Source organism: Caulobacter segnis (assembly GCF_019931575.1).
GTDB classification, from domain to species: Bacteria; Pseudomonadota; Alphaproteobacteria; order Caulobacterales; family Caulobacteraceae; genus Caulobacter; species Caulobacter segnis_C.
On sequence record NZ_CP082923.1, the window covers coordinates 730,142 to 845,484 of the forward strand.

The window sequence follows — 115,343 nt, forward strand, 5'->3', positions numbered from 1 at the left end:
CAGAACCTGCTGGGCAAGCGCGTCGACTATTCGGGCCGTTCGGTCATCGTCGTCGGTCCCGAGCTGAAGCTGCACGAGTGCGGCCTGCCCAAGAAGATGGCGCTGGAGCTGTTCAAGCCGTTCATCTACGCGCGCCTGGACGCCAAGGGCCTGTCGGGCACCGTCAAGCAATCCAAGCGCATGGTCGAGCGCGAGCAGCCGCAGGTGTGGGACATCCTCGAAGAGGTGATCCGCGAGCACCCGGTGCTGCTGAACCGCGCCCCGACCCTGCACCGTCTGGGCATCCAGGCGTTCGAGCCGAAGCTGATCGAGGGCAAGGCCATCCAGCTGCACCCGCTGGTCTGCGCCGCGTTCAACGCCGACTTCGACGGCGATCAGATGGCCGTGCACGTCCCGCTGAGCCTGGAAGCTCAGCTGGAAGCGCGCGTCCTGATGATGTCGACCAACAACATCCTGTCGCCCGCCAACGGTCGCCCGATCATCGTGCCGTCGCAGGACATCGTCCTGGGCCTGTACTACCTGTCGGTCGCCCGCGAGGGTGAGCCGGGCGAAGGCAAGATCTTCGCCGACCTGGGTGAAATCGAAGCCGCCATGGACGCCGGCGTCGTCTCGCTGCACGCCAAGATCAAGGCGCGCCACACCGAGATGAACGCCGACGGTCAGCTGGTCCGCAAGGTGATCGACACCACGCCGGGCCGCATGAAGATCGCCGCCCTGCTGCCGCAGCACCCCCAGATCGGCCACCGCCTGATCGAAAAGGCGCTGACCAAGAAGGAAATCGGCAATCTGATCGACATCGTCTACCGCCACTGCGGTCAGAAGGCGACGGTCATCTTCGCCGACAAGGTCATGGGTCTGGGCTTCAAGGAAGCCGCCAAGGCGGGCATCTCGTTCGGCAAGGACGACATCATCATCCCGGTCCGCAAGACCGTGATCGTGGAAGAGACCCGCAAGCTGGCCGAGGAGTACGAGCAACAGTACGCCGACGGCCTGATCACCAAGGGCGAGAAGTACAACAAGGTCGTTGACGCCTGGGCCAAGGCCACCGACCGCGTCGCCGACGAGATGATGGCCGAGCTTCAGATGAAGCATAAGGACGAGAACGGTCGCGAGAAGGAAATCAACGCCATCTACATGATGGCCCACTCCGGCGCCCGTGGTTCGCAAGCCCAGATGAAGCAGCTGGGCGGCATGCGCGGCCTGATGGCCAAGCCCTCCGGCGAGATCATCGAGACCCCGATCGTCTCGAACTTCAAGGAAGGCCTGACCGTTCAGGAGTACTTCAACTCCACCCACGGCGCCCGTAAGGGTCTGGCCGACACGGCGCTGAAGACCGCCAACTCGGGTTACCTGACCCGTCGTCTGGTCGACGTCGCGCAGGACTGCATCATTGTCGAGGAAGACTGCGGCACCACGCGGGGCATCACCCTACGCGCCGTCGTCGAGGGCGGCGACGTGCTGGTCTCGCTGGGCACCCGCGTCCTGGGCCGCTTCACGGCCGAGGACGTCAAGGATCCGGGCACCGGCGAGCTGGTCGTTCCGGCCGACACCTATATCGACGAGAACATCGCCGACGCCATCGAGGCGGCCGTGGTGCAGTCGGTGAAGGTCCGCTCGGTCCTGACCTGCGAAGCCAAGGTCGGCGTCTGCGGCGCCTGCTACGGCCGCGACCTGGCCCGCGGCACCCCGGTGAACATCGGCGAAGCGGTCGGCGTCATCGCCGCCCAGTCGATCGGTGAGCCCGGCACGCAGCTGACCATGCGTACGTTCCACATCGGCGGCACCGCCCAGGTGGCCGAGCAGTCGTTCTTCGAAGCCAGCAACGAGGGTACGGTCCGCGTGATCGGCCCGACCGTTGTCGGCGCGGACGGCGCGCTGGTCATCATGAGCCGCAACACCTCGGTCAGCGTGCTGGTCGACGGCAAGGAGCGCGAAACCTACAAGCCGCCGTACGGCGCCCGCCTGCGGGTCAAGGACGGCGACACGGTCAAGCGCGGCCAGCGCCTCGGCGATTGGGACCCCTACACCACCCCGATCATCACCGAAGTGGCCGGCCGCATCCGCGCCGAAGACCTGGTGGATGGCCTGTCCATCCGCGAGGAAGTCGACGAAGCGACCGGTATCGCCCAGCGCGTGGTCGCCGACTGGCGCACCTCGGCCCGGGGTTCGGACCTGCGTCCGGGCATGGGCGTGCTGGCCGAAGACGGCTCGTACAAGCGTCTGTCGAACGGCGGCGAGGCTCGCTACCTCCTGTCGGCCGGCGCCATTCTGTCGGTCGCCGACGGCGACGAGGTGAAGCCGGGTGAGGTCATCGCCCGTATTCCGACCGAAGGCGCCAAGACGCGGGACATCACCGGTGGTCTGCCGCGCGTCGCCGAACTCTTCGAAGCCCGCCGTCCGAAGGACTGCGCGGTCATCGCGGAAATGGACGGTCGTGTCGAATTCGGCAAGGATTACAAGAACAAGCGCCGGATCAAGATCACGCCGGACGTCGACGCCGACGGCAACCAGCCCGAGGCGGTCGAGTTCCTGATCCCGAAGGGCAAGCACATCGCCGTCCACGACGGGGACTACATCACCAAGGGCGAGTACATCATCGACGGCAACCCGGATCCGCACGACATCCTGCGCATCCTGGGCGTCGAAGCCCTGGCGAACTTCCTCGTCGACGAGATCCAGGAGGTCTATCGACTGCAAGGCGTGCCGATCAACGACAAGCACATCGAGACGATCGTTCGTCAGATGCTGCAGAAGGTCGAGATCCTCGAGCCGGGCGACACGGGCCTCATCAAGGGCGACCACCTGGACAAGCCCGAGTTCGACCGCGAACAGGACAAGGCGATCGCCCGCGGCGGCCGTCCGGCTGTGACCCAGCCGGTGCTGCTCGGCATCACCAAGGCCTCGCTGCAGACCAAGAGCTTCATCTCGGCCGCCTCGTTCCAGGAAACGACGCGCGTCCTGACCGAAGCCTCGGTGCACGGCAAGACCGACACCCTGGAAGGCCTGAAGGAAAACGTCATCGTGGGTCGCCTGATCCCCGCCGGTACGGGTTCCTACCTGCGCAGCCTGCAGCGCGTCGCCGCCAAGCGCGACGAGCAGCTGGCCCAGCAGCGCGAAGAAGCGATGGAGCCGCTGCCGGCCGAGATCGCGCTTTCGGACGCCGAATAGGCGTCCGAGACAAAGGAAAAGTCGGACGCCGAATAGGCTTCGGCTTAAGAGCGAATACGGAAAGGCCCGGGAGCGATCCCGGGCCTTTTCTTGCTCATACGCGCTTGATGAGGGCTTCACGGCAGGCGTTGGCTGTCCGCCAAAGACACGGGCCGTCCAGCGGCGAGGGCCGGAGCGACGCTGAAACGCAATTGTCTGCGTCAGAATGTCGCGATCGCTGCGCCGCAGCATTTTGAAACAGCGTTATTAATCCGAGCTTTAGCTATGTGACGCAAAGGAAAGCTTGATCTAGATCAAATTTCGGACCCGCCATGCGCGCCAGCATCTCCACAAAGGTCAGCCTGACCATCGCCTTGGCCTTCCTGGTCCTGACCCTCGCGGTTCTCGGGATTGTGGCCAAGAGCTCGCTGGACTTCGCCCGCCGTCAGGCGACGCAGGCGCAGGAATCCAGCATGCGGGTGGCCTGGGACGTGATCGGCGAGCGGGGCAAGAGCTTCCGCCGCGAAGGCGACCAGTTGCTGGTCGGCGACCACGCCGTGAACGGCGACTTTGACGGCGTCGACCGAGTGAAGACCCTGGTCGGCGGGACCGCCACCGTCTTCATGGGCGACAAGCGCGTCACCACCAACGTCACCAAGCCGGACGGCTCGCGCGCCGTCGGCACCAGCCTGGCCAAGGGGCCCGTCTATGACGCCGTGCTAGGCCGGGGCGAATCCTATCGTGGCGAAGCCAAGATCCTGGGGCGACCGTTCTTCGTCGCCTATGACCCCATCAAGGACGCCGGGGGCCAAGTGATCGGCGTCATGTATGTCGGCGTGCCGCAAGCGGACTATTTCGCGCCCGTGTATCGTCAGCTGACCGTCCTGGCCCTGGCCTGCGTGCTGCTGGGCGCGGCCGGCGCGGGCGCCTCGGTGCTGATGACCCGCCGCCAGCTGTCGCCGCTGGCGACCCTGCGCGACGCCATGAGCCGCCTGATGGGCGGCGACCTGGCCGTCAGCCTGCCGTTCGCCGGCCGGGCCGACGATATCGGCCTGATGGCCGACGCCGTGCACCAGTTCCGTGACGCCGCCCTGGAAAAGAACCGCATCGCCGCCGAGGCCGCCGCCCATCGCGAGGCCTCGGAAGCCGAACGCGACGCCGCCGGCGCCGACAGCGCCCGCCGCTCGTCCGAGCAGGCCCAGGTGGTCCGCCGCCTGGCCGAGAGCCTGCACAGCCTGTCGGCCGGCGACCTGACCGTGCGCCTGACCGAACCCTTCGCCCAGGACTACGAGGGCCTGCGCGCCGACTTCAACCGCGCCGTCGAGGGCCTGGAAGGCGCCATGGCCTCCGTCGTCTCGGCCGTGTCGGGCCTGAACAGCGGGGCCAGCGGCATCGCCTCGGCCGCCGACGACCTGTCGCGCCGCAGCGAGCAGCAGGCCGCCAGCCTGGAAGAGACCGCCGCCGCCCTCGACGAGATCACCGCCACCGTCCGGAGGACGGCTGACGGCGCCAAGGAGGCCCACCGCGCCGTGGGCGACGCTCAGGCCGAAGCCGGTCGCAGCCGCGAGGTCGTCGCCTCGGCCGTCGAGGCCATCGGCGGCATCGAGGCCTCGTCCCGCCAGGTGGCCCAGATCATCGGCGTGATCGACGAGATCGCCTTCCAGACCAACCTCCTGGCCCTGAACGCCGGCGTCGAAGCGGCCCGGGCGGGTGAAGCCGGTCGCGGCTTCGCCGTCGTCGCCCAGGAAGTGCGGGCCCTGGCCCAGCGCTCGGCCGAAGCGGCCAAGGAGATCAAGATCCACATCGCCGACTCCGAACGCCAGGTGGGGGCGGGCGTGTCGCTGGTCGGCGCGGCCGGCGAGACCCTGCAGCGCATCGCCGGCCAGGTCGGCGCGATCAGCAGCGTGATCACCGAGATCGCCGCCTCGGCCCAGGAACAGGCCGCCGGTCTTTCGCAGGTCAACACCGCCGTCAACCAGATGGACCAGGGCACCCAGCACACCACGGCCATGGCCAGCCGCTCGGCGTCTTCCAGCCAGTCGCTGCTGGACGAGGTGCGGGGTCTGGCCGAGCTGGTCCAGCGCTTCCGCGTCGGCGGCGGCGCGGCTCGGGACGTCCGCCGGGCGGCCTGAGGCCTCCCCGGCCCGATCCACCTTGGGTGGGCGGGCGCAACCACGCCTTGATCCGATGAACGTCGCCATAGTAGACCCCCGGCATCGCGGGGGCGCGATCGCTTACGGAGTTCAGTAAGTGTTGAGTCCAGTCCACCGCGTCGGCGCAGGTTCGCCGGTCGCGGGACGCTGCCGGCCGCCCAGCGTGAAATCGGCCGCCATCACCGCCTTGGTCCTGATCCTGTCGACGCCCTTCGCGGCGCACGCCGAGGACGGCGCCAAGGAACCCAGCCGAACCTTCGGCGAAACCCCGCTGACCGACGCCGACGACGCCGTCACCAACGACAAGACCGTCGACCTGGTCGACAGCGTCGACTTCGGCGGCGGAACCAACACCTTGACCAACAACGGCGTCATCACGGTCGGCGCCACCGCCACGGCGCCGGTCCAGGTCTCGCTGCTGCGCCTGGAGGCCCTGAGGAACACGGGCCTGGTGGATCTGCGCAACGGCCACGGCGGCGACGTCCTGACCTTGTCGGGCGACTACAACGGCTCGGGCAAGGCCCGCCTGGGGCTGGATGTCGGGCCCACCGGCGTCGATCGCCTGGTCGTCGGCGACGTCGCCAACGGCAAGACCGCCGTCGTGCTGGGCGGCCTGTCGGCCAAGACCGCCGTGCTGACCGGCGACAAGGGCCCGGTGCTGATCCAGGCCGGCGCCGGTTCGACCAAGGACGCCTTCCATGTCGAGAACGCCGAGATCGGCTTCATCCGCTACAGCCTGGTCCAGGATGCGGGAACGACGGTCAGCTATCGCCTGAAGGGCGTGGCCGGCCAGCGGGCCTACGAGATGCTGAAGGTCTCCGAAGGCGCCAGGGACGTCTGGCGCCAGTCGGCGGACGCCTGGAGCGCTCATGTGGCCAGCCTGCGCGACGCCGACAGCGACGCGGACGGCGCGGGCGTGTGGGGCCAAGCCTTCGGCGGCCGCCTGGATCGCGACGACAAGATCGCCGCGCCCGACCGGCCGGTGTTCATCGACTACCGCCAAACCACCTATGGCGGGCAGATGGGGGCGGACCTGATCAACGCCGGCTTGGATGGCGGCCGGGTCCTGCTGGGCGTGACCGGCGGTTACGCCGATGCGCGCCTGCGCTTCAGCGGCGTCGGCGGACAGGAGGCCAAGCTGCGGGTCGCCAATCTGGGCGGCTATCTGGCCCTGACGAGGGGCGGCTACTTCCTGAACGCCCTGGCCAAGGTCGACCGCCAGTCGATCAAGGTCAGCAATGGCCCGGACGCCATCGACCTCGACTTCGACGGGACCGCCTACGGCGCCCAGGTCGAGGCTGGCAGCCGGTCCGAGGGCGACGGCCTGGTCTACGAGAAGCTGCTGAGCATCAACTATGTCAGCGCGCGGCTCGACGACGTGGACGTCTTCGCGCAACGGCTGGATTTCGACAGCGCGACTGGCTTCGTGGCCAAGGCCGGCGTGCGGGGCGCGCTGCGAAGCGACGCCCTGGGCGGGGTGTTCACTTCGTACGGCGCGGCCTTCGTCGTCCACGACTTCACGGTCAAGAACGGCCTGGATCTGGTCAGCGCCGACCAGGTCGAGCATCTGTCCCGCGACGGCGGCCGCACCTTCGGCCAACTGACCGTGGGGCTGAGCTATAGCGCCGGCGGGGCGATGCTCACCTTCCTGGAAGCCTCCGGCGAGAAGGGCGGCAGCCGTTCGGGCGGGACCCTGCGTTTCGGGACGCGGATCGGCTTCTAGCCATGGCGGCCGCCGGGTCTTCCACGGCCCGGCGGCCGTCTACGGCTGCTTCTTCCGCAGCTCCAGGAACTTGCGGGCCCGGTCCTCGCTGTCCTTCTCCCTGCGGATCTGGTCGACGACGGACTGGCGTGGATTGCCCAAGCCGTCCTGCTCGGCGCCCAGGACGAAGGGGATCTCCTTCATCGTGCCGGGGTGGGTCCTGCTGCGATGGTCGACGCCGGGCGCCATCGGGGCGTCGAGATAGTCCTTGTAGGCCCGCAGAGCCGCACCCTGGGCCTCCAGCGCGCGGCGCTTGTCGGCGTCCATGCCGCCCAACGGATCGCCCTTGGGCTTGGCGGCGCCGAAGCGCTCGTCGCACTTCTCGCGTTCGCGGCGGTTGAGGCCTACGGCGTCGGCGCTGATGCAGCCGGTGCTGGTCCGCAGGGCTGTGCGCAGATCGCCCGCACCCTCGCCGGGCAGCGGGGCGGGGCGCATGGCCGTTCCCGGCCTCGCGATCCCTGCGGCGGGGACGCTCAATATCGGAACACCAGGCGGCGCGGGCCGAGCCGGCGCGCGGATCTGGAACGGCAGGACAGGGGAGGGCGCGCTGGCCGCCGAGGCCGGCGCCGGGCGCGGCTGGGGCTGTTCGTCCTGGCGCGGCCGGACTAGCTCCACCGTCACAGTCGGCAGGTCGTCGGCGGTCAGGGCCTCCAGAAGCGGCGGAACGGGCAGGGCCAGCCAGGCCAGCAGAACCACGTGCAGCAGCAGCGAGCCGGCGAGAATCGTCACCCTCCGGCGGTCGCGTCCGCTGATCCTCACGCTGACGCTCACCCGTCCTCCAGCCCGCCCTTGGCCCTTGCTCGCCTCATCCCCACATGGCGAGGCGAGGGGCGCAAACAAGATGCTCCATCCCAGCGTGAGCCTGTACAGCTTGCGGTGGCGAAAACGGGGCCGGAATTTGGGCCTTAAGGCGGCGTTAACCGACGCGGGAACAGGCGGTTGACGTTCGGCCCCTTCGCGAGTAAATACCGCGCTCTTTTTCGAGGCGTGCGTTCGCGTGCGTCCTGATGAGCTTCCGTTCTTTTGGCGGAGAACCCGTCGGTGTGCTTCCCGCGCCCCGGCGAGTTTCGTGTTTATCGGGTCTCCAAGCGGAGCCTTGAACCAAGAACAACAAAGACAAGGACCTGAAGCGCTTCGGCCGAAAGGCACACGCTTCCATCAGAGCAGAGACTTAATGCCTACCATTAACCAGCTCATCCGTAAGCCGCGCTCCCCGAAGCCGGTCCGGAACAAGGTGCCGGCCCTGAAGGGCTGCCCCCAACGTCGCGGCGTTTGCACGCGCGTCTACACCACGACCCCGAAGAAGCCGAACTCGGCTCTGCGTAAGGTCGCCAAGGTCCGTCTGACCACCGGCATCGAAGCCGTGTGCTACATCCCGGGCGAAGGCCACAACCTGCAGGAGCACTCGGTGGTGCTCATCCGCGGCGGCCGCGTCAAGGACTTGCCCGGCGTCCGTTATCACATCCTGCGCGGCGTCCTCGACACCCAAGGTGTCAAGGATCGTAAGCAGCGTCGTTCGCTCTACGGCGCCAAGCGTCCGAAGTAAGGAATAGAAGAAGATGTCCCGCCGCCGTCGCGCCGAGAAACGCCAAGTCCTGCCGGATCCCAAGTTTGGGGATCTGATCGTCACGAAGTTCATGAACTATGTGATGTACGAGGGCAAAAAAGCTGTCGCCGAAAACATCATCTATGGTGCTTTCGACATCCTGGAAGCCAAGCGCAAGGACCAAGGTCCGCTTGAAACCTTCCACTCCGCTCTGGACAACGTCGCCCCGGCGATCGAAGTCCGGTCGCGTCGCGTTGGCGGCGCCACCTACCAAGTGCCGGTTGAAGTCCGTCCGGACCGTCGCCGCGCCCTGGCCATCCGTTGGCTGGTGACCGCCGCTCGCAAGCGTGGCGAAAACACCATGACCGAAAAGCTGGCCGGTGAGCTGCTCGACGCCTCGAACAACCGCGGCACCGCCGTGAAGAAGCGCGAAGACACCCACAAGATGGCTGAAGCCAACCGGGCGTTCTCGCACTATCGCTGGTAAGCTTTTCGCGACCAGCACTCTTTCAGGCGCGGGCGGTTTGCGATAAACCGCCCGCGCCGCACGTTTAATCCCGGTCGTGTCCGTTCTGGGCCGCCCCGTTTCGCAGAGCGATCGCTATGCCCCGCACGCATAAAATCGAAGACTACCGCAACTTCGGCATCATGGCCCACATCGACGCGGGCAAGACGACGACGACCGAGCGGATCCTGTATTACACCGGTAAGTCCCACAAGATCGGCGAAGTCCACGACGGCGCCGCGACCATGGACTGGATGGAGCAGGAACAAGAGCGCGGCATCACGATCACCTCGGCCGCGACGACCGCGTTCTGGCAAGAAAAGCGCCTGAACATCATCGACACCCCCGGGCACGTCGACTTCACCATCGAAGTCGAGCGCAGCCTGCGCGTCCTCGACGGCGCCGTGACGGTGCTGGACGGCAACGCCGGCGTCGAGCCGCAGACCGAAACCGTCTGGCGCCAGGCCGACAAGTACAAGGTTCCGCGGATCGTGTTCGTCAACAAGATGGACAAGATCGGCGCTGACTTCGACAAGTCGGTCGAGTCGATCCGCGACCGTCTGGGCGCCAAGGCCGTGCCGATCCAGTTCCCCATCGGTTCGGAATCGAACCTGAAGGGTCTCGTCGACCTGGTCCGCATGAAGGCCGTGGTCTGGGACAATGACGGCCTGGGCGCGACCTATCGCGACGAAGAAATCCCCGCCGACCTGCTGGACAAGGCCGTCGAGGCCCGCGCCTACCTGGTCGAGAACGCCGTCGAACTCGACGACGAAGCCATGGAAGCTTACCTGGGCGGTGAAGAGCCGTCGGAAGCCACCATCAAGAAGTGCATCCGCAAGGCCGTGCTGACCGGCGCCTTCTATCCGATCCTCTGCGGCTCGGCCTTCAAGAACAAGGGCGTGCAGCCCCTGCTCGACGCCGTCGTCGACTACCTGCCCTCGCCGGTGGACATCCCGCCGACCAAGGGCATCGACTTCAAGACCGAAGAAGAAGTCACCCGCAAGGCCTCGGACGAAGAGCCGCTGTCGGTTCTGGCGTTCAAGATCATGGACGACCCCTTCGTCGGTTCGCTGACCTTCTGCCGCATCTACTCGGGCAAGCTGGAAACCGGCATGTCGCTGCTGAACTCGACGCGCGACAAGCGCGAGCGCGTCGGCCGCATGCTGCTGATGCACAGCAACAACCGCGAAGACATCAAGGAAGCCTATGCCGGCGACATCGTCGCCCTGGCCGGCCTGAAGGAAACCCGCACGGGCGACACCCTGTGCGATCCCCTGAAGGCCCCGGTCATTCTGGAGCGCATGGAATTCCCGGCCCCGGTCATCGAGATCGCCGTCGAGCCCAAGTCGAAGGCCGACCAGGAAAAGCTGGGCGTCGCCCTGCAGAAGCTGGCCGCCGAGGATCCGTCCTTCACCGTCTCGACCGACTTCGAAAGCGGCCAGACGATCCTGAAGGGCATGGGCGAACTGCACCTGGACATCAAGATCGACATCCTGAAGCGCACCTACAAGGTCGAGGCCAACATCGGCGCGCCGCAGGTGGCCTATCGCGAAAGCCTGGGTAAGAAGGTCGACATCGACTACACCCACAAGAAGCAAACCGGCGGTACGGGCCAGTTCGCTCGCGTCATGATCACGTTCGAGCCGGGCGAGCCGGGTTCGGGCTTCGTGTTCGAAAGCGCGATCGTCGGCGGCGCGGTGCCGAAGGAATACATCCCCGGCGTCCAGAAGGGCCTGGAATCGGTCAAGGACAGCGGCCTGCTGGCCGGCTTCCCGCTGATCGACTTCAAGGCGACCCTGACGGACGGCAAGTACCACGACGTCGACTCGTCGGTCCTGGCCTTCGAAATCGCCTCGCGCGCCGCCTTCAAGGAGCTGCGCGAAAAGGGCGCTCCGAAGCTGCTCGAGCCGATCATGAAGGTCGAGGTCGTGACGCCGGAAGAATACCTGGGCTCGGTCATCGGCGATCTGAACAGCCGCCGTGGCATGATCCAGGGGCAGGACATGCGCGGCAACGCCACGGTGGTGAACGCCTTCGTGCCGCTGGCCAACATGTTCGGCTATGTGAACACGCTGCGGGGCATGTCCCAGGGCCGCGCCCAGTTCAGCATGGTCTACGATCACTACGAGCCGGTGCCGCAACACGTCGCCGACGAAGTGATCAAGAAGTACGCCTAACTAAGAACCCCAGAAGTCCAACCATTGAAGGCCCCGCTGGGGTCCTGGAGCTAAGAAGATGGCCAAGGAAAAGTTCGAACGTAACAAGCCGCACTGCAACATCGGCACCATCGGTCACGTTGACCATGGCAAGACGACGCTGACGGCCGCGATCACGATCGTGCTGGCGAAGACCGGCGGCGCGACCGCCAAGAACTACGCCGACATCGACGCCGCGCCGGAAGAAAAGGCCCGCGGCATCACGATCAACACCGCGCACGTCGAGTACGAGACGCAGAACCGTCACTACGCGCACGTCGACTGCCCCGGCCACGCCGACTACGTGAAGAACATGATCACGGGCGCCGCCCAGATGGACGGCGCGATCCTGGTCGTGTCGGCCGCCGACGGCCCGATGCCGCAGACCCGCGAGCACATCCTGCTGGCCCGTCAGGTCGGCGTGCCGGCCCTGGTCGTGTTCATGAACAAGGTCGACATGGTCGACGACGAAGAGCTGCTGGAGCTCGTCGAAATGGAAGTGCGCGAGCTGCTCAGCTCGTACCAGTTCCCGGGCGACGATATCCCGATCACCAAGGGTTCGGCCCTGGCCGCCGTCGAAGGCCGTGATCCGGCCATCGGCGAAGACCGCATCCTCGAGCTGATGACCTCGGTCGACACCTACATCCCGCAGCCGGAACGTCCGGTCGACCTGCCGTTCCTGATGCCGGTCGAAGACGTGTTCTCGATCTCGGGCCGCGGCACCGTGGTCACCGGTCGCGTCGAGCGCGGCATCGTGAAGGTCGGCGAAGAAGTCGAAATCGTCGGCATCCGTCCGGTCCAGAAGACGACCTGCACGGGCGTCGAAATGTTCCGCAAGCTGCTGGACCAAGGTCAAGCCGGCGACAACGTGGGCGTGCTGCTGCGCGGCACCAAGCGTGAAGACGTCGAGCGCGGCCAAGTGCTGTGCAAGCCGGGTTCGATCACGCCGCACACCAAGTTCGTGGCCGAAGCCTACATCCTGACCAAGGAAGAAGGCGGCCGTCACACCCCGTTCTTCACCAACTACCGTCCGCAGTTCTACTTCCGCACCACGGACGTCACCGGCATCATCAAGCTGCGCGAAGGCGTGGAAATGATCATGCCGGGCGACAACGCCGAGCTGGACGTCGAGCTGATCACCCCGATCGCCATGGAAGAGAAGCTGCGCTTCGCCATCCGTGAAGGCGGCCGCACCGTCGGCGCCGGCGTCGTCGCGAAAATCGTTGAATAACGATTTTCACGACCATGCTTGATGGCCAGAAGCGCATGCGCTTCTGGCGCGCCAAGATCGTCGAGTAATCCTCGAACGCTCTTAGCTTCGGCTAGATAATGCGAAGGCCCCGGAGGAAACTCCGGGGCCTTTTGCTTTGGGCGGCGTCTCCTCTATGTCGGCTGCCGGCTTGACGGCGCCGCTCGAAAGCGCGAGCACCGACGAAGGGACGGGGAGAGCGGCTTGAATCTGCGCCGGAGGATCAGGGACAGTCTCGTCGCCCGCTACGGTCTGGCCGTCGGCCTGACGGTGCTGGCGGTCCTGCTGCGCTTTGGCCTCAATGCGGTGTTTCCGCCGGGCTTTCCTTATGTGACCTTCTTCCCGGCCATCGTGGTGGCCGTCTATCTGGGCGGCCTGGGGCCCGGCGTCCTGTGCGCGACCCTCAGCGGCGTCTGCGCCTGGTACTTCTTCATCCCGCCGGCCTTCGGCTTCAGCTTCGATCTTTCGGTGCTGGTGGCCCTGGCCTTCTACGCCTTCGTGGTGGCGGTCGACATCTTCTTCATCGACGGCATGCGCAAGGCGCTGGACCAGTTGGAGGGGGAGCGGGAACGCTATCGCGAACTGGCCGACAGCCGCGATCTGCTGTACCGCGAACTGCATCACCGGGTGAGCAACAACCTGCAGGTCGCCGGAGCCCTGCTGCGGCTGCAGGGCCAGGGCGTCACCGACGCCGACGCCCGCCACGCCCTGGAGCAGGCCGGCGAGCGGATCGAGATCATCGCCCGCATCCAGCGCGAACTGCACAACCGCATGGGCGAGCCCGTGCCGTTCCGCGACTTCGCCGAGGCCCTGCTGGCCAGCGCCGCCGCGGCGGCCGGCGCGCGGGTGCGCCTGACCCTGGAAGGCGGCGAGCAGCCCCTGCATCCGGACCAGGCCACGCCCGTGACCCTGGTGATGCTGGAGAGCTTCAACAACGCGCTCGAGCACGGCTTCGGGGAGGCCGGGACGGATGGGGAAGGGGGCGGCGAGGTGCGGGTGGTGCTGGACCAGACCGGCCTGACCCACCTGCTGACGGTCAGCAACGACGGCGCCGGCCCGCCCCCAGGGTTCGATCCGGCGCGGTCGAAGAGCCTGGGCCTGCGGATCGTCCGGGCCATGGCCCAGCAACTGGGCGGCAAGTTCGAGATGGCCCGCGAGGACGGCTGGACCGTGTGCCGGCTCAGCTACGCGCCGAAGCGCGACTAGAGCGCCAGCCGGTAGAACCGGGTATCGACCGCCATGCGCGGAAAGCTCTCCGGCAAGTCGGCGACCTCGACCAAGTCGAAGCCGTTCTTTTCGTAGAACCGGTGGGCGGCCTTGAACTTGTCGGTGGTGCCCAGCCATACGGTCGCGACACCGTTCGTCCGGGCGTGGGCGAGGGCGGCGTCGAGCAGCGCCTGGGCCGCCCCCACCGCGCCGCGCGCCACGGGCTTCACGAACATCTTGCGCAGGGCCACGGCCGCGCCGCCGATGTCCTTCAGGGCCACGGTGCCGACCGCCCGGCCATCCAGCTCGGCCAGCCAGAACTGGCCTCTCCCGGTCTGGTACCAGTCGGGAATGGCCGCCAGGTCGGGCTGGTCGGCGGCGGTGATGGCGATCCCGAACTCCTCCCGCTGGATGGGCAGGATCACGTCGACGACGGCGTCCTCGTCGCCGGGGCGGAAGGGGCGGACGATCACAGGCGGTCGACGGTCCCTGAGCTTGGGGCGGGGTGGCCGTTGGTCGCCTCGCGCGGGGTGGTCATGCGGGCCAGCTTGGGTTTCAGCCACATCTCGATGTCGTCGACGATCTCGTAGACCACCGGCACCAGCACCAGCGACAGCACGGTCGAGGTGATCAGGCCGCCGATCACGGCCACGGCCATGGGCTGGCGGAACTCCGAGCCGGTGCCGATGCCCAGAGCGGTCGGCAGCATGCCGGCCATCATCGCCAGGGTGGTCATGACGATCGGGCGGGCCCGCTCGTGACAGGCGTCGAGAATGGCCTCGCGCTGGCTCATGCCGTCGCGCTCCTGCTCGATGGCGTACTCGACCAGCAGGATCGAGTTCTTGGCCGCCAGGCCCATCAGCATCAGGAAGCCGATCAGCGACGGCATCGACAGCGACTGGCCGGTGACCAGCAGGGCGAAGAACGCCCCGCCGATCGCCAGGGGCAGGGCCGACAGGATGGTGATCGGCTTGAAGAAGCTGCGGAACAGCAGGACGAGCACGCCGAACACCAGGCCGACGGCCGACAGCAGCGCCACGGCGAAGCCGGTGAACAGCTCGACGAACGCCTCCTGGTCGCCGGCCGAGGCCGGGCCGACGCCGGCGGGCAGCTTCTTCATGGTCGGCAAGTTGCCGACGTCCGTCATGGCCTGGCCCAGCTGGGCGCCATTGTTGAGGTCGGCCTCGATGGTCACCTGCCGCTTGCGGGCGAAGCGGTCGATCTTGGCCGGGCCCGCCTGGAACGACAGGTCGGCGACGGTGTCGAGCCGGGTCGTGCCGCCGCTGGACGTGGGCACGCGCAGGGCGCCCAGGGCGTCCAGGTCGCGGCGGCTCTCGGCCGGCAGGCGCACGCGGATCGGGATCCGCCGCTCGCCCTGGGTCATCTTGGCGACGTTGGCGTCGATGTCGCCGACCGTGGCCACGCGGGCGATGGCGGCGATGTCGGCCGAGCTGACGCCCAGGCGCGCGGCCTCGTCGGCCTTGGGCCGGATCAGGATCTCGGGACCGCTGGGCGGCGACGAGGGGCGCGGATCGGCGACGGTCGAGAGCTTCTGCATCTCGCGCTCGATCTGGGCGGCGGTGCGCTCCAGCAATGGGCCGTCCTCGGAGATCAGGATGGTCTGGACCTCGGACGTGCCCCAGTCGCCCAACAGGTTGACGCGGGCGTCGGGGATGTCGGGCAGGCCGTCGCGGACCTCCTGCTTGATCTCGGTCACCGTCAGGTCGCGCTTGCCATTCAGCACGATGGTGATGGTGGCGTCGCGGATGTCCGTGCCGCTCTGGCCGCCCCAGCCGCTGCCGATGTTCGAACCGACCTGGGCGAAGACGTGGGCCACTTCCGGGCGCTTGCGGAACATGGTCGTCACCGACTGCACGGTGCGATCCATGTCGGCCACGGTCGCCCCGGGCGGTCCCTGGACCTTCAGGTAGTAGTAGTTGTTGTTGGCGGCGGGCTGGAACGCGGTGGGCAGAAGGCCCGCCAGCATGATCGAGCCGATGAAGATCGCGCCGCCGATGATGCAGGCCAGGATCCGGTGGTCCAGCGACCAGTCCAGCACATCGCGGTAGAAGCCCTTGAAGTCCCTGCGCGGGTGCGGGTCCTTGGCCGGCTTGAGGAAATAGGCGGCCAGTAGCGGGGTCAGCAGGCGGGCCACGACCAGCGAGAACAGCACGGCCACGGCGACGGTCAGGCCGAATTCCTTGAAGAACTGGCCGGGCGTGCCAGGCATGTAGGACACCGGCACGAACACCGCGACGATGGTGAAGGTGGTGGCCACGACCGCCAGGCCGATGGCGTCGGCCCCCTCGATCGCCGCCTGGAAGGGCCTCTGGCCCCGGGCGACGCGCTTTTCGATGTTCTCGATCTCGACCACGGCGTCGTCGACCAGGATGCCGATGACCAGGGTCAGGGCCAGCAGGGTCACGACGTTCAGCGAGAAGCCCATGAACGCCATGAAGGCGAAGGTGGGCACCAGCGACACCGGCATGGCGATGGCGGTGATCAGGGTGGCGCGCCATTCGCGCAGGAACAGGAACACCACCAGCGAGGCCAGCAGCATGCCTTCCAGCAGGGTGTGCTCGGTGGCCGCGAAGCTGGCGCGGGTCTCGTCGACGGTCGAGAAGATCTTCACGAACGAGACGCCGGCCTGCTTCTGGGCGAGGGCGTCGATGGCCTTCTTGACGTTGTCCTCGACGGCGACGTCGCTGGAGTCGCGGGTCTTCATCACCTGGAAGGCGACGACGGGACGGCCGTCCAGGCGGGCGAAGCCGCGCTGTTCCTCGGCCCCTTGGCCGACCTGGGCCACGTCGGTCAGCTTCACATAGCGGCCGCCGGCCACCGGGATGGTGATCTGGCGCAGCTGCTCGACCGTGGTGGCCGCACCCAGCACGCGCAGGGTCTGCTCGCGGCCGCCGACATTGGCCCGGCCGCCGGGGGCGTCGACGCTGAAGCTGGCCAGGGCCGAGTTCAGCTGCGGGGCCGTCACGCCGAACGAGGCCATGCGGTCGGGGTCGATGATGACATTGATCTCGCGATCGACGCCGCCGACGCGGGCCACCTGGGCCACGCCCTTCTCGCCCTGCAGGGCGCGGGTGACGGTGTCGTCGATAAACCACGACAGCTCGGTGGAACTCATGCCCGGGGCCGAGACGGCGTAGGTGATGATCGGGGCGCTGGTGATCTCCAGGCGCTGGACGATCGGCTCGTCGACCTCCTTGGGCAGGACGGCGCGGGTCTGGTCGACCTTGGAGCGCACCTCGTCGGTGACCTTCTGCAGGTCCTCGCCGAGATTGAACTCGATCGTCGTGGTCGAGGCCCCCTGGACCACCGAGGAGCGGATGGTCTTGACGTTGGAGATGCTGGCCACCGCGTCCTCGATGGGGCGGGTGACCTGGGTCTCCATCTCGCCGGGCGCGGCCCCGCTCTGGGTGACCGTCACGGTCACGGCGGGGAACTCGACATTGGGGAACTGCTTGATCGGCAGGGTCAGGTAGCAGCCGATCCCGGCGATCATCAGGGCGATGAACATCACCGCCACCGGTATCGGATTGCGGATCGCCCAGGCGGAGACCTTCAGCTCGCCAGTCTTGCGGTCGCTGGTCTGGTGTTCCGCGGCCATCAGCGAGCCGCCTGTTGAGCCGGGCGCACGACGTCGCCGTCGGTGACGAAGGCCGCGCCGCCCAGGACGATGCGGGTTCCGGCGGGAGGGCCCTGGACCAGCTGGGCCCAGCCGCCGCCCTTCTGGCCGATCTTCACGGCGACCTGGTGGGCGCGGTTGTTGGCGTCGAGCGTCATCACCGACAGGCCGTCGGCCTCGTAGCGAATGGCCGATTCCGGAATGGCGGTGACCGGCGCCCCCGAGGCGCCGAAATTGGCGCGGCCGAAGCCGCCGGGGCGCAGGTCGTCGCGCACGGGCAGGCGCACGCGCACCTTGCCCAGGCGGTTGCTGCTGTCGACGCGTGGGCTAACCAGGCGTACGACGCCGGCGATCGACTGACCGCCGGGCAGGGACACCTGGGCAGATTGGCCGACGCGGATACCGGGCAGGTCCGCTTCGTTGACCTCGGCGTCCAGCTCCACGAGGCCGTCGCGGGCGATGGTGAACCACGGCGTCGTGCCGCCGCCGGCGATCTGGCCCGGCTGCACGCCGCGCGACAGCACCCGGCCGCTGACCGGCGAGGTGATGGTCATGCGCGAGACGCGGGTGCGCAGTTCCTTCAGCGCCGCCGCCTGGGCCTTGGCCTGGTAGCGGCGGGTCTCGATCTGCTCCTGGCTGAGCACGCCCTGGCCGTCGAGGCCGGAGACGCGCGCGGCCTCGGCCTGGGACTGGGCGGTGACGGCCGCCTGCTGGTCGACCTGGGCGCGCAGCAGGGTGTCGTCCAGCTGGGCCAGGGGCTGGCCGGCGCGGACCCAGTCGCCTTCGTCGGCGTAGAGGCGGGCCACGCGATAGCCGGTCAGCTCCGAGCCGACGGCGGCCTCTTCGCGCGAGACCAGCAGGCCGGAGGCCTCGACCCCGCCGCCCAGCGGCCGGGTCTCGACGCTGCCGACGCTGACCGTGCGCGCCTGGCTGGCGGCGGTCTTGGCGGGGGCTTCCTTGTCCTTCTTCCCGCCACAGGCGGTCAAACCCACGGCGGAGCAGACCAGGGCGGTGGCGATCAGATAGCGGGTCGTCATCGGAGCGGGTCTCATTGCGCGGAGGGCTTGCTGGGAACGGCCTCGGGCGACCAGCCGCCGCCGAGCGCCTTGTAGGTCTGGACGGCGCGTTGCAGCGCCTGGGTCTGGGCTCCGGTCAAGGCGGTCCGGGATGACCGCCAGGACTGCTCGGCCTGCAGGGCCGTGGTCAGGTCGGTCAGGCCCGCGGCGTAGCCCTTGCGGCTGGCCTCGTAGGCGACGGCGGCGCGCCGCTCGCCGGCGGCCAGCAGCGTCACGCGGCGTTCGTCGGCGGCCTGCTGGACCAGGGCGTTCTCGGTCTCGCCGAACGCCTTCTGCACCGTCTGCTCGTAGGTCACGGCGGCCTGCTCGACCCGGGCGCCCTGCGCCTTGATGTCGGACATCAGCTTGGGAATGTTCAGCACCGGGATCGACAGGCCCGCGCCCAGGGTCCAGGCCGAGCTGGTGGTCGACTGGGTCGTGCCCGGCGTCAGGAAGCTGGGGCTGATCTGCTTGGTGATCCCGACGCCCGGCTCCAGGGTCAGGGTCGGGAACAGGGCCAGTTCGTTGATGTTCAGGTTGCCCGAGGCCGAGGCGAGGCGCGCGGCGGCTTCGCGGATGTCGGGGCGGCGGGCCAGCAGCTCGGCCGGGGCGGCGGCGGGGACCGGCGGGGTCTTGGCCAGCACGGGCTCGACCGGCAGGCTGGCCAGCGGATCGACGCCCTTGCCGACCAGGATCAGCAGGCTGCGACGGGCGGCCTGCAACTGGGCCTCTAGCTGGGCGACCTGGGCCTGGGCCTGGGCCAGGTCGGCGGCGGTGCGGTCGCCCTCGGTGGTCGCCGACAGGCCCCGGCGGCCCTTCTCGGCGGAGACGTCGTACAGGGCCTGGCTGATGCGGGCGTTCTGGCGGGCGTCCTCCAGCTGCACGGCGTAGCCGCGCGCCTCGAAGTAGGACTGGGCGACATTGGCCGCCAGCGCCGCGCGGGCGCCCTCGTACGAGAAGCGGGCGGCGGCCAGGTCGTTGTCGACCACGCGGCGGGCGGCGGCGCGGCGGCCGATCAGATCCAGCTCCCACGAGACGTCGAAATTGGCCGAATAGGTCTTGGTCACCCCGCCCAGGGTGAAGCCGCCCGATCCGCTTTGGTCGATGATGTCGGTGTCGGTCCGCTTGGCCGAGCCGGTCAGCGGCGTCTGCGGAATGTAGAGCTCGCGGATCTGGCCCTGGCGCGTGGCGCGAGCCTCTTCGAGCTTCGCGGCGGCCATGCGCGCGTCGGGGGCGTGGGCCAGGGCGGTCGTAATCAGGTCGTTCAGGACCGGATCGTTGAAGGCGGTCCACCACTGGTCCAGCGTCTGGGCGCCCAGCGGTGCGCCTGTCGGAGCCTCGTAGGCGGACGGCAGCTTGGCGTCCACTTGGCGCGCGGGCGTGGTGCAGGCCGAGAGGCCGCCGCCCAGGACGAGCGCCACTCCAACGAGAAGGACTGGAGACGAGCCAGAAGGCCGGCCTGGACGCCACTGGGCGCCGGTCTTGGCGAGACGCATGAAGTTTCGAACCCGGTAATTCCGCCCTGAGGCCGATTGGCGACCAATGGTTTCCCACTTAGGCGCCCCCACGCCGATGGAAAACCCCCCAAGCAACGCTTTAGCGAAGCTTATGTTGCGACGCACCCATTCTCAGAGGGGCTCGATCCCATACCTGTCAGCAGTGCGGCGCGATGACGCGCCCGTATTGCCATGTCCTTACGGCTGTTGACGGCGCTGTAAAACATACCACATCATCGAAACAGATGTTCGACCTTTGTGATCGGCATCCGCCTCGGTTGCGAAATCGGGGGAGTATGCGTGGCTTTTCAAGCGTCCGGCTCCAAGGGAACCAAGGCTTGTCGGCTCTAGAAGGCGCATCACCAAGTTTCGAAAATGAACGCTCTCACCGGCGCGCCTATCCGGCCGCTCGTGGGCGTGCGCGCGTCCATCTCGGGAGACCGCCACCCAGCTGAACACACCCTGGCCCCGCGAAGACGAACGGCCAGTCAAAAAACAATCGAGGGAGGGAAAACCAATGACACGAACCAGCTTCCTGCGCGGAGGCTCCCGCCTCGCGCTAGGCGTCGCCCTGATGGGCGGCCTGACAAGCGTGGCCCACGCCCAGGCGCAGCGCCCCAACGATGTTCCGGTCGAGGTCGAGGAGGTCGTCGTCACCGGCTCGTTCATCCGGGGCACGCCCGAGGACGCGGCCCTGCCGGTAGACGTGATCGGCGCCGAGGAACTGCAGAAGCGCGGTTCGCCATCCACCGTCGAACTCCTCAAGGCGCTGTCGGTGTCCAGCGGGGTGCTGGGCGACACCAACCAGTTCGACAGCCGCGCCCAGGGCTCGGAAGGCTCGGGCTCGGTCAACCTGCGCGGCCTGGGCTCGCAGCGCACCCTGGTGCTGCTGAACGGCCGCCGCATGGCGATCAACCCCTTCGGCCAGGCCGGGGCGGGCATCGTCGACACCAACATCATTCCCGCCGCCGCCATCGGCCGCCTGGAAGTGCTGAAGGACGGCGCGGCGGCGACCTATGGCTCGGACGCCATCGCTGGCGTCGTCAACTTCATCACCAAGAAGAGCTTCGAAGGGCTGGAGGCGGCCGCCGACTACCGCCACATCGACGGCTCCAAGGGCGACTACGGGGCCAGCGTCACCTGGGGCAAGGTCTGGGACAACGGCAACGTCCTGGCCAGCGTCGGCTGGCAGCACCGCTCCAAGCTGTCGGTCGCCGACCGTGACTGGGCCAACCGGCCCTACCTGTCCAATCCCGAGGCCGGCTGGTCCGCCGCCGGCAATCCGTCGACTTTCATCCCGCTGGCCAGCACGACCAGCGGCATGCGCGACCCGGCCTGCTCCGGACTGGGCGGCTTCCCGGGTTTCAGCGGCCTGACGCCGGTCTGCTACTGGCACTACACGCCGTTCGACAACCTCGTTGAAAAGTCCAACGCGGTGCAGGCCTACGCGGAGGCCAACGCCGACCTTTCGCCCAAGACCAAGTTCCACGCCGAGCTGCTGTACGCCCACACCGACGTGCCCGACTGGAACACCTCGCCCTCGTACGCCGCCCTGGCGGTGCCGACAGCCGAGGTGGCGCCCAGCGCAGCCCTGGCCGGCCGCTACTACGTGCCGGCGACCAATCCCGGCCTGATCGCCTTCATGGCGACCAACCCGACCGTCAACCTGACCAACCTGGCCACCGGCGCCAGTTCGACGGTTCCCAGCTCGATCTTCGCCTTCGGAGCGCTGAACGTCGCAAACCGGCCGTTCGCCATCGGCGGCAATCCCAAGTTCGGCTACGGCCCCTCGATCGGCTCGCGGTCGTTCGACGCCTTCCGCGTCTCGGCCGACCTGACCGGCGAGTTCGACAACGGCATCGGCTGGAACGTCGCCCTGACCTATTCGCAGGAAGTGGGCATCCGCACCGGCTACGACACCCTGGTCAACCGCTTCGCCCTGGCGCTGCAGGGCCTGGGCGGGCCGCTCTGCGACAGCAACCCGTCGCTGCCGGGCGTGCAAGGAACGCCGGGCGTCGGCCAGTGCATGTATTACAACCCCTTCGCCAGCGCGATCCCCAGCAACGTCATCACCGGGACCGCCAATTCGGCCTACAACTCGGCCCTGGCCAACAACAAGGACCTGGTCGACTGGTTCTTCAAGAAGCTGTCGACCAAGCAGTCCTCGCGACTGTTCGTCGGCGAGGCGGTGCTGAATGGCAAGACGGCCATCACCCTGCCGGGCGGCGACGTCGCCTGGGCGGCCGGCGTCCAGTATCGCCGCACCTATTTCAAGGCCGACTACAACGACATCAGCAACGCGGCGATCAATCCGTGCGTCAACACGCCGGACTTCGGGGTGACCACCTGCACCGGCTCGGCCCGCAACGGCCCCTTCATGTTCTTGGGGGTAGGCAACGAAGCCGATAACCAGAGCGACGTGATGGCCGGGTTCGGCGAGCTTTCCGTCCCGATCACCGAGACCTTCCAGGCCCAGTTCGCCGCCCGCTACGAGGACTATGGCGGCGCGATCGGCTCGACCTTCAATCCCAAGGCCTCGCTGCGCTGGCAGGCCATGCCGTGGGTGGCGATCCGCGCCTCGGCGGGCTCGACCTTCCGCGGCCCGCCGGACCCGCTGACCACCACGACGTCGGTCACCTCGCTGCAGGGGATCCTGGGCGTGTTCCGCGCCGTCGACATCTTCGGCAATCCGAACCTCGCGCCCGAAAAGGCCAAGACCTACAATTTCGGCCTGCTGTTCAACGCCGGCGAGTTCAAGGCCAGCATCGACTACTTCCTGTTCGACTTCAAAAACCCGATCGTCGCCGAGCCGGTGGCCGGGATCGTCGCGGCGCTCTATCCGAACGGCGCGGCGGGCGCGAACAACTGCGCCAATGCGGCCTATGCCGCCCTGGTGGCGCGCTTCACGTTCAACGGCTCGTGCTCGACGCCGACGACCAGCATCGCCCGCCTGCGGACCAACTACATCAACGGCGCGCCGGTGAAGAACGCCGGCTTCGACTTTTCCGCCGACTACCGCTTCAAGAACGTGGCGGGCGGCGACGTCCAGATCGGCGGCAACGCCACCTACATCCAGAAGTACGAGGTCGGCTCCACCGTCGTGGAGGGCATCACGGTCGAGAAGGCCTTCGACGCCGTGGGCCTGCTGAACTACCAGACCACCGTCGTGCCGATCCCGAAGTGGAAGGGCGACGTCTTCGCCGAGTACAACATGGGCCCGCATAACCTGCGCCTGTCGGTCCACTACATCGGCGGCTACACCGACCAGCGCACCGCGCCTTTCGCGGCCAACGCCTACAAGGACACCACGGGCGCGGGCGTGACGGTCAGCGCCGGCAAGAAGATCAAGAAGCAGGTCCTGACGAACCTGGCCTATCGCGTCTTCCTGCCCTGGGACACCACGGCGACCCTGGCGATCACCAACATCTTCGACAAGAACCCGTCCTATGCCCGCCTCGACCTGGGCTACGACCCGTTCACCGGCGATCCGCTGGGTCGCACCTACAAGGTGGGCCTGCGCAAGAAGTTCTAATTCCTCGGAGCGTTGAACCTGGAGGCGCGCCTCCCCCCAAAAAAGAGGGGGCGCGCCGTCTTCTTCTCAATGACCGGGCCTGCGCTCGTAGACAATGGTCTTGGTGCGTCGCAGCGGGATGACCGCCACCGGCCGGTAGTTCCGGCGCAGCTCGGCCTCGACGATGGCCACGACCGCGAAGTTGAAGTCCCGGGCGGTCGGCTGGCGGTCGACGATCACGTTGGGCTTGGCCGCCAGGATGCGGCGGACCTCCGTGGCCTGGTCGACGCCGATCGCGCCGTTCTCGCGCAGCAGGTTCAGGTGGCCGGCGAACGGATAGCGCGTGGGCAGGCACGAGCCGGTCAGGTGGTACAGCATCGGGTCGCCGTTCCACACATAGAGGCAATTGGAGAGGCGCGGCCGGATGGCCTCGACCATGGCCGTCATCTCGGCCTGGCCGCCGCGCTTCAGCTTCATCTTGCGCACCACGACGCCGTAGGCGCTGGCCCCCGCCATCAGCATCACCCCGGCCGCGATCAGGCCCAGATGGCGGCGGCGATAGGCGAACAGCGGCGCGGTCGCCGCGGCCAGCGGGACAAACAGCGGCAGGGCGTAGTGGTCGAAATAGGTGCCGAAGATCAGGTAGCCGGTCACGGCCGCGCCCAGCCAGGCCAGGGCGAAGCGGAAGGTCGCCTCGCCGCGCGGGAACCGGCGCCAGGGCGCCAGGGCCGCGGCGAGCAGGACCGCCAGCAGCGGCAGCTGCAGCACCTTCCAGGTCTTGCCCAGGCGGTGCAGCAGTTCCCAGCCGTCGGCGGTCGATCGCGCGCCGATCGACAGGAAGTTGGCGTAGACGAAGGCCTCCTCGTGACCCAGGACGAGATACCAGGCCAGGGCCAGGGCGGTCGGCGCCAGGGCCAGGACCACCCACAGCGTGACGTCGATCGCGAGGCGGGCATAGGCGCGCGAGACCCGCCATGAGGCCCACATCAGCGCCAGGCCGAAGAACACGCCCTCGAAGACGACGGTGTACTTGATCTGCATCCCCAGGCCGATCAGGCCCATGGCCAGGGCGCCGCGCCGGCGGATCAGCTCGGGGGACGCGGGCTCGCCGGTCAGGGCGCTGGCCACGGCCCAGGCCGCGCCGGCCACGAACAGGTTGTAGAACGCCGGCGCCTGTCCGCCCGCGCCGCCGACCAGGCCCAGCAGCAGCAGGTAGAGGATCGCCGCCACCGTGGCGGGCCCGCGCCCGGCCATCGGCGCGGCGATGCGGGCGATGATCAGGCCTGTCCCGGCCGCGAACAAGGTGGCGACGACCTGGTACTGCACGATCCCGTCCCCGCCCAGCAGGCGGATGGCCGCGTACAGCAGGAACAGGCCGACTGGCTTGCGGTCCCAGATGTCCACATAGGGCAGGGCGCCGCCATGCAGCATCCGGTCGCCGACCAGCAGGTAGAAGTTTTCGTCGACATGGATCAGCGGGTCGCCGAACAGGCAGGCGCGAATGGCGAAGGCCGCCAGCACGATGATCGCGGCGCTGATCAGGTCCAGCCGCCGGGCCTCGGACATGGTCGAAGGCGTCGAGATCAAGGGCGGGCTCCCTCGGCGATCGGCGCGGCCTGCGCCGGGGCGGCGACGGCGTCCGGCGCGGGCCCGTGGGCGGCGCGCCAGGTCAGGCGGCGGGCGGCGTGATAGTTCCAGGCCGCGCCCAGCACCGCGCCGACCGCGCCGGCCAGCGCCCAGGGCGCGCCCACGGCGTTGAGGCCCGCGCCAGCGGCCTCGCTGACCAGGGCTCCGGCCAGGCAGCCGACATAGAACTTCAGCAGGCCCGGCAGGACGGCCCGGCCGCGCAGGCGGTGGTCGCGGAAGGTCAGGCTGTTGTTGAGCGCGAAGTTGGTGGTCATCGCCGCCAGGATCGCCGCGCCCTGGCCCAGCCAGAACGGCGCGTCGATCAGGCGCGACAACGCCAGGGTCGTCAGGTGCGTCGCCAGGCCGGTGGTCCCGACCAGCATGAACAGGCTCATCCGCGCGGGCACCGCCCCACCGGTGCGCTTCTCGACCAGCAGGGCGGCCAGGTCCAGCATCACTCGCAGGTCCAGCTTGGACTCGCCGCCGGCCCGGGCCAGCAGCACGGTCGGCGTCTGCGCGGTCCGGGGCCGGCGATGATGCGAGGCGGCGACGTCGACCAGGATCTTGAAGCCCACGCCCGACAGGCGCGGTCGCACGTCCTCGTACCAGTCGCGGCGCATCAGGAAGCAGCCGCTCATCGGGTCGGCCAGGCGCAGGCCTAGCAGTCGCCCGGTCAGGCCGACGCCGGCCCGGCTGAGCAGGTGGCGATAGCCGCGCAGGCCGCTCTCGGCGCTGGCCAGGTAGCGGCTGGCCACGACCAGTTCGAGGTCGGTGTTCTCCATGCGCCGCAGCATCTGGCCAATCAGGCGCGGGTCGTGCTGGCCGTCGCCGTCCATGATCGCCAGGGTCTGGCCGCGCGCGGCGTCCCAGCCGGCGATGGCGGCCGAGGCCAGGCCCCCGGCGCCCTGGCGGCGGATCAGCCGAATGGCGCGGTTGCGCCGCGCCCGCCCGGCGACCACGTCGGCGGTGCGGTCGTCGGCGGAGTCGTCGACGACGATGATCTCGTGGGCGACGCCCGCCAGGTTGGCGCCAACATCGTCCAGCACGCCGCCGATCGCCTCGTGTTCGTCCAGGGTGCAGATGACCACCGAGACGCGGGGACGAGCGCTGGCCCCGCCCCAGGCGACATCCCTGACGATCGACGCAGACCCCCGCGCCAAGCCGGGGTCATGGCTGTCGATTCCGTCCGTGATCATGGGTCGAAGCTCCGCTCAAGGTCCGTCTTCGGCACCTTCGGAGCAAATGGAGGCAATAGTATCGCTAGATTGAAGCCTACTGTATCTGAAACAAGTCAAGCTGATACATTGCTGATACAATCAGCGAGGCGATCTATTCAGTAGATACCTGTCTAGCGCGGTCCAAGTGCTAGAGGTAGTCCAGCAGGCTGGGCGGGCTGGCCACGGCGCCATCGGCGTTGAACATCTGGGCCAGCTTGTCGCGCGAGGCCTGCAGTTCGACCATCTTGTCGTAGACCGCCGGGGTCCAGCCGGACGCCTCGCGCTCCTCGGTGGTCATGCCGGCGTAGCGGGTGATCATCGCCTTGCCGAAGTCACCCTCGTCCTCCGAGGTCGACTGGTAGCCGGCCTTGATCGCGGTGCTGTCGCGGCTGCGGATCTCGGCCTTGGCCTGGGCCATCTCGTGGGTCGAGAACTGCTCGTCCTTGTTCAGGGCGATGGCCGACAGCGAGCGGTCGTCGAAGCGGCGGAAGTCGATCTCGCCGCTGCTGGAATCCTTGGCCGCCTCGGGGGCGAAGGCGATCGAATACTGCTTGTCGAGCGCCGCGCGGACGTCGTTGGCCACCTTGCCGAAGTCGCGGGTCTTGGCCCCGGCCACGGCGCTGCCCATCTCGGCCATGTAGGCGGCGACGCTGTCATGGGCGATGCCGGCGGGAGCCAGGCCCGGACGGGCCGTGGCCTGCTTGCGGCCTTCGACCAGGGCGTCGCGCTCCTGGCTCCAGGCGGCCGAGGCCTTCTCCTCGGGGCCGGCGGCGTCCAGCTGGTCGAGAGCGGCCTGGTAGAGGCCGGCATAGTCGCCGGTCAGCCGCGCCTGGGCGGCGGGCGTGGCCAGGGCGGTGTCGTGCTGGCTCTTCAGGCCCAGGGCCGCGACCACCTGCTGGTCCAGCGGAAACTGGCCGCCCTTGTTGCTGGCCACGGCGTACAGCGTCCGGCGGTCCAGGCCGGACAGGTCGATGGCGGCGTTCCCGTCCTTCAGCGCGCTGGACGTCTTGGCCGCCTTCAGCTGGGCGCTGATCTGGGCGCGGGCCTCGGCCACGACGGCGTCGATCGTGCGGGAGTCGGTCTGGGCCTTCAGCGCGGCCTGGGCCGCGGCCGAGAGCGTGACGTTCACCGCCGGGGTGTTGATCGTCGGGCTCTGGTCGCGCGTCTGGCCATAGCCGGTCGCCTGGTTGGCGCGCTGCGTGGCCGTCTGCCCGGCGGTGAGGCCGGGGGCGTAGGTCGACGAATACGGGTTGATCGTCGTCATGACCGGGCGGAACTCGAAGCGAATCAGACGCTTGAGAATACCAGCCGTCCCTAGGGCAGGACCACCCTATGGTTAATCGGTCGCAACCTTTGGCTTTGTCGCGCTAGTTCAGCACGCCGGTGAGCAGCGGCTTGGCGAAGAGATCGGCGGCTTCCTCGCGTTCCAGACCGGGCGCCCACGCGCCCAGCGAGGCGGCGGCGTTCAGCATCGAGTTGATCATGTGGGCGGCGATGCTGGGGTCGACCGGACGGATCGAGCCGTCGGCGATCCCGTCCGAGACGATCGAGGCGAAGCGCTGCCAGCCGCGCATGTAGCCGTCGGCCATGTCGCTGCGCAGGGGCTCGGGCAGGGCGCCCAGCGACGAGGCGCGCAGCAGCGGCCCGTGCTCGGACAGCTGGTAGGAGGTGAGGCCGGCGGCGGTCGAGACCAGCTGTGTCCAGCTGTCGGTGTCCAGGGCGCGGGCGTCCAACTGCGAGCGGCGGGTGACGGTGAAGGTGCGCTCGAAGCATTCGGCGACCAGGGCGTCCTTGTCCTCGTGGTGGTGGTAGAACGAGCCCTTGGTGACGTTCAGCGCCGCCGAGATGTCCTCGACCGAGGCGCCGCGGTAGCCGCGCTGGTTGATCAGGCGCGTGGCGGCGACCAGGAAAGTCTCGCGCCATTCCAGGTCCTCGAGCGACAGCGGGGTCGGGTCGGGCAGGGACAGCGGAGCCCAGGCGCGGCCGCCGGCGGGCAGGCCGTTCAGCAGGATGTCGCCCATCCGGTCGCGCACCCGGCCGTAGTCCTCGATGTCGTAGCGGCGCAGCCACCGGCCCGACCAGAACACCTGCTCCATCAGCAGGTGGGTGCGGGCGTTGCGCTGGCGCTTGTCCAGGTGGGCCAGGGACGGGTCGTCGAAGAAGCCGCGCACCCGGCGGAAGAGATCGTTGAAGGCGCCGATGACCGAGCCGCGCAGCGGCTCCTTCAGGGCCTTGATCTCGGTGAAGCTGGTCAGGGGCGTCGCCTCGCCCAGCCGGACCTGGCGGTTCAGGTCGAGATACAGGTCCAGGAACCTCAGGATGCGCGCGGCGGGCGTGGCCTCGGCGGCGGCCTCCTCGACCATGGCCTCGAAGCGCTCCAGGCCGCGCATGAAGCAGGCGGCGGCCAGGTCATCCTTCTTGCGATAGTAGTAGGTGACGCTGGTGGTGTTCAGGCCGACCTTGGCGGCGACGTCGGCCAGGGTCATGCCGCGCACGCCCTGGCGATTCAGGATCGTCGTGGCCGCGGCCAGGATCGTCTCCTTCTTGCGGGCGTAGCGCGCCGTCGCGACCCCCGCGATCCGACCGTCATCCATCGAACCAAACCCCTAATACGCCGTCGCGCGCCGGTTGCGCCGGTCACTGGACGATCGGGTCCAATTTAGGCGCCTGAAGGGCCGTCTTAAAGGGCCGCTCCCTCCGTCACGAGACAATATCCGCCCCGTAGCGCCAGGGTTTGTCAGGATTGTTTCAAGTCGGCCCGTTTCGGGGCGCCGCACGTGTTTCACGCTCTGTCGGAAAACCGTCTTTCGACCTAGGCGCGAACCGTGCCTATAAAAGGGTTCGGGGCGGGCGCGCGAACTTTGGAAAAAGGAGCGTTCGCAGGATGTCTGTTGTTGAAGGTGGCGGATCGGCGGGGACCGGTCTGGTGGCGAGGGTCAAGGGCATACTGCTCACGCCCTCGACGGAATGGGATCGGATCGAGCGGGAGCCCGCCACGGTCGGCGGTCTGTTCGCCGGCTATGTCTGCATCCTGGCCGCGATCCCGGCGGCAGCCGGCCTGATCGGCGGGCAGGTTTTCGGCCACGGCATCCCCGGCTTCTCGTTCAAGCCGAGTATCGGAGCGGCGATCACCCTGGCCGTGGTCGGCTATGTGGGCTCGCTGGTCATGACCTTCGTCCTGGGCGTGGTGATCGACGCCCTGGCCCCTAGCTTCGGGGCCGAGAAGAACCGTGTGCAGGCCTTCAAGGTCGCCGCCTATTCAGGCACCGCCGGCTGGGTCGCGGGGGTGTTCCAGCTGATCCCGATACTGGGGGTCCTGGCGATCCTGGGCAGCCTCTATGGCTGCTTCCTGCTGTATCTGGGCCTGCCGCGGGTGATGAAGGCCCCGGCCGACAAGGCGCCAGGCTACGCCATCGTCACGATCGTCGTGGCCATCGTGATCGCCATCGTCATCGGTGTGGTCACCACCGCGATCGGCGGCGTGGCGGGCCTTTCAAGTCTCAACGCCATGACCCACGCCGACAAGGCGTCGGGCACGGTCGAGATCAACGGCAGCAAGGTCGACCTGGGCCGGATGCAGGCGGCGGCCGAGCGAGCCGAGCAACTGTCGAAGAACCCCGGCAAGGCGGCCTCGCCCGAGGCGCTGAAGGCCCTGCTGCCCGCCAGTGCGGCCGGCTATTCGCGCGCCAGCGTCGAGACCAGCTCCAGCGGGACCGACCAGGCCTCGATCGTGGTGGCGACCGGCCAGTATGAGAAGCCGGACGGGACCGCCTTTCGCCTGGAGATCACCGACCTTGGACCCATGGCCGGGCTGACGGCCCTGGCCGCAGGCATGAACGGCCAGGCGACCAAGGAGACCGCCAGCGGCTACGAGAAGACCCAGACCATCGACGGCCGTCTGACCACCGAGGAATGGGACCGCGACAGCAAGTCCGGCAAGTACTCGGTCGTGTTCGGCGACCGGTTCTCGGTCCAGGCGGACGGCTCGGCCGCCAGCATCGACGACCTGAAGCAGGCGGTTCGGGCGGTCGACGGCGGCCGGCTGGAGGCGATGGCGAAGTAGGTCTAGAGCGTGGCAGCCGAACGTGTGAGCGGTTTCGGCGCCTGCCACGCTCTAAATATTTGAATTAGAACCTGTTTATCCGTTTCTGATGTTTCCATCAGAAACGGACAGGCTCTACGAAGCCTTCCGCGTCCCCGTTCGCTCGATCGTCAGCGCCGTGGCGATGGCCTGGGTCAGGGCGGTCGGGGACAGCGGCTTGGCGATCGCCCCGTCCATGCCGGCCGCCAGGTAGGCCGCCTGCTGGTGGGCCATGGCGTTGGCGGTCATGGCCAGGATCGGCGCGGCGCCGGCCGGACCCTTGAGGGCGCGGATGCGGTGGGTGGCCTCGACGCCGTCCATGCCGGGCATCTGGATGTCCATCAGGATCAGGTCGAAGCCCTGGCGGGCGGCGGCCACGCCCTGGACGCCGTCCTCGGCGGTGGTCACCCGCGCGCCCAGGGCTTCCAGCATGCGGCCGGCGATCAGGCGGTTGGTGGCGTTGTCCTCGACCAGCAGCACGCGCAGGCCGGCGAACAGCGGAGCGTCGGTCTCGTCGTCGTGCGCGGCCCCTTGTCCGAGATGAGGGGCGGCGCAGGCGTCGGCCTCGACCTCCAGCCAGAACGTCGAGCCCTGGCCCAGGACGCTCTCGAACCCGACCTCGCCGCCCATCATCTCGGCCAGCCGCCGGCAGATGGCCAGGCCCAGGCCCGAACCGCCAAAGCGCCGGGTCGTCGAGCCGTCGCCCTGGTGGAAACGCTCGAACAGCGTCCTGGCGGCGTCCTCGCCGATCCCGACGCCGGTGTCCTGGATCTCGAAGCGCAGCCTCAGGCGATCGCCGGTCCGCGTCCCGGACAGGCGGGCCACGACGCCGCCCTCCAGGGTGAACTTCACCGCGTTGCCCAGCAGGTTGAACAGGGCCTGGCGCAGGCGCAGCGGATCGGTGGCGACCCAGCCCAGGTCGCCGCCCTGGCCTTTTGGAGGAGCCTCGACGCGCAGGTGCAGGCCCTTGGCCTCGGCCTGGGGACGCAGCATGTCGGCGACGCCCGTCAGCAGGTCGGCCGGCTCCACCGGCTCGGTCGCCAGCTCCAGTTTTCCGGCCTCGATCTTCGAGAAGTCGATGATGTCGTTCAACAGCTCCGACAGCATCGCGCCGCAGCCCAGGGCCTCGTGCAGCAGCCGGCGGGCGTCGTCGGTCAGCTTCTCGGTCTTCAAGAGGTGCAGCACGCCCAGCACGCCGTTCATCGGGGTGCGGATTTCGTGGCTCATATTGGCCAGGAACTGGCTCTTGGCCTCGCCGGCCGCCAGGGCCGCGTCGCGGGCCGCGACCAGCTCGGTGACGTTCTGGCTGATGCCGATCACGTCCCAGGCGTCGGGGCTGGAGCCGCGCACGCCGCGCCAGGCCGCATGCATGTTCGCCCAGCTGTCCGTCGCGGGATCCAGGTAGCGGTAGTCGATCTCGACGTGCTCGCCGGTGCGCAGGGTCTTGGAGAAGGCCTCCCAGACCCGCTCGCGATCCTCCCCGTGGATCGACGTCGTCATCTCCGACGCGGTCATGATCCGCACCCCGCCCTGCGGCGAGCTGGGCGTCGGGATATCCTGGTCGAAGACGTAGACGCCCTTGCGCGGGTTGAAGCGCCAGACATAGACGCCGGCGGCGGTGCGCAGCAGCTCGTTCGAGCGCTCGGCCTGCTGGCGACCGATCTCGCGGGCGCGGTCCTCGCTGAAGTCCTGGAACACGATCAGCAGGCCGCCGTCGGCCCCGGTTCCTGGCAGCACCTTGGACTGCGAGCGCACCCACAGCCAGCCGCCGCCCTTGCGGGCCAGGCGGTGCTGCGAGCGGGCGTGGCCGACGACGCGCAGGGCGTCGGCGATCGCGTGGATCACGTCGGCGTCGTGCAGGTGGAAGAAGTCGCGGATCGGCCGGCCCAGGGTGTCCTCGGCCGTCCAGCCAGTCAGGTTGGTCCAGGCGGGATTGACGCGGATGATGGCGTCGTCCTGCAGGATGACGAACATGTCGAGGCTGCTCTGGAAGAACCAGTCGGCCGCCGCCGCTTCGATTCTGGAGGCAGCCTCGGCGTCCAAGCGCTTGCCCATCCCGTTTCCCTCGTTTTCAATCGATATGCGCAGGATCGGGTAAAGTTTACGTTGCGGCGAAAGGCCGCGATGACGATTTCGATCTCTCGGTACGCAAGCATGACCGGAAAAGGTCGCAAGGGGAGGCCAGGACTTTGAGCACGCCAGAAGCCGTGGGGCTGTCGACTGATCGACTGAAGCGCATCGATAGCTTCATCAAGGCCAAGTATATCGACACCGGAAAACTGCCCTGCGCGCTCACCCAAGTCTGGCGGCGCGGGCAGCTGGCCTACGCCTCGGTGCTGGGCAGCGCCGATATCGAGCGGGGAAAGCCGCTGAAGGCCGACAGCCTGTTTCGCATCTATTCGATGACCAAGCCGGTCACCAGCGTGGCGTTCATGATGCTGGTCGAGGATGGGCTGGTCGCCCTGGACGATCCGGTGCACCGCTTCATCCCCGCCTGGCGCGACCAGGGCGTGTTCGTGGCCGGGACGCCGGGCGCGTTCCAGACGAAGCGCGCGGCCGAACCGATGCGGATGATCGACCTGCTGCGCCACACATCGGGCCTGACCTACGGCTTCCAACAGCGGACCAATGTCGATGCGGCCTACCGCAAGCTGAAGTTGGACGGCGTCGACAGCGAGGGCGGGCTGCAGGGCTATGTCGACGCCCTGGCGACCGTGCCGCTGGAGTTCTCGCCGGGCGAATCCTGGAACTATTCGGTCTCGACCGACGTGTTGGGCTATCTGGTCGAAAAGATCTCCGGCCTGCCGTTCGACGTCTTCCTGAAGACCCGGATCTTCGACCCGCTGAAGATGGTCGACACCGGCTTCTTCGTCCCCGAGGGCCAGCGCGACCGCTTCACCGCCTGTTACGCCCTGACGCCGTCGGGCAAGGTGGTGCTGCAGGACGACCCGGAGAAGAGCCGCTTCCTGACCGATCCGTCGGTGAAGTCCGGCGGCGGCGGCCTCGTCTCGACCGCCGACGACTACATGCGCTTCTGCCGGATGCTGCTGAACGGCGGCGAGCTGGACGGCGCGCGGCTACTCAGCCCCAAGACGATCCGGCTGATGACCATGAATCACCTGCCGGGCGGCCAGGAGCTGGTTCACCTGTCCAAGTCGCTGTTCAGCGAGGCGGTGTTCGAGGGGCTGGGCTTCGGCCTCGGCTTCGCCATGACCATCGACCAGGCCCGCACCAAGAATCTGGGTTCGCTGGGCGAGTACTTCTGGGGCGGCATGGCCTCGACGGCGTTCTGGATCGACCCGGTCGAGGACCTGGCGGTGGTGTTCATGACCCAGCTGATGCCCTCGACGTCGTACCCGATCCGCCGCGAACTGCGGACGCTGGTCTATTCCAGCTTCACGGAGGCGGCGGGGTAGGCGGCCGACCCATCTCTCCTCCCCCTAATGGGGAGGAGGGCCACTCGCCACGCAAAGAAAACGGCGCGGGATGCCCTCCCGCGCCGAGTTGCGCTTTACCAAAGTCCGACGCATTGCGAGCAATACGCCACGCTCGCGGATCCACCGACTTCGAAACGTCAGGACGCGTGCAAGTCGCGCCCAAAGTCCATGACTTTCCGCGAACGCCCTCCCCAGCGCGGATCATTCTCTCTGGATTTCAGGTAAATGCGGTGACGGCGCTCGTCCGACCCCGCACTCGCCTCCACGGATGACCTCGGCTGAAACTGTTATTTCGAATTTGTAGTATGCCGTTGGAGCCGTCAACGGCCGGCGCCGCGAAAACAGGCGCCCGCACGGGGGTCTGGACATCTTCGCCGGAGCGTGCAGGCTTCGCTTCAAACAATCGTTCAATGAACAAAACAGGGGTGGAAGCCGTCATGGCCGCGATCAACGCCGTCACCGATCTTTCCGTCGAAGGCGACATTGGCGTCGTCACGCTGAACTCGCCGCCGGTCAACGCGCTGTCGGCCCAGGTCCGCGAAGGGCTGAAGGGCGCGTTCGAGGGCGCGATCGCCGATCCGGCCGTGAAGGCCATCGTGCTGATCTGCGATGGCCGGACCTTCATCGCCGGCGCCGACATCACCGAGTTCGGCAAGGCCATGACTGGCCCGAACCTGCAGGACGTGCAGGCCATCATCGAGAATTCGCCCAAGCCCGTCGTGGCGGCGATCCACGGCACCGCCCTGGGCGGCGGGCTGGAGGTGGCGCTGGTCGCCAACTATCGCGTGGCCGTTCCCTCGGCCAAGGCCGGCCTGCCCGAGGTGAACATCGGCCTGCTGCCCGGCGCCGGCGGCACCCAGCGCCTGCCGCGCATCGTCGGCGTCGAGAAGGCGCTGGAGATGGTGACCAGCGGCCAGCACGTCCCGGCCAAGGCGGCCCTGGCCATGGGCCTGTTCGACGAACTGGTCGAGGAGGGGGATCTGCGCGCCGGCGCGATCGCCTTCGCCCGGAAGGTGGTGGCCGAGGGCCGTCCGCTGAACAAGGTCCGCGACCTGAACGCCAAGGTCGAGGCCGCGCGCGGCAAGCCCGAGATCTTCGCCGACTTCCGAGCGGCCAACGCCAAGAAGTTCCGCGGCTTCATGGCCCCCGAGAGCAACATCAAGTGTATCGAGGCGGCGGTGAACCTGCCCTTCGACGAGGGGCTGAAGGAAGAGCGAAAGCTGTTCATGGAGCTGATGACCGGCAGCCAGTCGGCCGCTCAGCGCTATGTATTCTTCGCCGAGCGCCAGGCCGCCAAGATCCCCGACGTGCCGGACGACACCCCGACCATCCCCGTCAAGAAGGTCGGCGTCATCGGGGCCGGCACCATGGGCGGCGGCATCTCGATGAACTTCCTCAACGCGGGCATTCCCGTGACGATCATCGAGGCCAAGTCGGAGAACCTGGAGCGCGGCGTCGGCGTCATCCGCAAGAACTACGAGAACACCGCCAAGAAGGGCCGCCTGACCCAGGACGACGTCGAAAAGCGGATGGGCCTGCTGACGCCCTCGATGAACCTCGAGGACCTGGCCGACTGCGACCTGATCATCGAGGCCGTGTTCGAGCTGATGGAGATCAAGAAGGAGGTCTTCGGCAAGCTGGACAAGATCGCCAAGCCCGGCGCGATCCTGGCTTCAAACACCTCGTATCTCGACATCGACGTGATCGCCGCCAGCACCAGCCGGCCCGAGAGCGTGATCGGCCTGCACTTCTTCTCGCCGGCCAACGTCATGCGCCTGCTGGAGATCGTGCGCGGGGCCAAGACCGACAAGTCGGTGATCGCCACGTCCATGCAGATCGGCAAGAAGATCGGCAAGGTCGCGGTGCTGGTCGGCAACTGCCATGGCTTCGTCGGCAACCGCATGCTGGCCCAGCGCCAGCGCGAGGCCCAAAAGCTGATCCTGGAAGGCGCCATGCCCTGGGACGTCGACCGCGTGCTGTTTGACTTCGGTCTGCCGATGGGACCGTTCGCCATGAGCGACCTGGCCGGCCTCGACATCGGCTGGGACCCGGCCAAGACCTCGTCTTCCACCGTGCGCGAGGTGCTGTGCGAGATGGACCGTCGCGGCCAGAAGAACGGCAAGGGCTTCTACGACTACGACGAGAACCGCAACGCCAAGCCTTCGCCGATCGTGGAAGAGGTGATCCGCGACTTCGCCGAGAAGCGCCAGATCCAGCGCCGCGAGATCAGCGACCAGGAGATCCTGGAGCGCTGCCTCTATCCGATGGTCAATGAGGGCGCGAAGATCCTCGAGGAGGGCAAGGCCATCCGCGCCTCGGACATCGATATCGTCTGGATCAACGGCTACGGCTGGCCGGTCTATCGCGGCGGCCCGATGTTCTGGGGCGAGCTGGTCGGCCTCGACAAGATCCTGGCCAAGATGAAGGAGTTCCAGGCGGCCCATGGCGACGACTTCAAGCCGTCGGCCCTGCTGGAGCGGCTCGTGGCCGAGGGCAAGGGGTTCAAGGACGTTTAGAACTCTTCCCTTCCCCCTCATGGGGGAGGGGAACCCCCACTCCCGCTCATCCCCGCGAAAGCGGGGACCCAAGCGGGCTTTCGGTTTGTTGCACCGTTCAGGATTGATCGCCGAACTCGGCTTGGGTCCCCGCTTTCGCGGGGATGAGCGGAGGTTGGGTGATCGGTTTACGTAGGGAAAAGCCATGCCAACCATCGCCGCCATGATGTCCGCCGACTACGGCGTGATGGGCGACATCCTTCGCGCACGCGCTGTGGAAGGCCCCAACCATCCGGCCGTGATCATGGAGACCGGCGAGAGCGTCAGCTACGCCCAGTTCGACGCCCTGGCCGACCGGGTCGCCGCCGCCCTGCAGCGCGATGGGGTCAAGGCCGGCGAGGCGGTCGCCGTTTGCGCCCTGTCGTCGATCCCCTATGCGGCGCTGTTCCTGGGCGCGTTGCGGGCTGGCGTCGCGGTGGCCCCGATCGCCCCGTCCTCGACGCCAGAGGCCATCGCCGGCATGGTCGCCGACTGCGGGGCCAGATTGTTCTTCCTCGACGCCGGCGTGGCCGAGGCCCAGAAGCCCGCCCCGATCGCGGTCCGCCAGATCGCTCTGGACGATTCCGCCGCCGGTGAACCCTTCGACGCCTGGCTGGCCCCGTTGGACGCCCGCCCGACGCCGGTCGAGATCGGTCCGGAGCATCCGTTCAACATCATCTATTCCAGCGGCACGACCGGTACGCCCAAGGGCATCGTCCAGTCGCACGGCATGCGCTGGCGGCACGTGTTCCGGGGCGACGCGGTCGGCTATGGGCCGGATGCGGTCACCGTGCTGTCGACCCCGCTGTATTCGAACACCACCCTGGTCTGCTTCTTCCCCACCCTGGCGGGCGGCGGGACCGTGGTGCTGATGCGGAAGTTCGACGCCGGCAAGTACCTTGAGCTGGCCCAGAAGCATCGCATGACCCACACCATGCTGGTGCCCGTGCAGTATCGCCGCCTGATGGAGCGGCCGGACTTCGACGCTTTCGACCTGTCGTCCACGCATCTGAAGTTCTGCACCAGCGCCCCGTTCGCGGCCGAGCTGAAGGCCGACGTGCTGCGCCGCTGGCCTGGCGGCCTCGTGGAATATTTCGGCATGACCGAGGGCGGCGGCACCTGCATCCTCATCGCCCACGAGCATCCGGACAAGCTGCACACGGTCGGCCAGCCCGCGCCGGGCCACGACATCCGCCTGATCGACGAGGACGGCGTCCAGGTCGGCCCGGGCGTGGTCGGCGAGATTGTCGGCCGCTCGGCCGGGATGATGAACGGCTATCACGGCCGCCCGGACAAGACCGCCGAGGCCACCTGGACCTCGCCCGAGGGCTGGCGCTTCATCCGCACCGGGGACGTCGGCCGCTTCGACGAGGACGGCTTCCTGACGCTGATGGATCGCAAGAAGGACATGATCATCAGCGGCGGCTTCAACATCTATCCGTCCGACCTGGAGGCGGTGCTGCTTCAGCATCCGGCCGTGGTCGAGGCGGCGGTGGTGGGCGTGCCCTCGGACGCCTGGGGCGAGACGCCCGTGGCCTTCGTGGCGCTGAGGGCCGGCCAAGCTGCTGATCCGGGCGAGGTCAAGGCCTTCGTCAACGGACAGGTCGGCAAGACCCAGCGGCTGGCGGACGTTCGTGTCGTCGACAGCCTGCCGCGCAGCCATATCGGCAAGGTCCTGAAGCGAGAACTTCGGGACTCATGGCAAATTCAGCCTAGCGAATAGACTTTTTTGCCGCGACGGCGCGCCACATTAGGCCAGGTGGAATCGACGAATACGGTTGCTTAACCATTCGGTGCGGCCATCGGGTCGCCCGGTTCGTCGTGGATTGCGCCCGTAATGCTCCCGAAGCCCGTCGCCACTCCGATCAACACCCTTCAGGGAGGCGCCTTCGTTCGCGCAGCCCAGGACGTCGCGCCGATCGATTTCCAGGCCGTCGCCCGGGCCTTGGGCGCGGCCGGCCACGCCTCCGACCTGGACCAGCGCCTGGCCGCCCGCTTCGCCCGTCCCGTCGCCATCCGCGCCTTCGCCGACCGCATCGAGGCCACCGCCGCCGCGCTCCGGGCCCTGGGCGCGCGCGCGGGCGGGGTCTGCGTCGTCTCGGCCCTGGCTGATCCCGAGACCCTGGCCGGCGTCGCCGCCGCGGGCCTGAAGGCCTGGCTCGTGGACGTCGACCCGTTCAGCGCCATGTTCGACACCGCCCACCTGCGCGAGCGCCTGCCCGAGGCGCCCGGACCGCTGGAGGCCATCGTTCCCGCCGCCGCCCACGGCCGCGCCCCCGACATGCGCGCCTGGGCCGCTTTCCGCGCCGAGACCGGCCTGCCGATCCTGGTCGACGCCGCCGGCGCCTTCGACGTGGTGATCGAGGCGCCGGTTCCTGTTCTGGTTAGCCTCCCCGCTGGGGCGGGCGTGTTCGTGGCCTGCGAGGACGCCACGCCGGTCAACGCCATCGACGCCCGGCCCTTCGCCGGCGACGACGGCCTCGCCGCCTGGCCGGGCCTGCGCCAGCGCCTATGCGGCATGGCTCAGCAACTGCGCGTCCTGCTGCTGGACAGCGGGGTCGGCTTCCAGCCGGGCTGGGGCATGAGCTGGATCTCGCCGACCTGCGCCCTCAGCCTGCCCACCGACGACGCCGGGGCCGTGGCCTGGAAGCTCCAGGCGGCGGGTGTCCCGGCCAGTTGCGCCGTCCGCGACCGCGCCCTGAGCGCCGACAACACCCCGGTCGCCGATCGCCTGGCCGCCTCGACCGTGGTGCTGACCCTGGATCCGAACCTGGATATCCTGGCCCTCGACCACCTGTGCGACGCGCTGCGGGACGCGGTGGCCTAGCCGAGCGGCCGCCAATTGGCCTAATCCTTCGGGCGTGAGCCCATGCCGAAGGTGAGTGATGGCCGAAGAGTTCTCCTGCGCGATCTGCGGCGGCCGTCACGCGGGCCTGTCCAAGGACTGGGGCTATGGCCTGCCCGACGAGGTCTGGGCGCTGCCCGAGGAAGAACGCGACAGCCAGGCCCGCTTCAACGATGACCTGTGCCAGTGGGGCGACCGCTTCTTCATCCGCTGCATCCTGCCCGTGCCGTTGAAGGGGACGGACGACTATTTCGGCTGGGGCGCCTGGGCCGAGGTCGATGCGGAGGTGTTCGAGCGCTATCTCGAACTCTATGACGAGGACGGGCGCGAGGAGCCGCCGGCTCCGGGCAAGCTGGCCAACAAGCTCGAGGCCTATACCAACACCTCACTGGGCACGCGGGTGCTGATCCAGTTCCAGGACCCTGGCGAGCGACCGACCCTGACCCTGCCCGAGGGCGACAAGAGCCGCCTGGCGCAGGAGCAGCGCGAGGGCGTCGACGCCGCGCGGCACCACGAGATTCTCGAGATCTGCGGCGCGTAGAACGGCTTTTTACGCCGGGTCGATCATCCGCTTGGCGGCGCGCGCCAGTAGGCCAGAGCGCGTGAAGCCGTGGGACTCGGCATAGGCGTCGATATCGGGCAGCGTGGTCTCGGGCAGGGTGATGTTGACCCGCACTGTCCGAGGCGGGGCGATCTTCAGCGGCACGATGATCACCGCGCCGTCGCGGTTCGCGGGGTTGGCCATGACCTCGTCCGGGGCCGAAGGCGCGGGAATGGGCTCGCCGTCCTCGATCATGCCGTCGACGTGAAGGCGTAGAGCCTCCTCGGCGTTGATCCGGGCCTCCTCCAGCGTCGCGCCGACGCTGACGCAGCCGGGCAGGTCGGGAAAGGAAACCCCGAACTCGCTGTCCGTGTCCTTGTGGATCAGGGCGATATAGTTGGTCATTGGGTTACCTCAGCATCAGGCCCGATTGCCGTTCGATCGACCTCAGCGTCCCGACCGGCAGGTCACGCTTGGGATGCGGAACGGTCACGCGACCGGGCTTCGCGACGATTTTCGGGTCGTCAAGTTGATCACAGCCAGCCCGTCTTCTTGAACCGCCGGTACAGCAGGCCGCAGATCACCGCGATCCCGGCCAGCACGCCGTAGTAGCCGTATTCCCACTTCAGCTCGGGCATGTGCTCGAAGTTCATGCCGTAGACGCCCGCCACCGCCGTCGGCACCGCCAGGATCGCGGCCCAGGCGGCCAGCTGGCGGGTGATCACCCCTTGCCGCTGCTGTTCCAGCAGGCTGCTGATCTCGAACACCGAGGTCAGCACCTCGCGCAGACCATCGACCAGGATCTCGGTGCGCTGGATGTGGTCGCGCACGTCGCGGAAATAGGCCCGGACCTCGGTGTCGATGCAGGGCAGGTCGTGGTGCTCCAGCGCGCTGACGACCTGGGTCATCGGCCCCAGCAGCTTCTTGAACTTCATCAGCGCCCGGCGAAGATTGAAGATGCGGGCGATCTCGGCGCGGCTGAGGAAGGCGTCCAGCGCCCGCCGCTCGAAGGCGTGCAGGTCTTCCTCGATGCTGTCGACGATCGGCATGTAGCCGTCGACGATGAAGTCCAGCACCGCGTGCAGCACATAGTCGACACCGTGCGCCAGCAGGGCCGGGGCCGCCTCCAGCTGGGCGCGCAGCTCGGTATGAGCCCTGGCCGAGCCGTGGCGCACCGTGATCAGGTGCCGCCGGCCGACGAAGAAGTCGGTCTCGCCGTAGATGATATTGTCGTTGTCGAGGTGCGCGGTCTTGGCCACTACGAACAGCTGGTCGCCATAGATGTCGACCTTGGGCGTCTGGCGAGCGTTCAACGCGTCCTCGACCGCCAGCGGATGCAGCTTGAAAGCCTGCTGCAGCGCGCGCAGTTCGATCTCGTCGGGCTCGACCAGGCCGATCCACACGAACTCTTCCCCACGCGGCGTCAGGCTGGCGGGATCATCCAGACTGATCGCGCGGACGGGCTTGCCGTCGACATAGGCGCTGGCGGCGACGACGGTCATGACGGGGCGATCAGTGCGCGGCCGCGTAGGCCTCGACCTGGGCCACCCGCTGGGCCTTTTCGGCCTCGCTGAGGAACGAGCCCGTGAAGCTGTTCTTGGCCAGGGTGACGACATCCTCGCGGGTCAGGCCCACGGCGTTCGCCGTCGCCAGGTAGTTCTCCAGCAGGTAGCCGCCGAAATAGGCCGGGTCGTCGGAATTGACCGTCGCCTTCAGGCCCAGGTTCAGCATGGTCTTCAGCGGGTGGACGTCCAGGCTGGGCACGCCGCACAGCTTCAGGTTCGACAGCGGGCAGACCGTCAGGGTCGTGCCGTCCTTCACCAGACGCGCGGTCAGGGCGTCGTCTTCCAGCGCGCGATTGCCGTGGTCGATGCGGTCGACCTTCACCAGGTCGATGGCTTCCCAGACATAGGCCGGCGGGCCTTCCTCGCCGGCGTGGGCGACGATCTTGAGGCCCAGGTCCCGGGCCGCCTGCATGACGCGGGCGAACTTGGCCGGCGGGTGGCCGACCTCGGAGCTGTCCAGGCCGACGCCGGCCAGGTGCGAGAGCCAGGGCTTGGCCTGTTCCAGCGTCTCGAAGGCGCTTTCTTCCGACAGGTGGCGCAGGAAGCAGAGGATCAGCTTGCTGGTCACGCCCAGGGTCTTCTCGGCTTCGTCCATGCCGGCCAGCAGGCCCTTCATCACGGTGTCGAAGGCGATCCCGCGATCGGTGTGGGTCTGGGGGTCGAAGAAGATCTCGGCGTGGGCGCCGCCGTCGGCCGCCAGGCGCTTGAAATAGGCCAGGGCCAGGTCCTTGAAGTCCGCCTCGGTGATCAGCACGCCCGCGCCCTGGTAATAGATGTCCAGGAAGTCCTGCAGGTTCGAGAAGGCGTAGGCCGCGCGGATCTCGTCGACCGAGCCGTAGGGCAGGGTGATCCCGTTGCGCTGGGCCAGCTCGAACATCAGTTCCGGCTCGAGGCTGCCCTCGATGTGCATGTGCAACTCGGCCTTGGGCAGGCCGCGGACGAATTGGGCGAAGGCGATGTCGGTCATGCGGTTTTATGCGCGCGGGCGCGGGCGGGGATCAACCGTCATCACCGAAATCCGCTGGAAATGCCGGGTGGCGCCGGCTAAGCCCGCAGTCGTCTTGTGAAGCTTGGGGCCCTTCGATGACCGTTTCCCAGAAGCTCCTGCCCGGCGTGCCGCTGGTGGAGTCGATGCTGCTTTCGGCCTCGCTGGACCAGATGGGCCTGACCAACAGCGAGCGCGACATCGCCGTGCAGCTGCACGAGAAGGGCTTCGCGGTCTTCGACTTTCCGGACGAGGATCTCTCGGCGCGCATCGATCGCATCAAGGCCGACCTGACGCCGCGCTACGACTTCGACGCCTGGCGCTCGGCGGGCTGGGCGGCCAATGACGGCCTGCGGGTGCAGGACGCCTGGCGCACCAATGCGGACGTCCGCGCCATCGCCGCCAACCAGGCGGTGCTGGATCTGCTGTCCAAGCTGTATGGCCGCCGGGCCTTCCCGTTCCAGACCCTGAACTTCCCGGTCGGCACCCAGCAGCACGTCCACTCGGACTCGATCCACTTCTCCAGCGTGCCCGAGCGCTTCATGTGCGGGGTCTGGCTGGCCCTGGAGGACATCCACGAGGACGCCGGCCCGCTGGTCTATTATCCGGGCTCGCACAGGTGGCCGATCCTCTACAACGACGCGATCGGCAAGGTTGTGGGGACAGACACCAGCGAGTTCGCCCAGCCCCCGTATGAAGCCGCCTGGCGGGCGCTGATCGACGCCACCGGAACCCAGCCGGAATACTTTCGCCCGAAGAAGGGCCAGGCCCTGATTTGGGCGGCCAACCTGCTGCACGGCGGCAGCCGCCAGAACGACCCGGCGCGGACGCGCTGGTCGCAGGTCACGCACTACTATTTCGACGACTGCGCCTACTACACCCCGGCGTTCTCGGACCCGCTGGTCGGTAACCTGGATCTGCGCGACATCGTCGACGTCTCGACCGGCGAGTTCGCGCCGAACATCTATGTCGATCGCCCGGTCGGGGAGGTGCCCCGCCGCGGCGCGGCCGCTCCGCCGCCAGCCTCGGCGTCGCCGGCGGCGGTGATTCCGAAAAGGTGGGAAGCCTTGTTTTCAGCCAAGACGCCGAAGGACTTCGATCCTCGGCGTTATCTGGAGCTGAATCCCGACGTGGCGGCCGCGGGCATGGATCCGCGCAAGCACTATGCCCGCCACGGGGCGCGCGAGCATCGGCGCTACAAGTAGGCGCGCCGCTTCAGGCGCTCACCATGCTGGCCGTCTTGGCGAAGGGGCTGAGACCCAGCCAGGCCTGCATATCCGAGGCCAGCACCCGGTCGCCGGTCAGCAACATGCGTTCCTCGCCCAGAGCCTGGCGGACGGTGTCATGGCCCATCCAGATGGCGGTCATGGTCCTAAGGTCGGTCGATACATAGAGGTCGACGTCGAAGCCCGGATCGACCGAGCACAGGTCAACCTGGGTCTCGGGTTCGACCAGCAGCCACCACGAACGGTCGGCCGGCGCCTGCTCGGGATAGCGGAAATGGATCACGCTCTTGGGCCGCGACATCGGGCGGGGGTCCAGGTTGCGGCGCATGTCCCACATCAGCAGGGAGGCGTCCAACTGCTGCAGCGACAGCTCGGTGTGGACCCAGCGCTGGCCCCAGCGGCCGAAGGCGTCGATCAGGCTTTCCAGGTCCTGTCCGGCCTGGGTCAGGCGGTATTCGAACACCCCGGGCTCACCGGGCAGGGCGTCGCGGCGTATGATGCCGGACGCCTCCAGGTCCTTGAGGCGTTGCGACAGCAGGGCGGGTGACATGCGCGGCACGCCGCGTCGCAGGTCGTTGAACCGGGTCGAGCCGGCGACCATCTCGCGCAGCAGGACCACGGTCCAGCGCGTGCAGAGAATCTCGGCCGCCATCGCGACGGGACAGAATTGCCTGTAGCTGCCTTGCGCCATGCGCTCTCCCCGTCAAACTTGGCCTCGCCAAACATCGGCGGCATGTAGACTGCTGTTCGACTGTCTCGCTAGTTCAGTTCCTGTACCGGGGGTGGTTCAGTTGCTGAACTAGGCAGGTAGAGCGTGTTCGCGACAAAAGGTTTCGCATCACGCGGACCTGTTGAACGTCCGCTCCAGAGGGAGATTACGACATGTTGCTGGCGCCGGAAAACACCACCGTCGCTCAGGGCGTCGACTGGCTGGCGCGCGCCGATCGGATCGGCGCCGAGATCGCCAGGCATGCGGCCGAACACGACGCCGAGGACAGTTTCGTCGTCGAGGCCTACGGGCTGCTGAAGGCCGAGGGGCTGTTCAAGGCCCTGGTTCCGGTCGAGTTCGGCGGCGGCGGGGCCACGGTCACGCAGATTGGCCAGGTCATTCGCCGGCTGGGCGCCTCGTGCGGCGCCACGGCGCTGGCCTTCGCCATGCACAGCCACCTCGTGGCCGTGGCCGCCTGGCGCTGGCGTCATCAGGGCGCGCCGACGGAAGGGCTGCTCAAGCGCCTCGCGACCGAGGATCTGGTGCTGGTGTCCAGCGGCGGCTCAGATTGGCTGGCCAGCGGCGGAACGGCGGTAAAGGTGGAGGGCGGCTTCAGGATCACGGCGCGCAAGGCCTTCTCCAGCGGCTGCCCGGCCGGTGACCTCTTGATGACCAGCGCCGTCCATGACGATCCCGAGGCGGGGCCGACCGTCCTGCACTTCGGCGTGTCGCTGAAGGCGCCGGGCGTGGCCATCCGCGACACCTGGCGCGTGCTGGGCATGCGCGGCACGGGCTCGAACGACGTGGAGTTGACCGAGGTCTTCGTGCCCGACGCGGCGATCTCGGGCCGGCGGCCGGCCGGGCCGTGGCACATGCTGTTCCACATCATCAGCATGATCGCCTTCCCGCTGATCTACGCGGCCTATGCCGGCGTGGCCGACGGCGCGCGGGCGCGGACCCTGGCCATGGTCCGGCGCAAGGCGCCCGACGTCCTGACCGCCAGCCTGGTCGGCGAGATGGAGAACGCCTTCGCCGCGCTCGACATCGCCCTGGCGCGGATGATCGACCTGGCCGAGACCGGAACGCCCGGTCCCGAAACCACCAGCCTGGCCATGACCTACCGCACCCTGGTCGGCCGCTCGGCCATCGAGACGGTCGAGCGGGCCATGGAGGCGGCGGGCGGGCAGGCCTTCTATCGTGAGGCGGGCCTTGAACGGGCCTTCCGCGACGTCCAAGGGGCTCGCTACCACCCGCTGCAGGAAAAGCCGCAGACGGTGCTGACCGGCCGCGTGGCGCTGGGCTGGGACATCGACGGATAGTCGAACGAAAACGCCGGCCGCATCGGGACGGCCGGCGTTCTTCTCTGTATGCGCGCCCTAGCCTAGTGCGCGGCGTCCTTGGCCTTGTCGCCGGCCTTCTGGGCGGCGTCACCGGCCTTTTCGGCGGCGTCGCCGGCGGCGGCGGCCGCGTCGCCCGCCGCTTCCTTGGTCGCCTCGGTGGTGGCGGTGGTCGCGGCGTCGGCGCTGGCGTTGGCCGCGTCCGCCGCGGCGTTGGCGGCCTTCTGGGCGTCAGCGGCGGCGGCGTTGCTTTCGGTCGCCGCCTCCTGGGCCTTCTGGGCCTTGTTCTCGCAGGCCATCACCGTCAGGCCCAGGGCGGCCACGGCCGCGATCGTCACGATACGCATGAGCGTCTTCTCCCAAGTCCGGCCTTGGCGCCGGGTAGGGGAGATAATCCTGAGGCGAAGGTTCGGTTGCCTACATCGGCTGGGGCGGCGGGGGTGGGCCTTCGGGCAGGGGAATGAACTCGTCGTGGTCCAGATCGGGCAGCTTCATGCGGCCGGCCTTCCAGTCGGCCTTGGCCTGCTCGATGCGGTCCTTGGACGAGGAGACGAAGTTCCACTCGATGAAGCGCGGGCCGATCGGCTCGCCGCCCAGCAGCATGACGGTCGAGCGCTCGATGGCCTTGAAGACCACCGTATCGCCCGGCGCGAAGACGGCCATCTGAGTCTCGACCAGCTCGCGATCGCCCACCTCGACCCGGCCGGCGGCGATATAGGCGGCGCGCTCGGAATATTCGGCCGGCAGGGCCGCGACGGCGCCCGGCTCAAGCTCCCAGTGGACGTAGAACAGCGGCGAAAACACCGGCACGTTCGACTTGGCCCCGAAGGCCTCGCCGGCGATCAGCCGCGCCTTCAGCCCGCCGTTCTCATAATAGGGCAGGTCCTGCGGGCCTTCGTGGTGGGTGAAGCGCGGGGCGGTCTCCTCGTGCTCGTTGGGCAGGGCCACCCAGGCCTGCATGCCGTCCATGCGGCCGCCGTGCTCGCGCAGCCCCTCGAAGCGTTCGGAGTGGGTGATGCCCGAGCCGGCGGTCATCCAGTTGACCTCATTCGGCTTGATCACCGCCAGCGAGCCGACGCTGTCGCGGTGGGTGATCTCGCCCTCGAACAGATAGGTAAGGGTCGACAGGCCGATGTGCGGGTGCGGGCGCACGTCGGCGCTCTTGGCGAAGCCGGGCTGGAAGGCCGCCGGGCCCATGTGATCCAGGAAGATGAACGGCCCGACCATGCGGTGGGCGTGGAACGGCAGGACGCGGCCGACCTCGAAATTGCCGAGGTCGCGGCGACGGGCTTCGAAGACGAGGTCGATCATGGGGCGCTCCGGCGAACTGTCGGCGGAACTTAGCCGGGAGTTGATATCCCAGTCTTGTGCAATTCACCCCCTATCCGCTCATCCCCGCGAAAGCGGGGACCCAAGCTGACTTTCAGGGCTTGGTGAGGCAGCGCGTCACTTTCTGACCCTGCTTGGATCCCCGCTTTCGCGGGGATGAGCGGTGATTGGGATCTACAGCGTGTCCGGCGTTCTCTTAAGAGGCAGAAGGGCGATCAGGCTGATCGCGCCGGCGCCCGCCAGATAGAGGCCGACCAGCTTGAGGCCGCCATGGGTGGCCAGGGCCTGGGCGATGGCCGGGGTCATGCCGCCGCCGATGACGCCGCCGACATTGAAGGCGATCGACGAGCCGGTGTAGCGCACCCGGGCCGGGAACAGGCTGGGCAGCCAGGCGCCCAACGGGCCGTAGACCAGGCCCATGACCACCAGGGCCAGGGACAGGAACACGCCGATCAGCCACAGCGAGCCCGAGCCCATCATCGGCGCCAGGGCCGCGCCGGCGACGACGGTCAGCATGGAGCCCGCCATGAGCACCCTTCGGGGGCTGGACTTGTCCGACCAGTAGCCGGCCCAGACGATGCCGGCGGCCATGAACAGGATGGCGATCAGCAGGACGCCGAGGAACAGTTGGCGGCCATAGCCCAGGGCAGTGACGCCGTAGCCCAGCGAGAAGGCGGTGGTCAGGTAGAAGAGGGCGAAGCAGGCGACGACCGCGAAGGTGCCGCCGATCACCTCGCGCGCATGGGTGCGGAAGAGCTCGGCGACCGGCACGTGGGCCGGCGGGGCCTCGTGGGCGGCGGCCTCGAACGCGGCGGTCTCGGTCAGCTTCAGGCGGATCCACAGCCCGACCCCGACCAGCAGGATGCTGCCCAGGAACGGCAGGCGCCAGCCCCAGGCCTGGAACTGCTCCGGCGTCAGGATCGCGCCCAGGATCAGGAACAGGCCGTTGGCGGCGATGAAGCCTACCGGGGCGCCCAGCTGCGGGAACATGCCGAAGCGCGCGCGCCAGCCGGGCGGGGCGTTCTCGACTGCCAGCAGAGCCGCGCCGCCCCACTCGCCGCCCAGGCCGAAGCCTTGGCCGAAGCGCAGCAGGCACAGCATGAACGGCGCGATCCAGCCGGCCTGGTGATAGGTCGGCAGGAAGGCGACCAGCAGGGTCGAGCCGCCCATGATCAAGAGCGAGGCCACCAGGGTCGACTTGCGGCCGATGCGGTCGCCGAAGTGTCCGAACACGATCGAGCCCAGCGGCCGGGCGATGAAGGCCACGCTCAGGCTGGCGTACGAGGCCAGCAGTTGCACGGCGGGCGAGGAGGCCGGGAAGAACAGCGGCCCGAACACCAGCGAGGCGGCGGTGGCGTAGATATAGAAGTCGTAGAACTCGACCGCCGTGCCGATCAGGCTGGCGGCCAGCACGCGTCGCGTCGACGCGCCGCCAGCGCTCGATTGGGCCATCGTGGCCTCTCCTTGCTATCGGGTGGTTGGAGCGCGGCCCCCCGACCGCGCCCCGGAAGTCCTTAGCCCAGCGGGCTGACGTAGGGGCTGATCAGGCCCAGCGGCACGGCCGTTGAGTTCTTGACGCCGCGGATCACGATGCGGCTCTCGATGTTGGAGACCAGGCCCAGCGACAGCAGCTTGTCGCGCAGGAACTCGTCGAAGGCGCGCATGTCGCGAGTGACGATCCGCATCTCGTAGTCGGCCGCGCCGGTGACGGTGGCGCACTGGACGACCTCGGCCCACTTGGCGACCGCCTGTTCGAACGTGTCCAGATTTTCCTTGGTCGGAAGGGACAGCTTCACGGTGCAGTAGACTTCGAAGCCCAGACCAAGCTTTTCCCGGTCCAGGATCGTCACGCGGCGCTGGATGACGCCAGCGTCTTCCAGCCTCTTGATGCGCCGCCAGCACGGGCTGGATGACAGACCAACACGTTCGGCGATCTCCGCGACGGACAGTCCGGCGTCGTGTTGGATGAGATCCAGGATCTTGGCATCCACGGCGTCGAGTTGTTCGGACAAGAAATTCCTCCCCCCAGCGGGCGTTGACGCTCACTTCTTGCGCAAAACGACCACGAGTCGGGCACGCCTTGGGCAAACAATTTCCGCGCTTCTATAAGATATTGCGTAGCGGGCGGGAAGACCCGGGAGGAAAATTTTTGCCATGCGGCACTCGGAAGTCACGCTCGACGACAAATATGTGCTCGAAGATGGTCGCGCATTCATCACCGGCGTGCAGGCGCTGCTCCGGGTCCTGCTCGACCGTAAGCGTCTGGATCGCCAGGCGGGATTGAACACCGGCGGCTATCTGTCGGGCTATCGCGGCTCGCCGCTGGGCGGCCTCGACCAGCAGGCCGCGCGCATCAAGAAACTTCTCACCGCCCACGACGTGGTCTTCCAGGAAGGCCTGAACGAGGATCTCGCGGCGACCGCCGTGTGGGGCAGCCAGCAAGCCAACCTGTTCCCCGGCGCCCTCTACGACGGCGTGTTCGGCATGTGGTACGGCAAGGCGCCCGGCGTCGACCGCACCGGCGACGTCTTCAAGCATGCCAATTTCGCGGGCACGTTCCCGACCGGCGGCGTACTGGCGGTGGCCGGCGACGACCACGGCTGCAAGAGCTCGACCCTGCCGTCGCAGTCCGAATTCGCCTTCCAGGACTTCGAGATGCCGGTGCTCTCGCCGGCCGACGTGCAAGAGGTGCTGGACTACGGGATCCTGGGCATTTCCCTGTCGCGCTTCTCGGGGCTGTGGACGGGCATGATCGCCCTGGCCGACACCATGGACAGCGGCGTGACCATCGACGTCTCGCTGGACCGCCACCGGATCGTGGTTCCCGACTTCGCCTTCCCGCCCGGCGGTCTCGGCATCCGGCTGAAGGACCAGCCGATGGAGAAGGAACGGCGGATGCGGCTGCACAAGCTGCCCGCCGCCCTGGCCTTCGCCCGCGCCAACAACATCGACCGCGTGGTGCTGGGCGCCTCGCACGTGCGGGTGGGCAAGGCGCGCCTGGGCATCGTCTGCCAGGGCCAGGCCTACAAGGACGTGCTGGAGGCCTTCACGGCCATGGGCATGACCCTGCAGGAAGCCGCCGACCTGGGCGTCTCCATCTATAAGGTCGGCATGCCCTGGCCGCTGGAGCCGCTGGGCCTGCGCGCCTTCGCCGCCGGCCTCGAGACCCTGATGGTCATCGAGCACAAGCGCGCCCTGATCGAGCCCCAGGCCAGGGCCGCTCTCTATGATCTGCCCGCCCAGGCGCGTCCGCGCGTGATCGGCAAGACCGACGAGAAGGGCGGGCCGCTGCTCTCGGAGCTGGGTTCGCTGTCGGTGGCCGAAATCGCCCTGGCCATCTACGACCGCCTGCCGGACGGCCCGCACATGGAGCGGGCCCGCGCCTATCTGAACCGCGTCTCGGCCGCCGGCGTCGCCGCCGTCAGCCTGGCCGCCGACCAGGCTCGCAAGCCGTTCTTCTGCTCGGGCTGCCCGCACAACACCTCGACCAAGTTGCCGGAGGGCTCGCGCGCCCTGGCGGGCATCGGCTGCCACTACATGGCCGGGTTCAACGACCCGATGACCGACCTCAACACCCACATGGGCGGCGAGGGCCTGACCTGGGTGGGCGCGGCGCCGTTCACAGCCGAGAAGCACGTCTTCCAGAACCTGGGCGACGGCACCTACAACCACTCCGGCTCGCTGGCGATCCGGGGCGCGATCGCGGCCAAGGCCAACATCACCTACAAGCTGCTCTATAATGACGCCGTCGCCATGACCGGCGGCCAGCGCGCCGAGAGCGGCTTCACCCCCGCCCAGATCACCCGTCAGCTGGCGGCCGAGGGCGTGACCAGGACCGTCATCGTCGTCGACGAGCTGGAGCGCTACCAGGGCGTCACCGACCTGGCCCCGGGCGTCGAGATCTTCCCGCGTTCGGACCTGATGCGCGTGCAGGAGATGCTGCGCGACACAGCGGGCGTCACGGTGCTGCTGTACGACCAGACCTGCGCCACCGAGAAGCGCCGCCGCCGCAAGCGGGGCGCGATGCCCAAGGCCACCCAGCGGGTCTTCATCAACCCGCTGGTCTGTGAGGGCTGCGGCGACTGTTCGGTGAAGTCCAACTGCGTCTCGGTCGAGCCCCTGGCCACCGAGTTCGGCCGCAAGCGCAAGATCAACCAGTCCAGCTGCAATCAGGACTACAGCTGCGTCGAGGGCTTCTGTCCCTCGTTCATCACCCTGGAAGGCGCCGAGAACGCCCAGTCCAAGAAGGTCCCGGCGGCCCTGACCGCCGAGTCGACCCCGCTGCCCGAGTTCGAGCCGCTGCACGGCGTGCGCAAGATCCTGTTCACGGGCGTCGGCGGCACCGGCGTGACCACCGTGGCCTCGATCCTGGCCATGGCCGCCCACATCGACGGCCGCGCGGGCAGCGTGGTCGACATGACGGGCCTCGCCCAAAAGGGCGGCTCGGTGTTCAGCCACGTCAAGATCGGCGAGACGGAAGAGACGATCGTCGGCGGCCGCGTGCCGGCCGCGAGCGCCGACGTGCTGATCGCCTGCGACCTGCTGGTCGCGGCTTCGCCCGAGGGCCTGTCGCTCTACGCCAAGGACCGCACCCGCGCCTTCGGCAACAGCGACTTCGCCCCGACCGCCGACTTCGTCACCAGCCGCGACATCCGCTTCGACAGCGGGGCCATGGCCCGGCGGGTGAAGGGCGCGACCAGCACCTTCGACGCCTGCCCGGCCCAGCACCTGGCCGAGAGCCAGTTCGGCGACGCGATCTACGCCAACATGATCATGGTCGGCTTCGCCTGGCAGCGCGGGGTGATCCCGGTCTCCAGCCGCGCCCTCTATCGCGCCATCAAGCTGAACGGCGTCGACGCCGAGGCCAACCTGCAGGCCTTCGAGCTGGGCCGCCGCGTGGCGCATGACCCGGCTTCGGTCGAGGTCAAGGAAGACAAGACCCCGATCCCCGAGACCATGCCGCTGGACGACCTGATCGCCCATCGGATCCGGGAGCTGACCGCCTACCAGAACGCCGCCTACGCCCAGCGATACGCCGATAAGGTGGCCAAGGTGCGGAAAACCGAGGTCGCCGTCAGTGGTCCGGACGGCGCTCTGCCGCTGACCCGCGCGGCGGCGGTGAACCTCTACAAGCTGATGGCCTACAAGGACGAGTACGAGGTCGCGCGGCTCTATACCGACGGCCGGTTCGCGGCCGAGCTGGCCGGAACCTTCAAGGGCGGCAAGGCCAAGGTCTGGCTGTCGCCGCCGCTGCTGGCCCCCAAGGGGCCGGACGGCAAGCCGAAGAAGATCGCCTTCGGCGGCTGGATGCTGGACTTGGCCTTCCCGTTGATGGCCCGGATGAAGGGCCTGCGCGGCGGCGCGCTGGACATCTTCGGCCGCACCGAGGAGCGCCGGATGGAGCGCGGCCTGATCGCGTCCTACGAGGTCGCCCTCGACCACCTGGCCGCCGGCCTCTCGACCGAGCGCCTGCCCTTGGCCGTCAGGATCGCCGAGATCCCGCAACAGATCCGCGGCTACGGCCATGTGAAGGACGCCTCGGTGGTCACCGCCAAGGCGGCGGAGGAGAAGCTGTGGGCGCAGTGGGGCGGGAACTGACCACCCTGGCGTGGCGGGAGGTTCGTGCTAGGCTTCCCGCCATGAACAAGCCCCTGAATCCGGTGACCGTGACGCTCAGCGCCGAGGACGCCGCCGACCTGCAGGCGCGGGTCGAGCGCGGCGAGTTCGCGTCGCTGGACGAGGGCGTGGCGGCGGAACTGGCCGAGCTGAACTATCGGCGGGCGGCCGAGATCGTCGGCGGTTCGGAGAAGCTCGAGGCGCTGCTGGACCGGCTGGAGGCCGATGACGATCCATCCGCCGATGTCGACGCCGAGGACTTCTTCAAAGAGCTCCGGGCGGGCCTGAAAGAGCGCCTGACGTCGTCTCGCGAGTGAAGCGGCAACTCGTCATTTCCGCGGAGGCTCGGCGCGATCTGCTGCGCATCCGCGACTACATCGCCGACGACAATCCGGACCGGGCCGAAACCTATGTCGAAGAGCTGTTGGCGCGTTGCATCGCCATCGCCGACTTTCCGCTGGCGGCGCCGGAGACATTGCGCCGTAAGGGCTGGCGCGTTGTTCCATACGGCTTCTACATGATCTTCTACACGGTGACGGAGCGGCGGGTCCGTATCCGCGCCGTCAAGCATTCGGCGACCCTGCAATGACCCAAGACTTTGATTTCGACGCCGTGGTCGTCGGCGCTGGCGCTGTCGGCCTCGCCTGCGGATACGCCCTCGCCAAGCGCGGCCTGGTCGTCGCGGTGCTGGAGGAGCAGGCCCACATCGGTCAGGGCGTGTCGTCGCGCAATTCCGAGGTTATCCACGGCGGGCTCTACTATCCGACCGGGTCGCTGAAGGCCAAGCTGTGCGTCCAGGGGCGGCGGCAGCTCTATGCCTTCCTCGACCTGCACGGCGTCGCCTACAAGCGCTGCGGCAAGCTGGTGGTGGCGACCTCGGAGGACGAGATTCCGCGTCTCGACGCCATCTGGGACCAGGCCCTGGCCAATGACGTCGAGGGGATGGAGCGGCTGACCGGCGAGCAGGCGCGGGCGCTGGAGCCCGGCCTCAACGCCCACGCGGCGCTGCTGTCGCCGCAGAGCGGGGTCTTCGCCAGCCACGACTACATGCTGGCCTTGCAGGGCGAGATCGAGGCGGCTGGCGGGGCGGTGGTGTTGAACACGCCGTTCGAGCGCGCCGAACCGTTCCAGGCCGGCGGCTTCAAGGTGCGGGCGGGCGGGGCGGATCCGACCAGCCTGACCTGCCGCCTTCTGGTCGCCGCGCCCGGCCTGTCGTCGCAGGACGTCGCCGGCCGCATCGACGGCTTTCCCGCCGACGCCATTCCCAAGGCCCACTACGGCAAGGGCGTCTATTTCCGCCTTACCGGCAAGGCCCCGTTCCAGCGCCTGATCTATCCGCCGCCGATCCACGGGGCGCTGGGCACCCACTACCGCAACGACCTGGGCGGCCAGGCGGTGTTCGGTCCGGACCTGGAATATGTGCCCGCGCCCGACTATTCGGTCGATCCCGGCCGGGCCGAGGCCTTCGCGGCCTATATCCGCAAGTTCTGGCCGGGCCTGCCCGACGGCGCCCTGCAGCCCGACTACGCCGGCGTGCGGCCCAAGCTGCACGGTCCGGACGAGCCCCAGCCCGACTTCCAGCTGCGCGGCGCCGAGGACCATGGCCTGACCGGCCTGATGGCCCTGTTCGGCATCGAGAGCCCCGGCCTGACCAGCTCGCTGGCGATCGGCGAAGAGGTCGCGGGCCGCCTGCTGGGCGCATGACAAATCGTTCATGCGGCTAAGCTCTTGGCCGCGCCGCCGCGCGTGCTAGCAATTCCGTCTTCGGAATTTAGGGCGAGGGGCGTCCCATGGGTCTCGGGTTCAAGGCGCTGCTAGGCGCGGTGTCGGCGGTCGCGCTGGGCGTGGCCACATCGTCCTCGGCCCTGGCCGCCCAGGCCCTACCGTCGTTCGCCGAGCCGGCCCTGTCGCCGGATGGCGGCGAGATCGCCTTCGCCTCGGGCGGCGACCTCTGGACCGTTCCAGCCGCCGGCGGTCAGGCTCGCCTGCTGGTCACCGACGAGGCCACCGAGTCCCGGCCGCTGTACGCGCCCGACGGCAAGTCGCTGGCCTTCGTTTCCACGCGTTCGGGCGTGGCCAATCTCTACGTGCTCACCCTGGCCACTGGCGAGGTGCGCCGCCTGACCTTCGGCGACAGTCCCGAGACGCTGGACGGCTGGTCGCGCGATGGGAAGTGGATCTACTTCACCTCGGGCGTGAATGATGTCGCGCGCCAGGGCGACATCTTCCGCGTGGCCGCTTTGGGGGGCACCCCTCTTGAAGTAAGCCGCGAGCGCTATCTGAACGAATACGAGAGCGCGCCGTCGCCGGACGGGCGCTCGGTCGCCCTGGTCGCGCGGGGCCTATCGAACCAGCAGTGGTGGCGCAACGGCCATTCGCACATCGACGAGAGCGAGGTGTGGCTGAAGCCGATAGATGGGTCCGGCTACCAGAAGCTGCTGCCATCAAGTGACAAGGGGGGCGGCGCCAAGCGCGCCTGGCCGATGTGGAGCCCCGACGGCAAGGCGCTCTGGTACATGAGCGACGAGGGCGGGACCGAGAACCTGTGGCGCCTGCCGCTCGGCGGTCAGCCTCAGCAGGTCACCCGCTTCACCGACGGCCGCGTGCTGTGGCCGACCATCGGCTATGATGGCCGGACCATCGTCTTCGAGCGCGACTTCGCCGTCTGGCGCCTGGACACCGCCTCCGGCCAGGCGACCAAGGTCGCGATCGCCCTGCACGGCGCGCCCGCGGCGGCCGGCGAGAGCCACAAGAACGAGACCAGCTTCGATGCCCTGGCCCTGTCGCCAGACGGCAAGAAGGCCGCGATCGTCGCGCATGGCGAGCTCTTCGCGGTGTCGACCAAGGACGGCGGCGCGGCCCAGCGCGTCACCCGCACCCCGATCCTGGAGCGCGACCCGGTGTGGTCGCCCGACAGCAAGCGGCTGATCTATGTCTCCGAACGCGACCGATCGGCCAACATCTACGCCTACGACTTCGCGACGGGTCAGGAGACGGCCCTGACCACCGGCGGCGCGCGCAACACGGTCCCGACTTGGTCGCCGGACGGCAAGGTCCTGGCCTATGTCCGCGACGGCAAGGAGGTCCGAGCTCTGACCTTCGACCCGACGGGCAAGGTCGCCAGCGACCGGGTGCTGTTCTCCGGTGCGCTGGGCGGGTTCGACGACACGCCGCTGACCTGGTCGCCCGACAGCCGCTGGGTCGCCTTCACCGTCACCGACCGCAAGGCGTTCGACAACGTCAACGTCGTGTCGCTGGATGGCGGGGCGGCGCGGCCGGTGACCTTCCTGGCCAACGGCCAGGTCGGCAAGGTCGCCTGGTCGCCGGACGGCAAGTACCTGCTGGTCGACATGGGCCAGCGCAGCGAGGACGCCAAGATCCTGCGCGTCGACCTGCTGCCCAACGTGCCCAAGTACCGCGAGGACGCCTTCCGCGATCTCTTCAAGCCGGCCGATGCGCCCGACAAGCCGGCCCCAGGCCCGGACTCCAAGGCCGAGCCCGCCAAGGCCGAGACGCCGCCGAAACCTGTCGCGGACGCCAAGCCGGCCGCGCCGAAGAAGAAGGTCGAGCCGGTCCGCATCGTCTTCGATGGCCTCCGCGAGCGGGCGACCTACCTGCCGCTGGGCATGGATGTCGGCGACCCGCTGATCAGCCCCGACGGCAAGACCCTGGTGTTCCGCGCCCGCCAGGCCGGCCAGACCAACTTCTACACCTGGAACCTGGACGAACTGGCCAAGGAGCCGCCGGTCCCGGTGCAGCTGACCTCGACCCGCAAGCCCAAGGGCGACATCGCCTTCACGCCCGACAGCAAGGAGGTCTGGTTCCTGGAGGGCGGGACGATCGTCTCCTCGCCGATCGACCAGCCCAAGCCCAAGCCGCTGGCGGCCAACGCCGAGCTGGACGTCGACTTCGACGTCGAGAAGACCGTGGTCTTCGAGCAGGCCTGGGGGATCCTGAACCGGGGCTTCTACGACCCGAAGTTCCACGGCGCGAACTGGGAGCAGCTGCGCCAGCGCTGGGAGCCTTACATCGCCGGCACGCGCACGGGCGACGAATTGCGCCGCAACATCAACCTGATGATCGGCGAGCTGAACGCCTCGCACTCGGGGATCAACAAGCCGGCCGATCCGGCGGCGCCGATGGTGCGGGCGGCCAATCTGGGCCTGCGCTTCGATCGCGGGGCGGCCGAGGCCGGCAAGGGCCTGTTGATCCGCGAGGTGATCGCCCTGGGCCCGGCGGCGCTGGAAGGCTCGATCAAGCCGGGCGAGACCCTGGTCGCGGTCAATGGCGAGACGCTGTCGCCCGGCGTCAATCTGGACAAGCTGCTGCGCGGCGCGGCGGGCAAGCGCACGGTGCTGACCGTAGCCGACCCGGCCGGCAAGTCGCGCGAGGCTATCGTGCGGCCGGTTTCGACCGCCACGGCCACGGGGCTGCTGTATCGCCAGTGGGTCAACGACCGCCGGGCCTATGTCGACAAGGTCAGCGGCGGCCAGCTGGGCTATGTCCACATCGCCGACATGTCCGACGCCGCGCTGGCCCAGCTCTATATCGACCTGGACGCCCAGAACCAGGGCAAGCAGGGCGTGGTCATCGACGTGCGCAACAACAACGGCGGCTACGTCAACGGCCACGTGCTCGACGTCTTCGCGCGCCGCAACTACCTGATGATGACCCCGCGCGACCGCTTCCCCGTGCCGTCGCGCCAGAACCTGGGCCAGCGGGCCCTGGGCCTGCCGACCGTGCTGGTCACCAACGAGTCGTCGCTGTCCGACGCCGAGGACTTCACCGAAGGTTACCGGTCGCTGGGCCTGGGCAAGGTGGTCGGCAAGCCGACCGCCGGCTGGATCATCTTCACCGGCGGTCGCCAGCTGATCGACGGCTCGGTGGTGCGCCTGCCGTTCATCCGCATCGACGACCTGCGCGGCCAGAACATGGAGCTCAATCCCCGGCCGGTGGACCTGGACGTCGACCGCCCGCTGGGCGAGGCCGGCGACGCGCAGCTGGACGCGGCGGTGAAGGTGCTGCTGGGGCGGTAGATCAGAATCCTCCCCCAGCGGGGGAGGATCAGAAGTCTCGGCTCCCGCGTTGACATCACGGTCGCCCCCCATGATGGTCCCGGCCCGCAACGCCGCCTCGGAGCCCGCCTTGACCAACATCCTGCACGCCATGCTGGGCAAGGGCCTGGGCGGTCTTGAGCAGGTGTTCCTAGACTACCAGCCGATCCTCGAAGCCTGGGCGGCCAGGCGCGGCGGCAAGTGCGTGGGCGTGGTGCGCAAGGGCGGCAAGGTCGCCGCGCGCGAGGCCGGGCGGACGCCGCCGCTGGTCGTCATGCCGGCCTTCACCGACTGGGACCCGCTGACCCTGGGCGCGGCCAAGGGCGTTGTGCGCGCGGCCGCGCCGGACCTGATCCTCAGCCACGGCCAGCGGCCGGCGCGGGTGTTCGGCAAGGCGGCCCCCGCCGGCGCGATCCAGGCCGTCTGCCTGCACAAGCCCGTGTTCGACGTCGCGCCCGGCGTCCACTACCTGGCCGTCGGCCGGCACCTGGCGCGATTGGCGATCGAGCGCGGCGCGCCCGAGGACCACGTCTGGTTCATCCCCAATTCGGTCAAGGCCCCGACCGCCCGCGCCACGCCGTTCGCGCGCGCCGAGGGCCAGCCGGTGAAGATCGTCGCCGCCGGCCGCCTGCATTCCAAGAAGGGCTTCGACGTCCTGATCCAGGCGGTGGGCAAGCTGCGCGCCTGGGACTTCGACGTCACCTGCGAGATCGCCGGCGAGGGCGAGGAGCGCGACGACCTGGAGGGCCTGATCCGCGAGCTGGACCTGGATCCTTGCGTCAAGCTGACCGGCTGGACCGACGATGTCGCCGGCTTCCTGGCGACCGGCGACCTCTTCGCCTTCCCCTCGCACCAGGAAGGGTTCCCGCTGACCCTGCTGGAGGCCATGTCCGTCGGTCTGCCGGTGGTGGCGACCGAGATCGATGGGCCGGACGAGATCCTCGAGGAAGGCGTCAACGGCCGTCTGGTGCCCGACGACGATCCCGACCGCCTGGCCGAGGCCCTGGGCGAACTGATCAGCGACCGCGAGACCGCCAGGCGTCTGGGCGCGGCCGCGCGGGAGCTAGTGCTGAGCGACTATGGGCCGGGCGAGCTGGCGCGACGCTTGGAAGCGGCGCTCGACGGAATGCTTTCCCGGGGTTGATGCGAAGCGCGCTCGGGAGTATGACCCCCGTCCGTCCTGGCGATGGCTGGGTAGCTCAGATGGTTAGAGCGGTGGATTCATAACCCACAGGTCGGCGGTTCGATCCCGCCCCCCGCCACCACCAGGACGGTAAATCTCCTTGAAATTCGAGAGCTTGGAACGTCGCTTCGGCGTCGCTCGTTGTCGCGTCATGGCTCGCGCGCCCAGGGTCTTCACGTGGTCGGATGGCTTTCACCGCTACACCGTGGCGGCGACGTCGCGCGCCAAGGCGCTAGCGGCCTGGGAGACCGATCGCGATCTCTTCAAGGAAGGCGTGGCCGAGGAGGCGCCGGACGCTCCCGACGCCAAGGCCGCCCTAGCCGCGCCCGGCGTGGTGATCCGACGGGCCGAGGGCGGGCTGAAGTCGGCCGTCGACAAGCTGCCTAAGCCCAAGACCAGGAAGGTCGACGGCGCCGCCGAGGCCAGGCGGAAGAAGGCGCTGGCCGAAGCGCTGGCGGCGCTGGAAGCGGCGGAAGCCGAGCATCGCGACGCCGAGGCCAACCTTGAGCATCGCCGCCGTGACCTCGACGCGGAGGCCGCCGCGCTCAGCGACTCCTGGACGACGCGCCGAGCGTCGCTGGAGCGGGCGATCCGACGTCAGCGACCGCGATAGAGGTCGGCACGTGGCCGCGCAGGCCGCGATGGTCCAGATAGTCGAGCAGGGCGGCGGGATAGTCGGTCTGGACGATGCTGACCCCCTGGTCGATCAGCCGGCCCCAGGCCCTGTCCGGATCGCGCAGCGCCTTGCGGTCGCCGGACTGGTCCAGCACGCCGCGCCAGCCCTTGGTGGCCAGGGTGTTGGTCCAGACGCGGATGCGGGCGGCGCGGGCCGCGTCGCGGACGGCGACGAAGCCCTGGCGCTTCAGGGCGACCATCTCTACCGCCGGGATCTGGCGGTCGCCGGACGCCTGGCGGGCGGTGATCTGGGCCAGGCCGAAGGCGCGCTTGGCCGCCTTGCTCGCCACCATCGGCATGAAGGCCAGGTCCCGGTACAGCGGCAGGTCGGCGATCGGCGGCGCGCCCAGCCGGGCCTTGGCCTTGAACAGCACCCAGTCGGCGGCGTCGGTCCGCCGCACGATCTCGGCGGCCTCGCCGGCCACCGGACCCTTGAGGTCGACATTGACCAGGATGCGGCCGCGCGCGGCGCGCAGGAACGCCTCCAGGGTCGGCGGCGCCTCGGTTCCGCCGTGGGCGTCCTTCAGGCGCAGGGCCTGGACCTCAGCCAGGGTGAGGTTGGAGACGCGGCCCTTGCCCTCGGTGGTCCGGTCGACCTTGGCGTCGTGCATCACGACGAGGACACCGTCGCGGGTGCGGCGCACGTCGATCTCGACCAGATCCACGCCCAGGGCGATGCAGCGCTCGAGGGCGGCCAGCGAATTCTCGGGGACGGACTGTTCGAAGCCGTGGCTGGGCGCGGGCTGGTGGCAGGCGCGGTGGGCGACCACCAGGACGCCGTCGCCGGCGTCGTAGAGCCGGTCGCGCAGGACGCCTGCGCCGGCCGGGGCGGCCGAAAGGGCCAGGACGCTGGCCAGGGCGGGCAGAAGAGCGGGCGCGCGACGTCGCATGAGGGCCTCCGGCCTCCACATGACCGATTCACGCGACGAGCATACGGCAGTTCGGGCTTACTAAGGTGACGTCGTCGCTCGAGCTTGACCGCAATCGTCGGATGTTCGCCGCCCCAAGTTCGGGTTTGACGGTCGGTATGACGAAGGCGGAAGGAAAGTGACCGGCCGGGATTCACGACATCCCGGCCGGCAAAGGCCGCCCGGCGGGTGGGATGCGCCAGCGGATCTGCAATTTAAGGACGACACAGTTGGACCGAACCCGCCATATGATGGTCGACTAAGTTTCCTATTAGGCGGGCGGAAGGCCCGGACGGTCCTCCGGCGCCTCGGGTAGACGCGCGCTCAGGACGCAACGCAGGCCGTCGGGGCGATAGTCCATGGCCGCCGAACCCTTCAGTTCGCCGCGCAGACTGCGCTCGATCAGGCGCGAGCCGAATCCCTTGCGAGTCGGTTCGGACACCGGCGGGCCGCCGGTTTCCAGCCAGACGCCTTGCAGCTGGCGCGTCGCCGGATCATAGGTCCAGGAGAGGTCCACGCGCCCTTCCGGCAGCGACAGGGCCCCGTACTTCAGGGCGTTGGTGGCCAGTTCGTGCAGGATCAGCGCCATGGTCAGGGCGCCGCCGGGCTGCAGCCGCACCGAGGGGCCCTGGATGCTGAACCGCGTCCCGGCCTCGTCGAACGGCCGCAGGGCCCGCTCGACCACCTCGTGCAGTTCGGCCCCGTGCCAGCTTTCGCGCGTCAGGATGTCGTGCACCCGCGACAGGCCCATCAGCCGCGCCTCGAACTTCTCGAAGGCCACGGTCGGGTCGGGCTCGTTGCGCAGGGTTTGGGCGGCCATCGACTGGACGGTGGCCAGGGTGTTCTTCACCCGGTGGTTCAACTCGTTGATCAGCAGGCGCAGCTGGCTCTGGTGGTCGGCCTGGGCGGTCTCGGCCTGCTTGCGGGCGCTGATGTCGGAGATGATCGCCAGGATGTAGGTCGGCTCGTCCTCGACGCGGACCATCGAGGCGGTCAGGTGGATCCAGATGTCGCCGCCCGGAACCAGGAAGCGCCGCTCGGCCGAGCAGGTCTCCTGCTCCCCGGCCAGCAGGGCCGCGCTCGAGATCAGCATCGGTTCGAGGAAGTCGGGATGGGCCAAGCTCTGCAGCGGCGAGCCCAGAAGCATGTCGCGTGGGCGCTGCAGCAGGGCGCAGAAGCTGTCGTTGACCTCGAGGATCTCGCCGGTCGGCGTCAGCCGGGCCACGCCCATGGCGGCCTGGTCGAAGACCGCGCGATAGCGGGCCTCGGCGGCCTCCAGCTTCAGGCGGGCCTCGATATTGGCGGTGACCACCTCGGTATAGAGCACCAGGCCCCCGACCTCGCCGCCATCGGTGCGCCAGGGCGCCATCGACCAACGGATCCACTCGGTGCGCCCGTCGCGATCGACATAGGGATCGCCCTCGTGGCGCAGCTCGACGCCCTCGGCGATGACCCGGGCGTGCAGGTCGCGCCATTTCTGGGGGATCTCGGGGAACACCTCGTAGTGCTTGCGCCCGATCAGCGGCAGATCGGCGGGCAGGTGCTGGTCGGTCAGATACTGCCGCGAGGCGGCCAGGTAGCGCATCTGGTTGTCGAAGATGGCGATGCCCAGCGGCGCGTGCTTCAGAGCCGTGGTGACGCTCGGCGAAGCGGCCATCGGAGAGCTGGACTGGAGCGGCGCTTCGTCGATCATCGCTCCCCCATGGTAGCGCTCCGGCCTTCGGCTTCGAAGGGTGATTTGTCTGACTTTCGCGTGAGACGCGATCAACTAGAAACCGGAAACACCCGCGTCTGTTTCACGACGCCGTACGCAAAACTGGTATCGATCGAGGCGATGCCAGGGATAGCGTGCAGTTTTCGCCGCATGAAGTCCTCATAGGCCTCCAGACTGTCGACGATCACCCGCAGCAGGTAGTCGTCGCCGCCAGCCAGCAGGAAACAGTCCAGGATCTGGTCGATGCGCGCGACCTGCTCCTCGAAGCCCTTGATCAGGTCCTGGCCGTGGCGGTCCAGCCGTACACGGACGAAGACCGTGATCGGCAGGCCGTAGGCCTTCTGGTCGACCAGCGCCGTGTAACCGGTGATCACCCCCTCCGCCTCCAGGTTGCGCACGCGGCGCAGGCAGGGGGAAGGCGACAGATTGACCCGCTCGGCCAGCTCCTGGTTGGTCAGGCGGCCGTCCTTCTGCAGCTCACGGATGATCTGGCGGTCCTTGGCGTCCATAGGCATGTGCTGGGGTCGGCCTCTTGAGCAGAATCTGCCAAAATAGAAGCGCATCGTGGCAGACTTCGCAATCTACCGCGCCCGACTCCACGCCAGTGTCACTTCGATAGAGGATTGACACATGCGCAGCGACCAGGCCGGATTTTCGACGCGGGCGATTCATGCGGGCTATGACCCGGCCGACGAGCACGGGGCGCTGACGCCGCCGGTGCACCTGACCTCGACCTTCGCCTTCGAGAGCGCCGAGGCCGGCGGCGAGATGTTCGCCGGGACGCGGGAAGGCCACTTCTATTCGCGCATCTCCAACCCGACGACCGACCTGCTGGAGCGTCGCCTGGCCAGCCTGGAGGGCGCGGAGGCCGCCGTGGCCACGGCCTCGGGCATGGGCGCGATCACCGCCACCCTGTGGAGCTTCCTGCGGGCCGGCGACGAGGTGATCACCGACCAGACCCTCTACGGCTGCACCTTCGCCTTTCTGCGCGACGGCCTGACCCGGTTCGGGGTGACCGTGCGCCAGGTCGACATGACCAGGCCCGACGATTTGGCGGCGGCGATCTCGGACAGGACCCGGATCGTCTATTTCGAGACCCCGGCCAATCCGAACATGCGCCTGGTGGACATCGCCGCGATCAGCCGGATCGCTCATGGGACGGGCGCCAAGGTGGTGGTCGACAACACCTACGCCACCCCGGTCCTGACCCGGCCGCTGGTCCTGGGCGCGGACGTCGTCGTCCACTCGGCGACCAAGTACCTGGGCGGCCACGGCGACCTGATCGGCGGGATCGCCGCCGGCGGTCTCGAGGACATGACCCGCGTGCGCCTGGTCGGGGTCAAGGACATGACCGGGGCGGTGATGTCGCCGTTCACGGCCTTCCTGGTGCTGCGGGGCCTGAAGACCCTGTCGCTGCGCATGGCCCGCCACGGCCAGAGCGCCCAGGACGTCGCCCGCTGGCTGGAGGCGCATCCGGCCGTCGCGCGGGTGTTCTATCCGGGCCTGCGGAGCTTCCCGCAAGCCGCCCTGGCCGCGCGCCAGATGGCCGGAGGCGGCGGCATGATGGCCTTCGAGCTGAAAGGCGGCCACGGGGCGGGGGTCTCGATGATGAACCGCCTGACCCTGATCCGGCGGGCCGTGTCGCTGGGCGACGCCGAGACCCTTGTCCAGCACCCGGCCAGCATGACCCATTCCACCTACGCTCCCGAGGAGCGCGCGGCCGCGGGCATCGGCGAGGGCCTGGTGCGGCTGTCCGTGGGGCTGGAGGACGTCGGCGACATCCTGGCCGACCTGGAGATGGCGCTGGAGCCGGAAAGGATCGTGGCGCTGGCCTAGGCGCCGCGCCCATCCGCGAGCGCGGCGCGGTTAACCTTCACCGCAAAAATCCTGAATCTGCACGGGCGATTAACCGCATCATGCGTTTATCCCCCGATGGCGAAATTCCCGTCAGACGTTGACCAGGACCGGCGATCGGCCGTCCGGATCCCGACCTCGCGGTCGGGAAAGCTGCTGTGCGGCGCCTTCGCCTGGGACTGCGTGATCCGTGATCTCTCCAGCAGCGGGGCGAAGGTCCAGATGCTGTCGAACGCCGCCCCGCCGGGGCAGGCCCAGCTGGTCGATCTGGCCGCAGGCCTGGCCTACGACGTGACCATCGCCTGGCGGCGTGACCGCGAGGCGGGCCTGCGCATCGTGCGCACCTACGATCTCCGAGGTCTGGCCCCGGCCGCCGCCGGCATGGCCAAGCGCATCTGGCTGGCCTCGCAGTCGGACGTCTCGACCGGCTGAAGCCCACGAGGATCCGGAAACGAAAAGGACCCCGGCCCGCCGACCGAGGTCCTTTCCATACGCTTGTCCGCGTCGCCTCGAAACGTCGAGGGCGCGGGACGCCCTGGCTAGGCGGCGCCTTCGCGAGCGGCTTCGTCGGCCATCGCGCGCACCAGGTCCAGGACCTGACGGCGAACGCGGCCGCGACCGATCTTCGGGAACACCTCGGCCAGCTCCAGGCCTTCCGGCGTGGTCAGGAATTCCTGCACCACCTTCTCGGCGTGCTGGGCGGCGTCGTCGACTTCGGCGCCGTTCATCGGATCGGCCAGGCCGTCGAAGAAGAACGACACCGGGACCTGCAGGGTCTTGGCGATCTCGTACAGCTTGCTGGCGCTGACGCGGTTGGCGCCGCGCTCGTACTTCTGCACCTGCTGGAAGGTCAGCCCCAGGCTGTCGGCCAGCTGCTCCTGGCTCACGCCCAGCAGCTTGCGACGCATCCGGACCCGGCCGCCAACGTGCAGGTCGACGGGGTTGGGGCGTCGGCCTTCGGTTTCTTCGCTCATGTGTTTTCCGCCTCCAACGGTTGTTCGGGGAAAATGACACGACCGTGACGTCGGTGGAAGCGATGGACCATCAAGCGCGGCGTCATGTCGCGATGGTTCAGCTTCCTTCCCCAAAACGAGGAGGCTAGCGGTCCGGACGGCGATTCGGCGCCAACCGAAAGCGCGACCCGCTCTCGTCAGGAGAGTGTCGCGAAACGGTCGGCGCCGAGGTGTGTCCGGACGGTCGCGGCCGGGGCGAGTCGGCGACCGCGAGGCGTTGTCCCGTCAGGCGTTGAGGACGCGGGCGCGGGTGTCCCAGATCCGCCGGGCCTGGCCGCTGCTGTCATGCAGGCGGAACAGGGTCTCGGCCGCCAGGGTCTCGTCGCGCTCGGCGCCGGCGGTCAGCTGCGGCGTCATGGCGCGGGTCACCTGGCGCTGCACGGCGGCCAGGTCGCCGAACGCCATCATGTCCAGGGCGTCGATCTCGTAGCCGATCGGCGACTCGCGGCCGATAGCCTCCAGTACCCGGTCCAGCAGCGCCTGCGAGATGGCGATCTCCGAGCCGGCCACCACGCCGTACTCGTAGGGACGCGGAATCCCGACCAGGCGGGTGTCGATCGGCGAGTTGAGGATGCCGGGATACAGCTGCATGTCGATCATGCCGACGAAGCGGTTCACGCCTCGACGCAGGGCCAGCTCGAACGCCGCCGCCCAGCACTCGAACACCCGCTCGCCGCGGCCCGAGCCCTTGCGCTGGCGATAGGCCTCGGTGGTGAACAGGCGCGTGGCCTCCCAGACGTCGGCGCCCTTCTTGGGTGTCTCGCCCGGGGCGATCAGGTGGGCGAACTTGTCGGCCAGCATGCAGCGATCGTCGGTGGGACGCAGCCGCAGTCCGACCTCCAGCTCCATCGCGTCGTTGAAGCCCAGCAGGTAGATGGCGCGGTGGTCGTCGTAGTCGTCGACCTCGCCGCCGTCGAGCACGACCAGGTCGACCCAGCCGTTCTTCTCGACGCACTGGCGGCGGCGCTCCTCGTGCATGGCCCACAGCTGCGGGCCGTAGAGATGGCGGTTCTCGGAAGTGATGATGTGGATCATAGCCGCCCCCAGCGGTGGTTGGACGGTCTGGATTAAGAGGCATGATCCGCGGAAACGACGATAGGCCAAACGGCCTACTCCTATTCCCCCGCGAGAGGCTTGCCAGGGCGGCGCGGGGGGATCAGCATCCCTCCATGACGACGGCGACCTCCCGAGAACGCCAGGAGCGCTACCGCAGCTTCGCGGCCTTCTATCCGTTCTACCTGACTGAACACGTCAATCCGGTCAGCCGACGGCTGCATGTCGTGGGCACGACCCTGGTGGTCGTCTGCCTGGCCATGGGCGCGTTGCGCGACTGGCGGTTCTTCCTGGCCGCGCCCCTGGTCGGCTACGGCTTCGCGTGGGTGGGCCACTTCGTGTTCGAGAAGAACCGGCCGGCGACGTTCAAGCACCCGCTCTACAGCCTGATGGGCGATTTCCGGCTGTGGTTCGAGACGCTGACGGGGCGGCGGAAGTTCTGAGGTTTTGATCGGCGCGTGACGAGTCGAAACCGGGCCCCACTTTCGGCTGTCGCGCCTAGAGCTTCGAAAGCAGTCCCAGCTCGCCGGCCTTCAGCACCGCTTCCTGGCGCTTGACCACGCCCAGGCGCTTCTTGGCGGCCTCGATGTGGTGGTGGACGGTGCGCGGCGACAGCTCGAGGATCGCGCCGATCTCCCAGTCGGTCTTGCCCCGGCTGGCCCAGTACAGGCACTGGGCCTGGCGCTCGGAGATGACCCCGTAGTCGGGATTGTCGTCCTGCAGCTCCCAGTGCTTGAGCATGATGGTGCCGAACACCGTGGCCAGACTCTCGATCACCGCCCGCTGGGTGGGATCGGTGTCGGGCGCCTCGGTGGACATGCGGATCAGCACCTCCTGGCCGGCGGGGCCGAACACGCGCACGACATAGCCGTCGTTCATGCCCAGCTCCGAGGCCTCGCCCCACATGGCGTGGGCCCGGCTGTCGCCCAGCGGCTTGGCGTCGGTCCAGGCGAACGAGCGGGGGGACTTCAGCAGCAGTTTGACGCACGGATCGTGGACCACGTAGCGCTCGCTCCAGTAGCGCTGGTCCCACTGGTCGAAGTCCTGGCGGCTGAGCGTGGGCGGTTCCTTGCCGTAGTGCTCGGCGTTGACCAGGGTGGCGCAGAACTTGTCGTAGCCGAAGGCGGCGATCGCCAGCGCGAAATGCGCCTCCACCTCCTGGGCCGACGCCAGGTGCGGGGCTTGGCTGAGGAACGCCCAAGCCTGTTGTTCCGCCGTGTTCAGCACGCGTCCTCGCTACTCCGCACTCACGCCGAGGTTAGGCTAGGCGGTGATACAGCCCGGCGCCAAGCGCGTACTACTCCAGGTAGCGCGGATCCTTGGCGGCGAAAGGTCGCGGCCGGGATCGCGAGGCGGTCGGCTCAGGCCGCCGCTTCCTCGCCTTCGTCCTCGCCGCCCAGCAGGGCGTTCAGCACGACGGCCAGGCGTTCGGGCTTGATCGGCTTTTCGACGACGTCCTGCATGCCGGCGGCGACATAGGTCTGGACGTCGGCGGGATCGGCGTTGGCGGTCAGGGCCACGATCGGCACGGCGCTGGCGCGGCCGCTCATCTCGCGGATGGCGCGGGTGGCGGCGATGCCGTCCATGCGCGGCATCTTGATGTCCATCAGGATCAGGTCGTAGCGGCCGCTCTTGGCCATCTCGAGCGCCTCGAGACCGTCGACGGCCTGTTCCGAGGTGCACTCGAACATGTCGCACAGGGCTTCGGCGACCATGCGGTTGGTGGCGTTGTCGTCGACGATCAGGATGTGGGCCGCGCGACCGGTTACGGCCGGCTCGGCCTCGGCGCGGGCCACCACGACGGAGGCGGGGGCCAGCGACAGGGTGAAGCCTACGGTCAGGCCGGCGCCGCGATTGGCCTCGGCGCGCAGCGGTCCGCCCATGGCTCGCAGCAGGCGGCGGGCCAGGGCCATCGCCACGCCCAGGGCCATCTCGCTCCGGTCCTGCTGGCTGGCGCCGCCCAGCGGGTCGCGGACGCGGGCCAGGCGCTCGTCGGCATGGCCTTCGGTATTGTCGCGGACCTGGCCTTCCAGGCGGATCTGGTCGCCGTCGGCGCGGGCCGTCAGGCGGGCCTCGATCATGCCGCGGCCCGAGGCCAGGGCGTTCTCGATCAGGATGTCGAACACCTGCAGCAGGCGCTCGCCGTCGACATCGACGCCGCATTCCGGGTCGCCATCGTAGGAGACGAGCAGCGTGGAGCCGCCCTCCTGGGCGCGGGCGGCCCAGCGGGCCTCGACCGCGTCGGCGAAGTCGCGCAGGCGGATGGGGGTCGGCGAGAAGGTCAGCTGGCCGCGGGCCGAGCGGTGCAGGTCGATGGCGCGGCCGACCGTCTCGCCCATGTCGCGGCTGGTGTCGCCGATGGCGCGGACGAAGGCGGCGGCGTCGGGCGTCAGGCGCTGCTGCTCGAGGCGCTCGGTGATGGCCAGCACGCCGTCCAGGTGCGCGCCGATGTCGACGGCCATGCGCTCGACCATGGCCATGGCGTCGCGCGCCTCGCCCTGGCGACGGCGGTGCGAGGCCAGCAGCGAGGCCAGGCCGCCCACGCCGGCGTAGCGGCCGGCGGCGTCGACGGCGACATAGGCGGTGCGGAACACCGGGGTCGGGCTGTCGGCCAGGGTGTTGACGAAGCTGTTGGCGTCGGTCTGGGCCATGACCGTCCGCGGGGTGGTGTCCATGACCTCGGCGATCGGCGTGTCGGCCAGCTGCTCGCCGGCCACGCGCATCATGCCTTGCAGGACGTCGCGATAGACCAGGCCCACGGGCGCGCGGCCGTCGTCGACGACCGCCAGGGCGGCCAGGGCCGCGTCGGCGTCGAACATCGCCGCGACAGCGCCGCAAGGCGTGCCGGGCGCGATCGGTGCGCGGGGGTCGATCAGACGGGTCAGCGTATCCATACGGCGCTTCGCTGGGACTAGGAGGCGCACCTTGCCCCGGCCGGCCTTGCGGAGTCGTTAAGTCGGCGGCCCGACCGGCGGGGTACCGTCGGAAAGTGCTGGGTTTTTCGTTTTCGAGGCGGCCGGAACGCAAAAGGGGGCGGCGGAAGACCGCCGCCCCCCTGGGCGTCCTCATGGCGTCCGCTCGGTGCGGGAGCCCTACCAGGACTTGGTGATCGCCACGCCGTACAGGCGCGGTTCGGCGGTGATCACGTTGGTGAACAGGCCCGAGCTGTCGTCGGTGGTGTAGGCGTCGACGATCGGGGTCTTGTTGCCGATGTTCTTGACGTAGGCGTCGATCGACAGGCCCCACTCCGGCTTTTCCACCTTCAGGGTGATGTTGCCGTTGTCCCACGCCTTCAGGCGATCGTAGTCGGTGTTGTAGACGCGGGCGAACTGCTTGGTCTGGCGGTAGTAGTCGCCGCGCAGGGTGGCCGACCAGCCGCCCGACAGTTCGAAGGTGTATTGGGCGCCGAACGAGGTGGTCCAGTGCGGCGAGTTGGGCAGCTCGTTGCCCGACAGGTCCGCCGCCACGCCTTCGATCGAATAGCCGGCGCCGTAGGTGTAGAGGCCCGTGGCGTTGGCCAGGAAGGCGGCCGTGGGCGCAGGCAGGCCCGCGCCGCCCAGGGCGGCCGGGGTCGACAGGAACGCCTGGTAAGCCGCCGCGCCCGAGCAGGCCCACGGCAGGGTGGCTCCCGCGCCGGCGCCCAGGATGGTGGCGACGCCTTGCGTGGCCAGCACGCAGTTGGCGCCGACGGCCGACGAGTTCGGTCCCACCTTCACGACCGTGTAGGCCGCGTTGGACTGGGTCCGGTTCATCGTGTCGATCGAGGTGACGCCGGCGCCGATCTTGGTGTGCAGATAGCCGATCGTGGCGTTGAGCCGCAGGTTGCGGACCGGCGACCAGATCGATTCCAGCTCGAAACCGTAGACCTTGGCGTCGACGTTCTCGTTGACCGAGGTGCGGTTGACGATCTTGGAGATCTGGTAGCCCTGGTAGTCGTAGGCGAAGCCGGTGGCGTTCAGCAGGACGCTGCCGCCGGCCAGGGTGTTCTTGGTGCCGATCTCGATCGCGTTGACGAATTCCGGCGCGAAGGTCTGCTTGATGCCGACCGAGTCCGCCGGGACGCCCGGATTGATGCCGCCGCCCTTGTAGCCCTTGGAATAGAAGGCATAGAGCAGGGTGTCGTCCGTGAAGCCCAGGTGAGCCTTGTAGTCGAAGCCGAAGCGGCCGGTGAGCTCGCTGAAGCGGGCGCGCTGGTCGGGGTTGGTCGGGTTCAGGGTCAGGCCGTAGCCGGGGGCCAGCAGCACGGTCGAGAAGTTCTTGACCGCCTTCTTGTCGCGGGTCTGGCGCAGGCCCAGGGTGAACTTCAGATCCTCGTTGGCCTGCCAGTACAGTTCGCCGAACAGGGCGTCCGAGGTCAGGTTATAGGGCGTGCGGTTGTCATAGTAGTTGTGGCCCTCGCCGGTCGGCGTGGCCGCCGTGTCGATGCCGATGCAGCGGGCGGTGGTCGCCGGGTTGCAGTTCGGATTGCCGGTGTTGGAGAAGTTCAGCGCCAGCGACGACAGGGTCAGCGAGTTGCCGATCACGTAGTAGTCGGTGGTGGTGCGGTAGGTGAAGTGGATGCCGCCGATGTTGAAGTTCAGCGGGCCGTCATAGGCGGACTGCAGGCGCAGCTCCTGGCTGAACTGCTCGGACCGGCCCGACGAGATGTCGATCGTCGTGAACTTGTTGGTGTTGCCGACCTGCGGGTCGTTGAAGAAGCCGCCGGGCGTGAACGGCGTGCTGTTGAAGGCGATCGGCGAGACGTTCCGGTTGTAGTCCTGCTTCGTATAGACGCTGCCCTTGCTGTAGGCCGTCATCGACGTCAGCGTCAGCTGGTCGTTCAGATCGTAGTTCAGGGTGAACTGGTAGACGTTCGAGGACGACTGGTAGAGCGGATCCAGCGCCGTCTCGATCTCGCGCAGGTCCCTCGAGGTGGTGTCGCCGGCGTTGGCGTCGCCCGAGGTGAAGCCGAAGATGTTGCCCAAGAGGCCCGTCAGGGTGCCCGAGGTGTTGACCGTGCCGTAGGCGGCCGCGTTGTACAGCGAGGCCGACAGACAGCCTTGCGTCAGGTAGCGGCGGGCCGTGCCGGTGGGCACGCCGCCGACCGTGGCGGGACCATCGTCCTTGGTGCAGAGCTGCTTGCCGGTGCGGGCGCGGCTGTCGTCCTCGTGGAAGCGTTCCCACAGGAAGTTGGTGCGCAGCTTCTCGGTCGGATTGAACATCACCTGGACACGGGTCGAATACAGGTCCCGGTCGTCGACGACGTGGTTGTTGAAGGTGTTGGTGACGAAGCCGTCGCGCTTCAGCGTCGTGCCCGACAGGCGCACGGCCAGCTTGTCGCCGAAGATCGGCACGTTGACCATGCCGCGCAGCTTCACCGAATTGTAGTTGCCGTACTCGGCCTTCACGTTCGCTTCGAACTGGTCGGTCGGCTTGGCGGTGATCACGTTGACCACGCCGCCGGTGGCGTTGCGGCCGTACAGCGTGCCCTGCGGGCCGCGCAGCACTTCCACGCGCTCGACGTCGTAGAACTCGGCCTCGAACAGGTTGCCCGCCTGCATGGGGGCGTTGTTCATGTGGACGCCGACGCCCTGGTCGGCCGAGGCCCCGACGGCCTTGGCCCCGATGCCGCGGATCTGGAAGTTGAAGCTGTTGGTGAAGTTGCTCTTGGCGAAGGTGACGTTGGGGATCGCCAGCTGCAGGTTCGGGCCGCCGTCGATCTTCTGCGCTTCCAGCGAATCCTGGCTGAAGGCCGACACCGCGATCGGCACGTCCTGAAGCGCCTCTTCCTTCTTCTGAGCCGTGACCACCAGCTCTTCGATGACCGTGGTGTTCTGCTGGGCGGGCGGTTTGGCCTGCTGAGCGAAAGCGGGGGCGGCGAGAGCCGAGATCGCGACCGCCGAAGCGCCCATGATCAGCAGGCTCCGCATACGCAGAGTTTGCGACATTGAATTCCCTCCCTGGACCCGGCGGCGCCTTATGGATGGAGCCTGCGAGGGTCGGTGTTTCCTCGGCGCCGTACTGTTTTCACCACGCGGGCGTACGGCGAGCCCCTCGCAGCATTGGGAGATTGCATACTTGCGTTTGAAAGCTGTCAACTGGCCTGATCGTAAGTGAACAGCGATAGGTTACGCCTTTTCACTTTCCGGGAGGTGGTGTTATCCTGGGTGTGGCAAGTTCACGACGCATTAGAAGGTCGGGTTTGTCGTTTCCGTAACGGAAGCACGACGCAACCTCAGCGCCTATGTCCAGCAATAGCGGAGCTATGGCTTAATTCGCAGGTGAAAGACTTCGCCATCGTTCGTCGGCGGAGTATCGCGTGAGTCGCGGCCTCGGCGCCCCCGCTGTTCCGGGGCGGCCTTGCCTCGTGTAGAGGAGGGCCCATGTTCCCCGTCTTTCACGTCGAGAGCCTCGCATGAGCCCCCGCGAGACCAATGCCGCGCTTGTTCTGTTTTCCGGCGGCCAGGACAGCAGCGTCTGCCTGGCCTGGGCCCTCGAGCGGTACGACCGCGTCGAGACGGTCGGCTTCGACTATGGCCAGCGCCACGCGATCGAGATGGAGGCCCGCCAGGCCGTGCGCCGTGAGGTCGCCGCTCGCTTCCCGCAGTGGGCCGACCGCCTGGGCGAGGACCACGTGCTGGATATCAGGAGCTTCGGCCAGGTGGCCCAGTCGGCCCTGACCGCCGACCGCGCCATCGAGATGACCGAGCGCGGCCTGCCCTCGACCTTCGTGCCCGGCCGCAACCTGGTGTTCCTGATCTACGCCGCGGCCCTGGCCGACCGGCGCGGGATCGACGCCCTGGTCGGCGGCATGTGCGAGACCGACTTCTCGGGCTATCCCGACTGTCGCCGCGACACGCTGGACGCCATGCAGAACGCCCTGAACCTGGGCATGGACCGGAACTTCCGCGTCGAGACCCCGCTGATGTGGCTGACCAAGGCGCAGACCTGGGCCCTGGCCAAGACGCTGGGCGGCGAGGAGCTGGTCCGGCTGATCGTCGAGGAAAGCCACACCTGCTACCAGGGCGGACGCGGCCAGCTGCACCCCTGGGGTCACGGCTGCGGGGCCTGCCCGGCGTGCGAACTGCGCGAGAAGGGCTATGTCGAGTGGGACGCGGCCGGGCGCGAGGCGCTGCCGCAAGGCCCGGCAAGCGCATGACCTACTCGGTCAAGGAGATCTTCCTCACCCTGCAGGGCGAGGGCGGCCAGGCCGGCAAGGCGGCGGTGTTCTGCCGGTTCGCCGGCTGCAACCTGTGGACCGGCCGCGAGCAGGACCGCGCCAAGGCCGTCTGCACCTTCTGCGACACCGACTTCGTCGGGACCGACGGCGAGAACGGCGGCAAGTTCGCCACGGCCGAGGCCCTGGCGGCGGCCGTCGAGGCCCAGTGGCCCGGCGGGCCCGACGACCGCCTGGTGGTCTGCACCGGCGGCGAGCCCTTCCTGCAACTGGACGACGCCGCGATCGAGGCCCTGCACGCGCGCGGCTTCCAGATCGCCGTCGAGAGCAACGGCACGCTCGAGGCCCCGGCGGGGATCGACTGGATCTGCATCAGTCCCAAGGCCGACGCGCCCGTGGTCCAGACCTCGGGCCAGGAGCTGAAGCTGGTCTTCCCGCAGGACAAGGCCATGCCCGAGCGCTTCGCAAACCTGGATTTCGAGCGCTTCTACCTCCAGCCGATGGACGGTCCGGACCGCGACAGGAACACGCAATTGGCGGTCGCCTATTGCCTTTCGCACCCACAATGGCGTTTAAGCGTCCAAACGCACAAATATCTCGGCCTGCCCTGACGGATAAGGCGCGCGACTTGGTGACAGGGTCGTTGCGCTAGAGCCTCCCAGGCCTAGTCAAAAGAAGTCACATGTCTGGATACGTCTTCGAGATCACGAAGGCCGCGTTCTTCGACGCGGCCCATTTCATCGAGCAGGGGCCGGCGGACCATCGCTATCGCAAGCTGCACGGCCACTCGTTCAAGGTCGAGGCCAGCGTGCGCGGCGAGATGGGGGGCGAGGGCTGGGTCGCCGACCTCGAGACCCTGGACGTAGCGCTCAAAGCCGTGGCGGCCGAGCTGGACCACGGCCTGCTGAACGACAAGCCGGGCCTGGAAGTCCCGACCCTGGAACGCCTGTGCCTGTATTTCGCGGAGCGCCTGAAGGTCCAGTTCCCGGGCCTGTCGCGCGTGGAGCTGTCGCGCCCGACGATCGGCGAGCGCTGCGCGCTGAGTCTCTGAGACCTTACTCTCCTCCCTCTTTGGGGAGGGGGACCGCCGAACGGCGGTGGAGGGGGCTTTGGGGAGGGGCGCTGAACGTCAGAACCGCTTGCGCGGACCCCCTCCGTCTCGGCGCGTAGTCGCGCCGATCCACCTCCCCCTAATGGGGAGGAGGGTCCGAACTACTCTTCCCGCTCGTCGCGATCCTTCTTGCCGTCGCCGGGGATCACGGCCTTGCCGGTGGCGACCACGGCCTTGCCCGCGCCGCCGACGACCGCGCCGGTGACGCCGATGGCCGTGCCGGCCACCGCGCCGACGGCGGCGGCGACGCAGGCCGTCTGCGAGAGGGCGACCGTCGCGAGGAGCGCGGCCAGAGGCGCCAGGCGGGAAAGAGTCATGGTGAAGCTCACAAAACGCTGTTCACCGGGTTCTACCGGGCGAAGGGTTTAAAATCTCCGCGTCGGATGGCCGCGCCGTGGCGTTTCTATGCCCGAGGTGTGTGCTTCGGTCCCTGGAGGGCGTCCACATAGGTCACGCCCCGGTCCTCGTCGCGCCGCCGGTCGCCCTGGTAGCGGGCGCCGTCGCGGCGGCGGCGGTCAGGGCCGACATAGGCCTGGCTGCGCACGAACGGGCGCGGGTTCTCGATCAGCAGACTTAGGCGATGAATGACGCCGCGCGCGGTCACTGGCTTGGCCAGGAATTCGTTGACCCCGGCGTCGCGCGCCTCGTGCACCCGGCGCTCGGTCGAGTGGCCGGTGATCATCACGATCGGGCAGAACGGGTTGGGGCTGTCGGGCGAGCGGCGGACCAGGTTGACGAACTCGATGCCGTCCAGGCCCTTCATCGACAGGTCGGTGAACACCACGTCGATCGCGACCTTGCGCAGGATCGTCAGGGCTTCGGCCCCGTCCAGCGCCTCATAGACCTGGCGCACGCCGATGGCGCGCAGGATCTCGATCAACAGCAGCCGCATGTGCGGATTGTCGTCGACCAGCAGAATCTTCAGGAGATCGAACCGCACGCGCCGAGCCCCCTCCGCCATCGCGCCCTGATTTGGCAATCTATGCGGGTGTTGCTCCCGTCTCAAGCTTGCTCCGGCGAGCCTTTACGCTTGCAAACGTATGCGCGTCAATCGAAAAGCCGAGGTAAATCAGAGGTAAGGCCAATGTGACCGAGGTTCTCTGACCTATGTTCTCCGGTCAGCGGTGCTCGCCTGGCGCGAACACGTGGCCGCCGGTCTGGCCGCGATGGCGCAGGAAGGCGTCGGCTAGCACGCAGGCGGTCATGGCTTCCACCACCGGCACGCCGCGGATGCCCACGCAGGGATCGTGGCGGCCCTTGGTGCGCAGGTCGATCTCCTCGCCGGCCTCGTTGAGGGTCTGACGCGGGATCAGGATCGACGAGGTCGGCTTGAAGGCCACGCGGGCCACCACCGGCTGGCCGGTGGAGATGCCGCCCAGCACGCCGCCGGCGTGGTTGGACAGGAACAGCGGCTGGCCGTCGTCGCCCATGCGCATGGCGTCGGCATTGTCCTCGCCGGTCAGGGCGGCGCTGGCGAAGCCCTCGCCGATCTCGACGCCCTTGGCGGCGTTGATCGACATCAGGGCGGCGGCCAGTTCGGCGTCCAGCTTGCCGTAGAGCGGCGCGCCCCAGCCGGCCGGGACGCCCGTGGCCTCGACCTCGACGACGGCCCCGGTCGAGGAGCCGGCCTTGCGGATCGTCTCCAGGTGCTCTTCCCAGATCGGGATGGCGGCTGCGTCCGGCGACCAGTAGGGGTTCTGCTCGGTTTGCGCCCAGTCCCAGTTGTCGCGGTTGATCTTGTGCGGGCCGATCTGCACCAGGGCGGCTCGGATCGTCACGCCGGGGATCACCAGCCGCGCCACGGCGCCGGCCGCTACCCGCGCGGCCGTCTCGCGCGCCGAGCTGCGGCCGCCGCCGCGATAGTCGCGGACGCCATACTTGGCGAAATAGGGATAGTCGGCGTGGCCGGGGCGGAAGGCCTGGGCGATCTCGCCGTAGTCCTTGGACCGCTGGTCAGTGTTCTCGATCATCAGGCTGATCGGCGTGCCGGTCGTGCGCTGGCCATTCGAGCGCTCGTCCTCGAACACGCCCGACAGGATCTTCACCGCGTCCGGCTCCTGGCGCTGGGTGACGAACTTGCCCTGGCCGGGGCGGCGCTTGTCGAGGAAGCCCTGGATCATCTCGGCCGTCAGGGCGATGCCCGGCGGCACGCCGTCGACGACGCAGCCGAGCGCCGGGCCGTGGCTTTCGCCCCAGGTGGTGACGCGGAACAGGTGACCGAAGGTGTTGTGCGACATGGGCCGGCTTCTAGCGGAAACGGGGCCGGGTCGCAAAAGGGGAACGGTTATTGCGCCAGGGCGGCGGCAGGATGAAGAACCTCCCCCGAAGGGGAGGTTCCCGGAAGCGTACGCCCAACGGCCCCTATTCGCAGGGGAAGGTCTCGGTCACGTAGTAGGGCGTCTTCACGCCCCAATAGAGGTTCGTGTAGCCGTTGCAGTACCGGGTCTCGGCCCCCACCTCGGTGGTGTACGAGGCGTCATCGTAATAGGTGCGGTCCCACCCGAACGGCGGGGCCGACAGGGCCGCGGCCGGAAGGAAGCTCAGGGCGACGGAGCCGACCAGAGCGATCGTCGTGGCAAGTTTGCGGATCATCACAGTCTCCACGTGGACGAGGCTGCGGGAGGTCATCTCCCACACAACTTGAGACTGTATTAAACTGCGTCGGGCGTCACGCCCTAAGATTGAAAATGACGATTACTCGCGTGTAGTCGCTCAGCTTGCCCGCACCTTCGCCGCATCAGCCAGATAGAGCTCCAGGTTCGTCCACCCGTCCTTGCCCACGACCGCCCCGTCAGGCTTTCTCGGATCCAGCCCGTGAGCCTTCTCCCAGGCGTCGGGCATGCCGTCGCCGTCAGAGTCCCTGGCCGCCTTGCCCTCCGGCAGGACCGGCCAGCCGCCGACGTCGGCCTGGGTGTCGATCACCTTGCCCTGTCGCGTCTTCACGCCGTCCAGGATCCGCCGGTCCACGGGATCGCGCCACACCGAGGCGCCGGCGTCGGCCAGGACGCGCTCATAGGTCTTGTCGGCTGGTTCGGGCGTCACCGCGCCCACGTCCAGCGGCGCGGACAGGCGATAGCCGGCCGGCTCGGGAATGGTGAAGGTCACCAGGCTCCAGGGATCGGCCGGAACCGCGCCGGCCATGCTGTTGCCGGCGAACCAGGCCTTGGCCAGGCTGTTGCTCTCCTGGAAAGCGACGTTCTTTCCCGAGTTCGGGCCCGGGACATAGGCGTTGTCGACGAAGTTGTACGCCGCCAGGGCCGCCTTGTCGGCGTCGTAGCCGGCATGGCCCTTGCCCCAGTTGTAGAAGACGTTCGAGCGGAAATCGAAGAACGCCCCGACCGGGTCCTTGTCCGGGCCCTCGTAGTTGCCCGGGCGCGGCATGCGGGCCATATGGTTGGCCCACAGATTGTGGTGGAAGCTGATCTTGCTGCCGTCGCCGCCGCGCACCAGGCTGCCGTAGCCGTGGTCGCCCTTGACGTGGATCGAGTGGGCCAGGCTCTCGGCGATGATCGACCACTGGACGGTCAGATCATAGAAGCCCTGACCAGGCCGGTCGTAGCGGGCCGAGGCCGACAGGGTCTCGTCAACCGACCAGCTGGCCGAGACGTGGTCCAGGATGATCCGCCGGCCGCCCGAGATCCAGATCGCGTCGCCCTCGACCTTGCTCTCCGCGCCCAGGCGCGAGCGGATGAAGCGGATGATCACGTCGTCGGCGCTGATGACGAAGGTCTGGTCGCGCAGGGTGATCCCGCCGCCCGGCGCGGTCTGGCCGGCGATGGTGATCTGGCCGTTGCTGATCTTCAACTCGCGCTTCAGCTGGATGGTGCCGGCGACGTCGAAGACGACCGTGCGCGGGCCCTTGGCCTCGATCGCGGCGCGCAAGCTGCCGGGGCCGTCGTCGTCCAGGTTGGTGACCCGCAACACCGCGCCGCCTCGGCCGCCCGCGCTGAACCGGCCCGCGCCCTCGGCGCCGGGGAAGGCCAGGACGTCGCCCGCCAGGGCCGAGCCGGCCGCGAGCGTCAGGGCGAGCGCGCCGACGGCGGCGCTGAGGTGGCGAGCAAGCATGGTCCGTCCCCGAAAGCGACGATGGGATGCTTGGTCCCGCCGTCTGGTCAGGGGCGAAAATGCAGAGGTGAACCGGCTTTGTCCACCGGTGTCATAGGCTACATGACGACGTTCAGCGTCACGCGGGATCGGTCGCCCACCATCGTGTTGACCACTTCCAGCTGCTTGATCGCCCCGTCCGGCAGGGCTGTGGCGTCGAAGCCCGCCGGCGGGGCCTCGCCGTTGACCAGCACGGTGGTCTCGGGCGGACGCAGGCGGCCGCGGATCTTGACGTGGCCGTGATAGGTCGAGACCTGGCCGTCGGGGATCTTCAGGCGGCCCTTGACGATCTCGGCGTTGGTGACCCGGACGTAGTCCGAGCGGATGTCGATGTATTGGCCATTCTGGTCGGAGGTGATCACCGTCCGGCTGCGGCTTTGGGTCTCGCCCTGCTGGGCCAGGGCGATCGAGCCGACGGTGGCGGCGGCCACGGCCAGCATGCCGGCCAGGGTCAGGGTGGCGCGGCGCGCGAAGCTGGCCGGGGCGCGGGGATCGGTGATGGCTTGCAGGCGCATGAGGGTCGGTCTCCTTCCCTTGCCGGTGAAGGCCGGGTGCAGGGCGGGCGCGGCGCGGGTGCGCAGCACGTCGATCAGGGTCTCGGCGTAGTGGCGGCGCACCGCCGGCCCGGCGTTCTCCAGGGCCAGGGCGTCGGCCAGCTCTTCCCGAGCGGCGGCCGCGCGAGCCCGAAGCGCGGCGTAGGGCGGGACCATCCAGAACAGGCCGCCCAGCAGGTGCTCGGCCAGCAATCGCCAGTTGTCGCCGCGCTTCAGGTGGGCCAGTTCGTGGGCGCAGATCGGAACCAGGCGCGGGACGTCCAGACGCGCGACCAGGTCGGCGGGCAGCAGGATGACCGGCGTGGCCAGGCCCGCCAGCAGCGGCTGGTCGATGGCGTCGCTGACCTTCACCTCGGGCCGGCCGGTGTCCATGCGGCGGGCGGCGGCGCGGACGGCCAGGGCCAGCTCCTGCGAGACCGGACGGGCCTCGCGGACGATGCGCTTCAGCTTGGCGCGGCCCAGGATCTGGCGCGTCGCCGCGACCGCCAGGCCGCCCAGCGCGCCCAGGATCAGCACGCCGCCCAGGGTCTCGACGCCGTTGAAGCCCGACAGCGCCCGCACCGAGGCTTCGTTCATCGCCGCGCCGGCCGAGGCGACGGCCTTGGAGGTCAGCGCCGCCTGATAGACAGGGGCGGTGGTCTCCTCGGGCAGGGCCGAGGCGCCGACCATCAGGGCCAGGACCGCGGGCGGCAGGGCGATGGCCCGGCTCCAGGCGCGCGCCCGGGGTTCGGGATCGCCGGTCAGCCGATCGGCCGTCTTGCCCAGCGCCCAGCCCAGGCCGCTGGCGGGCCAGGCGGCGACGAGGGCGAGGGCGGCGGACGCGAACAGAGGGTGCATGGTCTCCTCCTGCTCTAGCGGGACCAGGGATCGTTGCGTTCGTTGGTGATCGTGACGCCGACGCTGGTCCTGGACGTGGATGTCGCGCGACTCCTCGCCGACGGATCGAGGACCTTGATCCGTCGGGACAGATCCTCGCCGGCGTTGGCGGGTACGGTGATCCGGACAGTGTTCTGGACGTCGGTGCGGACCACGATCGACGGCTCGGCCGCGGCCCGCGCGTCGAAACGGGGCTGCGGGTTCGGGGTAGGCTGCGGGTTGGGCCGTGGATCAGGCTGCGGGCGCGGATCGGGTCGCGGCGACAGCGAGCCCATGGCCGCCATTGGGGCCGCCATCGGGGCCGGCGCGGGCGGCGAGACGGGGGCGGGGCCGGCCATCGGCGCGGGCGGCGCCGGCGGGGCGGGTGACGTGACGCTGGCGACGGCGTCGACCGGTTCGGCGGCGGGAGCGGCCTGGGCCTGCATCGGCGCGGCCTCGGCGGCCGGGGTCGCGTCCTCCGCCATTGCGCGAACGGTCGTGGCGTCGGCGGCGTCCTGGGCGGCGACGGCGCGGGTCGCCTCGGACGCCTGGCGGACCTGCTCGACCTCGGCCGAGGCGGCTTCGGGCGGCGCCAGGCGGCGGGCCTGGTCGGCCAGGGCCAGCGAGCCGGCGCCGGTGGCCGCCGTCAGCACGCCGCCCAGGGCGACGGCCAGTCCGACGCGGACCGCCGAGACGCCGCCGCCCGGCCGCAGGATGGCCGACAGGCGCATGCCGACCAGGCCGCGATCGCGACCGGTGAAGGCCGACTCGAAGGTGGGCGAGGGCGCGGCGCTCATCCGCAGGGCCTCGACCAGCACGCGGGCGTAGTCGCGGCGGACCTCGGGCGCGGCGCCGTCCAGGGCGGTCAGGTCGCAGACCGCCTCGCGGGCGGCCAGCATGCGGCCGCGCAGGGCGCCGACCGGCGGGGTCAGCCAGAACAGGCCGGCCAGGGCCTCCTCGGCCGGGATCCGCCAGTTGTCGCCCCGGCGCAGGTGGGCCAGCTCGTGGCCGCAGATCAGCGCCAGGCGCTGGGTGTCGGTCGTCTCGACCAGGGCCTTGGGCAGCAGGATCGTCGGTCGACGCGCGCCGGCCAGCAGCGGCGCGGCGATCTCGGCGCTGATCCGCACGCCGGGGACCTTCACGCCCAGGCGCGCGGCGCGCTGGCGGACGGCCTCGACCAGGCTGGCGTCCTGGCAGGGTTCGGCCTGGGCGCGGATGGCCGCCAGGCGACGGCGGCCCCGCTCCAGGCGCCAGCCGCGCGCCAGCAGGCCAGCGCTCGACAGGACGACGAGGCTCCAGGCCAGCCGGTCGGCCAGCTCGGCTTCGGGCGTCCAGGCCGGGGCGGCGGCCGTGACGCGCGTCGCCGCGACGACGGGCGGCGCCACGGCGGCGGGCGCCGCCGGCCTCGGCGCGAAGGTCAGGGCCACGGTCGCGGCCAGGGCGCCGGCGGGCAGGGCGTAGGCCAGGCTCCAGGCGGCGGCGCGCGGGCGCGGATCGTCGGTCAGGCGTTCGACCAGGCGGCCCAGGCCCAGGCCCAGGACGCCGACGGGCCAGGCGGCGACCAGGCCCATGGCGGTGGAAGCGAGCAGAGGATGCATCACTCGGCGTCCTTCTTGCTGGTGTTGAGCAGGGTCTCCAGTTCCTGGATCTCGGTCTCCGACAGGATCTGGCTGCCGGCGAAGGCCGAGGCCGGCAGGCGGCCGTCGATCTCCAGGAGGCCGCGCAGGCGGTTCAGCACCCCGCCGATCACGTCGACCTTGCCCTTGTGCGCCTCGTAGACCGCCAGGCCGTGCACCGAGCGGCGCACCAGCAGGCCCTTGGCCACCATCCGCTCCAGCACGGTGCGGGTGGTCGAGGCGCTCCAGCCCAGTTCGGGCTCGATCAGACCCTGCGCCTCCCGGGCGCTCATCGCGCCGCCGCGCCAGAAGGCCTTCAGCACTTCCAGTTCCAGGTCGGAGGGTTCGGTCATGAGGTGAAGCCTTCGTGATGTCGTGAGTACGCTACAAATGTAACGAGGTGGCGTCAAGTGTGATGAACGACGTTCGTCGGTGACAGGCGCGGCATCTTGATTTACAAGCGTACGTCAAGATTACAAATGTGAGTTTACTCATGGCCACCGATCAGGTCCGTATCGGCAAGCTGCCCCTCGAAGGTCGCGCGCCAAGTCGTTGGCGCTGGGCGCCGATCGTCCTCGGCTTTGCGGCGCTGATCGGCGTCGGCGCCGAGGTCACGGCGCGCCATGATCGCGCCGAACGGGCGCGCCGGGATGCGTACTGGCGCGTCGATGGCCCGCCCTGCGCGCCGCTCGACCCTACGATCTTCCGAAGCCTTCGCCGCTATCCGCAGGCCACGCCCTACGACGAGATCCTGTATCGGCGGGCCGGCGGGACGATGACCTGCACGCATCTGGTCGACCGGATCGGGGGCGAGAAGGTCCGCTACCCGATCTGCAAGTTCAACGCGCCGGACTATCTCGCCGTGTCGCTTGGCGGGCGCGACAGGTTCTACGACCTCACGGCCGCGCGCTCGGCCGCCGTCACCGTCATCGGAAACGAAATTCGCTGCGTCGTCATCCCGCCCTTCAGAATGTGATCGGCCTTGCCTTCGCGCCATTTTCATAGCTAGCTATATAGCGCGCTATGAAAATGGAGGTTCGATCATGGAAGTCGATCTGCTGGCGGGGTTCGGCGTGGGGTTCCTGGGCAGCCGGCTCAAGCGGCTGGCCGAGCGGATGCAGGCCGACGCGGCCGAGGTGGCGCGGTTCCTGGACCTGCCGGTGCAGCCGGCCCAGATGTCGATGCTGATGACCATCCGCCTGCACGGCCCGATCACCGTGGGCGAGCTGGCCGAGCGCCTGCAACTGGCCCAGCCCACCATCACCCGGGCCCTGGGCGCGCTGGGCGCGTTCGTCGAGGCGCGACGGGCGCCGGGCGACGCGCGCTCCAAGTCCCTGGCCCTCACCCCGGCCGGCGAGGCCCTGCTGGTCCGGGTCCAGACAGAGCTGCTGCCTCGCATCGAACCGGCCGCCGCCGAGCTGGTTCAGGGCCTGTCCGGCGACTTCATGCAGGGCCTGGCCAAGGTCGAGGCCCGGCTTGCCGAAAGATCGCTGCTGGAGCGCATCCAGGCCGCCGGCCGCCCGGCTATGTGGGCCCGCGACTTCTCCGACGACCTGGCCGAGACCTTCCACCAGATCAACGCCGAATGGATCGGCGAGATGTTCGCCCTGGAGCAGAACGACATCGACCTGCTGTCACGGCCGCGCGAGCTGATCCTGGACAAGGGCGGGGTGGTGCTGTTCGCCGAGACCCCGGAGCTGGGCGTGGTCGGCACTTGCGCCCTGATGGTCTCCAAGGACGGCTGGGTCGAGCTGACCAAGATGGGGGTGCTGAAGAGCGCGCGCGGCCTCAAGGTCGGCGAGTTCCTGCTGGCCAAGACCCTGGAGCGCGCCGCCAGCCTGGGCATGGACAAGGTCTATCTGCTGACCAACAAGAAATGCGGCCCGGCCATCCACCTCTACGAGAAGCTGGGCTTCGTCCACGACGCCGAGATCATGCAAAAGTTCGGCGCGCGCTACGAGCGCTGCGACGTGGCGATGTCGTATCGGCCGACGCCGCAGGCCCCCACCTGACCGCTTCGCGGTCGTCCGCCCCCAGAGGGGGGCGGAAGTTGATCCGCGCCCCTTCTTCCCCCTCCGGGGGAGGAGCGCCGCAGGCGCGGAGGGGGCAAGCGTGGGTCGAAAGCCGCCCTAGTCCACCCTCCCCAGCACCTTTCGGATCGTCTCCACCATCCGGTCGATGTGCGCCTTCTCCAGGATCAGCGGCGGCGACAGGGCGATGATGTCGCCGGTGACGCGGATCAAGAGGCCTTCGTCGAAACAGGTCTCGAAGACCTCCATGGCCCGGGCGGTGGGCGCGCCGGGGCGGGATTCCAGCTCGACGCCGGCGACCAGGCCGAGGTCGCGGATGTCGATGACGTGCTGGGCGTCGGCCAGCCCGTGGACGGCTTCGCGCCAGTAGCCCTCGATCGCGGCGGCGCGGGCGAAGAGGTCGTCCTCCTGGTAGGTCTCCAGGGTGGCGATGCCGGCCGCGCAGGCCAGCGGGTGGGCCGAATAGGTGTAGCCGTGGAAGAGCTCGATCGGCGCGTCGGCGCCCTCCAGCATGGCGTCGTAGATCGCCGTGGAGGCCGCGACCGCGCCGGCCGGGACGGCGGCGTTGGTCAGGCCCTTGGCCAGGCACATCAGGTCGGGCGTGACGCCGAAGCGGTCGGCGGCGAACGGGGCGGCCAGGCGTCCGAAACCGGTGATCACCTCGTCGAAGATCAGCAGGATGTCGTGCTTGTCGCAGATGGCCCGCAGGCGCTCCAGATAGCCCTGGGGCGGGACCAGCACGCCGGTCGAGCCGGCCACCGGCTCGACGATCACGGCGGCGATGTTGGAGGCGTCGTGCAGGGCGACGATCCGCTCCAGGTCGTCGGCCAGGTGAGCGCCGTGCTCGGGCTGGCCCTTGGCGAACCGGTTGCCGGCCACGCCGTGGGTGTGGGGCAGGTGGTCGACGCCGGTGAGCAGGGACCCGAAGTACTTGCGGTTGGTCGGGATGCCGCCTACCGAGATGCCGCCGAAGCCGACGCCGTGATAGCCGCGCTCGCGACCGATCAGGCGGGTCTTGGTCCCCTTGCCCCGGGCGCGGTGATAGGCCAGCGCGATCTTCAGGGCGGTGTCGACCGACTCCGAGCCGCTGTTGGTGAAGAAGATCCGGTCCAGCCCCTTCGGTGTGATCTGGGCCAGGCGCGAGGCGAACTGGAAGGCCAGCGGATGGCCCATGTTGAAGCAGGGGGCGTAGTCCATCTCGGCCGCCTGCTTCTGGATGGCCTCGCGGATCCTGGGCCGGTCGTGGCCGGCGTTGACGCACCATAGGCCCGAGGTGGCGTCCAGGACCTCGCGGCCGTCGGGCGTGCGGTAGAACATGCCGCTGGCGCTGGCCAGCATCCGCGGATGGCTCTTGAACCGCCGGTTCGGCGTGAACGGCATCCAGAAAGCGTCGAGATCGTTGGCGCCGAAGTCGGGCATGGCGGGAGAACTCCATCCGGGTATTGCATTGTGATCGCAATTGCGACCCAACTTGCAAGCCCTTCACGGAACGCGCCGGATGAAGACCCGCAAGCCGCTCGCAGATTCGACAGCCGTCCACGACCAGATCTACGAGGCGATCCGCCAGGCGTTGATCACGGGGCGGATCGCGCCGGGCAAGGGTGTGTCCTTGCGCAGCCTGGCCGCCGAACTGGGGGTCAGCCCCATGCCGGTGCGCGACGCGGTCCGCCGACTGGTGGCGGAACGCGCCCTGGCGATCAATCCGGCCAACAAGCGCCTCAGCGTGCCGTCCCTGACCGCCGACCGGCTGGAGCAGCTGTCCATGGCCCGCCTGTGGGTCGAGCCAGAGCTGGCCGCCAGAGCCGTCGCCAACGCCGACGCCAGCCTGGTCCGCCAGCTGCAGGCCATCGACGCCGATGTCGACGAGGCCCTGAGATTGGGCGACGTCGATCGCTACATGACCGCCAACCACGCCTTCCACTTCGCCCTCTACGAGCGAGCGGGGGCCGAGGTGCTGCTGGCCATGGCCGGCGGTCTGTGGCTGCAGGTCGGGCCGTTCATGCGGGTGGTGTTCGGCCGCGTCGGCGCCGACGGCCTGGTCGCCGATCGCCATGCTGAAGCGATAGAGGCCTTGCGCGCCCGCGACCCCGAGGGCGCCCGCCGCGCCATCGCCGCTGACCTTTCCGAAGGCATGGACAAGATGCGGGTCGCCGTCGAAGCCGGCAACGGGGCGACCATCGGAGCGGCGCCATGAGTCGGGCGCTTGACACTTCCGGTTCGCCGGAAAACTGTGATCACAATAGTCCGGATTTTCCCGCGTGACCTTGCCCGCCGACATTTCCGAGCGTCTCTCGCGCCTGGCCCTGCCTGGGCAGGCGATCATCGACGGCGCGCGGGTCGAGGCGGCTTCGGGCGCGACCTTCCACAACGTCTCGCCGCGTGACGGCCTGGTGCTGAACCAGGTGGCCGCCTGCCAGGCCGAGGACGTCGCCCGCGCCGTGGCCAGCGCCCGCGCCGCCTTCGAGGACGGCCGCTGGCGCGACCAGGGGCCACGCGCCAAGAAGAAGGTGCTGTTCCGCCTGGCCGAGCTGATGGAGCGCGACGCCGAGGAGCTGGCCCTGCTGGAGAGCCTGGACGTCGGCAAGCCGATCCGCGACGCCCGCAATGTCGACGTGCCGCTGGCGATCGGCACCTGCCGCTGGTACGCCGAGGCGTTGGACAAGGTCTATGGCGAGGTCGGCGCGTCGCCGGTCGATCGCCTGAGCTATGCGGTGCACGAGCCGCTGGGCGTGATCGGCGCGATCGTGCCGTGGAACTTCCCGCTGCACATGGCGATGTGGAAGGTCGCCCCGGCCCTGGCCATGGGCAATTCCGTGGTCCTGAAGCCCGCCGAGCAGTCGCCGCTGACGGCCTTGAAACTGGGCGAGCTGGCCCTTGAGGCTGGGCTCCCGGCCGGGGTGCTCAACGTCGTCCCCGGTCTGGGCGGCGTGGCGGGCGAGGCCCTGGCCCTGTCGATGGACGTCGACATGATCGCCTTCACCGGCTCGGGTCCGGTGGGCCGCAAGCTGATGGAATATTCGGCCCGCTCGAACCTGAAGCGGGTCAGCCTGGAGCTGGGCGGCAAGTCGCCCCAGATCGTCTTCGCCGATTGTCCCGACCTGGACGCCGCCGCCGAGGCCGCCGCCTGGGGCGTGTTCTATAACCAGGGCGAGGTCTGCACCGCCGCCTCGCGCCTGCTGGTCGAGGCGTCGATCAAGGACCGGTTCCTGGAGAAGGTGGTCGCGGTCGCCAAGGGCATGGCCGTCGGCGATCCCCTGGATCCGGCCACCCAGTTCGGCGCCATGGTCAGCGAGCGGCAGATGAACACCGCGCTGGACTACATCGCCACCGCCGACAGCCAGGGCGCGCGCCGCGTGCTGGGCGGTTCGCGCATTCGCCAGGACAGCGGCGGCTTCTATGTCGAGCCGACCATCTTCGACCGGGTCGAGGCCGACCACACCCTGGCCCGCGAGGAAGTGTTCGGGCCGGTCCTGAGCGTGCTGACGTTCAAGGACGAGGATCAGGCCGTGCGCCTGGCCAACGACACCGTCTACGGCCTGGCCGCCGGCCTGTGGACCTCGGACATCAACCGCGCCCTGCGCGGGGCGCGGCGGCTGAAGGCCGGGCTGGTGTGGGTCAACGGCTGGGACGCCTGCGACATCACCATGCCGTTCGGGGGCTTCAAGCAGTCCGGTTTCGGCCGTGACCGCAGCCTTCATGCGTTGCACAAGTACGCCGACCTGAAGTCGGTGTCCGTGACGCTGAGGTGAGTATCCCATGACCCTGAATCTCGTTGAAACCGAAGCCTTCATCGACGGCCTCTGGATCGAGGGCGACGAGACCTTCGAGGTGCTCAATCCCGCCGACGGGACGGTGATCGCCAAGGTCGCCGACCTGGGAGCCGGCGAGACCCGCGTGGCCATCGAGGCCGCGCATCGGGCCTTTCCAACCTGGGCGGCGAAGACGGCGAAAGAGCGCGGCGCGATCCTGAGGAAGTGGAGCGACCTGATGCTCGCCCACACCGAGGACCTGGCCCGGTTGATGACCGCCGAGCAGGGCAAGCCGCTGGCGGAGTCGCGGGGCGAGGTGGCCTATGGCGCGGCGTTCATCGACTGGTTCGCCGACGAGGCCAAACGCGCCTACGGCCACACCATTCCCTCACCGATGCCGGGCAAGCGCCTGGCCTCGATCAAGCAGCCGATCGGTGTCTGCGCGGCCATCGCGCCGTGGAACTTCCCGATCGCCATGATCACCCGCAAGGTCGGGCCGGCCCTGGCCGCCGGCTGCACGGTGGTGGTCAAGCCGGCCGCCGAGACGCCGCTGTGCGCCTTGGCCATCGCCCGGCTGGCGACCGAGGCCGGCGTGCCGCCCGGCGTGCTGAACGTCGTCACCGGCAAGGACTCCAGCGCCATCGGCAAGGCGCTGTGCGAGGACGGCCGGGTGCGCAAGCTGTCGTTCACCGGCTCGACCCCCGTGGGCAAGGTGCTCTATGGCCAGTGCGCCGGCACGATGAAGAAGCTCAGCCTGGAGCTGGGCGGCAACGCGCCCTTCATCGTCTTCGACGACGCCGACCTCGAGGCCGCCGTCGACGGCGCCATCGCCTCCAAGTACCGCAACACCGGCCAGACCTGCGTCTGCGCCAACCGCCTGATCATCCAGGCGGGTATCCACGACGCCTTCGTCCATCGTCTGGCCGAAAAGGTCGCGGCGATGAAGGTGGGACCCGGAACGGGCGAAGGCGTCACCATCGGTCCGCTGATCAACGACAAGGCCATCATCAAGGTCGAGGCCCTGGTGCGCGAGGCCGTCGCGGGCGGGGCCAAGGTGGTGACCGGCGGCGACCGCCACGACCTGGGCGGGCTGTTCTACCAGCCCACGGTGCTCTCCGACGCGACGCCGGACATGCGCCTGTTCCAGGAGGAGATCTTCGGTCCCGTCGCCCCGGTCGTGAAGTTCCACACCGAGGAGCAGGCGATCGAGCTGGCCAACGCCACGCCCTTTGGTCTCGCCGCCTATTTCTACAGCCGCGACGTCGGCCGCTGCTGGCGCGTAGCCGAGGCGATCGAGGCCGGCATGGTCGGCATCAACGAGGGCCTGATCTCCACGGAGGTGGCGCCGTTCGGCGGCGTGAAGGAATCCGGCCTGGGCCGCGAGGGCGCGTCCGAGGGTTTGGATGAGTACTTCGAGACGAAGTACCTCTGTTTCGGCGGGGTGGGATGATCGCTGAGCTCACCCGCACCGCCACGGACCTCCTCGCCGACGAGCGCGCGCGGTTCGTCGCCGACCATCCGCGCTCGATCGCCATGGCCAAGGCCGCGGCCGGCGTCTGGCGCGGCGGCGCGCCAATGCACTGGATGAACGACTGGGCCAGCCCCAGCCCGATCTTCGCCGCCCAGGGCGTCGGGGCCCAGGTCACCGACGTGGATGGGAAGCTCTATGACGACTTCTGCCTGGGCGACACGCCGTCGATGTTCGGGCATGGCGACGCCTCGGTGGCCGCCGCCGTCGCCGACCAGATCAAGCGCGGGGCGGGGTTCATGCTGCCGACCGCCTCGGCGGTGATCGTCGGCAAGCTGCTGGCCGAGCGCTTCGGCCTGCCGCTGTGGCAGACGACGACCACGGCCAGCGACGCCAACCGCGCGGCGATCCGCTGGGCGCGGGCGGTGACCCAGCGCCCGAAGGTGCTGGTGTTCGACGGCTGCTACCATGGCATGGTCGACGACGCCTTCGTGGTCTTGAAGGACGGCGCCCGGGTGATGAAGCCCGGCCTGCTGGGCCAGGTCCACGACCTGACCGCCACCACCTGGGTCGTGCCGTTCAACGACCTCGCGGCCCTGGAGAATGCCCTGGCCTCGGACCAGGTGGCCGCCGTCCTGGCCGAGCCGGTGATGACCAACTGCGGGATGATCCTGCCCGAGCCCGGCTTCCATGACGCCCTGCGCAAGCTGACCCGCGACGCCGGGACCCTGCTGATCATCGACGAGACCCACACCATTTCGACCGGGCCCGGCGGCTACACCCGCGCCCATGGCCTGGAGCCCGACATCTTCGTCCTGGGCAAGGCCGTCGCCGGCGGCGTGCCGGCCGCCGTCTGGGGCGTCACCGCCGAGCTCTCGGCGCGGATGGATGAAGCCCAGGCGCGGATTGGTCCGGGCCAGTCCGGCATCGGCACCACGCTGTCGGGCAACGCCCTCGCCATGGCCGCCATGCGGGCGATGCTGTCCGAGGTGATGACCGACGCGGCCTACGCCCGGATGCTGGCCGGCGCCGACCGTCTGGTTGCGGGGCTGAGGGGCGTGATCGCTTCGCGGAAGCTTCCGTGGTCCGTCGTCCATGTCGGCGCCCGCGTCGAACTGGTCTTCGCAGATCCGCCGCCGAAGAACGCCGCCCAGATGCGGAAACTGCTGGACCACGACGCCGTGGAAGCGCTGCATCTGTGGCTGATCAACCGAGGGGTGCTGATCGCGCCCTTCCACAACATGATGCTGGTCTCGCCCGTCACCGAGGACGCGGCGATCGACCGGCTGGTCGCGGCCGTGGACGGCTTCGCGACCGCGATGGGGGACGCATGACAGAATTTCCGCTCATCCCCGCGAAAGCGGGGACCCAAGCCGAGGCTCGGATTTCACTCAGCGCTCAAATTGGCAAGGCCGCTTGGGTCCCCGCTTTCGCGGGGATGAGCGGTATTGAGGAGGGCGGCGCATGAGCATGGTGGCTGACCTGAAAGAATGCCGGGACTTCCTGGCCGCCCATCCGCAGGTGAAGTTCGTCGACGTGTTCTTCACCAGCATGACCGGCGTGCCGCGCGGCAAGCGGCTGCGGATCCACGAGCTGGAGGCGATCTACGAGTACGGCCGCTTCCTGCCGGGCTCGATCCTGGTGGTCGACACCCTGGGCGCCGACTGCGAGGACACCGGCCTGGTCTGGGAGGACGGCGACGCCGACCGCCGCGCGCGGCCCGTGCCGGGGACCCTGACCCTGGCGCCATGGCTGGGTCCCGACGTCGCCCAGGTGATGCTGTCGCTGTACGAACTGGACGGGACGCCCAACGACCTCGATCCGCGCCACGTGCTGCAACGGGTGCTGGACCGCTACGCCGCCGACGGCCTGACCCCCGTCGCGGCCTGCGAGCTGGAATACTACCTGGTCGACCTGGAGCGCGGCCCGAACGGCGAGCTGCAGCCGGCCAAGTCGATGCAGACGGGCCTGCGCCCCAGCGGCATCCAGGTCTATGGCCTGCCCGAGCTGGAGGCCCACGCCCCGTTCCTGCGCGAGCTGTGGGACACGGCCGACACGATCGGCGTGCCGCTGGAAGGGGCGATCTCGGAGTTCGCCCCGGGCCAGGTCGAGCTTACCTTGAAGCACAAGCCCGACGCCCTGCGCGCCGCCGACGACGCGGTGCTGTACAAGCGCGCCGCCAAGGGCGTGGCCTTGCGACATGGCTGCGAGGCGACCTTCATGGCCAAGCCGTGGAGCGACCGCGCTGGCAACGGCTTCCACGTCCATCTCAGCGTCAACGACGCGGACGGAAACAACCTGTGCGCCGCCGAGGACCTGGAAGGTTCGCCGCTGCTGAAACAGGCCATCGCCGGCATGAAGGTTCTGCTGGGCGAGGGCATGGCGATCCTGGCGCCGAACGCCAACAGCTATCGCCGCTTCAAGGCCAACTCTTACGCGCCCGTCGCCCCGACCTGGGGCGTCAACAACCGCACCGTCTCGCTGCGCGTGCCGGCCGGCCCGCCCAAGACCCGCCACGTCGAGCATCGCGTGGCCGGCGCCGACGCCAATCCGTACCTGGTGCTGGCGGTGCTGCTGGCCAGCGCCCACCACGGGATCAAGAACAAGCTGGATCCCGGCCCGGCGGTGGTTGGCGACGGCTACGCGGCGGCGGCCAAGGAGAACATCCGGCTGCCCAGCAACTGGTTCGCGGCGGTCGACCTGTTCGAGCAGTCGGCCGTGCTGCGCGACTATCTCGGCGACCGCTTCGTGGACATGTTCGTCTCGGTCAAGCGCACGGAACAGGCGCGCTTCTTCGAGGTCGTCACCGAACTGGATTTCGACTGGTACCTCCGCAACGCCTAGAGCGTGATAGCCGACAGGCGGCCATCACGCTCTAGAATGTAAGTAAACGAGCCTGTTCATCCGTTTTCGGATGAGTATCCGAAGACGGACAGGCTCTCGGGCTGAGTAGCGCCCAAGGCAGAGCCATCACACGGAACATGAGGGAGTTTCGAATGAGCGGATACAGGAACGGCGGGGCCTCGCGGCGCTCGCTTCTGACGGCCTTCGGGGCGGCGGCCATCGGCTTCAGCTTCACGGCCTGCGGCGAGAAGCCCAAGGCCACGGGCGCCGGCGGCGAAGAGCCCAAGCTGAACTTCTACAACTGGGACACCTATATCGGCGAAACCACGCTGGGCGACTTCAAGAAGGCGTCCGGGATCGACGTGAACATGAGCCTGTTCGCGACCAACGACGAGCTGTTCGCCAAGCTCAAGGCGGGCAATCCGGGCTTCGACGTCATCGTGCCGTCGAACGAGTTCGTGACCCGCATGGGCCAGGCCGGCATGCTGGAGCCGCTGGATCACGCCAAGATCCCGAACATCAAGAACATCGACCCGTCGTTCCTCAATCCGGACTTCGACCCGGGCCGGAAGTACTCGATGCCCTACACCTGGCTGCTGCTGGGCATCGGCTATCGCAAGAGCAAGGTCGACGGCGTGCCCGACAGCTGGAAGTGGCTGTTCGACAGCGACAAATACAAGGGCCGCATCGCCCTGCTGTCGGAGAGCGCCGACCTGGTCCGCCTGGCGGCCAAGTACCTGGGTCACTCGGTCAACAACATCCCCGAGGACATGCTGCCGAAGATCGAGCAGATGCTGATCAAGCAGAAGCCGTTCGTGAAGGCCTTCCACGACGACAACGGTCAGGACCTGCTGGTCTCGGGCGAGGTCGATCTGGTGCTGGAGTACAACGGCGACATCGCCCAGGTGATGAAGGACGATCCGGACCTCGACTTCGTGGTGCCCAAGGAAGGCTCGCTGATCAACAGCGACACCCTCTGCATCCCGAAGGGCGCGCCGCGGCCGAACAACGCCCACGCCTTCATCAACTACCTGCTGGACGCCCAGGCCGGCGCCGAGATCAGCAAGACGATCCTCTACCCGACGCCCAACGCGGCGGCCAAGGCGCTGATGCCGGACGACTACAAGAACAACAAGGTCATCTTTCCGCCCGCCGACATCATGGCCAAGTGCGAGTACGGCGCCTTCGAGGGGGCCGAGAAGGCCAGCCAATACGAGGAACTGATCACCCGGGTGCGGGCGGCCTAGGCGCGGTGAAGTCAAATCCTCCCCCTAGCGGGGGAGGTGTCGCCGCGGGCGACGGAGGGGAAAGTTCTGCTGGCCCCGCGACTTCCCCCTCCGGCCTTCGGCCGCCTCCCCCGCTGGGGGGAGGATTGGAGAACGTGATGGAACAATCCTGGAAACAGGCAAAGGCCGTCTTCGCCGCGGCGCTGGGACCGCCGCTGGTGTGGCTGGTGCTGTTCTTCCTGGCGCCCATGGCGATCGTCTGGGCCTACAGCTTCGGCCACAACGAAGGCCTGACGCAGATCGCCATCACCGGCACCTTCGGCAACTACGCCCGGGCGATCGAGCCGCTGTACCTGAAGATCTTCCTGAAGTCGGCCTGGGTGGCGGGGCTTACCACGGGCCTGTGCCTGGTGCTGGGCTTCCCGGTGGCCCTCGCCATCACCTTCGCCTCCGACAAGGCCAAGACCTGGCTGCTCTTGCTGATCATGCTGCCGTTCTGGACGAACCTCCTGATCCGCACCTACGCCCTGATCGCGGTGCTGCGCACCGAGGGCTACGTCAACCAGAGCCTGGAATGGCTGTGGAAGGGCGGCGGCGGTCTCGCCGCGCTGGTGGGCCTGCAGCCGCTGGGCGACTTCCAGCCGCTGGAGCTGCTGCACAACAATTTCGCGGTGATCCTGGGCCTCGTTTACGTGCACCTGCCCTTCATGGTGCTGCCGCTCTATTCGGCCCTTGATCGCCTGGACAAGTCGCTGCTGGAGGCCAGCCTCGATCTCGGCGCCGGGCACATGCGGACCCTGTTCAAGGTGGTCGTGCCCCTGGCCCTGCCGGGCATCGCCTCGGGGATCCTGATCACCTTCATCCCGGCCCTGGGCGCCTATCTGACGCCGGATCTGCTGGGCGGGCCCGACAGCCAGATGATCGCCAATATCATCGAGCGTCAGTTCAAGCGCGCCAACGACTGGCCCTTCGGCGCGGCCATGTCGTTCGTGCTGATGTACCTGACCTTCATCGCCATCGCGATCCAGGCGGTCCTGGCCAAGCGCACCCCGGAGGCCAAGGGATGAGCAAGAAATCTCCCCCCGGTCCGCTCGAATATCTCCGCCGCTGGCCGATGCAGGCCTGGCTGGCGATGGTGGGGATCTTCCTCTACGCGCCCCTGATCGCCCTGATGGCGTTCAGCTTCAACGACAGCCGGCGCAACATCGTCTGGAAGGGCTTCACGCTCAAATACTACGACAAGCTTTTCAACGACTCCGCCCTGCTGGAGGCGTTCGGCAACAGCCTGACGATCGCGGCGGTCTCGACAGTGATCAGCCTGTTCCTCGGCGCGGCCGCCGCCCTGGTGCTGTGGCGCTTCCGCTTCCCCGGCAAGACCGCCCTGGACGGCGCTTTGGCTCTGCCCATCGTGGTGCCCGAGATCTGCATGGGCGTGGCCATGCTGGTGTTCTTCGCCAAGGTCATGCCCTGGCCCCAGGGGCTGGCGTGGCCGCTGAACCTGGGGGCGATCATCATCGCCCACGTGTCGTTCTCGTTCCCGTTCGTGGCGGTGGTGGTGCGCGCGCGCATGGCCAGCTTCAACCGCGAGATGGAGGAGGCCGCCCGCGACCTGGGAGCCGGCGAGTTCCGCACCATCAAGGACGTGATCCTGCCGCACATGGCCCCGTCGCTGGTGGCCGGAGCCTTGCTGGCCTTCACGCTGAGCCTGGACGACTTCGTCATCACCTTCTTCACCGCCGGTCCGGACACCGTGACCTTCCCGGTGAAGGTCTATTCGATGGTCCGCTTCTCGGTGACGCCCGAGGTCAACGCGGCCTCGACGGTGCTGATCGTGCTGACCGTGCTGCTGACCGCGGCGGCGCTGAAACTGCAGGGGGATCCGGCCGCGACGGCGGGTCATGGGCCTAAGGACTTGGGGGGCGAGAAGCCGTGAGCGAACCGAAATCGATCATCACCTTCGAGAACGTCACCAAGCGCTTCGGCAAGATGGTGGCCGTCGACAATGTCTCGCTGACCATCAACGAGGGCGAGTTCTTCTCGCTGCTGGGCCCGTCGGGCTGCGGCAAGACCACGCTGCTGCGGATGCTGGCCGGCTTCGAGACCCCGACCGAGGGCCGGATCCTGATCGATGGCCAGGACATCTCGACCGTGCCGCCGAACAAGCGGCCGGTGAACATGGTGTTCCAGTCCTACGCCGTGTTCCCGCACATGACCGTGGCCGACAACGTCGCCTACGGCCTGGTGGTCGACAAGGTCGCCAAGGCCGAGCGCGACCGCCGCGTCGACGAGGCGCTGGAGCTGGTGCAACTGGGCGGCCTGGGCCATCGCAAGCCCGACCAGCTGTCGGGCGGGCAAAGGCAACGCGTCGCCCTGGCCCGGGCCCTGGTCAAGCGTCCACGCGTCTTGCTTTTGGACGAGCCGCTGTCGGCCCTGGACGCCAAGCTGCGCGAGCAGATGCGCACCGAGCTGTGCACCCTGCAGGAGAAGGTCGGGATCACCTTCATCATGGTCACCCACGACCAGGACGAGGCCCTGGCGCTGGCGTCGCGCTGCGCGGTGATGAGCCGGGGCGTGCTGCAGCAGGTGGCCACGCCCAGCGACCTCTACGAATTCCCCAACAGCCGGTTCGTGGCCGACTTCATCGGCAGCGTGAACCTGTTCGAGGGCGTGCTGGCCGTCGACGAGCCCAGCCACGCGGTGATCAAGTCGCCGGACCTGCCGGTCGACATCTTCCTGGACCACGGCGTCACCGGCCCGCGCGGCGGCGCCGTCTGGGCGGCGATCCGGCCCGAGAAGATCGAGCTGCACAAGAAGGAGGGTGATACGCCGCCGAACCTCGGCGACTGCCCTCACGGCACCAATGCGGTGGCCGGCGTCATCAAGCACGAGGCCTATCTGGGCGGCCAGTCGACCTACGAGGTCGAGATTTCAGGCGGCCGGCGCGTGAAGGTGCACCGCTCGAACCTGACCCGCTGGGACCAGGAGGACTTCAAGCTGGGCGAGACCGTCTGGCTGTGCTGGCACGCCTGCTCGCCGGCGGTGCTGCTGAGCTGATCCACAAGTCTTTCAAATAAAAAGAAAATTCGTCAGGAAGCCACCAATGACCGTCCCGATCCGCAACCACGACATCGCCGAACTCCGGCGCCTGGACCTGGCCCACCACCTGCCGGCCCAGGCCGACCACAAGGTCATCGCCGAGCTGGGCGGCAGCCGCATCGTCACGCGCGCCGACGGGGTCTACATCCACGACGGCGAGGGTCACCAGATCCTGGACGGCATGGCCGGCCTGTGGTGCGTCAATGTCGGCTACGGCCGCACCGAGCTGGCCGAGGCCGCCTACGAGCAGATGCTGGAGCTGCCGTACTACAACACCTTCTTCAAGACCGCGACGCCGCCGACCGTGACCCTGGCGGCCAAGATCGCGCAGAAGATGGGCGGCCATCTGACCCACGTGTTCTTCAACTCGTCGGGCTCGGAAGCCAACGACACGGTCTTCCGCCTGGTCCGCCATTACTGGAAGCTCAAGGAGCAGCCCCAGCGGACGGTCTTCATCAGCCGCTGGAACGCCTATCACGGCTCGACCGTGGCCGGCGTCTCGCTGGGCGGCATGAAGCACATGCACAAGCAGGGCGACCTGCCGATCCCGGGCGTCGAGCACGTCATGCAGCCCTACCAGTTCGGCGACGGCTTCGGGGAGGATCCGGCCGTCTTCCGCGACCGCTGCGTGAAAGCCATCGAGGACAAGATCCTCGAGGTCGGCCCCGAGAACGTCGCGGCCTTCATCGGCGAGCCGGTGCAGGGGGCGGGCGGGGTGATCATCCCGCCGGACGGCTACTGGCCGGCGGTCGAGGCGGTGTGCCGCAAGTACGGGATCCTGCTGGTCTGCGACGAGGTGATCTGCGGCTTCGGGCGGCTGGGCCAGTGGTTCGGCCACCAGCACTACGGGATCAAGCCGGACCTGATCGCCATGGCCAAGGGCCTGTCGTCCGGCTACCTGCCGATCTCGGCCGTCGGCGTGGCCGACCACATCGTCGCCGAGCTGCGCGAGAAGGGCGGCGACTTCATCCACGGCTTCACCTATTCGGGCCACCCGACGGCGGCGGCCGTGGCGCTGAAGAACATCGAGATCCTGGAGCGCGAGAAGCTGGTCGAGCGCACCCGCGACGACACCGGCCCCTATCTGGCCAAGGCGCTGGCCAGCCTGAACGATCACCCGCTGGTCGGCGAGACCCGGTCCCTGGGCCTGATCGGCGCCGTCGAGATCGTCCGCGAGAAGGGCACGAACCACCGCTTCCTCGACAAGGAGGGCGAGGCCGGGCCGATCGTGCGGGATCTCTGCATTAAGAACGGCCTGATGGTCCGCGCCATCCGCGACAGCATCGTCTGCTGCCCGCCGCTGATCATCACCCACGCCGAGATCGACAAGCTGGTCGCGATCATCCGCCAGTCCCTGGACGAGGCCGAGCCCACGCTGCGGGCGCTCAAACCGGAGGCGGTGTCATGAAGCCCAAGCACAGCAAGGCCAAGCGCGACAGCATCCTCAATCGCGGGGTCTCGACCCTGGAGGAGGCGCAGAGCTGGTTCGCCCGCCAGGCCATCGAGGAGATCGAGTGCGTGGTGCCGGATCTGGCCGGCGTGGCGCGCGGCAAGATCATGCCGGTGCGCAAGTTCCTGGGCACGCCGTCCATGAACCTGCCGCTGGCGGTGTTCTACCAGACCATCACCGGCGACTTCCCCGAGTTCGAGGGGGCGGTGAACGCGGTGCAGTCGGACACCGACATCTTCCTGACTCCGGACTTCGCCACCCTGGCCGCCGTGCCGTGGGCCCAGGACCCGACCGCCCAGGTGATCCACGACGCCTTCCACCCCGACGGCCGCCCGGTCGAGGAGGCCCCGCGCCAGGTGCTGCGGCGGGTGCTGGCGCTGTACGCCGAGAAGGGCTGGGTCCCGATCGTGGCCCCGGAGATCGAGTTCTACCTCGTCGACAAGAACACCGACCCCGACTACCCGCTGAAGCCCCCGATCGGCCGCTCGGGCCGGCCCGAGACCGGGCGGCAGGGCTATTCGATCAGCGCGGTCAACGAGTTCGATGCGCTGTTCGAGGACATGTACGAGTACTCCGAGCGCCAGGGCCTGGAGATCGACACCCTGATCCACGAGAGCGGCGTGGCCCAGATGGAGATCAACCTGCGGCACGGCAATCCGCTGGAACTGGCCGACCAGGTGTTCATGTTCAAGCGCACCATCCGCGAGGTGGCGCTGGAACACGAGATCTACGCCACCTTCATGGCCAAGCCGATGGCGACCGAGCCGGGCAGCGCCATGCACATCCACCAGTCGATCGTCGACAAGGATGGCGACAACCTGTTCTCGCACCGCAAGTCGGGCGAGGAGACGGCCCTGTTCCACGGCTTCATCGCCGGGCAGCAGACCTACCTGCCGGCGATCATGGCCATCCTGGCGCCGTACGTGAACTCCTACCGCCGGATCGCCCGCGACAGCGGCGCGCCGGTCAACACCCAGTGGGGCTACGACAACCGCACCTGCGGCCTGCGCGTGCCGCCGTCGGATCCGTCGAACCGCCGGCTGGAGAACCGCATCCCCTCGTCGGACGCCAATCCGTACCTGGCCATCGCGGCCTCGCTGGCGGCGGGCTATCTGGGCATGGTCCAGGGGCTGAAGCCCACCGCGCCGGTCGACACCGACGCCAGCGTGCTGGGCGTGCAGCTGCCGCGCAGCCTGTCGGAATCACTTAAACTGTTCGAACAGTGCGAGCCCCTGGTCGAGATCCTGGGCCCGATCTTCTGCCAGGCCTATGACCGCGTGAAACAGGCCGAGTACGAGACCTTCATGCGCACGATCAGCCCGTGGGAGCGGGAGTTCCTGCTGCTGAATGTCTGACGCCTCCGGACTGTCGGCCTGGGGCGCGGGGAACTGGTACGCGGCCACCGCGACCGGCGTCCTCGATTTGCCGCCGCTGGCGGGCGACCTTTCGGTCGATGTCTGCATCGTCGGCGCCGGCTTCACCGGTCTCGGCGCCGCGCTGGCCTTGGCCCCCCGCGCCAAGGTCGTGGTGCTGGAGGCCGGCCGCGTCGGCTGCGCCGCCACCGGTCGCAACGGCGGGCAGGTCCATACTGGCCAGCGGCGCGACCAGGCCTGGCTGGAAAAGGCCGTCGGCCGTGACGACGCCCTGGCCCTGTGGCGTCTCGCCGAAGACGCCCGCGCCCACTTCAGGACCCTGACCGACGCCATCCACTGCGACTGGCGGCCGGGCATGATCCACGCCCGCCACAAGCCGAACGGCGAGGCAGAGGACGCGGCCTATATCGACCTGATGGCGGGCCGCTACGCCTACGACCAACTGGACCTGATCGGCGAGGCCGACCTCGCCGACGAACTGGGGACCGACGTCTATCACGGCGGCCTGATCGATCGCGGCGGCGGGCACGTGCATCCGCTGAACCTGGCCCTGGGCATGGCGCGCGCGGCGATGGCGGCGGGCGCGGCGATCCACGAGCACAGCCGCGCCAAGGCGTGGCGGCGCGAAGGCGGCCGGATCGTCGTCGAGACCGCGACCGGCCGGGTGACCTGCGACCAGCTGATCCTCTCCGGCGACGGCTTGCTTGACGGCATGGCGGGCGGGGCCCGATCGCGGGTCATGCCGATCAACAACTTCATCGCCGTCACCGCGCCGCTCGGCGACCTGGCCGATGCGATCATCCGCTCGAACGCGGCGGTGTCGGACAGTCGCTTCGTCGTGAACTACTTCCGCAAGACCCCCGACGGTCGGCTGCTGTTCGGCGGCGGCGAAAACTATCGCCACGACTTCCCGCGCGACATCGCCGGCATGGTCCGCACGAACCTCGCCAAGGTCTATCCGCGGCTGGCGAACGTTGCGATCGCCCACGCCTGGGGCGGGACCCTGGGCATCACCATGAGCCGCATGCCGTTCGTCGGCGAGCTCGCGCCGGGCGTGCGCGTCGCCTCGGGCTATTCAGGCCAGGGGGTGATGCTGGCGCCGTATGTCGGCAAGCTGCTGGGCCAGGCGGCGCTGGGCCAGACCGCCGGCGTCGACCTGCTCTCCCGCCTGCCGACCCCGCCGTTCCCAGGCGGCCGCCTGCTGCGCTGGCCGCTGACGGTTGCGGGCTTGACCTGGTACGCGTTGAGGGATCGTCTGTAGCGAGGGGCGTCTTCTCCTCCCCTCTTGGGGGAGGGGGGCCGGCGAACGCGGGCGGAGGGGGCTTTGGGGCGAGGCCTGCTCGGCACGCTGCGCGACCCCCTCCGTCTCGGCGCGTATTCGCACCGATCCACCTCCCCCTGATGGGGAGGAGGGGAGAGCGAATTGACACGCTCGTGCGACCCCGCTCTCCTCACGCCATGACCTCCACGACCGCCCAGCCCGCCGTCAGTCTCGCCGCGGCGCTCGAGCATGCCGAGCGGTTGCTGGAGACGGCGCCGGACCTGGCCGCCGAGCAGGCGCGGGCGATTCTGGAGGTCGTGCCGCGCCACGCCGACACCACCCGGGTGCTGGCCGCCGCACTGCGACTTTCCGGCCAGCCGCAGGCCGCGCTCGAGACGGTCGCCCCGCTGGCCCAGGCCCTGCCGAACCTGCCGCTCGCGCAACTGGAGCTGGGGCTGGCGCTGGAGCAGCTGGGCCGCACCGCCGAGGCCGTCCGCGCCTTCGATCGGGCCAGCGCCCTGGAGCCGCGGCTGTCGGAAGCCTGGCGAGGCCTTTCGGAAAACCTCGACCTGCTGGGCGACACGGCCGGCGCCGAGCGCGCCCTGGCCCGGCAGCTGCGCGCCTCCACCCGCGACCCGGCCCTGATCGAGGCCGCCACCGCCCTGGCCGACAACCGGCTGGGCGAGGCCGAGCGGATCCTGCGCGAGCGGCTGAAGGCCGACAGCGCCGACGTCGCCGCCATCCGCATGCTGGCCGAGACCGGCGCGCGCCTGGGCCGCTACGCCGACGCCGAGAACCTGCTGACCCGCTGCCTGGAGCTGGCGCCCAACTTCGCCGCCGCCCGCCACAACCTGGCGACCATGCTCTATCGCCAGAACAAGAACGCCGAGGCGCTGGGCCAGATCGAGGCCCTGACGGCCAAGGACGCGCGCCATCCCGGCTACGCCAATCTGCACGCGGCGATCCTGGCGCGGCTGGGCGAATACGACCGCGCCATCGCGGTCTGCGAGCGGATGCTGGCCGACTATCCGAACCAGCCCAAGGGCTGGATGAGCTATGGCCACGCCCTGAAGACCGTGGGCCGACAGGCCGACGCCATCGCCGCCTATCGCAAGGCCCTGGATCAGGCCCCGACCCTGGGCGAGGCCTGGTGGAGCCTGGCCAATCTCAAGACGGTGAAGTTCGACGCGGCGGACGTCGCGGCCATGATCGCCGCCCTCGACGCGCCCGGCCTCTCGGAAGACGACCACCTGCATTTGCAGTACGCGCTCGGCAAGGCGCATGAGGACGCCGGCCTGTGGGACGCCGCGTTCGAGCGCTACGCCGCCGGCGCGGCTATCCGTCGACGGCAGCTTGACTATGACCCGGAGGAGAACGCCGCCGAGACCGCTCGGACCACGGCGCTGTTCACGCCGGCGTTCCTGACGGCGCGGGCGGGATGGGGTTCGAAAGTCCCCGATCCGATCTTCATCGTTGGTCTGCCGCGCGCCGGCTCGACCCTGATCGAGCAGATCCTGGCCAGCCATTCGATGGTCGAGGGCACGATGGAGCTGCCCGACCTGATCGTCATGGCCCGGCGGCTGGGCGGCAAGACCGCGACCCGCGCCGAGTCGTCCTACCCGGAAAGCCTGGCCGACCTCTCACCCGAGGACCTGAAGGCCCTGGGCGAGGAGTTCATCGAGCGCACCCGCATCCAGCGCAAGACGGACAAGCCGTTCTTCATCGACAAGATGCCCAACAACTTCGCGCACGCGGGCTTCATCCACCTGATCCTGCCCAACGCCAAGATCATCGACGCGCGTCGCCATCCGCTGGGCTGCTGCTTCTCGGGCTTCAAGCAGCACTTCGCCCGGGGGCAGGCGTTCAGCTACGACCTCACGGACATCGGTCGCTACTACGCCGACTACGTGGCGCTGATGGCCCATTTCGACGCCGTGCTGCCGGGCCGCGTTCACCGGGTGATCTACGAGCGGATGATCGCCGATCCGGAAGCCGAGATCCGCGCGCTGCTGGACCACTGCGGCCTGCCGTTCGAGGAAGCGTGCCTGTCGCCGCACGAGAACGACCGCGCTGTACGCACCGCCAGTTCCGAACAGGTGCGTCGTCCGATCTTCAAGGACGCGGTCGAGCACTGGCAAAAATTCGAATCGCACCTGGTCCCGCTCAAGCAGGCATTGGGACCCGTCCTCGACGCGTATCCAAACGCGCCCGTTATTTGACCATCTGCTTCGGGACCTGCCATTTCTGCAACACTCCCGAGAATTGACGACAGGCCGAAATTTCCAATCTTGCCGGACGCTTAAGGCAGGTCGAACGTCGTTCGATCAGAACCGCCAAGGGGAGCGACTGTATGTCGTCGGGATCGGTTAAATTGAAGAAGGTCGGCGTCTGCTCCGCCGCCCTGTTCGCCTCCACCATGCTCACGAGCGTCGCCTACGCTCAGTCCAACCCAGGCAATACGGCGCTCGAGGAAGTCGTCGTCACCGCCCAGAAGCGCAGCGAAAATCTGCAGGACGTCCCGGTCAGCATCCAGGCTCTCGGCGGGGAGAAACTGGAACAGCTGCAGGTCAGCGCGTTCGTCGATTATGTGAAGTACCTGCCCAGCGTCTCGTTCACGACCAGCGGCCCCGGCTTTGGCCAGGTCTACATGCGCGGCGTGGCCAGCGGCGGCGACGGCAACCACTCCGGCTCGCTGCCCAGCGTCGGCGTCTATCTGGACGAACAGCCGGTCACCACCATCCAGGGCGCGCTGGACATTCACGTCTATGACGTCGCCCGGGTCGAGGCCCTGGCCGGGCCGCAGGGCACGCTGTACGGCGCCAGCTCCCAGGCCGGCACGCTGCGGATCATCACCAACAAGCCCTCGACGGTCGGCTTCGCGGCCGGGGTCGACGCCGAGGTGAACCAGGTCGACCACGGCGGCATGGGCCACACCCTGGAAGGCTTCGTGAACATCCCGCTGTCGGACAAGATCGCCGTGCGGGCGGTCGGTTGGGACGTGCGTGACGCTGGCTATATCGACAATGTGGCGGGCACGCGCACCTATACGCGCGGCGACGACGATCCCACCAATGACGTGACCATCAACAACAAGTCTCGGGTGTGGAAAGACTATAACCGCGTCTACACCCAGGGCGGGCGGGCGGCCCTGCGGGTCGAGCTGAACGACAACTGGGTCATCACGCCCACGGTCATGGGCCAGGTCCAGAAGGTCGGCGGCTTGTTCGCCTACGATCCTCAGGTCGGCGACCTTAAGGTCACCCACTTCTATCCGGAAAGCTCGAAGGACAAGTGGGTCCAGGCGGCCCTGACCATCGAGGGCCAGGTGGCCAATCTCGACGTCACCTACGCCGGCTCGTACCTGAAGCGGAACGACGTCACGAACTCGGACTACACCGACTACTCGTACTTCTACGATCAGATGGGGTCGGGCTTCTACTGGACCGACAACGCCGGCAACCTGGTCAATCCCTCGCAATACATCCAGGGCAAGGACCGCTACCGCAAGGAAAGCCACGAAATCCGGATCGCCTCGCCTCAGGACCAGAAATTCCGGTTCGTGGTCGGCGGCTTCTACCAGAAGCAGACCCACGGCATCTTCCAGAACTACAAGATCGACGGCCTGGGCAGCGACTATTCGGTGCCGGGTTATGTCGGCACGATCTGGCTGACCAAGCAGAACCGCGTCGACCGCGACAAGGCCGTGTTCGGCCAGGTCGAATACGACATCACCGACCAGTTGATGATCACGGGCGGGATCCGCTTCTTCAAGGCGCACAACACGCTGGTCGGCTTCTACGGCTACGGCGCGGGCTATGGCTCGACCGGTGAGCGGGCCTGCTTCAAGCCCGCGGTGGTGCCGGGTTCGCCCTGTACGAACCTGGACAAGGGCGTGAAGGAAAGCGGCAACTCGCCGAAGGTGACGCTGACCTACAAGATCGATGGCGACAAGCTGGTCTACGCCACCTACTCGAAGGGCTTCCGGCCCGGCGGCATCAACCGGCGCAGCACGCTGCCGCCGTACCACGCCGACTACCTGAAGAACTACGAGGCGGGCTGGAAGACGTCTTGGGGCGGAGCGTTCCGCTGGAACGGCGCGGTGTTCATGGAGGACTGGACCGGCTTCCAGTTCTCGATCCTGGGGGCCAACGGCCTGACCGAGATCAAGAACGCCAACCAGGCCCGCATCAAGGGGATCGAGAGCGACATCACCTGGGCCCCGGTCCACGGCTTCACCCTCAACGCCTCGGCCGCCTATACCGACGCCAAGCTGTCGGCCAACTACTGCGGCTTCACCGACGACGACGGCAATCCGATCACGGTCTGCCCCGTCGGCTCGGCGGAGGCTCCGGACGGACCGCAGGCGCCGGATGGCACGCGCCTGCCGATCACGCCGAAGTTCAAGGCCAACGTCACCGCTCGCTACGAGTACCAACTGGGCGAGTATGACGGCTTCTGGCAGGTTGCGGTCATGGGCCAGACCTCGAACTGGACCGACCTGCGGCTCAAGGAGCGCGAGATCATCGGCAAGCAGGGCCGCTATTCGGTGGTCGATTTCTCGACCGGCGTGTCGAAGGAGGGCTGGTCGGTGCAGGCCTATCTGAAGAACGTCTTCGACAAGCGGGCCAGCCTGAACCGCTACGCCGAATGCGCCGAGTCGGTCTGCGGAACCCAGGCCTATATCGTCCCGAACCAGCCCCGCACCGTCGGGATCAAGGTGGGCAAGGAATTCTAGAGCTTGGTGGGGTGAGTGCGGGGCGGTCCGGAAAAGGGCCGCCCCTTTTGCTTTGTTCTTAGGGGGAAACATGGCGTCGCCAAACGCCCGTCCTCTGGGTCTCTGGATGTGCACGGCCCTGGTCGTGGGCAACATGATCGGCTCGGGCGTCTTCATGCTGCCGGCCTCGCTGGCGCCGTACGGCTGGAACGCGGTCATCGCCTGGCTGCTGACGATCGGCGGGGCGCTGTGCCTGGCCTTCGTCTATGCCCGCCTGGCCCAGGCTCTGCCGCGCGCCGGCGGACCGCTGGCCTATACCCAGGAGGCGTTCGGCCCGACCGCCGGTTTCATGGTCGCCTGGGCCTACTGGATCTCGATGTGGGTCGGCAACGCGGCGATCGCGACCGGCTGCGTCAGCTATCTGTCGGTGTTCGTCCCGGCCATCGCTCAGGTCCCGGGACTGCACGCCATCGTCACCGTCGCCCTGGTCTGGGGGCTGACGGCGGTGAACTGCTGGGGCTCCGGCTCGGCCGGGCGGTTGCAGATCGTCGCCACGGTCCTGAAGCTCTTGCCGCTGGTGGCCGTGGCCGGCTTGGCCGTGGTGGTGCTGGCGAGGAAGGGCGCGGCGGCGGTGACGCCGTTCGAGCCCGCGCAGCTGTCGGCCGGGGCGATCACCGCCGCGGCGACCCTGACCCTGTGGGCCCTGCTGGGCCTGGAATCGGCCACCGTGCCGGCCGACAAGGTGCATGACCCGACCCGGACCATCCCGCGCGCCACGCTCTACGGCACCGCGTTCACCGGGCTGATCTATCTGGTCGTCTGCTCGGCGGTGGTGCTGCTGTCGCCGGTCGGCCTGCTGAAGGGCTCGAACGCGCCGTTCGCGGATTTCGTCGGCTATCACGGCGGCGGCGACCTGCGGCTCGTTCTGGCCGCCTTCGCCGCGATCAGCGCCTTCGGGGCCCTGAACGGCTGGGTGCTGCTGCAGGGCGAAATGCCCTACGCCATGGCCCGCGATGGCGTGTTCCCGGCCTGGCTGGGCAAGGTCGGCAAGCGCGGGACGCCGGTGAGGGCCCACGTGCTGTCCAGCGCCCTGCTGACCGGCCTGGTGCTGATGAACTACGCCAAGTCGATGGCCGACCTTTTCACCTTCATCGCCCTGCTAGCCACCTCGGCCAACCTGTTCGCCTATCTGTTCAGCGCCCTGGCCGCCCTGCGCCTGCAGCAGAAGGGGCGGATGGCGGCCACCGCGCCGCTGACGGTGCTGGCGATCCTGGCGGCGCTCTATTCGATCTGGACGCTCTACGGCGCCGGCGCCCAGGCCAGCCTGTGGGGCGTGGTCCTGCTGCTGGCCGGCCTGCCCGTCCGCGTCCTGACCGCCCGCGCGGCGCGTCCCGTTCCCGAGGCTCTCACATGATCGTCGCCCTGCTGCTCGCGGCTCAGGTCTCCTACGTCCACGCCGGCAAGCTGGTCGATCCCCAGGCTGGTCAGATGCTGACCGATCAGATGATCCGTATCGAGGGCGAGAAGATCACCTCGGTCACGTCCTGGAAGGCCGCTCCCAAGGACGGCCCCGTCGTCGACTGGAGCAAGCTCACGGTCCTGCCCGGCCTGATCGACATGCACACTCACCTGGTCGACGAGGAGCAGAGCGAGAACATCGCCCAGCCCCTGCTGCGCAGCGCCGCCGAGCAGGCCTATATCGGCGCGGCCCATGCCCGGACGACCCTGATGGCCGGCTTCACCAGCGTCCGCGACGTCGGCGCCTGGCGGGCGTTCAGCGACGTGGCCCTGCGCGACGCGATTGACCAGGGCTTCGTGCCCGGACCGCGGATGTCGGTGGCCGGCGCCTATGTCACCGCGCCCGGCGGGGGCGGCGAGATCACCGGCCTCGCGCCCGACGTCGTGATCCCCGCCGAGATGCGGCGCGGCGTCGTCGAGGACGCCGCCGACGTGCATCGCAAGGTCCGCGACCTGCTGGTCCACGGCGCCGACTTCATCAAGCTGATCGCCACCGGCGCGGTGCTGACCGAGGGCACCGAGCCGGGCCAGCTGGAGCTGTCGGAAGACGAGATCCGGGCCGCCGTCGAGGAGGCCGCCAAACGCGGGACCTACGCCACCGCCCACGCCCACGGGGCCGAGGGGATCAAGACCGCCGTCCGCGCCGGGGTGCGCTCGATCGAGCACGGCTCGCTGATCGACGACGAGGGGATCGCCTTGATGAAGGCCAAGGGCGCGTTCCTGGTGGCCGACATCTACAACGGCGACTTCATCGACACCTACGGCCGCGAGCATCACTGGCCCGACGGCATGATCCGCAAGAACCGCGAGACCACCGACGCCCAGCGCGAGGGCTTCCGCAAGGCGGTGAAGGCGGGGGTGAAGATCGCCTACGGCACCGACGCGGGCGTCTATCCGCACGGCTGGAACGCGCGCCAGATGCCCTACATGGTCAGGTACGGCATGACGCCGATGCAGGCGATCCAGTCGGCGACCACCGTGGCGGCCGAGCTGATGGGCAAGACCGGCCAGGTCGGCTGCGACGCCGGCGGCTGCTTCGCCGACCTGATCGCGGTGGCGGGCGATCCGCTGGCGGACGTCTCGACGCTGACCCGCGTCTCGAAGGTGATGAAGGGCGGGGTCGTGGTTAAGAACGAACCGTGACGGACGGTGAAGAACTGCACAGTCGCGCTTGGCCCGGATCATGCATTGTGCATCGCAGCGCAATTTTGTTGTGCGATAGCGAAACAACTGTCATGTCTACGTGGTTAGCACCACGTTGAGTACGTCCAAGGAGGTCTTGATGGCCGAGAATCACTACTACGTCCGCCCGGTCGCCGGCGTGTGGCATGTGACCTGGAACGACTCGGCCGAGCTGATCGGTTCGTACTCGTCGCAACACGAGGCCGAGGCCCTGGGCCAGTTGCTGGCGCGCCACATGCGCGCGCAAGGTCGCAAGGCCGACGTGCATGTTGACGCGCCCGAGGTTCGGACGCCTTCTTGGGGCCGTAATCGCGCCGCACATCAGTCCGTAGCGGCCTAGTTTTGAGTTTCGAGCGCGGCGGCCCCGCCGCGTTCGCGAGTTAGGGGGCATCCGGTCTTCCCGGCGACAGCCGGCCGCCGAGACGCTCGGGGTGGTGGGAATGGCGCTGCAACGACAGCGCGCCCCGGCGCTTCCTTGAGCTGGCATTGTCGGGAAGACCGGAGTTCCCTCTCAGTCCCCAAGTTCCTTCTCAGTCCCCAGAAGATCTCGAGGGCAGCCATCCCTCCAGCGCGCGGGCGATGATCCGCGCCGCCTCGTCCGGGCCGAAGGTCGTCGGATCCAGGCACAGCTCCAGCCACAGTCCATCCACCGTCGCCGTCAGGGCGATGGCCGCCAGGCGCGTCTCGCGCGCGCCGGCCGCCTTCAGCAACCCTTCCAGCCGCGCCCGGAAGTCTGCGTACGACGCCGCGTGGATCGCGGCCATGCGCGGCTTGGTCTTGACCAGGCTCCAGAAGCCGATCCAGGCGGCCAGCAGGCGCGGATCCAGCACCGGCGGGGCGAAGCTGGCGGTGAGGTAGGCCAGCAGCCGCGCGCGGGGCGCCGGGCCGGCGGCGTCCAGGGCCGCGTCCAGGGCCGCGTCGATCCGCTGGCCGACGGCCTCGTAGGCCGAGGCGATCAGCTCGTCGACGCCCTCGAAATAGTGCCGCAGCAGGCCGGGCGAGACGCCGGCCTCGGCGCAGATGGTCCGCACGCTAGTTCCGCCGACGCCTTCGCGGGCCAGCACGGTCTCGGCGGCGGCCACCAGCGCCTGGCGGCGGACGTCGGGGGCTTCGCGGGTGAAGGCGGCGCGCGGCGGGCTCACCAGCCCTCCGGCGGCCGCTCCAGCCGGCTCTCGGGGATCAGGGCCCGCATCTTGCGGCCGAAGCTCCGGAGCGACACTTCGCTGGTCGCCAGCGGCCCGGCCGTGAAGGTGCGCGAGGCCATGCCCTGCTGCACCCGCGCCACCAGCTCGGTGTCCTCGGCGTTGACCTGGCGGTTGATGCGCCAGTTCAGATACCGCGCCGCCTTCATCTCGCGGCGGTCGTCGGGCAGGGCGTAGGCGATCTCGCGGATCATCGTCTTGCCGGCCGAGATCGGGATGAACTGCATGAAGTCCACCTGGTCGGGATAGATGTCGAAGGCGAAGTTCGGCCACAGCTTGAAATAGGTCCACAGCCGCTTGCGGTCGGCCGGCAGGTGTTCGACGTCGGGCAGCAGGTCCTGATACAGGCGCTCGGACGGGCTGTCGGAGGGCTCGTCGATCAGCTGGCCCCACATCTTGTCGACGAAGGTCTTGGCCTCGACGCCGTAGCCCTTGCCGAACAGCCGCGTCAGGCCGGGGTGGGCCACCGGGATGTGCAGGCCGTCCGAATAGTTGTCGCTGATGTTCTTCCAGTTCACCTCGCGCGGCCGCAGGGTGACGCGGCCGAACGGTTGAAGGTCCTCGAAGCGGTAGGGAGCGACCTCGTCCTCGTAGGGGGCCATCATGGTGGCGACCGAGGGGCCTTCGCCCTCGATCCGAACGAAGACGAAGCCGCGCCAGATCTCGGTCTCGATCCGGGACAGTCCCTGCTTGGCCATGTCCAGCGCCGGATAGTCGTCCCGCATCGGCACGCCGATCAGCCGGCCGTCCAGGTCGTAGGTCCAGGCGTGGTAGGGACAGACGATCCGGCCGCAGCGGCCGACGGGGCCGTCCAGCAGCCGCGCGCCCCGGTGGCGGCAGACATTGGCGAAGGCGCGGACGCCGCCGTCCTTGCCGCGCACGACGACCAGGCTCTCGCCCACGAAGTCGAAGGTGTGGAAGTCGCCGGCCGCGGGGATGTCGTTCAGGTGGCAGACGATCTGCCACGACGGGCGGAAGATCCTGTCCTGCTCCTCGCGGAAGAAGCGCTCGCTGCCATAGATCCAGCCCGGCAGGCCCCAGTCGGATTGGGGGTCGTCGTTGGGGATCTGGGTCATCGCCCCACCACCGACAGCTTGACCGCCGTGGCGAAGTCCTTGTCGCGCAGGATCTCGCGGGCGGCGTTGCGGCCTGGATTGCCCGAGACGCCGCCGCCGGGGTGCGTACCGGCGCCGCACATGTAGAGGCCGTGGATCGGGGCGCGGTGGCTGGCGTGGCCCAGGAACGGGCGCGTGGCCCACAGCTGATCCAGCGACATGTGGCCGTGCATGATGTCGCCGCCGACCAGGCCGAACTTGCGCTCCAGGTCCAGCGGCGAGAGCAGGGTGCGGCCCAGCACCGAGGCCTTGAAGCCGGGGGCCCAGCGCTCGACCGTGTCGATGATCAGGTCGGCGGCGGCCTCCCGCTCGTCATCCCAGCCGCGGCCGTTCGGCAGGGTGGGGGCGAACTGCTGGCAGAACAGGCTGGCCACGTGCTGGCCAGGCGGGGCCAGCGAGGTGTCGATGGTCGAGGGGATCAGCATCTCGACGATCGGGGCCTTGCTGATCCCGTCGGCCTTCGCATCGCGGTAAGCGGCGTCCATGTAGTCCAGGCTGGGCGCGATCACGACGCCCGACTGGTGATGCTCGGCGGTCTCGCGGCCGGGCAGGCAGGTGAAGCTGGGCAGCTCCGACAGGGCCACGTTCATGCGGAAGGTGCCCGAGCCGTTCTTGTAGCCGTCGACGGTCTTGCGGAAGTCGGCGGTCAGGGCCGAGGGTGGGACCAGTTTCTTGTAGAGCAGGGCGGGATTGACGTTGGCGCTGATGATCGGGGCCATCACCTGGCGACCGTCGATCAGCTGCACGCCCACGGCCTTGTCGCCGTCCACGTGGACAGCCTCGACCGGCGCGTCGAGCAGGATCTCGACCCCGGCGGCCTCGCAGGCCTTGGCCATGGCCTGGGTGATCGCGCCCATGCCGCCGACCGCGTGGCCCCAGGCGCCCTTCTTGCCGTTCACCTCGCCGAAGGTGTGGTGCAGCAGCACATAGGCCGAGCCGGGGGTGTCGGGGCTGGCGAAGTTGCCGACCACGGCGTCGAAGCCGAAGGCGGCCTTGACGGCGTCGCTCTCGAACCAGCCGTCCAGCACGTCGCGGGCGCTCTTGGTGAACAGGTCCAGCAGGTCGCGCTTTCTCTCCCGGGAAAGCATGGCCAGCCGCCCGCCCTGGCGCAGGGCCCGCAGCAGGCCCGGCAGGCCGTCGCCCAGGTTCGGCGGCGTCTCCTGGGCGAAGTCGCGCAGCACGTCGCCGATCTCGTCCAGCATGGCGTAGTAGGCCGGCAGCACCTCGGCGTCGCGGCGGCTGTACTTGCGGAATTCCTCCTGGGTGCGCTCCAGCCCCCCGCCCAGCTTCAGATATTTGTCGTCGCTGAGCGGCAGGAAGTTCGAGATCGGCCGTTCCAGGAAGGTCAGGCCATAGCCGCGCAGACCCATGTCGGCGATGACGCGTGGGTTCAGCAGGCTGACCGTGTAGCTGGCCACGGAGTTGCGGAAGCCGGGGTGGAACTCCTCGGTCACGGCCGCCCCGCCGACCACGCCCCGCGCCTCGCAGACTGTCACCTTCAGCCCGGCCTTGGCCAGGTAGAAGGCGCAGACGAGGCCGTTGTGGCCCCCGCCGATGATCACGGCGTCGCGGGTGGTGGTCGTGGCCATCGTCTCTCTCCCCAGACAGAGGGGAGAGTGTTGCTATACGATCGTACAATAGGCAAGGGGCGGGTGATTCAATCCTCCCCCTCGCGGGGGAGGATTTGCGAACCGCTAAGCCGGGTTCTGGACGCTCGGCCGCTGCTCCACCCGCGCCCGCCAGGCGGTCAGGGCGGTGCATTCCGCCGGGACGGGGATCTGGGCGAAGCCGGCGAAGACCAGACCTTCCAGCACGGTGATGTCGGCCATCGAGAACTGGTCGCCGGCCACATAGGGCTGGTCGCGCAGCACGCCGTCGAAATAGCGCATGCCTGCCTCGGCCTTCACGCGGCGACGGCGGCCGAAGTCCTCGCGGCCGGCCCAGTCGGGCGACTTGTGGGCCTGGAGCGCGGGGCTCAGGCCCGGGGTGGCGTGGTGGAAATAGTCGCCGATCGGGTCGATCAGCTCCGACTCCGCGCGGCTCTGCATCATGTGGATCACCGCCTTCTCGCGCGCCGTACGGCCCGTCAGGGTCGGCTGGCCGTCGAGATTGTCGATGTACTCGGTGATGGCCGTGCACTCGCCGATGAACAGGCCGTCGTCCAGCTCGAGGACCGGCACCGTCCCGGTCGGATTCTTGGCCAGAAAGGCGGCCTCGCGGTTCTCGGCGGCGGGCAGATCGACCTTCACGAACTGGACCTGGTCGCTCAGGCCCTTCTCGGCCAGGGCGATGCGGACGCGCAGCGGGTTCGGGAAACCGGGGATGTCGTGGATTTTCATGATGTCCTCCATGAATCTACCTATCGATAGGTAGATATCAATCGCGGCATAGAGGCTTTCCTCGACCGGAGTCAACGCCTATCTACTGGTAGATAGGAGTGCCAATGACCACCACCGACACCCGCGAGAAGATCCTGAAGGCCGCCCAGGCGACCGTGCAGGCCAAGGGCTACAACGCCCTGAGCTTCCGCGAGCTGGCCAAGGAGGTCGGCGTCAAGAGCGCCAGCATCCACTACTATTTCCCGACCAAGGGCGACCTGGGCGCGGAACTGGCGCGCCGCTACACGGATACCGCGGTGAGTCATTTCGAGCGGCTGATCTCGAGCCCCGCGCCGGTGGCGCTGGTCTTCGCCGAGTATGTCGCGGTGTTCCGCGCCGCGCTGAAGAACGACAACCGCATGTGCCTCTATGGCGTGATGGCCGCCGAATACGGCGACTTGCCCGAAGAGGTCCGCGTGGCGGTTGACGCCTTCAGCCAAGCCAATGTCGACTGGCTGGCGCGCCTGTTGGGGCCGCGCCATCCGGAGCTGCCGCCAGAGGACCTGCGCGACCGGGCTCTGGCCATTTTCGCAGCCATCGAGGGGGCGCAACTGGTGGCGCGCGGGCGGGGCGATATCCGGGTCTTCGACCAGATGGTGGAGGCCTATGGCGCGGCTGGCCTGATGCCCAGGCCCCCTTCGCCCTAAACCTGCTCCGCCTTCCCCCGCGCCGTCAGCCAGTACATCACCGGCGTCGCCACGCGGCTCAGCAGGGTGCTGGTCACCAGTCCGCCGATGATGGCGATGGCCAGGGGCGAGTAGAGGCCCGAGCGCTCGAAGGCCAGGGGCAGCAGGCCGCCGATGGCCGTCACCGAGGTCAGCAGCACCGGCAGGAAGCGGACCTCGCCGGCCTTCTCGATGGCGTCGTGCAGGTTCATGCCGTCGCGGCGCAGCTGCTCGGTGAAGTCGACCAGCAGGATCGAGTTCTTGATCTCGATGCCGATCAGGGCGATCAGCCCGATCGTCGCCGTGAACGACAGCGAATAGCCGGTCAGGGCCAGTGCCAGCACCGCGCCGAACACCCCGAACGGGATGATGCCGGCCACCACCAGGGCGGTCTTGAACTTCTGGAACTCCAGGACCAGCACGGCCAGGATCCCGAACACCGCCACCATCACCGCCGCGCCCAGCCCCGCGAAGCTCTCCGACGCGGCCTCGGCCTCGCCGCCCAGCGACAGGCGGTAGCCCGGCGGCAGGGGCAGGTCGCGGTTCAGCCGCGCCACCGCGTCCTGCGTGACGCCCGAGGCCAGGAAGCCGGTGCGGACATAGGCGCTGATCGTCACCGTCCGTTCGCGGTCGAAGCGGTCGATGCGCGAGGGACTGGACTTCAGTTTCGGCGTGGCGATGGCGTCCAGCGGGGCTGCCATGCCGTCGGCGGTCGGGACATAGACGCCCTTCAGCGCCGACAGCGGATTGCGCGGCGCGCCGTCGGCCTGGACCATCGGCAGCCGCACCTTGACCGCGTAGTCGTCGCCGTCCGCGTCGCGGAAGCGGCCCGCCTCCTCGCCGGACAGCGCCAGGCGGGCGATGCGGCGCGCCGCGCCGGCGGGCACGCCCAGGGCGGCGGCCTTGGCCTCGTCGACGCCGAGGTCCAGGTCGGTGCGGTCCAGCCGCACGGGGTTGGTGACGTCGCGCGTGCCCGGCGTGGCCTTGAGGATCGCCTCGGCGCGGGCCGACAGGGCCTTCAACACGTCCAGGTTCTGGCCGGTCAGCCGGACGGCGACCGGCGCGTCGATCGGCGGGCCGTTCTCGAAGGTCAGCACGCTGATCCGCGCGCCGGGGAAATTGTTGAAGTCCTTGCGCAGGCGGTCCAGCACCGCGTCGCTCTTGCCCGGCTCCCAGCGCTTCAGGCTGACGAACACCTCGGCGAAGGTGGTCGAGCTCTCGCGTTGCGACCGGTTGTAGAAGATCTGCGGATTGCCGCGCCCCAGGTTCGAGGCCTCCCAGACCACGTCGGGCTCGGTCTTCAGGCGGCTTTCGACATAGCGCAGCACACGGTCGGTGCGGGCCAGGGACGAGCCGTCGGGCGTTTCGATACGGATCAGGAACTGCGGGGTCTCGGCCTGGGGGAACAGGGACGAGCCGATCAGCTTCACCAGCGGGAAGGGTCAGGCAGATGGCCAGCAGGATGGCCAGGGTCAGCCACGGCCGCGCCAGGGCCCGGTGCAGCACCGGGCGGTAGAAGCGGTGGATGCCGTCATTGACCGCCCGCAACAGGGCGTTGCCCTCGGGATCGGAGTGCTTGTCCAGCAGGCGGCTGGCCAGGAATGGGATGATGGTCATCGAGACCAGCAGCGAGGCGGCGATGGTGCACAGCACCGTCACCGGCAACGACTTGATATAGGCCCCCGAGCCGGCCGGCAGGGCCATCAGCGGCAGGAAGGCCAGCATCAGGGTCGCCGTGCAGCCCAGCACGGCCAGGCTGATCTGGCGGGTGCCGTTGATGGCCGCCTCGACCCGATCCTCGCCCTCGCGCACCCGGCGGGCGATGTTCTCGGTGATGACGATGCTGTCGTCGACCAGCAGGCCCAGGGCCAGGACGAAACCAGCGATCGACAGCTGGTTCAGGGTGAAGCCGAACGCCTGCAGCAGGGTCAGGCCGATCAGCAGGCTGAGCGGGATCGAGACCATCACCACGACGCCGGCGCGGGGACCCAGCGGCAGCAGGGTGATCAGCACCAGGGCCAGGGCGATGCCGAAGTCGCGAAACAGGTTGTTCAGCCGGTGCCGGACGTTCTCGGCCTGGACGAAGCCGCGCTCCATCTTCACCCCGGCGGGCAGGGTCTTCTCGTAGTCGTCCAGCACCGCCTGCACGGCCTTGGTGATCTTGGCGACGTCCTGGCCGTCCTTCTGGGTCACGGTCAGGAACACCGCGCGCTTGCCGTTGAAGCGCGTCAGGTGCGAGGGCTCCTGCTGGGCCCAGCCGACGCTGGCGACGTCGCGCACGCGGGTCACCTGGCCGCCGATCGAGCGCACGGGCGTGTCGGCCACGGTCGCCAGGTCGCGGAAGGCCCCGCCGGACTTGACGTTGAAGCGCCGCTCTCCGGCTTGAACGGCGCCGATGGGCGCCTCGGCCCCGTTGGCCTTCAGGGCGTCGGCGACGGCGGTGGCGGGCAGCTTCAGGGCCGACAGTCGTGCCAGGTCGAGGGTGACCTGCACCTCGGAAGGCGGCGCGCCCCAGTACTTGGCCTCGCGCACGCCCGGCACGCGGTCCAGCCGCTCGCGCAGGCGGTCGGCGGTCTTCTCCAGCCGCCGCATCGGCATGATGTCGGAGGTCAGGGCGACCTGGACGATCGACACCTCCGAGGTCCGCACCCGCTGGATGTCCAGCAGGGTCAGGCCGGCCGGCAGGTTGCCGCGGATGGCGTTCACCTCGCG

The 115,343-nt window shown here is 68.6% G+C and carries 88 protein-coding genes, 1 tRNA gene and 4 pseudogenes (2 of these 93 running past the window's edge); 51 read left to right on the forward strand and 42 right to left on the reverse strand.

The features are described from left to right. The 3 genes from rpoC to K8940_RS03510 form a co-directional block, all read left to right on the forward strand. Nucleotides 1-3,168, forward strand: partial view of a DNA-directed RNA polymerase subunit beta' gene (gene rpoC / locus K8940_RS03500; RefSeq protein WP_223393154.1) — the 3' portion only. Its footprint begins 1,023 nt before the window's first position; only the last 3,168 of its 4,191 coding nucleotides appear in the window; its start codon lies beyond the left edge, outside the window; the stop codon is at nucleotides 3,166-3,168. Nucleotides 3,169-3,479: 311 nt separating this feature from the next. Then, the gene (locus tag K8940_RS03505) at nucleotides 3,480-5,279 is read left to right on the forward strand and encodes a methyl-accepting chemotaxis protein (RefSeq protein ID WP_223393155.1); all 1,800 of its coding nucleotides are present in this window, start codon (nucleotides 3,480-3,482) and stop codon (nucleotides 5,277-5,279) included. 118 nt (nucleotides 5,280-5,397) lie between these two features. Next, the gene (locus K8940_RS03510) at nucleotides 5,398-7,023 is read left to right on the forward strand and encodes a hypothetical protein (protein ID WP_223393156.1); all 1,626 of its coding nucleotides are present in this window, start codon (nucleotides 5,398-5,400) and stop codon (nucleotides 7,021-7,023) included. 39 nt (nucleotides 7,024-7,062) lie between these two features. On the opposite strand, the gene K8940_RS03515 is transcribed toward K8940_RS03510, so the two are convergent. Both K8940_RS03515 and K8940_RS03520 read right to left on the reverse strand, forming a co-directional pair. Further along, nucleotides 7,063-7,791: a hypothetical protein gene (locus tag K8940_RS03515; RefSeq protein WP_223393157.1), complete on the reverse strand. Its 729-nt coding sequence runs from the start codon at nucleotides 7,789-7,791 to the stop codon at nucleotides 7,063-7,065. Between the two features lie 176 nt (nucleotides 7,792-7,967). Then, nucleotides 7,968-8,213: pseudogene (locus tag K8940_RS03520) on the reverse strand (hypothetical protein). Nucleotides 8,214-8,236: 23 nt separating this feature from the next. Between K8940_RS03520 and rpsL the strand changes: the two are divergent. From rpsL to K8940_RS03545, 5 genes are all read left to right on the forward strand, one after another. Beyond that, nucleotides 8,237-8,608 (forward strand): 30S ribosomal protein S12, encoded by a 372-nt coding sequence (rpsL, locus tag K8940_RS03525; RefSeq protein WP_004624021.1) that lies wholly within the window; start codon nucleotides 8,237-8,239, stop codon nucleotides 8,606-8,608. Between the two features lie 13 nt (nucleotides 8,609-8,621). After that, the gene (gene rpsG, locus K8940_RS03530) at nucleotides 8,622-9,095 is read left to right on the forward strand and encodes a 30S ribosomal protein S7 (RefSeq protein WP_058350130.1); all 474 of its coding nucleotides are present in this window, start codon (nucleotides 8,622-8,624) and stop codon (nucleotides 9,093-9,095) included. Between the two features lie 116 nt (nucleotides 9,096-9,211). Then, complete coding sequence (gene fusA / locus K8940_RS03535; protein WP_223393158.1) at nucleotides 9,212-11,290, forward strand: elongation factor G; 2,079 nt, start codon at nucleotides 9,212-9,214, stop codon at nucleotides 11,288-11,290. A 58-nt stretch (nucleotides 11,291-11,348) separates the two neighbouring features. After that, nucleotides 11,349-12,539, forward strand: a complete 1,191-nt coding sequence (gene tuf / locus K8940_RS03540) for an elongation factor Tu (protein WP_099445748.1) — start codon at nucleotides 11,349-11,351, stop codon at nucleotides 12,537-12,539. 222 nt (nucleotides 12,540-12,761) lie between these two features. Further along, nucleotides 12,762-13,763 (forward strand): sensor histidine kinase, encoded by a 1,002-nt coding sequence (locus K8940_RS03545; protein WP_223393159.1) that lies wholly within the window; start codon nucleotides 12,762-12,764, stop codon nucleotides 13,761-13,763. Here K8940_RS03545 and K8940_RS03550 read toward each other — a convergent pair. Genes K8940_RS03550 through K8940_RS03565 form a run of 4 tightly spaced genes read right to left on the reverse strand, consistent with a single transcriptional unit; the run spans nucleotide 13,760 to nucleotide 19,951 of the window. Beyond that, the gene (locus K8940_RS03550) at nucleotides 13,760-14,236 is read right to left on the reverse strand and encodes a GNAT family N-acetyltransferase (protein WP_223393160.1); all 477 of its coding nucleotides are present in this window, start codon (nucleotides 14,234-14,236) and stop codon (nucleotides 13,760-13,762) included. The two genes, K8940_RS03545 and K8940_RS03550, sit on opposite strands and share 4 nt — an antisense overlap. Continuing rightward, on the reverse strand, nucleotides 14,233-17,382 hold the full coding sequence (locus K8940_RS03555) for an efflux RND transporter permease subunit (protein WP_223393161.1): 3,150 nt from the start codon (nucleotides 17,380-17,382) through the stop codon (nucleotides 14,233-14,235). The genes K8940_RS03550 and K8940_RS03555 overlap by 4 nt, the downstream gene beginning before the upstream one ends. Beyond that, nucleotides 17,382-18,491 carry an efflux RND transporter periplasmic adaptor subunit gene (locus K8940_RS03560; RefSeq protein WP_223395754.1) on the reverse strand — a complete coding sequence of 370 codons (1,110 nt, stop codon included), beginning with the start codon at nucleotides 18,489-18,491 and terminating at the stop codon, nucleotides 17,382-17,384. The genes K8940_RS03555 and K8940_RS03560 overlap by 1 nt, the downstream gene beginning before the upstream one ends. After that, nucleotides 18,449-19,951 (reverse strand): efflux transporter outer membrane subunit, encoded by a 1,503-nt coding sequence (locus K8940_RS03565; protein WP_223393162.1) that lies wholly within the window; start codon nucleotides 19,949-19,951, stop codon nucleotides 18,449-18,451. The genes K8940_RS03560 and K8940_RS03565 overlap by 43 nt, the downstream gene beginning before the upstream one ends. A 375-nt stretch (nucleotides 19,952-20,326) precedes the next feature. On the opposite strand from K8940_RS03565, the pseudogene K8940_RS03570 reads away from it, so the two are divergent. After that, nucleotides 20,327-23,483 (forward strand): annotated as a pseudogene (locus K8940_RS03570) (TonB-dependent receptor). Between the two features lie 66 nt (nucleotides 23,484-23,549). Here K8940_RS03570 and K8940_RS03575 read toward each other — a convergent pair. The 4 genes from K8940_RS03575 to K8940_RS03590 all read right to left on the reverse strand — a co-directional run bounded on the left by K8940_RS03575 (nucleotide 23,550) and on the right by K8940_RS03590 (nucleotide 28,899). Then, nucleotides 23,550-25,049 carry a hypothetical protein gene (locus K8940_RS03575; protein WP_223393163.1) on the reverse strand — a complete coding sequence of 500 codons (1,500 nt, stop codon included), beginning with the start codon at nucleotides 25,047-25,049 and terminating at the stop codon, nucleotides 23,550-23,552. After that, nucleotides 25,046-26,284, reverse strand: a complete 1,239-nt coding sequence (locus K8940_RS03580) for a glycosyltransferase (protein WP_223393164.1) — start codon at nucleotides 26,282-26,284, stop codon at nucleotides 25,046-25,048. Before K8940_RS03580 ends, K8940_RS03575 begins: the two co-directional genes overlap by 4 nt. Nucleotides 26,285-26,453: 169 nt before the next feature. Continuing rightward, entirely contained in the window at nucleotides 26,454-27,569 is a 1,116-nt protein-coding gene (locus K8940_RS03585; RefSeq protein WP_223393165.1) for a hypothetical protein, read from the reverse strand. Between the two features lie 103 nt (nucleotides 27,570-27,672). Then, nucleotides 27,673-28,899: a TetR/AcrR family transcriptional regulator gene (locus tag K8940_RS03590; RefSeq protein WP_223393166.1), complete on the reverse strand. Its 1,227-nt coding sequence runs from the start codon at nucleotides 28,897-28,899 to the stop codon at nucleotides 27,673-27,675. Between the two features lie 290 nt (nucleotides 28,900-29,189). Here K8940_RS03590 and K8940_RS03595 point away from each other — a divergent pair, with 290 nt between their 5' ends. After that, nucleotides 29,190-30,368, forward strand: coding sequence for a Yip1 family protein (locus K8940_RS03595; RefSeq protein ID WP_223393167.1), 1,179 nt, complete (start codon nucleotides 29,190-29,192; stop codon nucleotides 30,366-30,368). A gap of 114 nt (nucleotides 30,369-30,482) precedes the next feature. On the opposite strand, the gene K8940_RS03600 is transcribed toward K8940_RS03595, so the two are convergent. Next, nucleotides 30,483-32,441 (reverse strand): ATP-binding protein, encoded by a 1,959-nt coding sequence (locus tag K8940_RS03600; protein ID WP_223393168.1) that lies wholly within the window; start codon nucleotides 32,439-32,441, stop codon nucleotides 30,483-30,485. Nucleotides 32,442-32,575: 134 nt separating this feature from the next. On the opposite strand from K8940_RS03600, the gene K8940_RS03605 reads away from it, so the two are divergent. From K8940_RS03605 to K8940_RS03625, 5 genes are all read left to right on the forward strand, one after another. Next, nucleotides 32,576-33,802: a serine hydrolase domain-containing protein gene (locus tag K8940_RS03605; protein WP_223393169.1), complete on the forward strand. Its 1,227-nt coding sequence runs from the start codon at nucleotides 32,576-32,578 to the stop codon at nucleotides 33,800-33,802. Nucleotides 33,803-34,248: 446 nt separating this feature from the next. Beyond that, entirely contained in the window at nucleotides 34,249-36,339 is a 2,091-nt protein-coding gene (locus K8940_RS03610; RefSeq protein ID WP_223395756.1) for a 3-hydroxyacyl-CoA dehydrogenase NAD-binding domain-containing protein, read from the forward strand. Between the two features lie 184 nt (nucleotides 36,340-36,523). Beyond that, nucleotides 36,524-38,080: a class I adenylate-forming enzyme family protein gene (locus tag K8940_RS03615; RefSeq protein ID WP_223393170.1), complete on the forward strand. Its 1,557-nt coding sequence runs from the start codon at nucleotides 36,524-36,526 to the stop codon at nucleotides 38,078-38,080. A gap of 114 nt (nucleotides 38,081-38,194) precedes the next feature. After that, nucleotides 38,195-39,184: a DegT/DnrJ/EryC1/StrS family aminotransferase gene (locus K8940_RS03620; protein WP_223393171.1), complete on the forward strand. Its 990-nt coding sequence runs from the start codon at nucleotides 38,195-38,197 to the stop codon at nucleotides 39,182-39,184. A 58-nt stretch (nucleotides 39,185-39,242) separates the two neighbouring features. Next, nucleotides 39,243-39,743 carry a DUF2199 domain-containing protein gene (locus K8940_RS03625; RefSeq protein WP_223393172.1) on the forward strand — a complete coding sequence of 167 codons (501 nt, stop codon included), beginning with the start codon at nucleotides 39,243-39,245 and terminating at the stop codon, nucleotides 39,741-39,743. 9 nt (nucleotides 39,744-39,752) lie between these two features. Here K8940_RS03625 and K8940_RS03630 read toward each other — a convergent pair whose 3' ends face one another. From K8940_RS03630 to K8940_RS03645, 4 genes and pseudogenes are all read right to left on the reverse strand, one after another. Beyond that, nucleotides 39,753-40,148 (reverse strand): type II toxin-antitoxin system HicB family antitoxin, encoded by a 396-nt coding sequence (locus K8940_RS03630; RefSeq protein WP_223393173.1) that lies wholly within the window; start codon nucleotides 40,146-40,148, stop codon nucleotides 39,753-39,755. A gap of 4 nt (nucleotides 40,149-40,152) precedes the next feature. Then, nucleotides 40,153-40,248, reverse strand: a pseudogene (locus K8940_RS03635) (type II toxin-antitoxin system HicA family toxin); the annotation flags it as partial. Nucleotides 40,249-40,276: 28 nt separating this feature from the next. Beyond that, nucleotides 40,277-41,245 carry a magnesium/cobalt transporter CorA gene (gene corA / locus K8940_RS03640; protein WP_223393174.1) on the reverse strand — a complete coding sequence of 323 codons (969 nt, stop codon included), beginning with the start codon at nucleotides 41,243-41,245 and terminating at the stop codon, nucleotides 40,277-40,279. 10 nt (nucleotides 41,246-41,255) lie between these two features. Next, nucleotides 41,256-42,275 carry an adenosine deaminase gene (locus K8940_RS03645; protein ID WP_223393175.1) on the reverse strand — a complete coding sequence of 340 codons (1,020 nt, stop codon included), beginning with the start codon at nucleotides 42,273-42,275 and terminating at the stop codon, nucleotides 41,256-41,258. Nucleotides 42,276-42,391: 116 nt separating this feature from the next. Here K8940_RS03645 and K8940_RS03650 point away from each other — a divergent pair, with 116 nt between their 5' ends. Further along, nucleotides 42,392-43,498 carry a phytanoyl-CoA dioxygenase family protein gene (locus K8940_RS03650; protein WP_223393176.1) on the forward strand — a complete coding sequence of 369 codons (1,107 nt, stop codon included), beginning with the start codon at nucleotides 42,392-42,394 and terminating at the stop codon, nucleotides 43,496-43,498. Nucleotides 43,499-43,508: 10 nt separating this feature from the next. On the opposite strand, the gene K8940_RS03655 is transcribed toward K8940_RS03650, so the two are convergent. Further along, nucleotides 43,509-44,210 (reverse strand): winged helix-turn-helix transcriptional regulator, encoded by a 702-nt coding sequence (locus tag K8940_RS03655; protein ID WP_223393177.1) that lies wholly within the window; start codon nucleotides 44,208-44,210, stop codon nucleotides 43,509-43,511. 191 nt (nucleotides 44,211-44,401) lie between these two features. Between K8940_RS03655 and K8940_RS03660 the strand changes: the two genes are divergently transcribed. Then, complete coding sequence (locus K8940_RS03660; protein WP_223393178.1) at nucleotides 44,402-45,547, forward strand: acyl-CoA dehydrogenase family protein; 1,146 nt, start codon at nucleotides 44,402-44,404, stop codon at nucleotides 45,545-45,547. A gap of 62 nt (nucleotides 45,548-45,609) precedes the next feature. Here K8940_RS03660 and K8940_RS03665 read toward each other — a convergent pair whose 3' ends face one another. The 4 genes from K8940_RS03665 to K8940_RS03680 form a co-directional block, all read right to left on the reverse strand. Then, the gene (locus K8940_RS03665; RefSeq protein ID WP_223393179.1) at nucleotides 45,610-45,912 is read right to left on the reverse strand and encodes a hypothetical protein; all 303 of its coding nucleotides are present in this window, start codon (nucleotides 45,910-45,912) and stop codon (nucleotides 45,610-45,612) included. Nucleotides 45,913-45,982: 70 nt separating this feature from the next. Further along, nucleotides 45,983-46,876, reverse strand: a complete 894-nt coding sequence (locus tag K8940_RS03670) for a pirin family protein (protein ID WP_223393180.1) — start codon at nucleotides 46,874-46,876, stop codon at nucleotides 45,983-45,985. Between the two features lie 192 nt (nucleotides 46,877-47,068). Next, on the reverse strand, nucleotides 47,069-48,346 hold the full coding sequence (locus K8940_RS03675; RefSeq protein ID WP_223393181.1) for an MFS transporter: 1,278 nt from the start codon (nucleotides 48,344-48,346) through the stop codon (nucleotides 47,069-47,071). A 62-nt stretch (nucleotides 48,347-48,408) separates the two neighbouring features. Then, entirely contained in the window at nucleotides 48,409-48,906 is a 498-nt protein-coding gene (locus K8940_RS03680) for an Lrp/AsnC family transcriptional regulator (RefSeq protein WP_004620861.1), read from the reverse strand. Nucleotides 48,907-49,048: 142 nt separating this feature from the next. Between K8940_RS03680 and K8940_RS03685 the strand changes: the two genes are divergently transcribed. From K8940_RS03685 to K8940_RS03720, 8 genes are all read left to right on the forward strand, one after another. Further along, the gene (locus K8940_RS03685) at nucleotides 49,049-52,492 is read left to right on the forward strand and encodes an indolepyruvate ferredoxin oxidoreductase family protein (RefSeq protein WP_223393182.1); all 3,444 of its coding nucleotides are present in this window, start codon (nucleotides 49,049-49,051) and stop codon (nucleotides 52,490-52,492) included. Nucleotides 52,493-52,533: 41 nt separating this feature from the next. Next, nucleotides 52,534-52,827 (forward strand): hypothetical protein, encoded by a 294-nt coding sequence (locus K8940_RS03690; RefSeq protein ID WP_223393183.1) that lies wholly within the window; start codon nucleotides 52,534-52,536, stop codon nucleotides 52,825-52,827. Then, nucleotides 52,824-53,099, forward strand: coding sequence for a type II toxin-antitoxin system RelE/ParE family toxin (locus K8940_RS03695; RefSeq protein ID WP_223393184.1), 276 nt, complete (start codon nucleotides 52,824-52,826; stop codon nucleotides 53,097-53,099). The genes K8940_RS03690 and K8940_RS03695 overlap by 4 nt, the downstream gene beginning before the upstream one ends. Continuing rightward, complete coding sequence (locus K8940_RS03700; protein ID WP_223393185.1) at nucleotides 53,096-54,214, forward strand: NAD(P)/FAD-dependent oxidoreductase; 1,119 nt, start codon at nucleotides 53,096-53,098, stop codon at nucleotides 54,212-54,214. Before K8940_RS03695 ends, K8940_RS03700 begins: the two co-directional genes overlap by 4 nt. Nucleotides 54,215-54,300: 86 nt before the next feature. Further along, on the forward strand, nucleotides 54,301-57,546 hold the full coding sequence (locus K8940_RS03705; RefSeq protein ID WP_223393186.1) for a S41 family peptidase: 3,246 nt from the start codon (nucleotides 54,301-54,303) through the stop codon (nucleotides 57,544-57,546). A 109-nt stretch (nucleotides 57,547-57,655) separates the two neighbouring features. Further along, nucleotides 57,656-58,708, forward strand: coding sequence for a glycosyltransferase (locus K8940_RS03710; RefSeq protein ID WP_223393187.1), 1,053 nt, complete (start codon nucleotides 57,656-57,658; stop codon nucleotides 58,706-58,708). 44 nt (nucleotides 58,709-58,752) lie between these two features. After that, nucleotides 58,753-58,829: transfer RNA gene (locus tag K8940_RS03715), tRNA-Met, on the forward strand. Between the two features lie 69 nt (nucleotides 58,830-58,898). Further along, nucleotides 58,899-59,360 (forward strand): hypothetical protein, encoded by a 462-nt coding sequence (locus K8940_RS03720; protein WP_223393188.1) that lies wholly within the window; start codon nucleotides 58,899-58,901, stop codon nucleotides 59,358-59,360. Here the strand turns inward: K8940_RS03720 and K8940_RS03725 are convergent. The 3 genes from K8940_RS03725 to K8940_RS03735 all read right to left on the reverse strand — a co-directional run bounded on the left by K8940_RS03725 (nucleotide 59,293) and on the right by K8940_RS03735 (nucleotide 62,553). Beyond that, nucleotides 59,293-60,312 (reverse strand): glycerophosphodiester phosphodiesterase family protein, encoded by a 1,020-nt coding sequence (locus K8940_RS03725; RefSeq protein WP_223393189.1) that lies wholly within the window; start codon nucleotides 60,310-60,312, stop codon nucleotides 59,293-59,295. The genes K8940_RS03720 and K8940_RS03725 overlap by 68 nt on opposite strands. 289 nt (nucleotides 60,313-60,601) lie before the next feature. Then, a complete protein-coding gene (locus tag K8940_RS03730; RefSeq protein ID WP_223393190.1) occupies nucleotides 60,602-62,023 on the reverse strand; it encodes a sensor histidine kinase in 1,422 nt (473 codons plus the stop codon). Nucleotides 62,024-62,094: 71 nt separating this feature from the next. Continuing rightward, nucleotides 62,095-62,553, reverse strand: coding sequence for an Lrp/AsnC family transcriptional regulator (locus K8940_RS03735; protein WP_223395758.1), 459 nt, complete (start codon nucleotides 62,551-62,553; stop codon nucleotides 62,095-62,097). A 121-nt stretch (nucleotides 62,554-62,674) separates the two neighbouring features. Here K8940_RS03735 and K8940_RS03740 point away from each other — a divergent pair, with 121 nt between their 5' ends. Together K8940_RS03740 and K8940_RS03745 are read left to right on the forward strand one after the other, a co-directional pair. Continuing rightward, on the forward strand, nucleotides 62,675-63,880 hold the full coding sequence (locus K8940_RS03740) for a methionine gamma-lyase (RefSeq protein WP_223393191.1): 1,206 nt from the start codon (nucleotides 62,675-62,677) through the stop codon (nucleotides 63,878-63,880). A 96-nt stretch (nucleotides 63,881-63,976) separates the two neighbouring features. Continuing rightward, nucleotides 63,977-64,330 carry a PilZ domain-containing protein gene (locus tag K8940_RS03745; protein WP_223393192.1) on the forward strand — a complete coding sequence of 118 codons (354 nt, stop codon included), beginning with the start codon at nucleotides 63,977-63,979 and terminating at the stop codon, nucleotides 64,328-64,330. Nucleotides 64,331-64,437: 107 nt separating this feature from the next. Here K8940_RS03745 and K8940_RS03750 read toward each other — a convergent pair whose 3' ends face one another. After that, nucleotides 64,438-64,872, reverse strand: a complete 435-nt coding sequence (locus K8940_RS03750; RefSeq protein ID WP_223393193.1) for a helix-turn-helix domain-containing protein — start codon at nucleotides 64,870-64,872, stop codon at nucleotides 64,438-64,440. A gap of 264 nt (nucleotides 64,873-65,136) precedes the next feature. Beyond that, entirely contained in the window at nucleotides 65,137-65,946 is an 810-nt protein-coding gene (locus tag K8940_RS03755; RefSeq protein ID WP_223393194.1) for an acyl-homoserine-lactone synthase, read from the reverse strand. A 134-nt stretch (nucleotides 65,947-66,080) separates the two neighbouring features. Between K8940_RS03755 and K8940_RS03760 the strand changes: the two genes are divergently transcribed. After that, on the forward strand, nucleotides 66,081-66,407 hold the full coding sequence (locus tag K8940_RS03760; protein WP_223393195.1) for an Mpo1-like protein: 327 nt from the start codon (nucleotides 66,081-66,083) through the stop codon (nucleotides 66,405-66,407). Nucleotides 66,408-66,462: 55 nt separating this feature from the next. Here the strand turns inward: K8940_RS03760 and K8940_RS03765 are convergent, their stop codons facing one another. The 3 genes from K8940_RS03765 to K8940_RS03775 form a co-directional block, all read right to left on the reverse strand. Further along, nucleotides 66,463-67,191, reverse strand: a complete 729-nt coding sequence (locus K8940_RS03765) for a helix-turn-helix transcriptional regulator (RefSeq protein WP_223393196.1) — start codon at nucleotides 67,189-67,191, stop codon at nucleotides 66,463-66,465. Nucleotides 67,192-67,325: 134 nt separating this feature from the next. Beyond that, nucleotides 67,326-68,858: a response regulator gene (locus K8940_RS03770; RefSeq protein WP_223393197.1), complete on the reverse strand. Its 1,533-nt coding sequence runs from the start codon at nucleotides 68,856-68,858 to the stop codon at nucleotides 67,326-67,328. A gap of 198 nt (nucleotides 68,859-69,056) precedes the next feature. After that, nucleotides 69,057-71,891, reverse strand: coding sequence for a TonB-dependent receptor (locus tag K8940_RS03775; protein WP_223393198.1), 2,835 nt, complete (start codon nucleotides 71,889-71,891; stop codon nucleotides 69,057-69,059). Nucleotides 71,892-72,358: 467 nt separating this feature from the next. Between K8940_RS03775 and queC the strand changes: the two genes are divergently transcribed. The 3 genes from queC to K8940_RS03790 all read left to right on the forward strand — a co-directional run bounded on the left by queC (nucleotide 72,359) and on the right by K8940_RS03790 (nucleotide 74,171). Continuing rightward, nucleotides 72,359-73,102, forward strand: a complete 744-nt coding sequence (gene queC / locus K8940_RS03780) for a 7-cyano-7-deazaguanine synthase QueC (protein ID WP_223393199.1) — start codon at nucleotides 72,359-72,361, stop codon at nucleotides 73,100-73,102. Further along, nucleotides 73,099-73,731 (forward strand): 7-carboxy-7-deazaguanine synthase, encoded by a 633-nt coding sequence (queE, locus tag K8940_RS03785; RefSeq protein WP_223393200.1) that lies wholly within the window; start codon nucleotides 73,099-73,101, stop codon nucleotides 73,729-73,731. Before queC ends, queE begins: the two co-directional genes overlap by 4 nt. A 71-nt stretch (nucleotides 73,732-73,802) precedes the next feature. Beyond that, on the forward strand, nucleotides 73,803-74,171 hold the full coding sequence (locus tag K8940_RS03790; protein ID WP_223393201.1) for a 6-carboxytetrahydropterin synthase: 369 nt from the start codon (nucleotides 73,803-73,805) through the stop codon (nucleotides 74,169-74,171). Between the two features lie 161 nt (nucleotides 74,172-74,332). Here the strand turns inward: K8940_RS03790 and K8940_RS03795 are convergent, their stop codons facing one another. From K8940_RS03795 to K8940_RS03830, 8 genes are all read right to left on the reverse strand, one after another. Beyond that, nucleotides 74,333-74,548: a hypothetical protein gene (locus K8940_RS03795; RefSeq protein ID WP_223393202.1), complete on the reverse strand. Its 216-nt coding sequence runs from the start codon at nucleotides 74,546-74,548 to the stop codon at nucleotides 74,333-74,335. 86 nt (nucleotides 74,549-74,634) lie between these two features. Then, nucleotides 74,635-75,171 (reverse strand): response regulator, encoded by a 537-nt coding sequence (locus K8940_RS03800; RefSeq protein WP_223393203.1) that lies wholly within the window; start codon nucleotides 75,169-75,171, stop codon nucleotides 74,635-74,637. A gap of 178 nt (nucleotides 75,172-75,349) precedes the next feature. Further along, nucleotides 75,350-76,468, reverse strand: a complete 1,119-nt coding sequence (aroC, locus tag K8940_RS03805) for a chorismate synthase (protein ID WP_223393204.1) — start codon at nucleotides 76,466-76,468, stop codon at nucleotides 75,350-75,352. Between the two features lie 124 nt (nucleotides 76,469-76,592). Beyond that, complete coding sequence (locus tag K8940_RS03810; RefSeq protein ID WP_223393205.1) at nucleotides 76,593-76,823, reverse strand: DUF6289 family protein; 231 nt, start codon at nucleotides 76,821-76,823, stop codon at nucleotides 76,593-76,595. Between the two features lie 120 nt (nucleotides 76,824-76,943). Next, nucleotides 76,944-78,296 carry a pectate lyase gene (locus K8940_RS03815; RefSeq protein WP_223393206.1) on the reverse strand — a complete coding sequence of 451 codons (1,353 nt, stop codon included), beginning with the start codon at nucleotides 78,294-78,296 and terminating at the stop codon, nucleotides 76,944-76,946. A 98-nt stretch (nucleotides 78,297-78,394) separates the two neighbouring features. Next, nucleotides 78,395-79,726 carry a M56 family metallopeptidase gene (locus K8940_RS03820; RefSeq protein WP_223393207.1) on the reverse strand — a complete coding sequence of 444 codons (1,332 nt, stop codon included), beginning with the start codon at nucleotides 79,724-79,726 and terminating at the stop codon, nucleotides 78,395-78,397. 14 nt (nucleotides 79,727-79,740) lie between these two features. Beyond that, nucleotides 79,741-81,342: a M56 family metallopeptidase gene (locus K8940_RS03825; protein WP_263285790.1), complete on the reverse strand. Its 1,602-nt coding sequence runs from the start codon at nucleotides 81,340-81,342 to the stop codon at nucleotides 79,741-79,743. Continuing rightward, the gene (locus tag K8940_RS03830) at nucleotides 81,342-81,713 is read right to left on the reverse strand and encodes a BlaI/MecI/CopY family transcriptional regulator (protein ID WP_223393208.1); all 372 of its coding nucleotides are present in this window, start codon (nucleotides 81,711-81,713) and stop codon (nucleotides 81,342-81,344) included. The genes K8940_RS03825 and K8940_RS03830 overlap by 1 nt, the downstream gene beginning before the upstream one ends. 140 nt (nucleotides 81,714-81,853) lie before the next feature. Here K8940_RS03830 and K8940_RS03835 point away from each other — a divergent pair, with 140 nt between their 5' ends. Together K8940_RS03835 and K8940_RS03840 are read left to right on the forward strand one after the other, a co-directional pair. Next, nucleotides 81,854-82,336, forward strand: coding sequence for a hypothetical protein (locus K8940_RS03835; RefSeq protein ID WP_223393209.1), 483 nt, complete (start codon nucleotides 81,854-81,856; stop codon nucleotides 82,334-82,336). Nucleotides 82,337-82,403: 67 nt separating this feature from the next. Next, the gene (locus K8940_RS03840) at nucleotides 82,404-83,372 is read left to right on the forward strand and encodes a bifunctional helix-turn-helix transcriptional regulator/GNAT family N-acetyltransferase (RefSeq protein WP_223393210.1); all 969 of its coding nucleotides are present in this window, start codon (nucleotides 82,404-82,406) and stop codon (nucleotides 83,370-83,372) included. 117 nt (nucleotides 83,373-83,489) lie between these two features. Here K8940_RS03840 and K8940_RS03845 read toward each other — a convergent pair whose 3' ends face one another. Next, a complete protein-coding gene (locus K8940_RS03845) occupies nucleotides 83,490-84,809 on the reverse strand; it encodes an aspartate aminotransferase family protein (RefSeq protein WP_223393211.1) in 1,320 nt (439 codons plus the stop codon). A gap of 79 nt (nucleotides 84,810-84,888) precedes the next feature. Between K8940_RS03845 and K8940_RS03850 the strand changes: the two genes are divergently transcribed. The 17 genes from K8940_RS03850 (at nucleotide 84,889) to K8940_RS03930 (ending at nucleotide 107,611) form a co-directional block, all read left to right on the forward strand. Beyond that, nucleotides 84,889-85,584 carry a GntR family transcriptional regulator gene (locus tag K8940_RS03850; RefSeq protein WP_223393212.1) on the forward strand — a complete coding sequence of 232 codons (696 nt, stop codon included), beginning with the start codon at nucleotides 84,889-84,891 and terminating at the stop codon, nucleotides 85,582-85,584. Nucleotides 85,585-85,648: 64 nt separating this feature from the next. Beyond that, nucleotides 85,649-87,139 carry an aldehyde dehydrogenase gene (locus tag K8940_RS03855; protein WP_223393213.1) on the forward strand — a complete coding sequence of 497 codons (1,491 nt, stop codon included), beginning with the start codon at nucleotides 85,649-85,651 and terminating at the stop codon, nucleotides 87,137-87,139. Between the two features lie 7 nt (nucleotides 87,140-87,146). Then, on the forward strand, nucleotides 87,147-88,589 hold the full coding sequence (locus tag K8940_RS03860) for an NAD-dependent succinate-semialdehyde dehydrogenase (RefSeq protein WP_223393214.1): 1,443 nt from the start codon (nucleotides 87,147-87,149) through the stop codon (nucleotides 88,587-88,589). Next, nucleotides 88,586-89,941: an aspartate aminotransferase family protein gene (locus K8940_RS03865; RefSeq protein WP_223393215.1), complete on the forward strand. Its 1,356-nt coding sequence runs from the start codon at nucleotides 88,586-88,588 to the stop codon at nucleotides 89,939-89,941. The genes K8940_RS03860 and K8940_RS03865 overlap by 4 nt, the downstream gene beginning before the upstream one ends. Before the next feature lie 130 nt (nucleotides 89,942-90,071). After that, complete coding sequence (locus K8940_RS03870; protein WP_223393216.1) at nucleotides 90,072-91,451, forward strand: glutamine synthetase family protein; 1,380 nt, start codon at nucleotides 90,072-90,074, stop codon at nucleotides 91,449-91,451. 152 nt (nucleotides 91,452-91,603) lie between these two features. Then, entirely contained in the window at nucleotides 91,604-92,698 is a 1,095-nt protein-coding gene (locus K8940_RS03875) for an ABC transporter substrate-binding protein (RefSeq protein ID WP_411675579.1), read from the forward strand. A gap of 125 nt (nucleotides 92,699-92,823) precedes the next feature. Beyond that, nucleotides 92,824-93,744, forward strand: coding sequence for an ABC transporter permease (locus tag K8940_RS03880; protein ID WP_223393218.1), 921 nt, complete (start codon nucleotides 92,824-92,826; stop codon nucleotides 93,742-93,744). After that, on the forward strand, nucleotides 93,741-94,610 hold the full coding sequence (locus tag K8940_RS03885; RefSeq protein ID WP_223393219.1) for an ABC transporter permease: 870 nt from the start codon (nucleotides 93,741-93,743) through the stop codon (nucleotides 94,608-94,610). Before K8940_RS03880 ends, K8940_RS03885 begins: the two co-directional genes overlap by 4 nt. Before the next feature lie 53 nt (nucleotides 94,611-94,663). Continuing rightward, nucleotides 94,664-95,731 (forward strand): ABC transporter ATP-binding protein, encoded by a 1,068-nt coding sequence (locus K8940_RS03890; RefSeq protein WP_223395761.1) that lies wholly within the window; start codon nucleotides 94,664-94,666, stop codon nucleotides 95,729-95,731. Between the two features lie 46 nt (nucleotides 95,732-95,777). Then, nucleotides 95,778-97,181 carry an aspartate aminotransferase family protein gene (locus K8940_RS03895; RefSeq protein ID WP_223393220.1) on the forward strand — a complete coding sequence of 468 codons (1,404 nt, stop codon included), beginning with the start codon at nucleotides 95,778-95,780 and terminating at the stop codon, nucleotides 97,179-97,181. After that, nucleotides 97,178-98,578, forward strand: a complete 1,401-nt coding sequence (locus K8940_RS03900) for a glutamine synthetase family protein (RefSeq protein ID WP_223393221.1) — start codon at nucleotides 97,178-97,180, stop codon at nucleotides 98,576-98,578. The genes K8940_RS03895 and K8940_RS03900 overlap by 4 nt, the downstream gene beginning before the upstream one ends. Continuing rightward, nucleotides 98,571-99,857: an NAD(P)/FAD-dependent oxidoreductase gene (locus tag K8940_RS03905; RefSeq protein ID WP_223393222.1), complete on the forward strand. Its 1,287-nt coding sequence runs from the start codon at nucleotides 98,571-98,573 to the stop codon at nucleotides 99,855-99,857. Before K8940_RS03900 ends, K8940_RS03905 begins: the two co-directional genes overlap by 8 nt. A gap of 197 nt (nucleotides 99,858-100,054) precedes the next feature. Then, the gene (locus tag K8940_RS03910) at nucleotides 100,055-102,076 is read left to right on the forward strand and encodes a tetratricopeptide repeat-containing sulfotransferase family protein (protein ID WP_223393223.1); all 2,022 of its coding nucleotides are present in this window, start codon (nucleotides 100,055-100,057) and stop codon (nucleotides 102,074-102,076) included. 131 nt (nucleotides 102,077-102,207) lie between these two features. Then, a complete protein-coding gene (locus tag K8940_RS03915; protein ID WP_223393224.1) occupies nucleotides 102,208-104,592 on the forward strand; it encodes a TonB-dependent receptor in 2,385 nt (794 codons plus the stop codon). Nucleotides 104,593-104,662: 70 nt separating this feature from the next. Next, nucleotides 104,663-105,985 carry an amino acid permease gene (locus K8940_RS03920; RefSeq protein ID WP_223393225.1) on the forward strand — a complete coding sequence of 441 codons (1,323 nt, stop codon included), beginning with the start codon at nucleotides 104,663-104,665 and terminating at the stop codon, nucleotides 105,983-105,985. Then, nucleotides 105,982-107,232 (forward strand): metal-dependent hydrolase family protein, encoded by a 1,251-nt coding sequence (locus K8940_RS03925; protein ID WP_223393226.1) that lies wholly within the window; start codon nucleotides 105,982-105,984, stop codon nucleotides 107,230-107,232. Before K8940_RS03920 ends, K8940_RS03925 begins: the two co-directional genes overlap by 4 nt. A gap of 139 nt (nucleotides 107,233-107,371) precedes the next feature. Beyond that, on the forward strand, nucleotides 107,372-107,611 hold the full coding sequence (locus tag K8940_RS03930) for a hypothetical protein (RefSeq protein ID WP_223393227.1): 240 nt from the start codon (nucleotides 107,372-107,374) through the stop codon (nucleotides 107,609-107,611). Between the two features lie 190 nt (nucleotides 107,612-107,801). Here K8940_RS03930 and K8940_RS03935 read toward each other — a convergent pair whose 3' ends face one another. The 4 genes from K8940_RS03935 to K8940_RS03950 all read right to left on the reverse strand — a co-directional run bounded on the left by K8940_RS03935 (nucleotide 107,802) and on the right by K8940_RS03950 (nucleotide 111,927). Then, nucleotides 107,802-108,416 (reverse strand): TetR/AcrR family transcriptional regulator, encoded by a 615-nt coding sequence (locus K8940_RS03935; protein ID WP_411675598.1) that lies wholly within the window; start codon nucleotides 108,414-108,416, stop codon nucleotides 107,802-107,804. Continuing rightward, nucleotides 108,410-109,549, reverse strand: coding sequence for an aromatic ring-hydroxylating oxygenase subunit alpha (locus K8940_RS03940; protein WP_223393229.1), 1,140 nt, complete (start codon nucleotides 109,547-109,549; stop codon nucleotides 108,410-108,412). The genes K8940_RS03935 and K8940_RS03940 overlap by 7 nt, the downstream gene beginning before the upstream one ends. Then, a complete protein-coding gene (locus K8940_RS03945) occupies nucleotides 109,546-111,177 on the reverse strand; it encodes a phytoene desaturase family protein (RefSeq protein ID WP_223393230.1) in 1,632 nt (543 codons plus the stop codon). Before K8940_RS03945 ends, K8940_RS03940 begins: the two co-directional genes overlap by 4 nt. A gap of 105 nt (nucleotides 111,178-111,282) precedes the next feature. Then, complete coding sequence (locus K8940_RS03950; protein ID WP_223393231.1) at nucleotides 111,283-111,927, reverse strand: glutathione S-transferase; 645 nt, start codon at nucleotides 111,925-111,927, stop codon at nucleotides 111,283-111,285. A gap of 104 nt (nucleotides 111,928-112,031) precedes the next feature. Between K8940_RS03950 and K8940_RS03955 the strand changes: the two genes are divergently transcribed. Continuing rightward, nucleotides 112,032-112,613, forward strand: a complete 582-nt coding sequence (locus K8940_RS03955) for a TetR/AcrR family transcriptional regulator (protein ID WP_223393232.1) — start codon at nucleotides 112,032-112,034, stop codon at nucleotides 112,611-112,613. Here the strand turns inward: K8940_RS03955 and K8940_RS03960 are convergent. Further along, nucleotides 112,610-115,343: pseudogene (locus K8940_RS03960) on the reverse strand (efflux RND transporter permease subunit) (it continues 333 nt past the right edge of the window). The gene K8940_RS03955 and the pseudogene K8940_RS03960 sit on opposite strands and share 4 nt — an antisense overlap.

Excerpts from the sequence above, each read along its gene's own strand:
- K8940_RS03655 (WP_223393177.1), bottom strand. The coding sequence starts at position 44,210 with ATGGCGCAAGGCAGCTACAGGCAATTCTGTCCCGTCGCGATGGCGGCC.
- queC (WP_223393199.1), top strand. The coding sequence starts at position 72,359 with ATGAGCCCCCGCGAGACCAATGCCGCGCTTGTTCTGTTTTCCGGCGGC.
- K8940_RS03750 (WP_223393193.1), bottom strand. The coding sequence starts at position 64,872 with ATGAGCGAAGAAACCGAAGGCCGACGCCCCAACCCCGTCGACCTGCAC.
- K8940_RS03830 (WP_223393208.1), bottom strand. The coding sequence starts at position 81,713 with ATGACCGAACCCTCCGACCTGGAACTGGAAGTGCTGAAGGCCTTCTGG.
- K8940_RS03775 (WP_223393198.1), bottom strand. The coding sequence starts at position 71,891 with ATGTCGCAAACTCTGCGTATGCGGAGCCTGCTGATCATGGGCGCTTCG.
- K8940_RS03790 (WP_223393201.1), top strand. The coding sequence starts at position 73,803 with ATGTCTGGATACGTCTTCGAGATCACGAAGGCCGCGTTCTTCGACGCG.
- K8940_RS03835 (WP_223393209.1), top strand. The coding sequence starts at position 81,854 with ATGGCCACCGATCAGGTCCGTATCGGCAAGCTGCCCCTCGAAGGTCGC.
- K8940_RS03945 (WP_223393230.1), bottom strand. The coding sequence starts at position 111,177 with ATGGCCACGACCACCACCCGCGACGCCGTGATCATCGGCGGGGGCCAC.
- K8940_RS03915 (WP_223393224.1), top strand. The coding sequence starts at position 102,208 with ATGTCGTCGGGATCGGTTAAATTGAAGAAGGTCGGCGTCTGCTCCGCC.
- K8940_RS03875 (WP_411675579.1), top strand. The coding sequence starts at position 91,604 with ATGAGCGGATACAGGAACGGCGGGGCCTCGCGGCGCTCGCTTCTGACG.
- corA (WP_223393174.1), bottom strand. The coding sequence starts at position 41,245 with ATGACCGTCGTCGCCGCCAGCGCCTATGTCGACGGCAAGCCCGTCCGC.
- K8940_RS03580 (WP_223393164.1), bottom strand. The coding sequence starts at position 26,284 with ATGATCACGGACGGAATCGACAGCCATGACCCCGGCTTGGCGCGGGGG.
- K8940_RS03865 (WP_223393215.1), top strand. The coding sequence starts at position 88,586 with ATGATCGCTGAGCTCACCCGCACCGCCACGGACCTCCTCGCCGACGAG.
- K8940_RS03615 (WP_223393170.1), top strand. The coding sequence starts at position 36,524 with ATGCCAACCATCGCCGCCATGATGTCCGCCGACTACGGCGTGATGGGC.
- K8940_RS03845 (WP_223393211.1), bottom strand. The coding sequence starts at position 84,809 with ATGCCCGACTTCGGCGCCAACGATCTCGACGCTTTCTGGATGCCGTTC.
- K8940_RS03925 (WP_223393226.1), top strand. The coding sequence starts at position 105,982 with ATGATCGTCGCCCTGCTGCTCGCGGCTCAGGTCTCCTACGTCCACGCC.
- K8940_RS03850 (WP_223393212.1), top strand. The coding sequence starts at position 84,889 with ATGAAGACCCGCAAGCCGCTCGCAGATTCGACAGCCGTCCACGACCAG.
- K8940_RS03675 (WP_223393181.1), bottom strand. The coding sequence starts at position 48,346 with ATGGCCCAATCGAGCGCTGGCGGCGCGTCGACGCGACGCGTGCTGGCC.
- K8940_RS03725 (WP_223393189.1), bottom strand. The coding sequence starts at position 60,312 with ATGCGACGTCGCGCGCCCGCTCTTCTGCCCGCCCTGGCCAGCGTCCTG.
- K8940_RS03905 (WP_223393222.1), top strand. The coding sequence starts at position 98,571 with ATGTCTGACGCCTCCGGACTGTCGGCCTGGGGCGCGGGGAACTGGTAC.
- K8940_RS03630 (WP_223393173.1), bottom strand. The coding sequence starts at position 40,148 with ATGACCAACTATATCGCCCTGATCCACAAGGACACGGACAGCGAGTTC.
- K8940_RS03890 (WP_223395761.1), top strand. The coding sequence starts at position 94,664 with ATGGTGGCCGTCGACAATGTCTCGCTGACCATCAACGAGGGCGAGTTC.
- K8940_RS03735 (WP_223395758.1), bottom strand. The coding sequence starts at position 62,553 with ATGGACGCCAAGGACCGCCAGATCATCCGTGAGCTGCAGAAGGACGGC.
- K8940_RS03760 (WP_223393195.1), top strand. The coding sequence starts at position 66,081 with ATGACGACGGCGACCTCCCGAGAACGCCAGGAGCGCTACCGCAGCTTC.
- fusA (WP_223393158.1), top strand. The coding sequence starts at position 9,212 with ATGCCCCGCACGCATAAAATCGAAGACTACCGCAACTTCGGCATCATG.
- K8940_RS03670 (WP_223393180.1), bottom strand. The coding sequence starts at position 46,876 with ATGATCGACCTCGTCTTCGAAGCCCGTCGCCGCGACCTCGGCAATTTC.
- K8940_RS03555 (WP_223393161.1), bottom strand. The coding sequence starts at position 17,382 with ATGGCCGCGGAACACCAGACCAGCGACCGCAAGACTGGCGAGCTGAAG.
- K8940_RS03600 (WP_223393168.1), bottom strand. The coding sequence starts at position 32,441 with ATGGGCAAGCGCTTGGACGCCGAGGCTGCCTCCAGAATCGAAGCGGCG.
- K8940_RS03920 (WP_223393225.1), top strand. The coding sequence starts at position 104,663 with ATGGCGTCGCCAAACGCCCGTCCTCTGGGTCTCTGGATGTGCACGGCC.
- K8940_RS03625 (WP_223393172.1), top strand. The coding sequence starts at position 39,243 with ATGGCCGAAGAGTTCTCCTGCGCGATCTGCGGCGGCCGTCACGCGGGC.
- rpsG (WP_058350130.1), top strand. The coding sequence starts at position 8,622 with ATGTCCCGCCGCCGTCGCGCCGAGAAACGCCAAGTCCTGCCGGATCCC.
- K8940_RS03950 (WP_223393231.1), bottom strand. The coding sequence starts at position 111,927 with ATGAAAATCCACGACATCCCCGGTTTCCCGAACCCGCTGCGCGTCCGC.
- K8940_RS03705 (WP_223393186.1), top strand. The coding sequence starts at position 54,301 with ATGGGTCTCGGGTTCAAGGCGCTGCTAGGCGCGGTGTCGGCGGTCGCG.
- K8940_RS03870 (WP_223393216.1), top strand. The coding sequence starts at position 90,072 with ATGAGCATGGTGGCTGACCTGAAAGAATGCCGGGACTTCCTGGCCGCC.
- K8940_RS03620 (WP_223393171.1), top strand. The coding sequence starts at position 38,195 with ATGCTCCCGAAGCCCGTCGCCACTCCGATCAACACCCTTCAGGGAGGC.
- tuf (WP_099445748.1), top strand. The coding sequence starts at position 11,349 with ATGGCCAAGGAAAAGTTCGAACGTAACAAGCCGCACTGCAACATCGGC.
- K8940_RS03940 (WP_223393229.1), bottom strand. The coding sequence starts at position 109,549 with ATGACCCAGATCCCCAACGACGACCCCCAATCCGACTGGGGCCTGCCG.
- K8940_RS03900 (WP_223393221.1), top strand. The coding sequence starts at position 97,178 with ATGAAGCCCAAGCACAGCAAGGCCAAGCGCGACAGCATCCTCAATCGC.
- K8940_RS03685 (WP_223393182.1), top strand. The coding sequence starts at position 49,049 with ATGCGGCACTCGGAAGTCACGCTCGACGACAAATATGTGCTCGAAGAT.
- K8940_RS03820 (WP_223393207.1), bottom strand. The coding sequence starts at position 79,726 with ATGCACCCTCTGTTCGCGTCCGCCGCCCTCGCCCTCGTCGCCGCCTGG.
- K8940_RS03810 (WP_223393205.1), bottom strand. The coding sequence starts at position 76,823 with ATGATCCGCAAACTTGCCACGACGATCGCTCTGGTCGGCTCCGTCGCC.
- K8940_RS03910 (WP_223393223.1), top strand. The coding sequence starts at position 100,055 with ATGACCTCCACGACCGCCCAGCCCGCCGTCAGTCTCGCCGCGGCGCTC.
- K8940_RS03860 (WP_223393214.1), top strand. The coding sequence starts at position 87,147 with ATGACCCTGAATCTCGTTGAAACCGAAGCCTTCATCGACGGCCTCTGG.
- K8940_RS03700 (WP_223393185.1), top strand. The coding sequence starts at position 53,096 with ATGACCCAAGACTTTGATTTCGACGCCGTGGTCGTCGGCGCTGGCGCT.
- K8940_RS03795 (WP_223393202.1), bottom strand. The coding sequence starts at position 74,548 with ATGACTCTTTCCCGCCTGGCGCCTCTGGCCGCGCTCCTCGCGACGGTC.
- K8940_RS03585 (WP_223393165.1), bottom strand. The coding sequence starts at position 27,569 with ATGACGACGATCAACCCGTATTCGTCGACCTACGCCCCCGGCCTCACC.
- aroC (WP_223393204.1), bottom strand. The coding sequence starts at position 76,468 with ATGTCGCACAACACCTTCGGTCACCTGTTCCGCGTCACCACCTGGGGC.
- K8940_RS03720 (WP_223393188.1), top strand. The coding sequence starts at position 58,899 with ATGGCTCGCGCGCCCAGGGTCTTCACGTGGTCGGATGGCTTTCACCGC.
- K8940_RS03645 (WP_223393175.1), bottom strand. The coding sequence starts at position 42,275 with ATGACCGACATCGCCTTCGCCCAATTCGTCCGCGGCCTGCCCAAGGCC.
- K8940_RS03740 (WP_223393191.1), top strand. The coding sequence starts at position 62,675 with ATGCGCAGCGACCAGGCCGGATTTTCGACGCGGGCGATTCATGCGGGC.
- K8940_RS03895 (WP_223393220.1), top strand. The coding sequence starts at position 95,778 with ATGACCGTCCCGATCCGCAACCACGACATCGCCGAACTCCGGCGCCTG.
- K8940_RS03825 (WP_263285790.1), bottom strand. The coding sequence starts at position 81,342 with ATGCATCCTCTGCTCGCTTCCACCGCCATGGGCCTGGTCGCCGCCTGG.
- K8940_RS03565 (WP_223393162.1), bottom strand. The coding sequence starts at position 19,951 with ATGCGTCTCGCCAAGACCGGCGCCCAGTGGCGTCCAGGCCGGCCTTCT.
- K8940_RS03590 (WP_223393166.1), bottom strand. The coding sequence starts at position 28,899 with ATGGATGACGGTCGGATCGCGGGGGTCGCGACGGCGCGCTACGCCCGC.
- K8940_RS03955 (WP_223393232.1), top strand. The coding sequence starts at position 112,032 with ATGACCACCACCGACACCCGCGAGAAGATCCTGAAGGCCGCCCAGGCG.
- rpsL (WP_004624021.1), top strand. The coding sequence starts at position 8,237 with ATGCCTACCATTAACCAGCTCATCCGTAAGCCGCGCTCCCCGAAGCCG.
- K8940_RS03730 (WP_223393190.1), bottom strand. The coding sequence starts at position 62,023 with ATGATCGACGAAGCGCCGCTCCAGTCCAGCTCTCCGATGGCCGCTTCG.
- queE (WP_223393200.1), top strand. The coding sequence starts at position 73,099 with ATGACCTACTCGGTCAAGGAGATCTTCCTCACCCTGCAGGGCGAGGGC.
- K8940_RS03815 (WP_223393206.1), bottom strand. The coding sequence starts at position 78,296 with ATGCTTGCTCGCCACCTCAGCGCCGCCGTCGGCGCGCTCGCCCTGACG.
- K8940_RS03660 (WP_223393178.1), top strand. The coding sequence starts at position 44,402 with ATGTTGCTGGCGCCGGAAAACACCACCGTCGCTCAGGGCGTCGACTGG.
- K8940_RS03745 (WP_223393192.1), top strand. The coding sequence starts at position 63,977 with ATGGCGAAATTCCCGTCAGACGTTGACCAGGACCGGCGATCGGCCGTC.
- K8940_RS03505 (WP_223393155.1), top strand. The coding sequence starts at position 3,480 with ATGCGCGCCAGCATCTCCACAAAGGTCAGCCTGACCATCGCCTTGGCC.
- K8940_RS03770 (WP_223393197.1), bottom strand. The coding sequence starts at position 68,858 with ATGGATACGCTGACCCGTCTGATCGACCCCCGCGCACCGATCGCGCCC.
- K8940_RS03885 (WP_223393219.1), top strand. The coding sequence starts at position 93,741 with ATGAGCAAGAAATCTCCCCCCGGTCCGCTCGAATATCTCCGCCGCTGG.
- K8940_RS03840 (WP_223393210.1), top strand. The coding sequence starts at position 82,404 with ATGGAAGTCGATCTGCTGGCGGGGTTCGGCGTGGGGTTCCTGGGCAGC.
- K8940_RS03690 (WP_223393183.1), top strand. The coding sequence starts at position 52,534 with ATGAACAAGCCCCTGAATCCGGTGACCGTGACGCTCAGCGCCGAGGAC.
- K8940_RS03665 (WP_223393179.1), bottom strand. The coding sequence starts at position 45,912 with ATGCGTATCGTGACGATCGCGGCCGTGGCCGCCCTGGGCCTGACGGTG.
- K8940_RS03595 (WP_223393167.1), top strand. The coding sequence starts at position 29,190 with ATGTCTGTTGTTGAAGGTGGCGGATCGGCGGGGACCGGTCTGGTGGCG.
- K8940_RS03755 (WP_223393194.1), bottom strand. The coding sequence starts at position 65,946 with ATGATCCACATCATCACTTCCGAGAACCGCCATCTCTACGGCCCGCAG.
- K8940_RS03650 (WP_223393176.1), top strand. The coding sequence starts at position 42,392 with ATGACCGTTTCCCAGAAGCTCCTGCCCGGCGTGCCGCTGGTGGAGTCG.
- K8940_RS03930 (WP_223393227.1), top strand. The coding sequence starts at position 107,372 with ATGGCCGAGAATCACTACTACGTCCGCCCGGTCGCCGGCGTGTGGCAT.